We start from the raw sequence: 115343 nt of genomic DNA, 5'->3' as shown, positions 1-115343 counted from the left end.
GTCCACGGTCTCGCCCTCGACCTCGTACGACCAGGAGAAGGCCAGCGCCGACAGGTCCGCGAAGTCGTAGGTGTTGGTGACCCGGACCGTGCCGGCCGCGCCGTCGCCGGTGATGGCGACCGGTTCGATCACCTTCTTGTACTCGACCAGGCCGGGGGAGGGCCGCCGGTCCGGGAACAGCAGGCCGTCGCAGACGAAGTTGCCGTCGTGCAGCTCCTCGCCGAAGTCACCGCCGTAGGCGTAGCCCAGCTCGGGGTGGGCGATGCCGTGGTCGATCCACTCCCAGACGAAGCCGCCCTGGAGCCGGTCGTGGGCCTCGAACAACCGCTGGTAGTCGGCGAGTCCGCCGGGCCCGTTGCCCATGGCGTGCGCGTACTCGCAGAGGACGAGGGGGAACCGGCGGCGCTTGAGCGGTCCGCCGTCCAGCCGCCGGCCGATCCGCTCGACCTCGGCGTGGCTCGCGTACATCCGCGAGTAGACGTCCGTGTCACGGCAGGTGTGGTCGCCCTCGTAGTGCACGAGCCGGGAGGCGTCACAGGCGTGGATCCACTCGGCCATCGCGGTCAGGCCCCGGCCGGTGCCGGCCTCGTTGCCGAGCGACCAGATGACGACCGAGGGGTGGTTCTTGTCCCGCTCGACCATGCGGGCCGCCCGGTCGAGCAGGGCCGGGGTCCAGCGGTCGTCGTCGACGGGGTTGTCACGCCAGCCCTGCTCGGTGAAGCCGTGCGTCTCCAGGTCGCACTCGTCGATCACCCACAGGCCGTACTCGTCGCACAGGTCGAGGAAGGCCGGGTGCGGCGGGTAGTGGGAGGTGCGGACGGCGTTGATGTTGTGCCGATTCATCAGCAGCACGTCCTCGCGCATGGTCGCGAGGTCGAGGGCCCGGCCCTTCTCCGGGTGCCACTCGTGCCGGTTGACGCCCTTGAAGAGCACCGGGCGGCCGTTCACCTTGATCAGGCCGTCCGACAGCTCCACCGTGCGGAAGCCGATGCGCACCGGCACCCGCTCGCCCCCGGTGGCCAGCAGGCCGTCGTACAGCCTCGGCGTCTCCGCCGTCCACGGCTCGACCGGGACGGTCACCGGCTCACCGGTGGGGACGTCGACACCGAGGTCCGGGACGGTCACCCGGCCCGCCACGTCGGAGTCGACGCGCAGGGTGCCCGTGCCGGACACGTGGTCGTAGGAGGCGTGCAGGAAGAAGTCCCGGACGCCGCCCGCCGGGCGGTGCAGCAGGGTGACGTCGCGGAAGATGCCCGGCAGCCACCACTGGTCCTGGTCCTCCAGGTACGAGCCCGCCGACCACTGGTGGACGCGTACCGCCAGCACATTGCCCGAGGTCCTCAGCAAGGGGCCGACCGCGAACTCGTGCGGCAGCCGGGAGCCCTTGAACTCGCCCAGCTCGGTGCCGTTCAGCCAGATCCGGGCGCAGGACTCCACGCCGTCGAAGCGCAGCACGGCGTCGCCGCCGGCCGGCCAGTCGGCGGGCAGGTCGAAGACGCGCAGATGGTCGCCGGTCGGGTTCTCGGTCGGCACCCGGGGCGGGTCGACCGGGAACGGGTAGAGGTGGTTGGTGTAGAGGGGGGAGCCGTGGCCCTGGAGCACCCAGTGGCCGGGGACCGGGACCTCCGCCCAGTCAGCGGCGTCGTACCCCGGCGCCGCGAAGGAGTCGTCCTGGGCGTCGGCCGTGTCCGACAGCCGGAACCGCCAGCTTCCGTCGAGTGAGAGGGACGCGGCGTCGGAGGAGGCGTACCAGGCGCGCGGCGGCAGTGCCCCGGACCCCGGGGAGACGTCCTCGACGTAGTCGGTGCGGGTGGGGAAGGACATCGGTCTCCTGGCTCGGCCCTTGCACACGAGGAGCAGGGGCGGGATCGGGATGGCGGTCGGCGTGCGGGTCGGGCGGTGCAGGCGGGTCGCGGGCCGCCGGGTCAGGCGAGTGACCGGCGGCCCCCGGTCGGGGAAGCGGCCGCGCTACTGCCTGGTCCTGACCTCGTTGGCGCCGCCGGTGCAGCGGTAGAGGATCACTTCGGAGCCGTCGGCCGTCGCCTGTCCGCTGACGTCCAGGCCGCCCTCGGAGAACAGCAGCCGGGCGACCCGGGCCCGGACCTGGGGGTCGAAGTTCTTCAGGTCGTCGACCCACCAGGCGCCGGACGCGCCGATGTCGTCGACGGTCTGGGCGGCGTGGGGGGAGACCTCGGCGGCCGGGGTGGCGGCGGTGCCGGCGGCACTCGCGGGCGGGGAGCCGAGCAGGGCTCCGGTGACGGCCGGCGCGGCCGAGGCGGTCAGCAGGACGGGTCCGCGGGTGCGGGGCCGGGAAGTGGGGGGCCGGGAGGTGCGGAGGTGGGACACGTGCATCCCTTCCGTCGTCACGAAGGCGGTGCGGTACGGCTCCTCGCGGGTGCGGTGGTGCGCTTGGTGCTGGTCCGCTGCCCCACGGACTGAAGCGCCCCCTCCAGCGCGAACGTGGCCGCGCCGAGGGACACCGGGTCGGTGGGGATCGGGGAGAGGACGATCTCGGTGGCGGCCAGCGGCCGGCCCAGGGCGTGCCGGGCGACCGCCCGGCGGACCTCCCCGAGCAGCGGTTCGCCCAGCCGGGAGGCCACCCAGCTGCTGAGGACGACCACCTCGGGGTTGAGGAGATTGATCAGGTCGGAGATGCCGGCGCCGAGGTAACGGGCCGTGTCCCGGACGACCTTGAGCGCGACCGGGTCGTCCTGGGCGACCGCGCGGGCCAGCGCGTCGATGGTGGCGGTCTGGTCCCCGGGGTGCAACAGGACCGAGCGCGGGTCGAGTTCGCGCAGGTTCCGCATGATGCCCGGTGCGCCGACGTACGTCTCCACGCAGCCGTGGTTGCCGCAGTGGCACAGCCGGCCGTCCAGTACGAGCGTGGTGTGCCCCCACTCGCCGGCGCTGTTGCTCACCCCGCGGTGCAGACCGCCGCCGAGGGCCAGACCGGCGCCCACCCCGGTGCCGAGGTTGACCACGACGGCGTCCCCGCGGCCCCGCGCCGCCCCGCACCACAGCTCGGCCAGCGCGCAGGCGCGCAGCGGGTTGTCCAGGTACAGCGGGTAGGCGAGGTGTTCGGCGAGCAGACCGAGCAACGGCACGTCGTGCCAGTCCCAGTTGGGCGCGTACTCGGCGACCCCGGTGTCCCGGTCGACCTGGCCCGGCACGCTCACCCCGACGCCCAGCACCCGGGCCGCCTCGATGCCGGCCTGGGCGACCACCGAGCCGACCGCGGCGGCGACCTGCCCGACCACCTGCTCGGGCCGGCTCTCGCCGGGCCGCATGTCCTCGTCGGCGCGGGCCAGCACGTTCAACGCCAGGTCGAACAGCTCCACGTGGACGTACGTCTCGGCGATGTCCACGCCGATCAGCGCGCCGCCCGACGCGTTGACGGCGACCAGCCCGCGGGGGCGGCCCCCGGCCGAGTCCTCGAACCCGACCTCGGTGATCATGCGGAGGTCCAGCAGCTCACCGACGAGCGTGGCCACCGTGGCGAGGCTCAGCCCGGTGGCCGCGGCCAGCTCCTGACGGGAGGTGGGGGACTCGGCGATGATCTGGCGCAGCACCTCGTAGCGGTTCGCGGTGCGGATGTCACGTGAGGTGCGCTTCACGTGGCTGCCCCTCCCCTCCCGTGCGGACCGGTGCGGGCCGGGGCGGCTCCGGCACCGGCGCGGGCGTCAGGCTATGGGCTGGGAGGGACTTTCGACAAGGGGTTTGGAAAGGGGCTGGAGGAAGTCGGGGGAGGCGCCCCGGCGAACGGCCGTCAGCGGTCGAGGAGATCCCGCACGAAGGCGTTGGCGAACGTGCCGGAAGGGTCCAGGGCGCGGACCAGGTCCCGGAAGTCGGCGAACCGCGCGTACCGCCCGCGCAGTACGGCCGGGGGGATCCGGAAGACCTTCCCCCAGTGCGGGCGCGGGTCGAACGGCTCCAGCACCTCCTCCAGCCGGCGCACCACGGGCAGCACCGCCGCCTCGTCCTTCACCCAGGTGAAGTGCAGCGCGACCGAGTCCCGTCCGTGGGCCGGGCTCAGCCACTGCGGGTCGGCGGCGACCGTCCGCACCTCGCAGGTCTGCAACACGCCGGCGACCGTCTCCCGGATGCCGTCGATCGCGTGCAGCGCGTCGAGGGCCGCCGGTCGCGGCAGCAGGTACTCCGACTGGATCTCCTCCCCGCTGCTCGGCGTGAACTCGGCCCGGAAGTGCGGCAACCGCTCGTGCCAGGGCCCCGGCACCCCGAGCTGCTCCGTGCAGTTCGCCGCGGGCATGCCCGGCACCGGGTGCAGCGGCTCCGTCGCGGGCGCCGCCCACGGGAAGTCCACCGCCGGCCGGTCGGTGCGCCGCTTGACCCACACCTGCCGGAAGCCCGGCCGCCGCCAGTCGGTGAAGAGGCTCACGCTGTACCCGGCGGCGGCGACGGTCTCGAAGTCCAGGCCGTCCAGGGGGAGTTCGGTGTAGACCCGCTGCTCCACCCCGTACGCCGGCTCCAGGTCGAGGGTGAGCGCGGTGACGACGCCCAGCGCGCCGAGGGAGGTGACCACACCGCCGAACCGCGCGTCGTCCCGGCCGATCGTCTCGGTCGTGCCGTCCGCGACGACCATCTCCACCTCGCGGACCGCCGACGCCAGCGGGCCGTTGGTCACACCCGAGCCGTGCGTGCCCGTCGCCACCGAACCCGCCACCGAGATGTGCGGCAGGGAGGCCATGTTGGGCAGGGCGAGACCGTGCGCGTGGACCGTGCGGGCCAGTTCGGCGTAGCGGACCCCGCCCGACACCCGGACCGTACGCGCGGCCGTGTCGACGTCGATCGTCTGCGGCAGCCCGGCGGTGGACACCAGGACGCCCTCCGGGCCCGGGTCGGCGATCCGGTTGAAGGAGTGCCCGCTGCCCAGGGTCCGCACCCGCGCGTTCCCCGCCACCAGCGCCGCCAGCTCCTCCGGCGTGCGCGGACGGTGGAACGCGCGCGCCGCGTACGTGACGGTGCGTGCCCAGTTGGTGACCGCGCCCGTGCCGGTGGCCCCGGCCCCCGTCGTCCCCGTGGTCCCTGCGGTCTCAGCCATCCCTGCGTCCTCTCCCGGAGCGTTGCGTCTGCGTTGACCCTCTCATTCGGCGCCGCCTACCGTAGAGACCGGTTGCTGTCCGAGCGTCACCGAGCCGGAAGGTCCCTTCCTTGCCCGAGCGTCCCCAGGCGCTGTTCGCCATGACAGCCCGGAACGTGCCGCTCGTCTTCCCGCCGGAACTGCTGGCCCGGCTGCGCGCGTGCGTGGACATCGATCCCGCTCTGGTGGCGCACGACTTCACCGGGGCCCGGGTGCGGGAGGTCCTCGCCCGCACCGAGATCCTGATCACCGGCTGGGGCTGTCCCCGCCTGGACGCGGCCGTCCTGGACGCCGCGCCGAGGCTGCGCGCCGTGCTGCACGCGGCCGGCTCGGTCAAGGGGTTCACCACGCCCGAGGTGTGGCAGCGGGGCATCGCCGTCTCCACGGCCGCCGCCGCCAACGCCGTGCCCGTCGCCGAGTACACCCTCGCCATGATCCTGCTCGCCGGGAAGGACGTCTTCGCCCTCCGCGACCGGCTGCGCGACCGGCGCGCCCTTCCCCACGGCGACATCCTGCCCGGCATCGGCAACCACGGCCGCCGCGTCGGCGTCGTCGGCGCCTCCCGGATCGGCCGCCGCCTGCTCGGACTGCTCCGCCCGCACGACCTCGCGGTCACGCTCGCCGACCCGTACGTGGACGCGGCGGAGGCCGCCCGGCTCGGCGTACCGCTGCTGCCGCTGGACGAACTGCTGCGCACCTCGGACATCGTGACGCTGCACGCCCCGCAGACCGCCGAGACCCGCCATCTGATCGGCGCCCGCGAGCTCGCCCTGATGCCCGCCGGGTCCGTGCTCGTCAACACCGCGCGCGGCGCCCTGGTCGACCACGAGGCACTGATAGCGGAGCTGCGCGCCGGACGCCTCAGCGCCGTGCTGGACGTGACCGACCCGGAACCGCTGCCCGCCGACTCCCCGCTGTACGACCTGCCGAACGCCTTCCTCACCCCGCATCTGGCCGGCTCGCAGGGCAACGAGGTGGCCCGGCTGGGGCGGGTGGTCGTGGAGGAGGCCGAGCGGCTGTCGGCCGGCGACGGTCTGCTGCACGCGGTCGACCCCGCGGAGCTGGGACGCACGGCCTGAGCGTGCCGACCGGGGGAGCGGCGGCGCGCTGCCGATTTCATCGCCAAAGTGGATAAATGGGGTGTACCGGTAGGATCGCCGGGGCCCCGGCACAGGGGTTCCGGTGGCGGGGGCATACGGTGAGAGGCGTACGCCTGAGCCGGGAGGAGACAGACGGATGGGCAGTCGCACCGCGCTGGTCGAGGATCTGATGGAGCGGTTCCCGCAGGTGCCGCGGGAGGCCGTCTTCAAGGAGGACCTGCTCCGGGGCGGTGTCGCCTTCGACAAATCCGCACTCAGTGACAATGAGGACGGGGACGTCAAACCGAAGTCGTACTTCATCTTCTCCTTCGACCACGGCACCCTGCCCGAGCTGGGCGAGGCCGCGCTGCGCCGGCCCCCGGAGGAGATCATCCTGACGGGCGGCCCGTACGAGCTGAGGCGCACGGTCGTCTCCGTACGGGTGAACCCCGCCTCGCCGTACCGGGTCGCCGCCGACGAGGAAGGGCTGCTCGGGCTGTACCTCGACGGCCGGCGCGTCGCCGACGTCGGGGTGCCGCCGATGCCCGAGTACTACCGGCACACCCTCTCCAACGGGAAGTCCGTGATGGAGGTCGCGCCCACCATCCAGTGGGGCTACCTGATCTACCTGACCGTCTTCCGGGTCTGCCAGTACTTCGGCGCCAAGGAGGAGTGCCAGTACTGCGACATCAATCACAACTGGCGCCAGCACAAGGCCGCCGGCCGGCCCTACACCGGCGTCAAGGACGTCGAGGAGGTCCTGGAGGCGCTGGAGATCATCGACCGGTACGACACCCAGAAGGCGTCGACGGCCTACACCCTCACCGGCGGCGCGATCACGTCGAAGGTGGCCGGCCGGGACGAGGCCGACTTCTACGGCCACTACGCCAAGGCCATCGAGGAGCGCTTCCCGGGCCGCTGGATCGGCAAGGTCGTCGCGCAGGCGCTGCCCAAGGCGGACGTGCAGCGGTTCAAGGACTACGGCGTGCAGATCTACCACCCCAACTTCGAGGTGTGGGACCGCCGGCTGTTCGAGCTGTACTGCCCCGGCAAGGAGCGCTACGTCGGCCGGGACGAGTGGCACCGCCGCATCCTGGACTCCGCCGAGGTGTTCGGCGCGCGCAACGTGATCCCCAACTTCGTGGCGGGCGTGGAGATGGCCGAGCCGTTCGGCTTCACCACCGTGGACGAGGCCATCGCCTCCACCACCGAGGGCCTGCGCTTCTTCATGTCGCACGGCATCACCCCGCGCTTCACCACCTGGTGCCCGGAGCCCACCACCCCGCTCGGCAAGGCCAACCCGCAGGGCGCGCCGCTGGAATACCACATCCGGCTGCTCCAGGCCTACCGGCAGACCATGGACGACTTCGGCCTGTCCTCCCCGCCCGGCTACGGCCCGCCCGGCCCCGGCCGCGCGGTCTTCTCCGTCAGTTCCTTCATGGACAGCCTGCCCGCGGACGACACGTCGGCGCAGGACGCGGAGGGAACGGAGACGGGGGAGGAGCCGGTCCGGGTGTGACCCGGTGAGCAGAACCGCGTCCGCGTCCGTACCCAAGGCCGGAGTCGCGGGCTGATCGCGGCACGCGCGCCCGCCGCCACTGTCGGTAGCCGGATGTGAACAGGTCGCTTGTCAGTTGTGGCGGGAGCGTGAAAGGCTCTGTGCCCTGCCGCGGGGTTCCCCGCAACTCCTTTTCCCCTTTGGTGAGTTGCCCTCGCTCGTGGATGCAGGAGTCCCATGCCCGACCTGCCGACCCCTCAGGACGACACCGAGGCCGCGCTGTTCTCGGAGTGCTGGGACGCGGTGCTCTCCTACGCCGACCTGTGCACCTCCGGGTCCCTGACGGCCCACCAGCTCGCCACCGAGGCGTTCACGCTCGGCATGCGCGAGGTCCGTGCCGCCGCGAGCACCCATGTGCGCGGCGCCGGAAGCCGCACCGCACGGCTGCCGACGATCCCGGCGCTGCTCACCGCCGTACGCGCCACCGCCGCCGCCTGGGAGGCCGACGGGCAGGGGCACAAGCTCGACCCCGAGCTGCGACTGTGGCTCAACTCCGGCAGCGCGGCCCGGTTCTCCGGGCCGCCGCTCGGCCGGCCGGTCGCGCTGCGGGGGCTGCGGGACATGCAGGAGGCGGACGCCGCCCTGCTCTGGCTGGCCGAGGTGGAGGCGCTCCCGCTGCCCACCGTGGCCCGCCGGCTCGGCCTGGACCCGGCCACCGTCGCCGACGAACTCGACCAGGTCCGCGGCCTGTTCCGGGACCGCTGCCACCGCGCCCACCTCGACTCCCCGATGGACGCGCAGTGCCGCAGCTACGCCCGACTGCTGGACGCGGTCACCCGCTCGACCGCCGTCGAGACCCCCGGCGACCTCTCCCGGCACCTCGCCACCTGCGTGCGGTGCGCCGAGGCCGCCGCCTGTCTGCGCCTGCACGGCGGCGGACTGCCCGGCGCGCTGGCCGGCGGCGTGATCGGCTGGGGCGGCCTCGCCTACCTGGAGCGGCGCCGTCGCGCCACCGAGGTCCGCCTCGGCGCGGGCCGCCCGGGCGGCGCCGACGCCGACGACCGGGAGGAGGGCGCGGGCCGCAGCAGGGTGCTGCGCGGCGGACTCCTCGCCGCCGCGGTGCTGCTGTCGGCGCTGGCGCTCGGTGTGTCGATGATGCCGTTCGGCGGCTCCGGCGAGGACACCGCCGCCGCCCAGGACGACCGGCAGCCGGTCGCCGACCGGGGCGTCTCCCGCACCGCGGCCCGCCCCACCGCCACGCGCTCCCCCTCCGCCCCGGCCTCCGCGACCCGCACCGAGCGCCGGCCCGCCCCGCAGAAGCCCGACCCCGAACCCCAGGGCACCTCCTCCGCCACCCACCGCGCGGGCCCGGTGAACGCCTCCGCCACCACCCGGCCGGCCGGCTGCCGGGTCGCCTACGAACTGGACAGCCAGTGGCCCGACGGCTTCCAGGCCACCGTCAGCGTCACCACCGACCAGGCCCTCACCGGCTGGGAGGTGTCCTGGGCCTTCCGCGACGGCCAGCAGGTCGGCCAGATGTGGGACGCCACCGTGCACCAGGACGGCCCCCGCGTCACCGCCACCGCCGCCGACTACAACAAGACGGTCGCCGCGCACGGCACCCTGTCCTTCGGCTTCCTGGGCTCCTTGACCGGCGGCAACCGCACGCCGTACCGCTTCACGCTCAACGGCTCGCCCTGCACGGTCGGTTGACCGCGGGCGCGGAATTTCCGGTCGGGCGGAAAATGCTTTGACGTACCGGCCCGTCCACGGGCTACAGTTGCCTGGCACGCCGAGGTGGTGTGCGGACGCGCGAGCGAGGACGAGGAGGTGTCGACAGATGGCTGTCACTGCGCTGGGCGCTGCCCTCATCCAGGAACTCATCAAGTCCACCTCCGTGGCCGCCGGCTGAACCGACCGCGCACCGTACGCGCCTGCCCGGGGCCACCCTTGTGAAGGGTCTCCCTTGACTTCCACCTCCGCTGAATTCTCCGCACTGGCTCCCTACGGCTGGGACGAGTCCTGGGCCGAGGCGTTCGCCCCGTTCGAGGCCGACGGGCTGCTGCCCGGACGGGTCGTCCGGGTCGACCGCGGACAGTGCGACGTCGTCACCGCGGACGGGAACGTCCGCGCCGACACCGAGTTCGTCGTGCCCCGCGACCCGATGAAGGTCGTGTGCACGGGGGACTGGGTCGCCGTCGACCCCGGCGGCGACCCCCGGTACGTGCGCGCCTACCTGCCGCGCCGCACCGCCTTCGTCCGCTCCACCTCCTCCAAGCGGTCCGAGGGGCAGATCCTCGCCGCCAACGTCGACCACGCCGTCGTCGCCGTCTCCCTCGCCGTCGAACTCGACCTCGGCCGCGTCGAACGCTTCCTCGCCCTCGCCTGGGAGTCCGGCGCCCAGCCCGTCGTCGTCCTCACCAAGGCCGACCTCGTGCCGGACCCGGTCACCCTGGCCCACCTCGTGCAGGACGTGGAGACCAGCGCGCCCGGCGTGCCCGTCCTCACCGTCAGCGCCCTGCACGGCGACGGACTCGACGTGCTCGTCGCGCTCGTCGGCTCCGGTACGAGCGTGCTGCTCGGCCAGTCCGGCGCGGGCAAGTCCACCCTCGCCAACGCGCTCGTCGGCGCCGACGTCATGGACGTGCAGGCGGCCCGCGACGTCGACGGCAAGGGACGGCACACCACGACCACCCGCAACCTGCTCGCCCTGCCCTCCGGCGGGGTGCTCATCGACACCCCCGGCCTGCGGGGCGTCGGCCTCTTCGACGCCGAGACCGGCGTCGGGCAGGTGTTCACCGAGATCGAGGAACTGGCCGAGCGGTGCCGGTTCCAGGACTGCGCCCACGAGTCCGAGCCGGGCTGCGCGGTGCGGTCCGCCGTGGAGAACGGGGAGCTTCCGCAGCGGCGGCTGGAGAGCTACCGGAAGCTGCTGCGGGAGAACCAGTGGATCGTGGCCAAGACGGACGCCAGGGCCCGTGCGGAACTGCGCCGGGAGTACAGGCGGAAGGGAGCCGAAGGGAAGGCCGCGCTGGAGGCCAAGCGGGGGCGGTGGGCGTAGGGACACCCCGGCCGCGCCCGCCGGCTCCACGTCCGATTTCCGCTGGCCCCTCCCTCCCGCCCGTCCCACACTGGACCACGTGAAGGACGAAGACAGCAGGTACGAGGCGGTGCGGAGCCGGGACGGGCGGTTCGACGGGGTGTTCTTCTTCGCCGTCGAGACCACCGGCATCTACTGCCGGCCCAGCTGCCCGGCCGTGACGCCGAAACGGCGCAACGTACGGTTCTTCGCGACGGCCGCCGCCGCGCAGGGCTCCGGATTCCGGGCCTGCCGGCGGTGCCGGCCGGACGCCGTGCCGGGCTCGGCGGAGTGGAACGTCCGCGCGGACGTCGTCGGCCGGGCCATGCGCCTGATCGCCGACGGCGTCGTGGACCGCGAAGGCGTCGCCGGGCTCGCCGCTCGGCTCGGCTACAGCGCCCGGCAGGTCCAGCGGCAGCTCACCGCCGAACTGGGCGCCGGACCCGTGGCGCTCGCCCGGGCCCAGCGGGCGCACACCGCGCGGGTGCTGCTGCGGACCACCGACCTGCCGGTCACCGAGATCGCGTTCGCGTCCGGGTTCGCCAGCGTGCGGCAGTTCAACGACACCATCCGGGAGGTGTACGCCGCGACCCCCACCGAGGTGCGGGCCGCCGCCCTCCGAAGCCGCGCCGCCCGCCGGGCCGCACCCGGCGCCGGCATCCCGCTCCGGCTCGCCCACCGCGGCCCCTACCAGTCCGCCGCCGTCTTCGACCAGCTCGCGCGGGAGGCCGTAGCGGGCGTCGAGGAGGTGACCGGCGCCCCCGGCGCCCGCACCTACCGGCGCACCCTTCGGCTGCCGTACGGCACCGGCCTCGCCGCCGTCGACGAACGCGCCCGCACCCCGCGGGCCGGCACCGGCACCCGCCCGGGCGGCTGGCTCGACGCCCGGCTGCACCTCACCGACCCCCGGGACCTCACCACCGCCGTGCAGCGGCTGCGCCGGCTGTTCGACCTGGACGCCGACCCGTACGCCGTCGACGAACGGCTCGGCGCCGACCCCCGGCTCGCCCCGCTGGTCGCCGCCCGGCCCGGACTGCGCTCGCCCGGCGCCGTGGACCCGCTGGAGCCCGCCGTACGCGCCCTGGCCGGCATCCACGGCGCCGAGGAACTGGTGCGCCGGTACGGCAAGGTGCTCGACGCGCCCCACGGCGGCCTGACCCACCTCTTCCCGGAGCCCGCCGTCCTCGCCGAGGCCGAGCCCGGCGGCCCGCTGGGCGCGCTCGCCGCCGCCCTCGCCGACGGCACCGTACGGCTGGATCCGGGCGCCGACCGGCACGACGCCGAGGAGGCCCTGCTCGCCGTGCCCGGCATGGACCCGGCCACCGTCGCCGTCCTCCGCGTCCGCGCCCTCGGCGATCCCGACGTCGCCCCGCCCGGCGCCGACGTCCCCGACACCTGGCGGCCCTGGCGGTCGTACGCCGTCCGGCACCTGCTGCTGGCGGGGGAGCCGGTCCGGTGACCGCCCTGTCCGCCCGTCCCCTGACCACCGCCGAGCCGAGGAATCCGCTGCGATGACCACCGTCTACTGCACTCACCTGGACGCCCCCGTCGGACGGCTGCTGCTGACCGCCGACGCGGACGGCGCGCTCACCTCCCTGTCCGTGCCCGGACAGAAGGGCGGCCGGACCGTCCAGGACGGCTGGTGGCACGACCCCGGGCCGTTCCGCGCCGCCGCCGACCAGCTCGCCGCCTACTTCGCCGGGGAACTCAAGGAGTTCCGGCTGCCGTTGCGGGCGACCGGCACCGAGTTCCGGCAGCGGGTCTGGGCCGCGCTGGACGAGCTGCCGTACGGCGCCACCGCCACCTACGGCGAGATCGCCGCCCGGATCGGCGCGCCCCGCGCCGCAGTTCGCGCCGTCGGCGGGGCGATCGGCGCCAACCCGCTGCTCATCGTGCGCCCTTGCCACCGGGTGATCGGCGCGAACGGATCGATGACCGGATACGCGGGGGGACTTGAGCGCAAGGTCCGGCTGCTCACCCTGGAGGGCGTGCTCCCCTGACACGCCGCCCGTCGCGTTCCCCGCCCAGCCGTGCCTCCCGCCCTGCCCCGCCTTTCGCCCCGCGCCCCCTCGCGCCTCCCGTCCCGCGTCCGCGTCCGCGCCCGCCGTCCCGTGGCTCCCCGGTGCCCCGTTGCGCCGAGCGGGTGGACCCCCGTCGATGTTCCGGCGGCGCGGTCCGCCCGTGTGGCACGGTCGCCTCCGACGGCCGACGGGGAAGGGCGGGCACACATGGCCAAGGTCGTACGGGTCCTCGCGGTCCTCCTCCCGGCGCTGCTGCCGGGCCTGACGGCACCGGCCGTCGCCGAGCCGACCCCGCCGCCCTGGACCGGAAGCTGGGAGACCGCGCCCTCCGGCACCGCCGCCGCGCTGCCCGGCGCCGCCGTCCGCAACGTCGTCCACCTCAGCGTCGGCGGCACCGCGGTCCGCGTCCGGCTCAGCAACCGGCTCGGCACCGCGCCCCTGCGCCTCGGCGCGGTCACCGTCGCGCTGAGCCGGGCGGCCGGCCCCGAGGCCGTACCCGGCACCCTGCGCACCGCCACCTTCCGCAGTGCCACGGAGCTGACCGTCCCGGCGGGCGCGGACGCGGTCACCGACCCGGTGCCGCTGCGCGTACCGGCCGGAGCCGACCTGCTCGTCACCGTGTACACCCCGGAGAACTCCGGACCCGCCACTTATCACCGCACCGCCCTCCAGACCAGCTACGTGGCCCCGGCCGGCGCCGGCCGGGCCGCCGACGGGGACGGCACCGCGTACACGGCGACCACCAGCCGCTGGTACTACGTCACCGGCGTCGACGTCCGCGGGCCCGCCGCCGGCAGTGTCGTCGCGTTCGGGGACTCGCTCACCGACGGCAACGGCTCCACCCCCGACACCAACCGCCGCTGGCCCGACCGGCTCGCCCAGCGGCTGCGCGAGCGGCGGCTCGGCGTCCTCAACGCGGGCATCGCCGGCAACCGCCTGCTGCTCGACGGCGCCGGACCGAGCGCCCTCGCCCGCCTGGACGCGGACGCGCTGGACCGGGCCGGGGTGCGGGTCCTGGTCGTCTTCGAGGGCATCAACGACATCAAGGGCACCCCGGAGGCGAACGACACCGCCGCCTTCGCGGACGCCTACCGCACCGTGGTGACCCGCGCCCACGCCCGTGGTGTCCGGGTCGTCGGCGTCACCCTCACCCCGTACGGCGGGTACCCCGCCTGGACGGCCGCCGGCGAGGCGGTACGGCAGCGGGTGAACGCCTTCATCCGGGACGGCGGCGCCTTCGACGCGGTCGCCGACGCCGACGCGACCGTCCGGGACCCCGACGACCCCGGCCGCATCCTGCCCGCCTACGACCCCGGCGACCACCTGCACTTCAACGACGCGGGCATGGCCGCGGTGGCCGACACCGTCCACCGCGTGCTGACGCAGGAGCCGCTCGGGTCCGAGCTGACGGGCCGCGCCCACGCCACGGCGCCGGTCACCCGCACGGCACCGCGCCCGCGCCCGGCAGGCAGGTGAGGCCGCACCGGCGCACCGGCGGTCAGCCGCCGGCTCCGCGGGACACCCAGCCGCGCTCGCGGGCGTGCCAGCCCAGTTGGAGCCGGGTCGTCACCCCGGCCAGTTCCATCAGGCGTCGTACCCGGCGCTGCACCGTCCGCAGGCCCAGGTCGAGCGCCTTGGCCACGCTCGCGTCGGTCAGCCCCGCCAGCAGCAGCGACAGCACCTCCAGATCGGTGGCGTCCGGGCCGTCCGGCTCCCCCTCGGTCACCCCGGCGGCGCCGAGCCGCAACGGCAGCGCCTCCCGCCACACCGACTCGAACAGCCCGGCGAGCAGCTCCAGCAGCCCGCTGGCGTGCACCACCAGCGCGGCCGGCTCCGCCGTCCTCGACGTCAGCGGCACCATCGCGAGCGACCGGTCGGCCACCACCAGCTTCGTCGGCACCCGGTCCACCACCCGCACCCGCTCGTCCCGGCCGAGCGCCGCCGTCAGCTCGGTGAGCCCGTGCGGCAGGTCCAGCACCGCCCGCTCCACCACCACCCGGTAGCGCACCCCGCGCCCGGCCGCCTGCTCCTCCGCGTCGTTCTCCGTGCCGGACACGGCCACCGGGTTTCCGGTCACCAGCGCGCACACCTCCTCGGCCGCGCCCAGCTGGAGCTGGAGGAAGCGCTGCGCGACCGCCGAGGCACCGGTCACCACCTCCACCAGATCGTGCACCGCCGGTTCGGCCGCCGCCGCCCGGTACTCCTCGGCGAGCAGCGCCGCCGCCAGCTCCGCCTTCTCCAGCTCGTGCCGCTGCTGGGTGAGCAGCGCGCCCAGCGCCACCCCGGGCGGAGCCGCCACCCAGCGGCCCGGCCACGCCGAGGACTGGGCCGCGAGACCCTGCCGCTCCAGCCGGCGCAGCGCCCGCTCGGTGTCGTGCTCGGCCAGCGTCAGGCGCCGCGCCAGATCGGTGACGTCGGCCGCGCCCACGGACACCAGCGCCCGGTACGCCGCCTCGTGCGTCTCGTCCAGCCCTATCGCTGCCAGCATCGCCCCGCGTCCCTCCCCTGTGCACAAACCGACGGAAGCGGCACGACGTGGCGGAAACCGGCCACGGCGCAAACCCGCCGCCGGACATCATCGCCGTACCGGTGGGGACTCTGCCAAGGTGGGTGCGGACGCCGCCGGGCGGTCCTCCCGTGGGGGGTGGGGCCGCCCGGTGGCCACCGGCCGCCGCTCGTACGGCAGTTCACCCGCTCACTCGACACGCCGTTCGACGGGGGCGATGCGCCGAATTTTCCTGATGCCCCGTTTTCCCACCGCACGTGCGGTGGACAATGAAGGGCATGAGCCAGCAGGGGGGAAGCCCCGCCCGTCACGACGACGACTGGTGGGGGCAGCTGTACGACGACTCCACCGCGGACACGGGTCCCGCGGCAGCGCCCGATTCCCTGGACGACCGCTTCGCCTCGGCGCGGAACGCGGTGGGGGGACGGCCGACGGACACGGCGGAGCCCGGACCGGTGGATCCCGAACCGGCTGACGCGGTACCGGTCCGTCCCGGAGCAGCCGAGCCGGCGCCGCCACCGGCTCCCGCGAAGGCGCCGGTGCCGACCCAGCGGACCGCGCCGCCGCCACCGCCAGAACCCGCCCTCCCCGCCGCGTCCGCCCCGCCCGCCGAGAGCACTCCACCGCCCTCCGTCGACTACGTCGGTTCCGGTCCCCCCACCTACGACCCCGAGCCCACCGCGCTCCCGCTCGCCGAGCCGGACGGGCTCGGCGAACTGGTCGCGGACACCGTGCTGGACGGGGCCCGGTACGGCGCCTGCACACTGCGGGCCGTGTCGCTGCGCGGGGACTCGGCCCGGTACCGGGGCGAGCCGCGCCGGGACGCGCTGCTCACCGCGCGGTTCGGGGCGGGAGAACAGGCGCTGGTCCTGGTCGCGATGGCCACGGGGGCCCGGGCCGCGCCGGATGCGCACCTGGCGGCGGCCGAGGCGTGCCGCTGGATCGGGCGGGCCGTGGGCCGTAGCCACCAGCGGCTCGTGGCGGACATCCGCGCGGCCCGGCGCGGCGACCTGAAGTCGGGTCTGCACCGGCTGACCGACCGCGGTCTCGGCAAGCTCCGCGCGAGCGCCGCCGAACAGGGCCTGGACCCCGAGGAGTACACGGCGAGCCTGCGCTGTCTGTTGCTGCCCGCCGACCCGGACTGCCGTACCCGTGTGTTCTTCGGCGTCGGGGACGGCGGGCTGTTCCGGTTGCGGGGCGACGCCTGGCAGGACATCGAGCCGCAGGCCGCGCCGGAGGGCGGCACCGGCGCACCCGTCGCCGGCCCCGGCGCGCCGCCGGAGCGGACGCCCGAGGGCGACCGGCTGACGATGGACCTCGGCCTCCCGGCCCCGCCGAGCCCGTTCGAGCCCGCGGTACCGGCCCCGGAACCGCCCCGCGAGCCGTTCCGGTTCCGGGCCTCGGTAGCCCGCACGGGTGATGCGCTGGTGATGTGCACGGCGGGCCTGGCCGGCCCGCTGCGCGACGAGCCCGCCCTCTGCGCCTACCTGGCCCGTCGCTGGTCGGGCCGTACCCCGCCGGGTCTCGCCGCCTTCCTCGCCGACGCCCAGGTACGGGTGAAGGGCTACGCCGACGACCGTACGGCGGCGGCCGTGTGGGAGGCGTGACCACCGTCCCTGTGGATTGATGGAACGGGAAGGCCGTATCCCGGGACAGCGAAGGGGCTGACGCGCGCCATGGCCAAACAGAACGTCGCCGAGCAGTTCGTCGACATCCTCGTCCGCGCCGGGGTGCGGCGCCTGTACGGCGTCGTCGGCGACAGCCTCAACCCGGTCGTGGACGCCGTGCGGCGCAACGCCGCCATCGACTGGATCCACGTACGCCACGAGGAGACCGCCGCCTTCGCGGCCGGCGCCGAGGCACAGATCACCGGGAAGCTGGCCGCCTGCGCCGGCTCCTGCGGCCCGGGCAACCTGCACCTGATCAACGGCCTGTACGACGCCCACCGCTCGATGGCCCCGGTGCTGGCCCTCGCCTCGCACATCCCGTCGAGCGAGATCGGCCTCGGCTACTTCCAGGAGACCCACCCGGAGAGGCTGTTCCAGGAGTGCAGCCACTACTGCGAGCTGATCTCCAGCCCGAAGCAGATGCCCCGGCTGCTCCAGACCGCCATCCAGCACGCGGTCGGCCGCAGCGGGGTGAGCGTGGTGGCCCTGCCCGGCGACATCGCCGCCGAACCGGCCCCGGAGAAGGCGGCGCAGAGCGCGCTCGTGACCTCACGGCCCACCGTGCGGCCGGGCGACGCCGAGATCGACGCGCTCGCGGAGATGATCGACGCGGCCGGCAAGGTCACCCTGTTCTGCGGCAGCGGCACGGCCGGCGCCCACGCCGAGGTCATGGAGTTCGCCGGGAAGATCAAGTCGCCGGTCGGGCACGCGCTGCGCGGCAAGGAGTTCATCCAGTACGACAACCCGTACGACGTCGGCATGAGCGGACTGCTCGGCTACGGCGCCGCCTACGAGGCCACCCACGAGTGCGATCTGCTGATCCTGGTCGGCACCGACTTCCCGTACAACGCGTTCCTGCCGGACGACGTGCGGATCGCGCAGATCGACGTGCGGCCCGAGGTGCTCGGCCGCCGCTCGCGGCTCGACCTGGCCGTGTGGGGCGATGCCCGCGAGACGCTGCGGTGCCTGATCCCGCGCGTGAAGGAGAAGACGGACCGGCGCTTCCTCGACCGGATGCTCAAGAGGCACGCCGACGCGCTGGAGGGCGTGGTCAAGGCGTACACCCGGAAGGTCGACAAGCACATCCCGATCCACCCCGAGTACGTGGCCGCCGTACTGGACGAAGTCGCCGACGAAGACGCCGTGTTCACCGTGGACACCGGGATGTGCAACGTCTGGGCCGCCCGGTACGTCTCGCCCAACGGCCGCCGTCGGATCATCGGTTCCTTCTCGCACGGGTCGATGGCGAACGCGCTGCCGATGGCGATCGGCGCCCAGTTCACCGACCGGCGCCGGCAGGTGGTCGCCATGGCCGGGGACGGCGGGTTCTCCATGCTGATGGGGGACTTCCTGACCCTCGTGCAGCACGACCTGCCGGTCAAGGTGGTGCTGTTCGACAACTCCTCCCTCGGCATGGTCGAGCTGGAGATGCTGGTCGCCGGACTGCCCTCGTACGGCACCGGCAACACCAACCCCGACTTCGCCGCCGTCGCCCGGGCCTGCGGCGCGTACGGCGTGCGCGTGGAGAAGCCGAAGCAGCTCGCGGCGGCCCTCAAGGACGCCTTCAGGCACAAGGGGCCGGCCCTGGTGGACGTCGTCACCGACCCCAACGCTCTGTCCATCCCGCCGAAGATCAGCGCCGAGATGGTCACCGGGTTCGCGCTGTCCGCCTCCAAGATCGTGCTGGACGGCGGGGTCGGCCGGATGCTCCAGATGGCCCGCTCCAACCTGCGCAACGTACCGCGGCCCTAAGGGGAGTGATTTCGGCCAGTTTCACGTGGCGTGACGATGCGAGGTCAACCGGTGCCGGACGCGGCCGGACCGGTGTCCCGGGACGTCCGTGGCGTCCGGCGGCGTCCGGTGAGCGCGAGGTCCGGCCGCCGCGGTGTCCGACAGCCGGACCGGGCGGGGCACGGATATGGCTGAACCACCGGTCATCGGGCATGCGCCAGGACTGCCCGGGAGCCCACTGGGCAAGCATCCCCCCGTGAACGTGTTCGACCAGGAGGGGCAGGGACCGGCGGCGTGCGGGCGGGGGTCATGAAGAGGCAGGCGCGAGGGGGCGGTCCCGTGACGGTAGGGGCCTTCTCGGCGACAACGGGGGAACGGACCGACACCATCACCGACCACGCGCGGCAACTGCGGCGCGAGCTGGGCCGGGCGGACCTCAGGGCGGTGCCGGAGGCCCGCCGGGAGCTGCGCGAACTGCTGCGGCACTGGGGCAAACCGGGCCGCTCGGAGATAGCCGAACTGCTCACCAGCGAACTCGTCACCAACGCGCTCGTCCACACCGACGACGACGCCGTGCTCACGGCCGTCGTGGACCCGGGCGGACTGCGCGTGGAAGTGCGGGACTTCGTGGCCCGCAGACCCGAGCCGCACGCGCCGGAGACGAACGACGACACCCACGGCCGGGGCCTGCTGCTGGTGCAGTCCCTCGCCGACGCCTGGGGCGTACGGCCGCACGAGGTGGGCAAGTCGGTGTGGTTCGAACTCGGCGCCGAGGCGGCGTGAGGCACAGCGCGACGGGACGGGGGCGTGACCCGCGTGGTCACGCCCCCGTCCCGTACCGCGGTCGCACCGCGGGGTCCGTCAGCCGAACTGCTGCTCCAGGTCCTTCAGCTTGCGCTCCAGGGAGTCCAGGCGCGGCAGGGCCATGGTGTCGTCCTCGGCGGTGAGGTCGACGGTCACCGGCTCACTCCCACTGGGGACCCGCTGAAGGGAGGGCCGTGCGCGGACGGGCAGTTGTTCCGCGGTCGATATGGCAGGCTCCGCGGTCGCGGGAGCCGGGCCGCGCTCCACGGCCTGCACCTCTACCTGCCGGCCGGCGCCCCGGCCGACGAAGCCGCGGTGGCCCCGGCTGATCGCCTTCAGTTGGGCGCGCTCCACACGCTGCTGGTCGCGCCGCCGCTGCCGGGTCTCCTCCTTCTGCCGCTTGTCCTCGCGGACCTCCTCGACGGCCTCGTCGAGGCTGCGCACGCCCTCCAGGAGCATCAGCGACCAGGCCCTGTACGTCTCGCGGGGCGCCCGCACCCAGCGCACGATCCGGATCTGCGGCAGCGGACGCGGCACCAGGCCCTGCTCGCGCAGCGCGGCCCGGCGGGTCTGCTTCAACGCCCGGTCGAACAGCACGGCCGCCGACAGCGACATGCCGGAGAAGAACTGCGGCGCACCGGCGTGCCCCGCGCCCCGGGGCGCGTGCACCCAGTTGAACCAGGCCGCCGCCGCGGCGAACAGCCAGACGAGTATCCGGGAACCGAGCGCCGCGTCGCCGTGGCTGGCCTCGCGGACCGCGAGGACGGAGCAGAACATCGCCGCGCCGTCCAGGCCGAACGGCACCAGGTACTGCCAGCCGTCGGTCAGCCCGAGGTTCTGCTCACCGAAGCCGACGAGGCCGTGGAAGGACAGGGCAGCCGCCACCGCCGCACAGCAGAACAGGAGTACGTAGGAGGCCGTGCCGTAGATGGCCTCCTTGCGCCTGCGGCGCTCCTCGCTGCGCTCCCACGAGTCGTCCGCGCTCGCGTTCTCCCCGGAGGAGCGCTTGCCGCGCGCGAGCACCGCCACCGCCGCCAGCACGCCCAGGAGCAGTACGGCGCCCGGAAGCAGCCAGTTCAGCGATATGTCGGTCAGTCTCATCAGGGGTCCCTTGCATTGGGATAGGGCGTAACGCCCGCCATAGTGGCCCACTCCCGAGGGCCCTCAGGGGGTTTCGGGGCAAGAGGCCGCCAATAAGGTGCAAGGGAATGCCCAGGGACGGCGTTCTGCTCGAACTGCCGCGTGAGGGGCGGGAGTTGAGTTCGAATAAGACTACCCGTACGGGTGGTTCCTCGGAAAGTTCCCGCGACAGGTGAGGGAGTTGTGAATCACCTGTCCGCGAACCGGGCCGAGGGTGGGTGGTCCTGTGCCGGTGATCTTAGTGGACCCTGCGGCGTGCTCCGTGCCTGAGGGTCCCTCAAGCGGCTGCGGACGCGGTGGGTTTGGCGATCCGCTCGCCGTCGCAGGTGCGCGGGCAGGTGGCGCAGACGTCCTCCGGGCGGACGGTGTAGAACATGCAGCAGCTCACCCGGTCCCGGGTGGGCAGCGGTGAGCCGTCCGGCCCGGTCGGCGTCCGGAACCCGGCGGAACCGGCGTACGGCGGGGTCGCCCCCGGCAGCAGCAGCCCCAGCTCCCGTACGGCCCGCGCCTCCTCCCGCTCGCCGAACAGCCGGGCGACGTACCACAGCCCCTCCGCGACCTCGTCGGTCGCCATGCCCCACAGCGCGCGCCCGCGCCGCCGCATCCGGGGCCCGAAGACGCCGAGCACCGGCTCCAGGTGTCCGGCCACGGCCGCCCGCACCTCGGCCCGCAGCGCCTCCTCGTCCGGTACGACGACCGTGCCGGGCAGTGCGGCGGCGGGGTCGTCCGGCAGGCAGGCGACGGAGATGGGGGGCCGTACGGCCATCCGGCCGGCCGTGCGGTCGTACCAGACGTGTGTCACGGGTAGCCGGGGCACCCGGCGGTGCAGGAACCACGGAACGGTGATCAGCAGGCAGGCCGGCCAGGCGTAGCGGTGCAGGCCGAAGCTCGCGACGACGTCCGGGCGGGCCGGCCGGCCGTAGTCCCGCACCACCTGGTCCGCGTCCCGGGCGAGGAAGGCGTCCAGCTCCGCGCCGCCCGCCGCGAGCCCGGCGGCGGCGGTCCAGTCCCCGCCCGCGGGAGCCGGGTCGTCCGGGCTCAGCTCGGTCACGGCCAGGCCCGGGAAGGCCGTGGCGAGGCGGTCGTACGCGGCGGTGAGCGGCGAGGCCGCAGCGGGCATGGCGGGACCACCGGTCCTTGGACGCGTCCGCGGTCACGGACTGGGCTGAACAGGTAAGCCTTACCTTACCCGGAGTTGTCGGAATTTGAACTGCCGCCCGGTGCGCCTAAGGTGCTTGACGGACAAGCGACAACCCGTCGTTAATGACCCCAAGTGCCGACAAGCCGCCAGGAGGAGCCGTGAAGCAGGGCGTGCAGGGCTCCCCGGGCGCGCCGGCCGCCGCCCGGGTGCCCGCGCAGCAGTGGCAGCGGCCCGCCGACGGTGCCGGCCCGGGCCGGGAACGGGACGCCGCGGTGCCGGGCACGGCGCGGGGCGAGCACACCCACGGCGAGCGGCCGGTCCCGGAGCCGCGGGCCGCGGTGCGGCGCTCCTCGGTGCGCGGGCAGATCCTGGACGCGCTGCGCACGGCGCTGGTCACCGGCGAGCTGAAGCCGGGCGAGGTCTACTCGGCGCCGGTGCTCGGGGACCGCTTCGGCGTCTCGGCCACGCCGGTACGGGAGGCCATGCAGCAGCTCGCGCTGGAGGGCGCCGTCGAGGTCGTGCCCAACCGTGGCTTCCGGGTGGTCGAGCGGGGCGCGCGGGAGCTGGCCGAGCTGGCGGAGGTGCGCGCGCTCATCGAGGTGCCGGTGATGCTGCGGCTCGCGCGGACGGTGCCCGCCGAGCGGTGGGCCGAGCTGAGGCCGGTCGCGGAGGAGACGGTACGGGTGGCCGCCGCCGGCTGCCCGGCGACGTACGCGGAGTCCGACCGGGCCTTCCACCGGGCGCTGCTCGCCCTGTCGGGCAACGAGCAACTGGTCCGCATCGCCGAGGACCTGCACCGGCGCTCCCAGTGGCCCCCGGTGCGGCGGGGACGGGCCGAGCTGGTCGCCGACGCGGCGGAGCATCTCGCCCTGCTGGACGCCCTTGCCTCCGGCGACGTGGAGCGGGTGCGGGGGCTGGTGGGCGGGCATTTCGCGGGCGGGGGCTGAGCCTTCGCGGGGTGCCGCCGTCGGGGTGCGGGCCGGCTGCCGGGCGCGGGTACGTCGTGGCCGGTCGCGCAGTTCCCCGCGCCCCTTGAGGGGGTGCAGCCGACACGCCCCGGAAGAGCGCGGGGAACCGCGCGGGCGAGCCACGCGCCCGCACCCGGTGACGAACCCCCGCCCCCCTACGCCGTCGCCGCCCCCGGCGTGGGCGGTGCCAGCTGTTGCGCCAGCCACGTCGGTACACCCCCCAGCAAACGGAACAGGCGGCGGGCCTCCTCGCGCAGCCGGGACGCCTCCGGTTCCTCCTCCGTGTCGGCCAGGGAGACCAGCGCGGGCGCCGTGCCCACCAGGTACCCCAGCTCCTCGCGGATGCGGAGGGATTCGGCGAAGCCGTGCCGCGCCTCCGTCAACTCGCCGTCCCGCAGCGCGAGTCCCGCCAGGTGGCGCCAGGTGAAGGACAGCAGCAACGGGTCGGCGTTCGCCGTGGCGCCCGCGTGCGCCCGGCGGAACGCGGCGCGGGCCGCCTGCGGGGCGCCGGCCAGGTTCTGGGCCACCAGCCCGCGCCGGAAGTCCAGCAGGGCCCGTCCCGCGGCCCCCGGCGGGATCAGCGCCGCCGCCCGGCCCAGCGCGGCCCGCGCCTCGTCGGCCCGGTCGCGCACGCCGAGCAGCGTGGCGGCGTACGCCAGGTAGCCCCGCTCGCACGCGGCGGCCCCCCGCTCCTCGTCGCTGTGCGCCACCGCCTCCGCCGTCCGCAGCGCGTCCTCCGCCTCCTCCCAGCCCCCCTCGGTGTACAGGCACCGTTCGGCCAGCAGGGCGGCCCGCTGCAACGCCGGGGCGGGGCGGTCGGCGGGCAGCAGGGCCGCCGCGTCGGCCCAGCAGGCCCGGCTGCGCAACCGCCATACCGCGGTCTGGAGCGGATCGTCACCGGTGGTTCCGTTACCAGACATGGCGGTATGCGCCACGTTGCCCTCCCCGAGCACGCCATCGAGCTGTTGAGTGGTGGCGGCATTCCAGCACCAATCGCGGGGCCGGGCCAAGAGGGTGGGTGAAAGATTTCACAAAGTAGTGGGGCGCGGCCGTGACCTGTTCCGGCCCCGGCACGCCCCCGCTGACCTCAGCTCATGCGCAGGGCCAGGAAGAAGTCCAGCTTGTCCTCCAGGCGGGACAGGTCCCGTCCCGTCAACTGCTCGATCCGGCCGACCCGGTAGCGCAGCGTGTTGACGTGCAGGTGCAGGCGGGTGGCGCAGCGCGTCCAGGAGCCGTCGGAGTCGAGGAACGCCTCCAGGGTCGGGATCAGCTCGGCCCGGTGCCGGCGGTCGTAGTCCTTCAGCGGGTCCAGCAGGCGGGCCGTGAAGGCACGCCGGACGTCGTCCGGGACGAACGGGAGCAGCAGGACGTGCGACGCCAGCTCCTGGTGGCCGGCCGCGCAGACCCGGCCGGAGCGGGCGGCGGCGACCCGGCGGGCGTGCCGGGCCTCCTCCAGGGCGCCGCGCAGGCCCTCCGCCGAGTGCACGGCCGCGCTGACCCCGAGGGTGAGCCGTCCGTCGTCGTCCAGGCCCGCCGACAGCGGCTCGCGCACCGCCCGCAGCAGGGCCTCGGCGAGCAGGCCGGTCTCCGAGCCGTCGTGCTCGGAGGCGACCGCGGGCAGCGGGACCAGGGCGACGGCCTCGTCGCCGGTGTGCGCGACGGCGATGCGGTCCGCGGGCTCGGGGCCGGTGGCCAGCGGGTCGACCAGCACCTCCTCCAGCAGCGACTGGGCGACCGGGCCGCCCTCGACCTCGCCGTCCTCCCACTCCACCCGGGCCACCACGACCTGCCAGTGCGGGGCCGCCCCGAGCCCGGGGAGCAGCACCGGGGCCGCCACCCTGAGGCGGGCGGCGATCTCGGCGGGCGCGGCGCCCGTCTGCACCAGCTCCAGCACCTCCTGGGCGAGCCGGCGGCGGACCGTGCGGGCCGCGTCCCGGCGGTCCCGCTCGACGGCGATCAGCTGGGTCACGCCCTGGAGCAGGTCCAGGCGCTCACCGGGCCAGTCGCCGGCGTCCGCCTCGACGGCCAGCAGCCAGTCCGACAGGACCGTCTCGCGGACATCGCGGGCGGCCTGCGGGGAGCGGCCTGAGGAGCGGACCGGGAAGAGGGAGTAGGCGGTGCCGTGCACGTGGACGCGGTGCGGGCCGCGGCGGCCGGTGCGGGTGGCCGCCAGGTGCTCGGCGGCGAGCCGGGCGCAGGTCTCGGCGGGCAGCGCCGGGCCCGCCACCTTGGAGCCGGCGATCATCCGGCCGGTGGGGGAGAGCACCCAGGCGCGCAGGTCGAGATCGGAGCCGAGCAGGTCCAGGACGACGTCCGGGCCGCCGCCGGCCGGGCCCGAGGTCATCATCCGGCGGTGCCGGTCCACGACGGCCGCCAGGTCCCCGGCGCGCTCCCCGGAGACCTGCCGGACCACGTGCTCGGTGATCGTCGCGAACGCCACCGACTCGTGCACGGCGAACAGCGGCAGCCGGTGCTTCGCGCAGGCCAGCACCAGGTCGTCCGGCACATCGCCCAGCTCGGCCTCGCCGGCCGCGAGGGCGGCCACCCCGGCCTGCACCAGGATGCGGACGAAGGGCTCGGAGTCGGCGGCGTCCCGGCGCCAGGCCAGCCCGGTGAGCACCAGCTCACCGCCGGAGAGGTAGCGGCTCGGGTCGCGCAGGTCGGTGGTCATGACCCCGCGCACCGCACGGTCCAGCTCGTCCTCGCCGCCGAGCAGCCGCAGGCCCAGCGCATCGGTGTCCAGCAGTGCGCGCAGCCGCATCTCGTCGCCGCCGTTCTGTGTCTCGAAACCTACGATGAATCTTGGAGGAGTGCCGGGAAGTGGTCCGGTGAGGGGCCGCACCGGCCGGAGTCCGGGGTCGCCGTGCCGTCACCCGTGTTTCCCCGGGAAAACGGAGAGGTGAGCGATGACCTCCGTTCATACGAATCTACAAGATGCTCGTGCTGGCCAGCGAACTCCTTCATGGTTTCGGTGACTGACCCCGTCGGAGCACAGGGCGGTGTACTGAGTCCGCTCCGCGTTAACAGCACATGAACGAGCCGGGCCCGCCGCACACGGATTGGCTCAATCTGTAGGACCTCAAGAGCACTGAGACGAAGAAGAGAGCCGGTCATGGACTTCCTTCGCCCCGCCAGCTGGGAGGAGGCGCTCGCCGCGAAGGCCGAGCACCCCACCGCTGTGCCGATTGCGGGTGGCACCGATGTGATGGTCGAGATCAACTTCGATCACCGCCGGCCCGAGTACCTCCTCGACCTGAACCGCGTCGGCGACCTCTACGAGTGGGAGGTCGGCGAGGACGCCGTACGGCTGGGTGCCTCCGTCCCGTACACCGCGATCATGGAGAACCTCCGTGCCGAGCTGCCGGGCCTCGCGCTCGCCTCGCACACGGTCGCCTCCCCGCAGATCCGCAACCGCGGCGGCGTCGGCGGCAACCTCGGCACGGCCTCGCCCGCCGGCGACGCCCACCCCGCCCTCCTCGCGGCCGGCGCCGAGGTCGAGGTGGCGTCGGCGGCCCGGGGCACCCGCCTCATCCCGATCGACGCGTTCTACACGGGCGTCAAGCGCAACGCGCTCCAGCCCGACGAGCTGATCCGGGCGGTGCGCGTCAAGAAGGCCGACGGCCCGCAGCAGTACTCGAAGGTCGGCACCCGCAACGCCATGGTGATCGCCGTGTGCGCCTTCGGGCTCGCCCTGCACCCGCGGACCCGGACCGTGCGCACCGGCATCGGCTCGGCCGCGCCCACCCCGGTGCGGGCGAAGACCGCCGAGGAGTTCCTGAACGCGGCCCTGGAGGAGGGCGGCTTCTGGGACAACGGGAAGATCATCACCCCGTCGGTCGCCAAGCGGTTCGCGGACCTGTGCTCCGCCGCCTGCAACCCGATCGACGACGTCCGGGGCACCGCGAGCTACCGCCGGCACGCGGTCGGCGTGATGGCCCGCCGGACCCTGACCTGGACCTGGGAGTCGTACCGCGGCGCCCGCCGCGCCACCGAGGGAGCTGCGTGATGCGCGTCAACTTCACCGTCAACGGACGTCCGCAGGAGGCCGACGACGTCTGGGAGGGTGAGTCCCTGCTGTACGTGCTGCGCGAGCGGCTCGGCCTGCCGGGCTCCAAGAACGCCTGCGAGCAGGGCGAGTGCGGTTCCTGCACGGTCCGCCTCGACGGCGTGCCCGTGTGTTCCTGCCTGGTCGCGGCCGGCCAGGTCGAGGGCCGGGACGTCGTGACCGTCGAGGGGCTGGCGGACTACGCCCGGCAGCGCTCCAGCGGGACGGGTGCCCGCGGTGGCACGAGCCTGGACGAGGCCAAGGGATGGCAGGCCAAGGGAGCCGACTCCCAGACCGGCGAGGGCGCCGGACTGAGCCCCGTCCAGCAGGCGTTCATCGACGCCGGCGCCGTCCAGTGCGGCTTCTGCACCCCGGGCCTGCTCGTCGCCGCCGACGAGATGCTGGAACGCAACCCGAACCCGACCGACGCCGACATCCGTGAGGCGCTGTCGGGCAACCTGTGCCGCTGCACGGGCTACGAGAAGATCATGGACGCGGTCCGCCTGGCGGCCGCACGGCAGTCCGAGGGGGTCTGAGCATGCCGGCCAACGGTGCACCCACCAAGATCACCCAGGGCTCGCAGACCAAGGGCGGCATCGGGGAGTCCACGCTCCGCCCGGACGGCACCCTCAAGGTCACCGGAGAGTTCGCGTACTCGTCCGACATGTGGCACGAGGACATGCTGTGGGGCCAGATCCTGCGCTCCACCGTCGCGCACGCCGAGATCGTCTCCATCGACACCTCCGAAGCCCTCGCCATGCCGGGCGTGTACGCCGTCATGACGTACGACGACCTGCCCACCGAGGTGCGGAACTACGGCCTGGAGATCCAGGACACCCCGGTCCTCGCGCACGGCAAGGTGCGCCACCACGGTGAGCCGGTCGCGATCGTCGCCGCCGACCACCCGGAGACGGCCCGCCGGGCCGCGGCCAAGATCAAGGTGGACTACAAGGAGCTGCCCGTCATCACCGACGAGGCCTCCGCGACCGCCCCGGACGCGATCCTCGTCCACGAGAACCGCGACGACCACCACGCCGGGCACGTGCCGCACCCGAACATCGTGCACCGCCAGCCGATCGTCCGCGGCAACGTGGCGGAGGCACGCGGGCGCGCGGACGTGATCGTGACGGGCGAGTACACCTTCGGCATGCAGGACCAGGCCTTCCTCGGCCCCGAGTCCGGCCTCGCCGTGCCCGAGGAGGACGGCGGCGTCCACCTCTACATCGCCACTCAGTGGCTCCACTCCGACCTGCGCCAGATGGCGCCCGTCCTCGGCCTGCCCGAGGAGAAGGTGCGCATGACGCTGGCCGGCGTCGGCGGCGCGTTCGGCGGACGCGAGGACCTGTCGATGCAGATCCACGCCTGCCTGCTGGCGCTGCGCACCGGCAAGCCGGTGAAGATCGTCTACAACCGGTTCGAGTCCTTCTTCGGGCACGTCCACCGCCACCCGGCCAAGCTCCACTACGAGCACGGGGCCACCCGCGACGGCAAGCTGACCCACATGAAGTGCCGGATCGTCCTGGACGGCGGCGCCTACGCCTCCGCCTCCCCGGCGGTCGTCGGCAACGCCGCCTCGCTGAGCGTCGGCCCGTACGTGGTCGACGACGTCGACATCGAGGCCATCGCCCTCTACACCAACAACCCGCCCTGCGGCGCCATGCGCGGCTTCGGCGCGGTCCAGGCGTGCTTCGCCTACGAGGCGCAGATGGACAAGCTGGCGAAGGAACTGGGCCTGGACCCGGTGGAGTTCCGGCAGCTCAACGCCATGGAGCAGGGCACCGTCATGCCGACCGGGCAGCCCGTCGACTCCCCGGCGCCGGTCGCCGAACTCCTGCGCCGCGTCAAGGCGATGCCCATGCCGCCGGAGCGCCAGTGGGAGTCCAGCGAGGGCGCCGACGTACGGCAGCTGCCCGGCGGCCTGTCCAACACCACGCACGGCGAGGGCGTCGTACGGGGAGTCGGCTACGCGGTCGGCATCAAGAACGTCGGCTTCTCCGAGGGCTTCGACGACTACTCCACCGCCAAGGTGCGCATGGAGGTCGTGGGCGGCGAGCCCGTCGCCACCGTGCACACCGCGATGGCGGAGGTCGGCCAGGGCGGAGTCACCGTCCACGCGCAGATCGCCCGCACCGAGCTGGGCGTCGCACAGGTGACGATCCACCCGGCGGACACCCAGGTGGGCTCGGCCGGCTCGACCTCGGCATCCCGGCAGACGTACGTCACCGGCGGAGCCGTCAGATACGCCTGCGAGCTGGTCCGCGAGCGGGTCCTGGAGATCGGCCGGCGCAAGTTCGGCTCCTACCACCCCGCCTGGGCCACGGCGGAGCTGCTGCTGGAGGGCGGCAAGGTCGTCACCGACGGCGGGGAGGTCCTCGCCGACCTGGCCGACGTCCTGGAGGACGAGGCCGTGGAGGTCGAGGAGGAGTGGCGGCACCGGCCGACCGAGCCCTTCGACCTGCGCACCGGTCAGGGCAACGGACACGTCCAGTACTCCTTCGCCGCCCACCGCGCGGTCGTCGAGGTCGACACCGAACTCGGCTTGGTCAAGGTCATCGAACTGGCCTGCGCCCAGGACGTCGGCAAGGCGCTCAACCCGCTCTCCGTCATCGGCCAGATCCAGGGCGGTACGACCCAGGGCCTGGGCGTGGCCGTGATGGAGGAGATCGTCGTGGACCCGAAGACCGCGAAGGTCAAGAACCCCTCCTTCACGGACTACCTGATCCCCACCATCCTCGACACGCCGACCATCCCGGTCGACGTGCTCGAACTCGCCGACGAACACGCCCCGTACGGGCTGCGCGGCATCGGCGAGGCCCCGACCCTGTCGTCCACCCCGGCCGTCCTCGCGGCGATCCGGGACGCGACCGGGCTGGAGCTCAACCGCACGCCGGTGCGGCCCGAGCACCTGACCGGAACGTGACCCTTCGCCGGATCCAGCCGGTGATCTTCCGGGGGGCCTCGTCCCCCCGGCCCCCCTGTTCGTCTCGGGCCGTCCCCCGGGTCGTCCATTCCCAAATCCCGTGCCCGGACAAGGCGCCGCACGGGTGCACCTATGAACCTTGGGAGTTGGCCCATGGCCCAGCAGTCAGTGGAGCCCGGGACCGCCGCCGAGGACGCGGGCGAAGGCAGCCTCGTCCCGGCCGGGCGGTCCTGGCTCGACCGGTACTTCCACATATCCGGAAGAGGATCCACGGTCGCGCGTGAGGTGCGCGGCGGCATCACCACCTTCATGGCGATGTCCTACATCCTCCTGCTCAACCCCCTCATCCTGTCCGGCAAGGACGCGGCCGGGGACACGCTCGGCCAGAAGGCGCTGATCACCGCGACCGCGTTCGCGGCGGCCTTCACCACGCTGCTGATGGGTCTCGTCGGCAAGGCGCCGCTCGCCCTCGCCGCCGGCCTCTCCGTCTCCGGCGTCCTGTCCTCGCAGGTCGCCCCCGCCATGACCTGGCCGCAGGCCATGGGCATGTGCGTGGTGTACGGCGTGGTCATCATGCTGCTGGTCGTCACCGGCCTGCGCGAGATGATCATGAACGCGATCCCGCTCGCGCTCAAACACGGCATCACCATGGGCATCGGCCTGTTCATCGCCCTCATCGGCTTCTACAAGTCCGGCTTCGTGCACCAGGGCAAGGCCACCCCGCTCGCCCTCGGCCCCGCCGGCGAACTCGCCGGCTGGCCGGTGCTGCTCTTCGCCGGAACCCTGCTGCTGATCTTCATGCTCCAGGCCCGGAACGTCCCCGGCGCCATCCTCATCGGCATCGTCTCCGGCACGGTCGTCGCCGCCGTCCTGAGCGGCCTCGGTGTCATCGACGCGGGGCAGTGGGCGGGCGGCGCCCCCGAACTGCACGGCAGTGCCGTCTCCCCGCCCGACTTCTCGCTCTTCGGGCACGTCGCGTTCGGCGGCTGGGGCGAGGTCGGCGCGATGACGATCGGCATGATCGTTTTCACCCTGGTGCTCGCCGGCTTCTTCGACGCGATGGCCACCATCATCGGCGTCGGCACCGAGGCCGGACTGGCCGACGACAAGGGCCGGATGCCGGGCCTGTCCAAGGCACTGTTCATCGACGGCGCCGGCGGTGCGATCGGCGGTGTGGCGGGCGGCTCCGGCCAGACCGTGTTCATCGAGTCGGCGACGGGCGTCGGCGAGGGAGCCCGCACGGGTCTCGCCTCCGTCGTCACCGGCCTGTTCTTCGCGGCCTGCCTGTTCTTCACCCCGGTCACCGCGATCGTGCCGCAGGAGGTCGCGTCCGCCGCGCTGGTCGTCATCGGCGCCATGATGCTGATGAACGCCCGGCACGTGGACTGGGCCGACCGCGCGACCGCGATCCCGGTCTTCCTGACCGTCGTCCTGATGCCGTTCACGTACACCATCACCACCGGTGTCGCCGCGGGCGTCATCTCCTACACCGCCATCAAGGCGGCCCAGGGCAAGGCCCGCGAGACCGGCGCCTTCATGTGGGGCCTGACGGCCGTCTTCCTGGTCTACTTCGCCCTCCATCCCATCGAAGCGTGGCTCGGCGTGCACTAGCCACCCTGATCCCCGCGACCCCGTTCAAGGAGACCGACAGATGCTGGACATCGCCGAGGAGCTGGACCGGTGGGCCGAGCAGGGCCGTGACTTCGCCGTCGCCACCGTGGTGGCCGTCGGCGGCAGCGCCCCGCGCCGGCCCGGCGCCGCGCTCGCGGTGGACACCGACGGCACGGCGATCGGCTCGGTCTCCGGCGGGTGCGTGGAGGGCGCCGTGTACGAGCTGTGCCGACAGGCGCTGGCGGACGGCCACACCGTCCTCGAACGCTTCGGGTACAGCGACGAGGACGCCTTCGCCGTCGGCCTGACCTGTGGCGGCGTGATCGACATCCTCGTCACACCGGTCCGGGCGGACGGTCCCGCCCGGCCGGTGCTCGCGGCAGCGCTGGCCGCCGCCGCCCGAGGGGAGGCGGCGGCGGTCGCGCGGATCGCCGACGGCCCGGCGGAACTGCGCGGCCGGGCCCTGCTGGTCCGGCCCGACGGGTCGTACGACGGCGGCTTCGGCGCCCACCCCGAGCTGGACCGCACGGTCGCCGCCGAGGCCGGAGCCTTCCTGGACGCGGGTCGCACCGGCACCCTGGAGATCGGCGAACAGGGCTCGCGCTGCGGCGCCCCGCTCACGGTCCTGGTCGAGTCCTCCGTCCCCGCACCCCGGATGATCGTCTTCGGCGCGATCGACTTCGCGTCGGCGCTGGTCCGGATCGCGAAGTTCCTCGGCTACCACGTCACCGTGTGCGACGCCCGCCCGGTGTTCGCCACCCGCGCCCGCTTCCCCGAGGCCGACGAGATCGTCGTCGAGTGGCCCCACAGGTACCTGGAGCGCACCGAGGTCGACGGCCGCAGCGTCCTGTGCGTCCTCACCCACGACGCCAAGTTCGACGTACCGCTGCTGAAGCTGGCGCTGCGGCTGCCGGTCGCCTACGTCGGCGCGATGGGCTCCCGCCGCACCCACCTCGACCGTGCCGAGCGGCTGCGCGCGGTCGGCGTCACCGAGCTGGAGCTGGCCCGGCTGCGCTCCCCGATCGGCCTGGACCTCGGCGCCCGCACACCGGAGGAGACGGCGCTGTCCATCGCGGCGGAGATCGTCGCGGGCCGGCGCGGGGGCAGCGGGGTGTCGCTGACCGGCGCGCACACCCCCATCCACCACGACACGGCCACGCGGCCGGCGGGGCGGATCGGGTCGGTGGCCTGAAAAGCGTTTGCCGGCCGCCGTCGGCCCTGTGTCGCATGACGGCATGGTGTCCCCCGACCGTCTGGCGGCCTTCGCCGTCCTCTCCTTGCTGCTCGTCATCGTCCCCGGCCCCAGTGTGCTGTTCGTGATCGGGCGGGCCCTGGCCCACGGCCGCCGGGCCGCGCTGACCACCGTCGTCGGCAACACGCTCGGCGCGTACCTGCTCGTCGTCGCGGTGGCGTTCGGCGTCGGGTCGGTCGTCGAGCGCTCGGTCCTCGTCTTCACCGCGCTGAAGCTCGCGGGCGCCGCGTACCTCGTGCACCTCGGCGTCAAGGCGTGGCGGCGGCGTGGCTCGCTGCGGGCCGCGGTCGCGGAGTCCGGCCCGGCGCGCGGCGGCCTGCGCACCCTGGGGGAGGGCTTCGCGGTCGGCGTGGCCAACCCCAAGACGATGGTCTTCTTCGCCGCCGTACTGCCCCAGTTCGTGGACCGCGAGCAGGGTCACGTGCCCGCGCAGATGCTGCTGCTCGGGCTCGTCTTCAACGCCATCGCGGTGGTCTCCGACGCCGTCTGGGGCCTGGCCGCCTCGGCCGCCCGCGACTGGTTCGCCCGCTCGCCCCGCCGCCTGTCCGCGGTCGGCGGAACGGGCGGCCTGACGATGATCGGCCTGGGCGTGACGGTGGCCCTGACGGGCCAGGGGGACTGAGGGCGCGCGGACGCACCCGTCCCGGCTCACCCCCGCGTCAGCAGACGGTCCGCCGCCCGGCCGAAGAGCAGGAGGGACGCCGACTTCACCGGGCCGTCGAAGGCCCGGGGGAGGAAGCGGACGCCCAGGTCCTCCCGCCACACCACGCGGCTGCGGTCCCCGGGCCCCGGGCGGACCTCGATCTCCGCCCAGCCGAGGACGAGCCGGCCGCGCTTCTCCAGGCGGCACAGGCCGGGGGCGTCGTCGGCCGGCGGGCGCCACACCGTCACCTCCATCACGTCGTCGACGGCGAGCGGGCCGAACCCCGACCGGGCCACGAAGCGCGTGCCCTCGCGGGTCGGCGGGGGCGTGAGCACTCTGACCCGGGTCAGCGGGACCGCGTCGGCGTGGCGCGGCCAGTCCGTGAGCCGGCGCCACGCCTCGTCGGGCGGGAGCGGGACCGTGCGTTCGAAGGAGAAGGTGGGCACGGCACGATCGTAGGCAAGGGACGCCGGTCACCTGCGCGTTCACCCGCCGCGCCGTGCCGCTCGCGTAGCAGGTGTCCTGGGGGAGTCGTATTCTGGAACAGTGGGTGCGCGGGGCGGCGCCACGGGGATCCTGCTTCTACGCTTCCTGCCACGGGCCGGGCAAGCGACCCGTCGTACGGGGGAGTTGATCGTCATGCCGGTGAAGAACTACGGCGTCCTGATCGCCCGCGCCGTCGAGACACGGCGTGAGGGCGCGCGGGAGACACCGCACTACCAGATCCACCTGACGGACGACCACGGCACGCACTACCGCGCCGCGGTCAACGTGCTCTCCCAGGAGCACCCTTCCGAACTGCTCTACCTGGTCGCCGACGACTTCCGGCACCCGCTGACCGCCGCCCTGGAGGGCCTGCCCGGCGGCTGGAACACCCTGCCGGCCGGCCCCGGCGGCCCGACCCTCGACTTCGTGCGCGGCAACCTCTTCGACCCGGCCGGGATGCGCACGCTCCCACCGGACGTCGAGGGACCGGACAACGACCTCGCCGACCTCCTCGACCACTACGTACAGCGCGCGGTGGCGGACCCGCAGGCGCGGGCGTACGTCTTCGGCTCCCGCTTCGGCCCCGAACCCGCCGTCAAGGACAAGGTGTTCGGCTTCCTGCCCGGCAACGGCGTGCACGACGTCCACATGAACCAGGGCAACAGCCGGCGCTTCAAGGGCGACGACGGGGTGTGGCAGGACGGCGGACTCCTGCTGCGCTTCCCCGCGCAGTCCCGCTGGGTCGGCATCTTCCTGGCCTTCCAGAGCCAGTCCTGGCACACCGACGACACCACCGGGCACACCCTGGAGGACGTCGACGGCACCCGGCCCACGACCGGCGCACAGCCCGTGATGATCATCGCGGCGAGGGTCAACCCGAAGGGCCCCGCTCCCGAGACGGAGACCGTGACCCTCCTCAACGCCTCGCCGGAGCCCGCCGATCTCACCGGCTGGCGGATCGTCAGCCGCCTCGGCCACGGCTCGCCGGTCCCGGCCACGGCCCCGCTCGCGCCCGGCGACTGCCTCACCGTGCCGCTCACCGCCGAGGCACCGCTCGGCAACCAGGGCGGCGAGATCACGCTCCTCGACGCGGCCGGCCTGAAGGTGCACGGCGTCTCCTACACCGCCGAACAGGCCTCCCGCGAGGGCTGGTCGGTGGTGTTCTGAGCCGGGGCGGGGGCTACGGGCGGTACACCTTGCCGGGCTCGGCCTTGCCGGGTGCCAGCAGCTGGGGGACCGTCACGAAGACGTAGCCCCGCGCCTTCAGCGCGTCGATGATGCCGGGCACGGCCGGCACGGTCCCGGGGTAGATGTCGTGCAGCAGGATGATCCCGTCCCGGGACGACTGGTCGAGGACCCGCTTGGTGATGAGCGCCGAGTCGTCGGTGGTGTAGTCCTTGGCGGTCACGCTCCACAGCACCTCCGCCAGGCCCAGCTCCTTGCAGATCTCGTGCACGGTGGCGTCGGTGCGGCCCTGCGGCGGGCGCATCAGCGTCGGCTTGCGCCCGGTGAGGCGCTCGATCGCCTCGTTGGGCCGGTTCAGCTCCTCACGTACCTCCTGGTCCGGTATCCGGGTGAGGATCTTGTGGTCCCAGGTGTGGCTCGCGACCTCGTGGCCCTCCGCCGCCATCCGCTTGACCAGTTCCGGGTACTTCTCGATGTGCCGCTTGCCGAGGAGGAAGAAGGTGGCCGGGACCTTCTTCTCCTTCAGGATGTCGAGCAGCCGCGCCGAGTTCTCGCTGGGGCCCGCGTCGAAGGTGAGCGCGATGCACTTGGCCTGGCGGCAGTCGACGGTCCCGAACCGGGCCGGTGCCCCGTGCGCCGCCTCGGCGCGGGCGGTGCTCGGGGCGGTCGTGTCGACCTGGGCGCAGCCGGACAGGGCGAGCGTCAGGCAGGCGGCGGCGGACGCGAGCGCCCAGCCACGCAACCTCCGGCCCGTTCCGCGCGTCTTCCTGGGCGCGTCGGTGGTCGCGTGCGTCGGCGTCGAGATCGTGTCGGTCGTCAGAGGCATGCCGAGGACTATACACCGCGTGTATAGTACACACGTTCGAGCCCGGTCGTACCGCTTCCGCGACGACCCCGTGCACACCAGTAGTACCGGGCGGGTACGCGGAGTAACCTCAGGACCATGACGCGCACGGGGGAGCGAGTCGTCGCATCGCGCTTACGGACACCGTCCTGGATCGCGCGCATCGAGACACCGGACGGCCGGGTCCTGGGCGCGGGCGTGCTGCTCGCCCCCGAGCGGGTCCTCACCGCCGCGCACGTCGTCGGTCCCGGCCACCGCTACACCGTCCGCCTGGTCGGCGTGCCCGGCCTGGCCGCCGTGACCGCCACCGTCCGCCCGGACGAACACGTACCGCAGAGCGAGGACACCTTCGGCGACCGCAGCGGCGACCTCGCCCTGCTGCGCCTGGACGCACCACTGCCCGCCGAGCACACCACGCGGCTCTACCGGCTCGCCGCCCCCCACGGCCCCGTCAGCATGTACGGCTTCCCGCGCGGCGACGACGGCGGGCGCTGGCACGGCGCCACCCTGGTCGCCGCGCGCGGCCGGGACAGCCAGGTGCAACTGCGCCCGCTCACCCCCGAAGAACTCGCCGACCACGGCTTCAGCGGCGGAGGCGTCGTCGACCACGCCACCGACCAGGTCATCGGCATCGTCCTGAGCGTGGACGACGGCCCGCGCTCCGCCTTCAGCTACATGAGCCCCACCGAGACCATCCTCAGCCATCTGCCGCAGGTCGCCGCCTGGACCGACGGCGCCGAGGCCGTCGACCCCCGGCTGCGCACCGGCACCGGAGCGGGCGCCGGCCGGCTCGACGTCCCGTTCGCCGGCGAACTCGCCTCCTGGTTCCGCGGCGAGGGCTGGCCGGTGCTCGTCACCGTCGTCCCCGCGCGCGGCGACCGCGCCTGGACCCTGCAACGCGCCGTCACCCTCGCCGACCGCGAACTGCGCACCCACCGCAACACCAGCGCCGTCAGCCACGACCCGCCCGAGACCGTACCCCCCGCCGGCGCCCACGACCTCGCCCTGGACGTCAAGGGACTGACGGCCGCGGAGGTCATGGACCGGATCGCCGAACGCCTCGGCATCCGCGACGACCCCCGGCCCGAACGGCTCGGCACGCTGCGCCTCCCGCTCGCCGCCGTCCTGGTCTCCGTCGACGAGGCCGCCGAACCCGACGCGCTGCTCGGTCTGCTGGACCGGCTCGCCCGGCAGGGCGCACGCCTGCTGCTGGTCTTCCGAGACCAGGCGGAACGCGCCGAGCAGGCGGCCGAGTTCCTCGTGCACCGGCCGCTGCGCGAACGCTGGGCCCGTCTGCACACCGAACTCGACCGCATCACCGACGCGTTGGGGCCCGCGCTCGACACCCGCCGGGACCGCGTCCTGCCCCCGCCCGGCACCCGGCCGCTCCTCGACCGGGCCGAGGCCGGCGTCCGGCGCAGCCGCATGCTGCGAGCCTGGATCGACCACGCCCCCGAACAGGAACGCGCACCCGCGCGCGCCGGACTGCTGTTCACCTTCGAGGACGCCGTCGGCCGCCGCCGGCGCCGCCTGGAGAAGGCCGTCGACCTGCTCGACACCCGGCTGCGCCGCCGCGAGGAACTCCTCGGCCGCGTCGGCGCCGAGTGGCCGCTGTGCCGGCAGCGGGCCGCCGCGCAGGGCGACCGGGTCGTGGCGGCGTACCGGCTCTACGAACAGGCCGTCTCGCTGCTGCGGCAGACCCCCTGCGACATCGAGCGGGCCGAGGCCGCCGTCGAGCGGTTCGTCGGCTTCTGCTCCGCCACCCCACCCGGTGAGGAGGGCGCCTCGTGACCTCGTGCGTCCGGCCCGGCTGCGCGGGCCGCATCATGGGCACCGGCTACTGCGACACCTGCGGCCACCGGCACGCCGAACCGCCGGCCCGGCCCCCGGCCGGCGCCGCCGAGGAGCCCGAGCCCCCCGGCCCGGCGGCCGTGCACGCCGTCGCCGGCACCGGCGAACTCGACCAGCACGGACTGGTCGTCCTGCCCGAGGTCCCCGTCCCCGACGACGTCCTCGTCGAGGACCCGCGACCGCCCACCGGGGGCCGCCGCTGCGGCGCGAACGGCTGCACCATGACCATCGGCATCGGCTACGGCGGCCAGCCCGCCCGCGACACCGGCCGGTGCCCCCGCTGCGGCACGCCCTACTCCTTCCGGCCGCAGCTCACCCGGGGCGACATCGTCGCCGACCACTACCAGGTTCTCGGCTGCCTCGCCCACGGCGGCCTCGGCTGGGTGTACCTCGCCGAGGACACCCGCGCCGCCGGCCACCGGGTCGTCCTCAAGGGCCAGATCAACGTCCACGACGCCCTCGCCCGCCGCACCGCCGTCGAGGAGCGCCGCTCCCTGACCGACCTGCACCACCCCGACATCGTCCGCATCATCACCTACGCCGAACACCGGGCCCCCGGCCGCCCGCCCACCGGCTACCTGGTCATGGACTACATCGGCGGACGCTCCCTGCAACAGCTCTTCGACGCCGACGACGTCGAGCGGATCTTCCACGGCCGCCCCCGGCTCGACCACGTCCTCACCTACGGCTGCAAGATCCTCGGCGCCCTCCAGTACATGCACGAACGCGGGCTGCTCTACTGCGACATGAAGCCCGCCAACGTCATCCACTTCGGGCGGGCGCTCAAGGTCATCGACCTCGGCGCCGTCCGCGCCATCGGCGACCGCACCTCCGCCTACGTCCACACGGCCGGCTACGCCCCGCCCCAGGAGGAGATCGACCGGCGCGGCTGGCACGTCGACAGCGACCTCTACACCGTCGGCATGACCCTCCAGGCCCTGGCCCGGAACACCGAACCCGCCCGCGGCCTCGCCCCCGACTCCTTCCGCCGCCTCATCGCCCGCGCCACCCACGCCGAACCCCGCGCCCGCTTCCGCTCCGCCGCCGAGATGTCCCGCCAACTGTGGGAAGTCCTCCGTGAGTTCCGCTCGCTCCAGTTCGGCGAGCAGCTGCCGGAGAGCTCCACCCGGTTCCGCGCGACCGGCGCCAGCCTCGACGCCGGACTCGGCGCCATCCCCGCCCTGGACCACTGGACCACCCGCCCCGGCGAGCGGCCCGCCGGCCTGGACGCCTCCCCGCCCCCCGCCGCCGAGGTGGCCGGCGCACTGCCCGAGCCGCTGCCCGACCCCGACGACGGCGCCGCCCTGCTCCTGGACACCTTCCCGCCCGACGCCCCCGACCGGGTCGCCCGGCAGTGGCCGCGCGAATCCCGCCTCGGCACCCCCGAGACCGCGCTGTGGCTGTGCCGCGCCTACCTCAGGAAGGGCGAGCAGCAGGCGGCGGAGAGCTGGCTCGCCGAGGCCGAGACCCAGCTCGGCGAACGCGCCGCCCATGACTGGCGCATCGCCTGGCACCACGGCGTACTGCACCTCAGCAAGGGCGAGGTGGAGCCGGCCGGTGCCCGCTTCGACGCCGTCTACCGGGCCCTGCCCGGCGAGTACGTGCCCAAGCTCGCCCTCGGCTACTGCGCCGAACACACCGGCTCCCGGCCCGCGGGCCGTGGGCGTCCCACGCGGGCCATGCGGTACTACGAAGCCGTCTGGAAACGGGACTCCGCGCACACCGCCGCCGCGTTCGGCCTGGCCCGCGGCCACCTGGCCGGCGGCGACCGGGACGCCGCCGTCCACGTCCTCGACGAGGTGCCCGCCACCTCCCGGCACCACGACGCCGCCCGCATCGCGGCCGTCCGCGTCCGCGCCGGCGTCCTGCACGGCGACCCGCCCACCCCGGCCGGCCTGCGGGACGCCGTCCGGCGGCTGCCCGAACTGCGCCTGGACGGCGGCGCGGCGGCCGGTGAGTCCCGGGCCCGGCTGGTCGCGGAGGTCCGCGAGAACGCCCTGCACGGCCGGCCGGCCCAGGGCTGGGGCCCGGACTTCCCCGCCGGGGAGCTCCTCGGACCCGGGGACGAGGACGGCCTGCGCACCCGGCTGGAGCACTCGTTCCGGCAACTGGCCGCCCAGGCCCGCACCGCCGGCGAACACGGCCGGCTCCTCGACCTGGCCCACGCGGTCCGGCCGATGACCACGTTCTGAACCCCGCACGGCCCTCCGGGAGCCCGACGCCCGCAGGGGACGACCTTCTGGACCACTTGGGAAGAGGCAGCGATGACCGTGGCCGAGGAGACCGAGGTGACGCTCGCGGTCGGCCAGCAGAAGGAACTGCCGGTCGCGCCGGACCCCGCCGGGCGGCACCGCGACCCGGAGATGCACGCCATCCTGGAGATCGGGGTCAGGAGCCGGGGCCGCCCGGGACACCCCGGCGCGCCCGTGCCCGGTACCGGGCCCGCGCTCGCCGAGGTGCTGATCGTCGACACCTCCCGCTCGATGCTCCACCCCGCCGCCAAACTGCACGCGGCCAAGGACGCCACCGTCGCGGCGGTCCGGATGCTGCCCGACGGCACCGCGTTCGCCGTGCTCTCCGGACGGTTCGACGCCACCCTCGTCCACCCCGGAGCCGGCAGCGCGGTGCTCGCCGTCGCCGGTCCCGGCGAACGCGAGGCCGCCGAACGCGCCGTACGCATCCTGGACGCGGACGGCGGCACCGCCATCGGCACCTGGCTCGACCTCGCCCGGTGGCTGCTGAAGGACCACCCCGCCCCCGTGAAACACGTCCTGCTGCTCACCGACGGGCGCAACGAGCACGACCACCGGGCCGCCATGTCCCTGGAGACCGCGCTCGACGCCTGCGAGGGACGGTTCGTCTGCGACGCCTGGGGCATCGGCGAGGACTGGGACGCCGACCTGCTGCTGCGCATCACCCGGCGGCTGCACGGCCGCGCCCGCGCCGTCCGCGCCGAGTCCGAACTGACCGCCGCCTACGAGGAGTTGGTGGCCGGACTGCTCGGCACGGCGGTACCCGAGCTGCGCATCCGGCTCACCCCCACCCCGGGCACGGTGATCCGTCAGGTCAAGCAGGTCGTGCCGAGCGAACAGGAACTGCCGCCCGTCCCGGCCGGCTCCGGCGGGCGCGGCGCGGAGTACGTCACCCGCGCCTGGGGCGACGAGGTACGGCACTTCCAGGTCGTCCTGACCGCCGACCCGACCGGCCGCGAGACCGGCGAGGACCTCCAGCTCGCCGCCGTGGAGATCGACGTACCCGACTTCGGCCGGCCGGTACGGCTGCCCGCGCCGCAGCCCGTCCTGGTGCGCTGGACCGACAACCCGCTGGACGCCTCCCGGCAGCATCCCGGGGTCCGCCGGCACGAGCTGTACCAGCAGGCGAGCGCCGCCGTCGCCGGTGCCTACCGGGCCTGGCTGCGCGGCACGGACGGCCGTGACACCGCGGACCGGGAACTCACCCGCGCGCTCGCGCTGGCCGCCGAACTGGGCGACACCCACCTGCTCGGCGCGCTCCGGCTGATCGAGGCGGCGCCGGGCACCGGCCGGGTCCGGACCGGGCTGAAGGACGTCGACTGGCAGCACCTGATCCTCTCCAGCGCCCTGACGACGCCACCGGAACAGCCGTCGGTGGGCTCGGCGGAGGGCTCGGCGGAGGGCGGTGCCGCCGCACGGAGCGCCGAGGGCGCCGGGACCCCACCGGGTTCCGGCACCCCACCGGGCTCCGGTGCGCCTCGGGGAGCCGTCCCGCCCGGTTCCGCCGGTCCGTCCCTCCCCGTCCGCCCCGACGGACTCGTCGAGTGTCCGGGCTGCGAGTGGCTCGGTCCGGCCGACTCCGTCTACTGCGGCGGCAGGTGCGGCCGGCCGCTGAGAGGGGCGCCCGCATGACCAACGGCAGGGGGACGACACCCGGCACCGGCTCCGCGACCGGCGCGCAGCCGGCGGCCCCGCCCAGCCCACGCCCCGCACGGGCCCGCCCCGCCGACCGCCGCGCCCTCGGCGGGGCGCCGCGCCGCCTCGCCCGCCCGTGGGTCCGGCTCCCCGGTACCGGGCCGCGCCCGGCGGACGGCGGCAGCACGACCGCCCACGACCTGACCGTCCGCCACCGCCTGCTGCTGGCCCTGTCGGCCCTGCTCGCGCTGTCGCTGTTCGTGTCGTACCAGGGCGTGCACGGGGACGCGAACCCGCTGCGCACCTCCAGCGCCCCGGCCGTCCTGTCCCTGGACACCGCGCTGTACGCGCTCGGCCAGGCCGAACGGGACGCCGGCGCACCCGCCCCGACCAGCGACTTCCAGAAGCAGATCTCGGTCGCCGCGCAGAGCCTGTCGGCCGCCGCCGCGGACGACGACGTGGGCGGCCCGGCGGGCCGGCAGGCCCTCCAGACGATCGCCGGGCTGATCACGGTCTACGCGGTCAAGGTCCAGAAGTCCCAGCTCCAGCCGGACGGCAGCCTGTTGCGCGAGGCCTACCGCAGCTATGCCACCAGCATCCTGACGGAGAAGGGCACGGGCATACAGGACCGCCTGAAGGCGCTGCAACGGCAGCAGCGGGCGGCCGTGCACCGGCAGACCTCGTTCGGCCCGCTGCTGTGGCTCGCCTGGAGCATCACCCTGCTGCTGGCCCTCGCCCTCTGCGCCGCGCTGCTGGAGACCCAGCTCTTCCTGCGCCGCCGCTTCCGGCGCCGGTACAACCGCCGGCTCCTGGCCGCCCTGGCATTGTCGGCGGCCGGTGTCGCCACCGCCGTGGTGTTCACCGTATGGACCCAGCGGGGGATGGCGGACACCCGGCAGCTGCTCGACAGCCCGCTGCCCGGGCGGCTGATACCCGTCGCGGGGCGGGACACCGCCTCGTATCTGGCGCACACCGGCTTCCGCGCGTCGGCGGCGGTGTGGATCCTGATAGGAGGCGTCCTGCTGATGGCACTGGCCGAGACGGGCCTGCGGCGGCACATCGACGACTACCGGTTCAGGCCCCGGTGAACGCGCGCCCCGGCGGCTCCGCGACGGCCGCCCCCGGCACCCGGTCCCGCCCCTCCCGCCGCCCGGTCCGCATCGTCACGGTGGTCGCGAGCTGCCTGGCCCTGCTGGCGGCGGCCGTCATGGTGGGCGTACGCGCCCTCGGGCAGGAGCCGACCGTCACCCTGCTGGCCAACTGGACCGGCGAGGACGAGGACAACTTCCGGAAGGCGGTCGTCGAGCCGTTCGAGCGGAAGTACCGCATCCATGTCGACTACCAGGGCAGCAACGCCGAGAGCCAGGTGCTCGGCGCCGACGTCGAGGCCGGGACGCCGCCCGATGTCGTGGTGCTCACCGGCCCCGGCGAACTCGCCGAGTACGCCCGGCAGAAGCACCTGCTGCCGCTGGAAGACCTGGTGGACCAGGCGCACTTCGGCCCGTCCTGGGCCATGCCGCTCGCGGACGGGCACGTGTACTGGTTCCCCCTGAAGGCCGACCTGAAGAGCATCGTCTGGTACCCGGCCGGCGTCGGGGAGCAGGAGCGGCAGCAGGCGGCGCACCGGCCGGCCGCGTGGTGCGTCGGCATGGGCTCGGGTGCCACCAGCGGCTGGCCCGGCACCGACTGGATCGAGGACATCCTGCTGCAACGGTACGGTCCGGGCGTCTACGAGCAGTGGGCACGCGGCGCGCTGCCCTGGAGATCGAAGCAGGTCAGGACGGCCTGGACCACCTGGCGTGACCTGGTCGGCGCGGGAGGCGACCCGGACCTCGTCCGGCGGGCCCTGAAGACGCCGTACGAGGCGGCGTCACGACCGGTCACCGCGAGCCCGCGGGGCTGCACGCTGGAGCACCAGGCGTCGTTCATCCGGGGCCGCCAGCACGCCTGGAAGGACGCCGACGGCCGTTACGACCCCTCCGCCCGGCTGCTCCTCGGCGCCCCCGCCAACCGCGCGTGGGAGGTCTCCGGGGACCTGGTCGCCCTGCTGCACGCCACCCCGGCGGCCAGGAAGCTGATCCGGTACCTCGCCTCCGCCGACGCCCAACGCGCCTGGAGCGCCCAGCAGTCCGGGTTCTCCGTCCACACCGGCGTCCCGCCCGCCGGCGGCACCGACCCGGACTGGCGCCGCTCCCTGGCGCTCACCCTCCGCGACCGGCGGGCCGTGCACTGCTTCGACGCCTCCGACGCGATGCCGCCCGCGGTACGGGACGCGTTCGCCGAGGCGGCGATCGAATTCCTCGCCCACCCCGGCCACTTGGACGACCTCCTGCACTCCCTGGACACCCTCGGCCGCACCCCGGGCCTGACCTGGCTGCCGTCGGTGTGCGACCGCGCGCCGTGAACGGCCGGCGCGCGGCCACGGCTGTGGCGGATGCGGGCGCACGCCGTGAAGCCGTCGGTGTGCGCCCGTACGCCGTCAACGGCGTCAACGGCCGCCGCGCGGCGGGGCGCCGTCAGGGCACGACCGCGCGTCACGCCCCGGCGGCGTACGGGCAGGCCGCCCTCGGCCCGCGGCCGTGCCCCGTGAACCCGCCGGCGTACGGGCCCGGTCAGTCCCGCGTCCAGGGCAGCGTGAGCGCGCGGCCCTGGACGCGGCCCGCCTCGGCGGCCGGGCCGCGGGTGGCCGGGTCGAGGGCGTCGTCGCCGATCGCCTTGGCGGACGCCTCGTCGGGCGCGACGACCACGACCTCGGCACCCCCCGCGCGCAGCTCCGCCACGGACCGCTCCAGCGGCCGTTCGCTGGGGAAGGGCTCGGCGGCGCCCAGCGGCACCAGCACCAGCACCCGGTCGGCACCGGTGGCGAGGTCGGCGTTGGCGACGGACCGCACCCCGCCGTCCACGTACCGGCGCCCGCCGATCGTCACCGGCGGCCACACGCCCGGCACGGCGCAGCTCGCGGCGACCGCGTCGACCAGCGGCACGCCCGAGGCCCGGTCGAAGATCCGCGGCTCACCGCTCTCCGCGTCCACCGCGACGATCTTCAACGCGCGCTCCGGCCACCCGTGGGACGGCAGCCGGGACTCGATCACCGCGCGGCGCTCCGCCTCGGAGACCGTCCGCGCGTCCAGGGCCCGCCGCCCGACCGCGCGCCGCAACTCCGTCATGGACGCGGCCGATTCCATGTCCGCGCCGATCTCCGCCGCGAACTTCTCCAGGTCCATCTCGGCCATGATCTCGGCGGCCTGCCGGGCGGGATCCACCTGCCGGGCGTACAGCTCTTCCAGATCCAGCCCGCTGCCCACCTGCGCCGCCACGGTGGACCCGGCGGAGGTCCCCACGAGCAGACCGGCGCCGGTCACGTCCCGCCCGGCCTCGGCGAGCCCCGTCAGCACTCCGGTGGTCCAGGCGATCCCACCGACACCCCCGCCGCCCAGCACCAACGCCTCGCCCATGTCCGCTCCTCCCGCAGAGTCCTTGATCTCCGGGTACGACACCACAGGCGACGGCGGAGCGACAACCGCCGGGCATCGCGGACAGGCGTTGTCCGCGAGGGGCGTCAGCGTGCGGCCATGACCCGGAGCAGCGGGAAGCACAGCGGTGTCCGGAGCGGTCCGGGAAGCGCGCCGGTCATGGACGTCCGTGCGCTGAACCGCGCCACCCTCGCCCGGCGGCTCCTGCTGAGCCGGTCCGCGCGCGGTTTCGCGCCGGAGCGGCTGTCCGCGCTCATGGCCGGCCGGGACGTGGCCCGTGTCGTCACGCCGCGCTCCGCGATCCACACCCACACCGCCGGCGACTGCCGCGCCCCGCGGCCCTTCGTCCAGCCGGCCCGCGACCGCGAGCTGGGCACCTTCCGCACGGGACTGACCGGTGTCGACCCGGACCGGCTCGCGGCCGTCGCCCGGGAACTGGTGGAGGCCGGGCCGCGGACCACGGCCCGGTTGCGCGGGGTGCTCGGCGCCGAGTGGCCGGACGCCGACCCGCGGGCCCTCGCAGTCGCGGCCCGCCGCACGCTCCCGCTCGTCCAGGTGACCCCGCGCGGTCTGTGGGGCGGGAGCGGCCAGGTCGCCCGCACCACCGCCGAGCGCCGGCCGGGCCGTCCCGCCGAACCCGCCCCCGCGCCGGACGCCGTGGTCCTGCGTCATCTCGCCGTCTTCGGCCCCGCCTCCGTGCGGGACATGCGGACCTGGGCCGGACTCACCCGCCTGGGGCCCGCCTTCGAACGCCTGCCCCCCGGTTGCTGACCTTCCGTGACCCGGACGGCGTCGAACTCTTCGACCTCCCCGACCCCCCGCGTCCCGATCCGGCCACCCCCGCACCGCCCCGCTTCCTGCCCGAGTTCGACAACCTCCCGCTCTCCCACGCCGACCGGACCCGCGTCGTGCCGCCCGCGCACCGCGGCCGGCAGTGGAGAGGGGGCGTTGCGGGCCGCTCGTGGTGGCCCGCAACGCCCCCCGGCCGTCACCCGAGGGGTGCTCGGGAAGTCTTCCGGGTCACGAGCCGACCTGAGCGGTCACCAGGTCCGAGAAGGTGGTCAGCCGGGTGTAGACACCCGGGTAACCGGCCTCCGCGCACCCCTCGCCCCAGGAAGTGATCCCTGCCAGGACGCCCCCGATGAGCAGGGGACCGCCGCTGTCGCCCTGGCAGGTGTCCACGCCGCCGGACGTGTATCCGGCGCAAACCATGTCGGACTGGACGAAGTCCGAACCGTAGGAGGAGCGGCAGCCGGAGTCGGACACGACCGGGACGGTCGCGGTCCGCAGCTGGTTGGAGGAGCCGCCGTTCTCCGAGGTGGTCCCCCAGCCGAGGATGCGGGCGGTGGTGCCGGCCGCGTACACGCTCGTCTGGGAGGAGGAGACGTATTTCGCCGTGGTGTACGGCATCGACGTCGAGAGGGTCAGCACGGCCACGTCGTCGCCGTTGGTGGCGTCCGTGTAGTCCGGGTTGATCCAGATGCCGCTGACCCGGCTCACCGTGCCGTTGGTGCCGTTGAGGTAGGTCCGGCCGCCGACCACGCGGACGCTGCTCGTGGTCTCGCCGACCATGCAGTGCGCGGCCGTCACCACCTTCTTGGGCGCCACCAGGGTGCCGCCGCAGAACTGGTTCTGGGACGCGTCCGTGATCTGCATCATGAACGGGTACGCGGTCGTCGTGGTGGTCGTACCGCCGACGATGGGCTGAGGGGCGGCGCTCGCCGTGGGGGAGGCGAGCAGCGCGGACGCCGCTGCGGCGGCGGTGGCCACCACGGTCGCGGCGGTCTTTCTTGCACGTGTGAGCCCGAACATGAGTCTCCTCAGTGGGGTTGCACCGGTGGGGGGTCGCGCGGGTCTGTGTGGGGGGTTTGCATGGGGGTCGCGGGACCGACCCCCATGTGCCCGGGCGAGCGGCACGCCCATTACGCTAGGACCCGGAACCCTTGGCTCCCAATGAGGGAACCCCCTAGGGGGTTGGGTGAGGGAAAACCCTCGGTCCGGTTCAGTTAACAAGAGCACCGCTCAGGGCGCGCGGTGACCTGCCGCCAATCGGACGATGTCCACCCGCGAACGGATCCCCAGCTTGCGGTAGACCCGCGTCAGGGTCGCCTCCACCGTCTTCACGCTGATGAACAGCCGGGCCGCGATCTCCCGGTTGGTGGCGCCCTCCATGACGAGCGCGGCGACCTGACGCTCCATCGCGGCCAGCGCGTGCAGCACGGCCGGCGCCTGAGGCACGGCCGGCGCCGGTTCCGGTTCGGCGGTGGCCGGGGATTCGTCCACTTGGCGCAGCCAGGGCAGCGCCCGGCAGCGCCGGAACATCCGGGTGGCCTCGTCGAACACCGCCGGTCCGGGCCGTGGGCCGCCCCGCAGCCGGGCCAGCGCGAACGCCGCCCGTGCCTCCTCCAGGCCGTAGCCGAGCTTGCCGAGCCGGTCCTGAGCGGACGTCAGCTGGGCGAGCGCGGCCTCCAGGTCGCCCCGGGCGGCGCGCACCAGCGCCTCGGACCGGTCGAGCACGGCGAGGACGCTCTCCCGGCCGAGCCGCAGCGCGTGTTCCCGGCTGACGTCGATGACGTCCTGCGCCTCGGCCGCTTCACCGGTCCGGACGAGTGCCTCGGCGAGGTCGCCGTGCCAGCGGCCCCGGGCCGGGTCGGTGATGCCGAGGCCCAGCTCCAGGGTGCGCACCCGGCGCAGCGAGCGCACGGTGCCCGCCGGGTCCCCGGCCACCAGCTGGGCGTACCCGAGTGCGCCCAGCGCGCGGGACAGGTACATCTGGTCGCCGTCCTCCTCGGCGTGCTCCACCGCCTCCCGGGCGAGGGCCAGGGCGCGGTCCACATCGCCGCCGGAGGCCTCGGCGAGCGAGGTGAGCATCGCCGAGGCGGTCTCGCCGATCCCGGAGTCCCGGGCGAGCCGCAGGCTGTCGCGGGCCAGTTCCAGGGCGCGTCCGCAGTGCCCGGCGCGCAGCTCGGTCTCGGCGAGGCCGCGCAGGAAGTGCACCTCGCTCTCCACCGAGCCGCGCCGGCGCACCTCGCGCAGCAGCGCGGTGACGGCGGTCCGGGCCTCGGCCAACTGGTCGCCCATGACCAGCCAGCGGAACCGGGCGCTGCCCGCGCCGTTGTGATGCCACGCCACCCGGGGGTCCTGGGGCTCCTTCAGGGCCCGCTTGATGGTGCGGGGCGCCTCCGGATGGCCCATCAGGGTCTCGGTCTGCGCCTGGAAGGCGAGGGAGAGCAGCTCGGTGCGGCGGTCCTCGCCGCGGGCGGCCAGCTCGGCGGCGTGCGCGGCGGCCTCGCGGGCCTCGGTGAAGTCACCCTCCACGATGAGCGCCCGCCAGGCCAGCTGGTAGTGGACCAGCGCGAGCAGCCGGGGGTCGTCGCCGGCGTCGGCGAGGGCCTGCGGGAAGACGGCGTCGACCTCGGCCATGGTGTGGCCGGCGGTGTCGATGACGATCATCCAGGCCCGCACCCGGTCGGCGGGCACGGCCGCCCGGGCGAGCACCTCCCGGGCGATGTCCCGGGCCAGGTCGACCTCGCCGGCGGTGATCGCGTCCTCGGCGGCCGTCAGCCGGCGCTCCTGCGGGCCGGGGGCGCCGTCGGCGGGGGTGTGCCGGGCGGCGAGCAGCCCCAGCTGGGCGGCGACCGAGGGCGCTCCGCGGTCCCGGGCGAGGGCGGCGGCCTCGGCGAGCCGGGCGGCGACCTCCGGGTCGGTGCCGGTGGTGGCCAGGGCCAGGTGCCGGGCCCGTTCGATCGGGTCGGAGGCGGCGGTGGACAGCGCCGCGTGCGCGGCCCGCCGTTCGTGGGCGGGCGCCTCCGCGTACAGCGCGGCGGATATCAGCGGGTGCGCGAACCGTACGGCCGGGGCGTCCGGTTCGGTGGCCAGCAGCCCGAGTTCGGCGGCCTGGGCGCACTCGGCCTCGGCGTTCTCCCGGCCGGCCGCGCGCAGCAGGGCCGGGGTGGGGCGGGCGCCGGCGCTGGCCACCAGCAGGGTGCGGCGGGCCTCCACCGAGAGCATGTCCAGCCGGCTGAGCACCAGGGCGCGCAGCGAGGTCGGCACGGGCAGCGGCTCGCCCGGCCGGGGCGGGGTGGGGCTGTCGGCGAGGGCGCGGCCCAGCTCCAGGGCGAAGAGCGGGTTGCCGCCGCTGGTGCGGTGGATCTCGCGGACCGTGGAGCGGGACAGGCAGCCGTGGCCGCGGTGGTCGAGCAGCTCGGCGACCTGGGTGCGGGAGAGCGGGCCCAGCCGGACCGCGCGGGTGCCCGGCGGACAGGCGCGCAGATGGCGGTCGTACTCCTGGCTCTGCCGGCCCTCCGTGCGGACCGCGCACAGCAGTTGCACCGGGGTGCCCTCCAGGCGCCGGGCGGCGAAGCCGAGGAGTTCGGCGCTGGCCGGGTCCAGCCACTGGAGGTCGTCGGCGACGACCAGGACGGGGCCGTGGGCGGCGAGGGCGCGCAGCGCGGAGAGCACGGCCAGGCGCAGGGCGAGTCCGTCCCGCTGGAGGCTGGACTCGCCGCGGCCGGTGAGCGCCGACTCCAGGGCGGTGCGCTGGGCGGCGGGCAGCCGCGGGGAGACCTCGTCGAGGACCAGGCCGAGGAGGTCGGCCAGGGCGAGGAAGGGGAGGTGGGATTCGGACTCGGTCGCCGAGCAGCGCAAGACCGTGCGCGCGGTGGCGCCGTAATCCTCGGCCAATGACCGCAGGACGGTGGATTTCCCTATTCCGGCGGGGCCGTGGAGCAGCACACTGCCCCCGGAGGCGAGTTGCTCACGGGCGCCGGCGAACAGCTCCTCGCGGCCGATGACCAGGTCGGGGCGGCACCTTGCAGGCTCCTGGAAGTCCCGTCGCACGGTCACCGCTCCCCTCGTGTGTCGTGTCCGGACCAAATTCTAGGCAACGATCCTTGAAATTCAGACGGAAGCCCTGGTGAGGGAAATAACAAACGGTCAAGCAGAGGGAAATTCAAAGTGGCGCCGGATGAATGGTCAGGTTTCCTAACCGACAGGTTTCATGACCGTCAGGTTTCCCGACCGGCTTCGGGCTACGGCAGCAGTCCCGCCCTGCGCGCCGCGGTCACCGCCTCCCCTCGCGTGTGCGCGCCCAGCTTCCGCATCGCCGAACGCAGATATCCCTTGACCGTCTCCGGGCCGATGCCCAGCCGCTCGGCCACCGCCGCGTTGGTGGCCCCCGCCGCCACCCAGGACAGCACGTCCACCTCGCGTGGCGCCAGGGTCACGCCCCCGGCTCGCGGCGGCGTGGTCAGCAGCCCGCACGCGGCGAGCAGTTCGGCCCGCAGTTCCGGGTCGGCGATCCGGGGGGCCAGCGCCCGCAGCGCGGCATGCGCCTCGCGCACCTGTTCCCACACGGCGTTCTCACCGGTGCGGGTCCGCTCGGGCCGGGCCGCCGCCAGCAGCTCCCGCGCCTCGTCCCGCACCACCAGCGTCTGCTCCACGTCCCGCGCCACCGCCACCGCCGCGCCCAGCGCGCGGTCACCGAGCGGCCGGGCCGAGCGCAGCGCGCCGTACAGCACCCCGCGCACCCGGCGCCGCACCACCACCGGCACGGCGAGCACCGCCTGGATGCCCTCGGCGGCCACCGGCACGTCGTACTCGTGGCTGATCTGCCGTGAGCTGGAGTAGTCGGTCACCGCGCACGGCCGGGCCAGCGCCACCGCCTTGCCGCCGAGCCCGCTGCCGGAGGTCACCGCGAGCGAGCGCAGCGCGGCCGTGGTCGTGCCGCTCAGCTCGCTGATCCGGACCTGCGGCCGGCCGGACTCCACCAGGCCGCCGAAGGCCACCGGGAGTCCCGTCGCCCGCCGCAGCCGTGCCAGCGCGCCACCGATCTCCACCGCCCCCACCGCGTCTGCCGTCACCCGTTCGCCCTTTCGGCCGCCCACACCCCCGTTCGGGGGTAGTGAGACCCGCATCACGGATTAGACGATGCCAGAGAGCCGCCCGGCAATGGTCCGGAGCATAGGAGGAGAACCGATGACGACGGCGACGGAGATGTTCCGCAGGGCACGAGACTTCCTGCTGGAACACCGAGAGGACTACGCCACCGCCTACGAGGGCTTCCGCTGGCCCCGGCCCGAGCACTTCAACTGGGCGCTGGACTGGTTCGACGAGATCGCCGAAGGCAACGACCGCACCGCGCTGCACATCGTCGAGGAGGACGGCACCGAGACCCGGCTCTCCTTCGCGGAGCTGTCCGAACGGTCCAACCGGGTGGCCCGGTGGCTGCGCGAGCGCGGGGTCGCCGCCGAGGACCGCGTCCTCGTCATGCTCGGCAACCAGGCCGAGCTGTGGGAGACCGCGCTGGCCGCGATGAAGCTGCGCGCGGTCGTCATCCCGGCCACCCCGCTGCTCGGCCCGGCCGACCTCGCCGACCGGGTGGAGCGGGGGCGGGTGAAGCACGTCGTCGTCCGGGCGGAGGACACCGCCAAGTTCGCCGACGTGCCCGGCGCCTACACCCGGATCTCCGTCGGCGGCCTGCCGCGGGAGGGCTGGGAGCCGTACGAGGACGCCTACGCGGTCCCCGCCGACTTCGTCCCGGACGGCCCGACGCTGGCCGACGACCCGCTGATGCTCTACTTCACCTCCGGGACGACCGCCCGCCCCAAGCTGGTCGAGCACACCCACACCTCCTACCCGGTCGGGCACCTGGCCACCATGTACTGGATCGGCCTCAAGCCCGGTGACGTCCACCTGAACATCTCCTCGCCCGGCTGGGCCAAGCACGCCTGGTCCAACCTCTTCGCGCCGTGGAACGCGGAGGCGACCGTCTTCGTCTTCAACTACACCCGCTTCGACGCGGCCCGGCTGATGGCCGAGATGGACCGGGCCGGCGTGACCACGTTCTGCGCGCCGCCGACCGTGTGGCGGATGCTGATCCAGGCCGACCTCGGGCAGCTGCGCACCCCGCCCCGCGAGATCGTGGCCGCCGGCGAGCCGCTCAACCCCGAGGTCATCGAGCAGGTCCGGCGCGCCTGGGGGGTGGCCGTCCGGGACGGCTTCGGGCAGACCGAGACGGCCGTGCAGGTCTCCAACAGCCCCGGCCAGCAGCTGAAGACCGGCTCCATGGGCCGTCCCAGCCCCGGCTTCCGGGTGGAGCTCCTGGATCCGGTCTCCGGCGCGCCCGGCGCGACCGAGGGCGAGATCGCGCTCGACCTCGCCGCGCGCCCGGTCGGCCTGATGACCGGCTACCACGGTGACCCGGACCGCACGGCGGAGGCCATGGCGGGCGGCTACTACCGCACCGGGGACATCGCCACCAGGGACGCGGAGGGGTACCTCACCTACATCGGGCGCAGCGACGACGTCTTCAAGGCATCCGACTACAAGGTGAGTCCGTTCGAGCTGGAGAGCGCCCTGCTGGAGCACGAGGCGGTGGCCGAGGCGGCCGTCGTCCCCGCCCCGGACGAGCTGCGGCTCGCGGTGCCCAAGGCGTACGTCGTCCTCGCCGAGGGCTGGCAGCCCGGCCCGGACACCGCCAAGGTCATCTTCGAGCACTCCCGCGACGTGCTCGCGCCGTACAAGCGCATCCGCCGGCTGGAGTTCGGCGCGCTGCCCAAGACCGTCTCCGGCAAGATCCGCCGGATCGAACTGCGCGAGGCCACGGCGGCCGGCTCGGAGTGCGAGTACCGCGAGGAGGACTTCCGGTGACCGCGCGGTTGTCGTACACGCACGGGACGAGTCCCACCGTCCTGCTCGGCGACACCATCGGCGCCAACCTGGACCGGGCCGTGGCGACCTGGCCGGACCGCGAGGCCCTGGTCGACGTGCCGTCCGGGCGGCGCTGGACGTACGCCGAGTTCGGCGCGGCCGTCGAGGAGCTGGCCCGGGCCCTGGCGGCCGGTGGGATCACCAAGGGCGACCGGGTGGGCATCTGGGCGGTCAACTGCCCGGAGTGGGTGCTGGTGCAGTACGCCACCGCACGCATCGGCGCCATCATGGTCAACATCAACCCGGCCTACCGCACCCACGAGGCCGAGTACGTCCTCAGGCAGTCGGGTGTCTCGCTGCTGGTGGCCTCCCTCGGCCACCGGACGAGCGACTACCGGGCGATGGCCGAACAGGTGCGGGGCGACTGCCCCGAGCTGCGCGAGATCGTGTACATCGGCGACCCGAGCTGGGACGAACTGCTGCGGCGGGCGACGCCCGAGGTGCCGTACGCGGAGCTGTCCTGCGACGACCCCATCAACATCCAGTACACCTCGGGCACGACCGGCTTCCCGAAGGGCGCCACCCTCTCCCACCACAACATCCTCAACAACGGGTACTTCGTGGGCGAGTCGATCGCCTACAGCGAGCAGGACCGCATCTGCGTCCCGGTGCCCTTCTACCACTGCTTCGGCATGGTCATGGGCAATCTGGCGGCCACCTCGCACGGCGCCTGCGTGGTCATACCGGCGCGGTCCTTCGACCCGGCGGCCACGCTGGAGGCGGTGCAGCGGGAGCGGTGCACGTCGCTGTACGGCGTCCCGACGATGTTCATCGCGGAGCTGAACCTCCCCGACTTCGCCTCCTACGACCTCTCCAGCCTGCGCACCGGCATCATGGCGGGCTCCCCGTGCCCGGTGGAGGTGATGAAGCGGGTGGTGGCCGAGATGCACATGGAGCAGGTCTCCATCTGCTACGGCATGACGGAGACGTCCCCGGTGTCGTTGCAGACACGGATCGAGGACGACCTGGAGCACCGCACCGCCACCGTCGGCCGGGTCCTGCCCCACCTGGAGGTGAAGGTCGTCGACCCGGCCACCGGGGTCACCCAACCGCGGGGCGCGGCGGGAGAGTTGTGCACGCGCGGCTACAGCGTGATGCTCGGCTACTGGAACGAGCCGGAGAAGACGGCCGAGGCCATCGACGCGGGCCGCTGGATGCACACCGGGGACCTGGCGCTGATGCGCGAGGACGGGTACGTCGAGATCGTCGGCCGGCTCAAGGACATGATCATCCGGGGCGGCGAGAACATCTACCCGCGCGAGATCGAGGAGTTCCTGTACGCCCACCCGAAGATCCGGGACGTCCAGGTCGTCGGGGTGCCGCACGAGCGGTACGGCGAGGAGGTCCTCGCCTGTGTCATCCCGAGCGACCCCGCCGACCCGCTCACCCTGGAGGAACTGCGGGACTTCTGCGCGGGGCGGCTCGCGCACTACAAGGTCCCCAGCAGGCTCCAGCTCCTCGACACCTTCCCGATGACGGTGTCCGGGAAGGTCCGCAAGGTGGAGCTGCGGGACACGTACGCGGTGTGATCCCGGGTGTGAAACGGCGGGGAACGAGCAGGCGGTGAATGTTCCACGGCGGTCCCCGGGCGAGCGCACGGTCGGCGGCGCGCTCGGCCCGGGGAGCGTCGGGCGGGAGCTCCCGGCGCCGCCACGCGAAGGGGAGGTCAGGCCGGTTCGTCCCGGGCCCTCGTTCCCCGTCCCGGGGCGCCCGTGGTGTGCAGGGTGTCGGCGGGGGCGTTCACCGGCTGCGGGACGCCCGCGAGGTCGAGCACGAACAGCGGGACGGCGAGGGCGTCCGCGCCGGACCGGGCGGCGTCGGTGTAGCCGGCGAGGGAGAAGTACACGCACGCGGCGGACTCGGTCATCGCCGTCAGCCACAGGCACTCCACGTCCCTCGGCCCGGCCGGCCGCACGGTCGGGTCCACCTGGGCGAGCAGCCCGTGGGCCGCGAGTCCGATGCCGTTCGGCGGCCGTTGGTCCGCCCGGCGGATGTCCCGGTAGCCGAGCCAGCGGAGGTAGAGCGCGGCGGTGGTGACGGCGTCCCGGGCGGTACGGATGGTGCGGGGCCGGAAGGGGGGACGGTGCGTGCCGACGGGTTCCGGCGGGCCGGCGGGTCCCTGTGGGCCCGCCGGGGCCTGGGGGCCGGCCGGTTCCCGCGTCCCCGGTGATCCCCATGCGCCGGCCGGCCCCCGTGCCCCCGCCGTCGGCTCCGCCGCCCGCGCCCCCGTCACGGGGATGCGCAGGACCGTGCCGCACGGGCAGCCCAGTTCCGGGTGGGGCCAGTGGCCCAGGCGCCCGCAGGCGGCGCACGGCAGCGTGACCCACTCGTCGTCCCAGGCGCGGTGCGCCGCCACGGCCGGTTCGGCCGCCGGATCCAGCCGGGGCGCGGTCGGTGCCCCGCACGCACAGGGATACGCCGGCGCGGTGTAGACGTGTGCGCGCCGGCAGGCCGGGCAACGCACCGGAACGCTCTCGGGCATGGCCCACTCCAAGGCGTCGCGTCGGGACGGCGCTCCCATGGTGCTCCTCTCCGGCCGCTCCTGTCCGGCGCTTGCGGGTGTCCGGAGCACTCTTGACGGCCTTCTCCCACCCCCTTACATTGCTTCCAGATAGTAGAAGTCAGTTTCCGCTATGCGGAAGATGTGGGTGCTCACCGCGGGGCGCGACGGGAGTACGCATCCGACAGCCGAAGCAGGAGTACTCGATGGCTCGTATGACCGCTGCCCGCGCGGCAGTTGAGATCCTCAAGCGCGAGGGCGTCACCGACGCCTTCGGTGTGCCGGGCGCTGCGATCAACCCGTTCTACAAGGCCCTCCAGGAGGGCGGCGGCATCAACCACACCCTCGCCCGCCACGTCGAGGGCGCCTCGCACATGGCCGAGGGCTACACCCGGACCGCGCCGGGCAACATCGGTGTCTGCATCGGCACCTCCGGCCCGGCCGGCACCGACATGATCACCGGCCTGTACTCGGCCATCGGCGACTCGATCCCGATCCTGTGCATCACGGGCCAGGCGCCCACCCACGTGATCCACAAGGAGGACTTCCAGGCCGTCGACATCGCCTCGATCGCGGGGCCGGTGACGAAGATGGCGGTGACCGTCCTGGAGGCCGCGCAGGTCCCCGGCGTCTTCCAGCAGGCGTTCCACCTGATGCGCTCCGGCCGCCCCGGCCCGGTCCTGATCGACCTGCCGATCGACGTCCAGCTCACCGAGATCGAGTTCGACCCGGAGACGTACGAGCCGCTGCCCGTCTACAAGCCGGCCGCGACCCGGGCCCAGATCGAGAAGGCCCTCACCTTTCTTCTGGAGTCGGAGCGTCCCGTCATCATCGCCGGCGGCGGCGTCATCGGTGCCGACGCCGCCGACCTGCTGGTGGAGTTCGCCGAACTGACCCGGACCCCGGTCATCCCGACCCTGATGGGCTGGGGCGCGCTGCCCGACGACCACGAGCTGAACGCCGGCATGGTCGGGGTGCAGACCTCGCACCGCTACGGCAACGCCAACTTCCTGGCCTCCGACTTCGTCCTCGGCATCGGCAACCGCTGGGCCAACCGCCACACCGGCTACAAGCTCGACGTGTACCGCGGTGACCGCACGTTCGTCCACGTCGACATCGAGCCCACCCAGATCGGCAAGATCTTCCCGCCGGACTACGGGGTCGTCTCCGACGCCAAGGCCGCGCTGGAGCTGTTCGTCGAGGTGGCGAAGGAGCTGAAGGCCGGGGGCAGGCTCCCCGACCGCTCCGACTGGGTCGCCGCCACCCAGGAGCGCAAGGCCACGCTGTTGCGCCGTACGCACTTCGACAACGTGCCGATGAAGCCGCAGCGCGTGTACGAGGAGATGAACAAGGCCTTCGGCCCGGACACCCGGTACGTCACCACGATCGGCCTCTCCCAGATCGCCGGCGCGCAGATGCTGCACGTCTACCGACCGCGCCACTGGATCAACTGCGGCCAGGCCGGCCCGCTCGGCTGGACCATCCCGGCCGCGATCGGCGTCGCCAAGGCCGACCCGGACTCCCCGGTCGTCGCGCTCTCCGGGGACTACGACTTCCAGTTCCTGATCGAGGAGCTGGCGGTCGCCGCACAGCACAGGATCCCGTACGTCCACGTGCTGGTGAACAACGCCTACCTGGGCCTGATCCGGCAGGCGCAGATCGGCCTGGACATCAACTTCCAGGTGAACCTGGAGTTCGAGAACGTCAACACGCCCGAGATCGGGGTCTACGGCGTCGACCACGTCAAGGTGGCCGAGGGGCTGGGCTGCAAGGCGATCCGGGTCACCGAGCCGGACGAGCTGGGCGCCGCCTTCGAGCAGGCGAAGAAGCTGGCCGCCGAGTACCGGGTGCCGGTCGTCGTCGAGGCGATCCTGGAGCGGATCACCAACATCTCCATGAGCCGCACCATGGACATCAGCGACATCAGCGAGTTCGAGGACCTGGCCACCGAGCCCGGCCACGCGCCGACGTCCATCAAGCCGCTGAAGGTCTGACCGACCGCGCGCACCGCGCACCGCGGGGGCGGCCCGTCATCCGGACGGGCCGCCCCCGCGTCGTACGCGCACCCGCCCGGCCCTCAGTCGAACCCGCCGCCTCCGCCGAACCCGCCCCCGTAGTCGTGGCCCCCGTAGTCGTGTCCGCCGTGGCCGTGCCCGCCGTACCCACCGCCGTCCCCGCCGTCGTACGCGCCCTCGTCCCCCACGACGTACCGGAAGGCGGTGCCCCGGCCGAACGGGAAGCGGCCCTCGTCCGCGAGCGCGCCCCGGCCGGTGAGCCCCGCTTCACGGGCGAAACGCGGGGCGAGGGCGGTCAGGGCCCGCTCGCCGTACAACGCGACGGCGAGCAGCACCTCGTCCTCCGGCAGTCCGTCCGGCCCCTCGGGAAGCGGACGGCGCTCGCGGAGGTCCGCCAGCAGCCGGCGGGCGGCACGGGTGCGGCCGGGCGGCAGCACCCGCAGCAGCCCCTCCGCCGCGAGCTCGGCGCGCATCCGGGCGAGGGCCCGCCGCACCACCGCGCGGGCGGGCAGCTCCCGGGGACCGGCGGGCCGGTAGAGGGCGGTACGCACGGCCTTCTCCAGCGGATGCCGGAGGGGCTCGGCGCTGCCGGTCGCGGTCTTGCGCAGCGTGCCCGGCCGGCCCGCCTCGACCGCCCCGCGCAGATGCATCCCGAGCACGGCGACGGTGAGGGCGGCGCGGTCGCCCCCGCGCAACAGCGCCACCGCGCGAGGGTCCGGCGGATTCGACGTCGTACGGCTCATCAGACACCCCCCCCCGTACGGGGCCCGTCGCCCCCGTGCCGACGGGCCCCGTATGCCGTTGATGTGCCCTGGCACCGGGGTGGTTGAAGCCTCCGCAGCGGTCTTCAGAGGTTGATTTGAGGGTTGCGCACCCGGTCTACGACCGCTGCCGTACGCGCCGCCGTCACCACTCGTGCTCCGACAGCCCCGGCCAGTCGTCCGGGCCGCCGCCCTGCCATTCGATCAGGTCGCTCTGCTCCACCTCGATCCGGTCCAGATCGGCCAGCCGCAGGATCTCCACGACGTCGTCGAGATGCGAGGCGATCCCCAGCGTCACGTCCCCCTCGGTCACCCGCCGGGAACCGTCCAGGGCCGGGGGGTGGACCACGATGTGCGGGTAGTGGGTCGGATTGGCCATGCCTTCAGCCTGCGGCGCGGGAAGCGGATCCGCACGCCGGGTCGGCGATTGTCAGTGGCGGCATCCACACTGCCGTCCATGAGCGTGCGGAGCGACATGGTGCTGGAGCGGCAGCTCGGGCAGGTGCGTGGGGTGGCCGCCGACGAGGCCGTGCGGTCGGCGGTGGACGCGGTCTTCACCTACATGGGCAGCGGCAGCCGCGGCAGACGCAGACAGGGCAAGGAACTCGTCAGGCTGATGGAGGCCGCCCGGGGAACGGCGGCGGAGGCGGGGGAGTGGCACGTCGTCCGGCTCTTGCAGGACTCGCTGGACTACGCGGAGGGCCGCATCCTGCAACAGGACTTCCAGGAGCGGTACCGGATCTTCCAGGACGGGGCACGCAGGGAACAGTCCCGTGACTTCCTGGCGAGCAGCCTGCGGGCGATGCACCAGTGGATGGTCGCCGCGGGCGAGGCCTACCTGAGGGACCATCCCGCTGCGAGCGCCGAGGAGACGCTGGACCATTTCCGGGCCCAGGGGGAGGACGCCGCGTTCCTGCGGGCCCCCGACGAACGCCCGGGGCGCTATGTGATCCCCCGCGGGGCGGCCGAGATCTCGCTGTGGCTGGAGCGGCTGATGAGGAGTGACCGGATCGACGTCGCGGACCCGGCGGAGTCGGCCCGCAGGATCGTCGGCTCTCCGCAGGCCATCTCCCTGCTCGCCGCCGACCGTGCGGGACAGCTCGTCCTGCGGGCCGCCGAGCTGCGGCGTCGCGCCGAGCGGCTGAAGGCGCTGCGGGCTGTCGTGGAGGACCGTGCGGCTACCGAGGCGGATCTCCAACGCGCCCTCGAAGGGAACCACTGGATCTTCGGTGGCCGGTTCGTAGGCGAGGCCGCGCGGCGCCGGCTGGTGCCCGGGGACGAGGTGGACATCCCGCTCATACGGGGTGGCGGGGCGCTGTACATCGTCGAGCTCAAGCGGGCCATGAGCCTCAAGCCCCCGCTGGTCAAACGCCAGCGCAACGCCTGGGTGCCGGCGGCGCAGGTCCACGAGGCCGTGGGTCAGGCCGTCAACTACCTGGTCGGACTGGATGAGCACCGCACCCGCATCCGTGACGAGTTCGGCATCGAGACCCGGCGAGCCGGCGCGCTGGTGCTCGTCGGTCATCCCGGTCTGCACCCCGACGTGCCGGAACGCGAGGTCAACGAGGCCTTGCGGACTTTCAACTCGCACGTCACCCGAGTCGAGGTGCTCACCTACAAAGAGCTGCTGGACAACGCCGAACGCTCCCTCGCCGGGGGACGTGACCCCGGTGCCGGGAGCGCTTGGTAGCCGTCCGACGGCGCGAGGCTGGGCGCGACAGGTCGTTCGCGCCGCCGGACGGGGTGGGTGGGCCCCTCGCGAGGGGCCGGGTGGGACCGCGGTGGATGCGACGGAACCGGGTGCCCTTCCCTCTGGTCGAGAAGGGGACGCGGGTCCTTCACCACCGCACTGGCTCGCAGGCCACCGCGGTCCTCGCCCTGCCCGCGCGCTCCGCCCGGCGGCCACCCCTCATCCGGGCCGTCCGGCGTGCCGCGCGGGCCGCGTGCGGACATCGTGACCCTTGGTCGGATGCCGTACGCCGCTTGCGGGTTCCTGGTGGTCAGTCCTCGCGCAGGGCGCGGACCGCCTCCTCCACGCGCTTGCCGTACTCGGGGTCGGCGGCGTGGAAGTGGGCCAGGTTCTTCTCGATCACATCGTCGCGGGAGACCTGCGAGAGGCCGCCGGCGATGTTCGCGACCAGGCGGGACTTCTCCTCCGGCGACATCAGGCGGTACAGCTCGCCCGCCTGGAAGAAGTCGTCGTCCTTGGTGTGGAGGGGCGCCTCGTGGGTGCCCGTGTGGCCCGAGACCGCCAGGGGGGCCGAGAGGGGGCGGCCGGTCTCGACCGGGCCGTCGTAGGAGTTCGGCTCGTAGTTCTTGGCGTGGCGGCCCTGCGCGTTGAGCGCCATGAAGCCGTCCCGGCCGTAGTTCCGCGCGCCGCCGGGGACCGCCTTCGGGGCGTTCACGGGGAGCAGGGTGTGGTTGACGCCGAGGCGGTAGCGGTGGGCGTCGGCGTAGGCGAACAGGCGGCCCTGGAGCATCTTGTCCGGGGACGGGCCGATGCCGGGGACGAAGTTGTTCGGGGCGAACGCGGCCTGCTCGACCTCGGCGAACACGTTGTCCGGGTTGCGGTCGAGGACCAGGCGGCCCACCCGCTGGAGCGGGTAGTCCTTGTGCGGCCACACCTTGGTCAGGTCGAACGGGTTGAAGCGGTAGTCCGCCGCCTCGGCCGCGGGCATGACCTGCACGTACAGCGTCCAGGACGGGTGCACGCCCCGCTCGATCGCCTGGAGCAGGTCGGTCTGGTGGGAGGCGGGGTCCTTGCCGGCCAGCTCGTGCGCCTGCTCGGCGGACAGGCAGCGGATGCCCTGGTTCGTCTTGAAGTGGTACTTGACGAAGAAGGCCTCGCCGTCGGCGTTCGTCCACTGGTAGGTGTGCGAGCCGTAGCCGTTCATGTGCCGGTACGACGCCGGGATGCCGCGGTCGCCCATCAGCCAGGTCACCTGGTGCGTGGCCTCGGGGGAGTGCGCCCAGAAGTCCCAGACGTTGTCCGGCTCCTGCCTGCCCGTGAACGGGTCCCGCTTCTGCGAGTGGATGAAGTCGGGGAACTTGATCGGGTCCTTGATGAAGAACACGGGGGTGTTGTTGCCGACGAGGTCGTAGTTGCCCTCCTCGGTGTAGAACTTCACCGCGAAACCGCGCGGGTCACGGACGGCGTCCGCGCCGCCGAGCGAGTCGGCCACGGTCGAGAAGCGCACGAACACCTCGGTGCGCTTGCCGATCTCGCCGAGGAAGGCGGCGTGCGTGTAGCCGGTGACGTCGTCCGTCACCTCGAAGTGGCCGTACGCGCCGGAGCCACGGGCGTGCACCACCCGCTCCGGGATCCGCTCGCGGTTGAAGCGCGCGAGCTTCTCCAGGAGGTGCTGGTCCTGGATCAGGAGCGGGCCGCCGACGCCGGCGGAGGCGGAGTTCTGGTTGTCGGCGACCGGGGCGCCGGACTCGGTGGTGAGCACGCGCTGCGACATCGTGGACCTTCCGTGCGGGTGTCAGCGGAAACCTGTTTCCGCTTCGTGGAGCCTAGGAGCGGGGCGATCTGAGCGTCAACAGTTTGTTGAACTTCAATCGGTGCCGGGGTGAAGCCGGGGCGAAGGTGATTCCGGGTCGCGGCGCCGCCTGGGCGCGACAGGACAGGTGTCGGCGGCGCCACGGCCCGGAAGTCTGCGAGGGGCCGTCAGACCTGGGCGCCGGACAGGCGCTCCACGGCCCGCAGCAGGGCCGAGTGGTCCAGGCCGCCGTCACCCTGGGCGCGCAGCGACGCGACCAGCTGGGCGACCACGGCGCCGACCGGCAGCGCCGCGCCGACGGTGCGGGCGGCGTCGGTGACGATGCCCATGTCCTTGTGGTGCAGGTCGATGCGGAAGCCCGGCTGGAAGTCGCGGTTCAGGAAGTTGTCCTTCTTGCGCGCCAGCACGGTCGAGCCGGCGAGGCCGCCGCCCAGCACGTCCAGCGCGGCCTTCAGGTCCACGCCCGACTTCTCCAGGAAGACCACGGCCTCCGCGCACGCCTGGATGTTGACGGCGACGATCAGCTGGTTGGCGGCCTTCACGGTCTGGCCGGAGCCGTGCGGACCGCACAGCACGATGGTCTTGCCGAGCGCCTCGAAGACCGGCCGGGCCCGGTCGAAGTCGGCCTGCTCGCCGCCGACCATGATCGACAGTACGGCCTCGACGGCGCCGGCCTCACCGCCGGAGACGGGCGCGTCCAGGACGCGGATGCCCTTCTCCTCCGCGTTCTTCGCGAGGTCGACGGAGGTCTGCGGGGTGATCGAGGACATGTCGATCAGCAGGGCGCCCGGCCTGGCGTTCTCCAGGATGCCGTCCGGGCCGTAGGCGATGGCCTCGACCTGCGGGGAGGCGGGCACCATGGTGATCACCGCGTCGGCGTCCCGCACGGCCTCGGCGATGGAGGCGGCGGCCGTACCGCCGGCGGCGGCCAGCCGGTCCAGCTTCTCCCGCTCCAGGGTGTAGCCGGTGACGTCGTAACCCGCCTTGATCAGGTTCTCGGACATGGGGGAGCCCATGATGCCGAGGCCGATCCAGGCGATCTTGGGAAGACTCATCGGGGGTGCCTTTCTCAGTGCGGGGTGGTCAGCGGGCCGCGCGGGGCAGCCAGTCGAAGGCCTCGGCGCTCGGGCGGTCGCCCGGCTTGTACTCCAGGCCGACCCAGCCGTCGTAACCGGCCTTCCTCAGCCGGCCGAGGAGGTCCTCCAACGGCAGCGAGCCCGTGCCCGGGGCGCCGCGGCCCGGGTTGTCGGCGATCTGCACGTGGCCGGTCTTCGTGGCGTACCGGTCGATGACCTCGGGCAGGTCCTCGCCGTTCATGGACAGGTGGTACAGGTCCATCAGGAACTTCGCGTTCCCGAGGCCCGTCGCCTCGTTGACCTGGTCCACGACCGCGATGGCGGCGGGGGCGCTCACCAGCGGGTACAGCGGCGACTCGGGCTGGTTGAGGGCCTCGATCAGCAGGATCGCGCCGATCCGGTCGGCCGCCCGGGCCGCGAGGGCCAGGTTCTCCAGGGCGAGCGCGTCCTGCTCGGCCGGGGCCACGCCCTCGACGCGGTTGCCGTACAGCGCGTTGAGCGCCGTGCAGCCGAGGGAGGCCGCGAAACCGGCGGCGACGTCGATGTTGGCGCGGAACCTCTCCGACTCCTCGCCGGGGATCGACAGGGCGCCGCGGTCCGGGCCCGGCAGCCGTCCGGCGTAGAAGTTCAGGCCCGTGAGCCGGACTCCCGCGTCCTCGATCGCCTTCTTCAGGGCGTCCGGTTCGGACCGGGCGGGGGTGGGGGAGTCGATCCAGGGCCACCACAGCTCGACCGCGGAGAAGCCCGCCGCGGCGGCGGCCGCGGGACGCTCCAGGAGCGGGAGTTCCGTGAAGAGGATCGACAGGTTGACGTTGAAGCGCTGGTCTGCGGCGGTGCTCCACTCGAAACCTGGCATTCGGGCCGTGCTCCCTTCCGTGGGTCGAGATTCCGTATTGCGGAAGTTTGTTTCTGCGTAATGGAAGATTGCCGGTGGGTGTCGGAGCTTGTCAAGGGGGGCCGGTCGCCGGCCGCCCGAAAATCCGCGCCGGGCGTTAGGTTGAGCGCGTGCGATTGAGAGTGGAGTTCACGACCGAACCCTTCGACCTGGACGAGGCGCCCGCGCACGCCCTGGTGGCGCGGGAGGTCATCGAGACGGCCGGGCTGGACGCCGTCGACGTCGGCCCGTTCGGCAACACGGCCGAGGGTGCCGCCGATCGCGTGCTCACCGCGGTGGACGCGCTGCTGCGCAAGTCCCTGGAGGCCGGCGCCACCCGGGTCTCGCTCCAGGTCAACGTGATCGACGATGTGCACGGTGACGGGACCGCGGAGGGCGGCAGGTGACCGGGGACGAGCCGTTCATCGCGGCCGTGAAGCCACTGGTCGACGCCATGGGCGGGGAGATGCTCCCGCCCGACGAGGCCGGCCCCGAGGACGTCGTGCTCGCCTGGGAGGGCGTCGACGTCGTCGCCGTACGCCTGCCCCAGCTCGCCGACTCCCTGGACCACATCCTCGCCGCCATGGAGCGCAGGCAGGGCCGGCCGCTGGCCGACCTGGACCGCAAGGCCAAGCAGGAACTCGTGCGCAGCCTGGAGGCGCGCGGCGCGTTCGCCGTGCGGCACGGCGTGGAGACCGTGGCGAGCGCGCTCGGCGTCAGCCGGTTCACGGTCTACAACTACCTCAACCGGGAAAAGGGTTCCTGACCGGGCCGGAAGCGGGGGTCGTGGTGCCGTCCGGGCCCGGCCCGGCTTGTTACGCGGAATTTTCAACAAAGTGTTGACGTGATGTTTCCGAGGGCGTTAGCTATCGGCAGCCCGATCAGCACGACGGCCCAACGTGGCCACGGAGGCTCCCGTGACGTCGACTTCCACGCCCCCGGGCCTGGCCCGGTTCAACGATCTGGAGGAGCGCGCGGCCCTCGCCGCCCTCCACGAGGCGTGCGCCTCCACCGAGTGGGCCCGGCGACTGCTCGCCACCCGCCCCTACGCCACGCCGGAGGACCTGTACGCCGCCAGCGACGCCGCCATGGCCGAGCTGACCACCGCGGACCTTGAGGAGGCGATGGCCGGGCACCCGCCGATCGGGCGGCCCAAGCCCGGCGACCCGGCCTCCGCCCGCGAGCAGCGCGGCATGGCCGGCGCCTCCGACGAGCTCAAGGCGGAGATGCTCGAACTGAACCTGGCCTACCAGGAGAAGTTCGGCCATGTCTTCCTCGTCTGCGCCACCGGCCGGACCGGCGAGCAGATGCGGGACGCGGTCAAGGAGCGGATCGGGAACGCGCCGGAGCAGGAGCGGGAGATCGTCCGCACCGAGCTGGGCAAGATCAACCGCATCCGACTGGCCCGACTCGTCGAAGAGGACGCCTGACACCATGAGCACCAGCACCACCGCCTCCGTGTCCACGCACATCCTGGACACCTCGATCGGCCGCCCCGCCGAGGGCGTCGCCGTCCGCCTCTTCGCGCGCAGCGGACGGAAGGCGGACTGGCAGGCGCTCGGCGGCTCCGCGACCGACGCCGACGGCCGGTGCAAGGACCTGCCGGCCCTGCCGGAGGGGACCACCCACGTGCGGCTCGACTTCGAGGTGGAGCCGTACTTCGCGAAGAAGCAAGCCGATGCGCAGCAGGACGCCCCCGCGAATCGGGACAGCGGTGCGTCGTCCGTGTTCTTCCCGGAGGTGGCGATCACGTTCGCCGTCGTACCGGGCGAGCACTACCACGTACCGCTGCTGCTCAACCCGTTCGGCTACTCCGTTTACCGAGGGAGCTAGCAGACACATGCCCACGATCCTGGGACAGAACCAGTACGGCAAGGCCGAGAACCGAGTCGTCAAGATCACGCGGGACGGCGCCACCCACCACATCAAGGACCTCAACGTCTCCGTCGCACTGAGCGGCGACATGGACGAGGTCCACTACTCCGGCTCCAACGCCAACGTCCTGCCGACCGACACCACCAAGAACACGGTGTTCGCGTTCGCCAAGGAGCACGGCATCGAGTCCGCCGAGCAGTTCGGCATCCACCTCGCCCGGCACTTCGTCACCAGCCAGGAGCCGATCCACCGCGCCCGGATCCGGATCGAGGAGTACGCCTGGGAGCGGATCGAGACCTCCGACGCCAACTCCAGGTTCATCGGCGCCGACGAGGTCAAGCACTCCTTCGTCCGCAGGGGCCAGGAGACCCGCCTCACCCAGGTCACCTACGACGGCGAGCGGTGGGAGGTCATCTCCGGCCTGAAGGACCTGGTCGTGATGAACTCGACCAACTCCGAGTTCTGGGGCTACGTCAAGGACGAGTACACCACCCTCCAGGAGGCGTACGACCGCATCCTGGCCACGGAGGTCTCCGGCCGCTGGCGGTTCAACTGGACCGACGACGAGCAGAAGATGCCCCACTGGGAGAAGTCCTACGAGCAGACGAAGAAGCACATGCTCCAGGCCTTCGCCGAGACGTACTCCCTCTCCCTCCAGCAGACGCTGTACCAGATGGGCGCGCGCATCATCAACAACCGCGGCGAGATCGACGAGGTCCGCTTCTCGCTGCCGAACAAGCACCACTTCCTGGTGGACCTGGAGCCGTTCGGACTGAAGAACGACAACGAGGTCTACTTCGCCGCCGACCGCCCCTACGGCCTCATCGAGGCCACCATCCTGCGGGACGGCTGTGAGGCCCGTATCCCGGTCGACATGACCAACCTCTGACGCGGGACGCGCGCCCCCGGCCCCGCCACCGGGCCGGGGGCCCGCCACACCGGAGGGAACGAAATGGCACAGCCTGCGAAGGGGCCCGCCACAGCCCCCAGTTCCACCCCGCCGGAGCACACCGAGGACGCCGTCACGTCCGTGCACCCGGTGGACGAGAAGCTCCACCTCTCGCGGCTCGTCCCCGCCGCGCTCCAGCACATCGCCGCGATGTACGCGGGCGTTGTCACTCCTCCGCTCATCATCGGCCAGGCCTGCGGACTCGACATCGCGGCCCGCACCCGGCTGATCGCCGCGAGCCTGCTCATCGCGGGCGTCGCGACCGTCCTGCAAACCCTCGGCGTCAAGGGCCTCGTCGGCAACCGGCTGCCCTTCGTCAACGCCGCCTCCTCCGCCGGCATCGCCCCGATCCTCGCGATCGCCGAGACCAACGGCAAAGGCCACCAACTCCCCGCCATCTACGGGGCGGTGATGGTCGCCGGCGCCTTCTGCCTGGCCCTCGGCCCGTTCTTCGGCCGGCTGCTCCGCTTCTTCCCGCCCCTGGTCACCGGCGTCGTCATCACCCTGATCGGCGTCACGCTGATGCCCGTACCGGTCGGCTGGGCACAGGGCGGCGACAAGACCGCCGCCGACTTCGGCGCCATGCGGCACCTCGCGCTCGCCGGGTTCACCCTCGCCGTCATCCTGCTCATCCAGCGCTTCGGCAAGGGCTTCGTCCGGCAAGTCGCGCTGCTGTTCGGGCTGTTCATCGGCACCCTCGCCGCGATCCCCTTCGGCATGGCCGACTTCAGCGGCCTGAAGTCCGCGCCCGTCGCCGCGCTGCCCACGCCGTTCGCCTTCGGCGCCCCCGAGTTCCAGCCCGCGGCCGTCCTCTCCCTGTGCATCGTGATGCTGGTCCTGATGACCGAGTCCAGCGCCGGCATGCTCGCCCTCGGCGAGATCTGCGACCGCCGCGCCGACGCGCGGACCATCACCCGCGGTCTGCGCACCGACGGCATCGCCACCCTGCTCGGCCCCGTCTTCGGCGGCTTCCCCACCTCCGCGTTCGCCCAGAACGTCGGCGTCGTCTCCCTCACCCGGGTGCGCAGCCGGTACGTCGTCGCCGTCGCCGGTGCCGCCCTGCTGGTCCTCGGCGCCTTCCCCGTCCTCGGCGCGGTCGTCTCCCTGGTCCCCATGCCCGTCCTCGGCGGCGCGGGCATCGTCCTGTTCGGCTCGATCGCCGTCAGCGGCATCCGTACGCTGTCCGAGGCGGGCCTGGACGACAGCTCCAACATCATCCTGGTGGCCGTGGCCCTCGGCGCCGGCATCATCCCGCTGGCCGCGCCGACCTTCTACGCCGGCTTCCCGGCCTGGGCGCAGACCGTGCTCGGCTCCGGCATCAGCGCCGGCGCGCTCGTCGCGGTCCTGCTCAACCTGTTCTTCCACCACCTCGGCACCCGGAGCGGGCAACCCGCCCCGGCACTCAAATCCTCCTAGGGTCCTGCCGTGCCCTTCCCGTGGACCACCCCCGTTCACGGGCCGCCACCGAAAGACAAGGAAGCACGATGGCACCATCGGCAGCCGAGCGCATCGTCATCGAGAACTGCGCCATCGCGACCGTGGACGCGGGCGACACGGAGTACGCCTCCGGGCACCTCGTCCTGGCCGGCAACCGCATCGAGTCGGTCGGCGCGGGCAAGGCCCCGGAGGGTCTGGAGAACGTGGTGCGCCGGATCGACGCGACCGGCCACCTGGCCACGCCCGGTCTGGTCAACACCCACCACCACTTCTACCAGTGGATCACCCGGGGCCTGGCCACCGACCACAACCTGTTCGACTGGCTGGTCGCGCTCTACCCCACGTGGGCGCGCATCGACGAGCAGATGACGTACGCCGCCGCGCAGGGGTCCCTCGCGATGATGGCGCGGGGCGGTGTCACCACCGCCATGGACCACCACTACGTCTACCCGCGCGGCTCCGGCGACCTGTCCGGCTCGATCATCCGGGCCGCCGCCGAGACGGGTGTCCGCTTCACGCTGGCCCGCGGCTCCATGGACCGTAGCGAGAAGGACGGCGGGCTGCCGCCGGACTTCGCCGTCGAGACGCTTCAGGGCGCCCTCGCCGCCACCGAGGAGACCGTCCGCACGCACCACGACGCCTCCTTCGACGCGATGACCCAGGTGGCGGTCGCGCCGTGCTCGCCGTTCTCCGTCTCCACCGAACTCATGCGCGAGGGCGCCGAACTGGCCCGCCGGCTCGGCGTACGGCTGCACACCCACGGCTCGGAGACGGTGGAGGAGGAGAAGTTCTGCCACGAGCTGTTCGGCATGGGCCCGACCGACTACTTCGAGTCCACCGGCTGGCTCGGTGAGGACGTGTGGATGGCGCACTGCGTGCACATGACCGACTCCGACATCGCCGCGTTCGCCCGCACGAAGACCGGCGTCGCCCACTGCCCGTCCTCCAACGCCCGTCTCGCGGCCGGCATCGCCCGCGTCCCCGACATGCTCAAGGCGGGCGTCCCGGTCGGCCTCGGCGTCGACGGCACGGCCTCCAACGAGTCCGGCGAACTCCACACCGAGCTGCGCAACGCCCTTCTGATCAACCGCCTCGGCGCCCATCGCGAGGCCGCGCTGAACGCCCGCCAGGCGCTGCGGCTCGGCACCCACGGCGGCGCCCGGGTCCTCGGGCGGGCGGAGCAGATCGGCTCGCTGGAGCCCGGCAAGCTCGCCGACCTGGTGCTGTGGAAGATGGACACCCTCGCCCACGCCTCGATCGCCGACCCGGTGACCGCGCTGGTCTTCGGCGCCGCGGCACCGGTCACCGCGTCCTTCGTCAACGGCCGGCAGATCGTTCAGAACGGCCGCCTGCTCACCGTGGACGAGGACGCCATCGCCGTCGCCACCCGCGCGGAGGCGCAGCGCCTGGCCCGCGTCACCGCACGGGCCTGACCCGGCTCGGGCCCGTACAGACTCCGGCCGGGAGGGACGGCTCCCGGCCGGGACCCGTGGATCCCAGCGGGATCCACGGCAGCCGTCCCCGGGACGGGTGCACACACGCGCCCCGGGGACGGTCACCCCCACACCGCTCGCCCCGCTCACCGCGCCACCCCCCGCAAGGTCCCTCCCCCAGTTCTCGGCTTCGCTCGAACAGGGAGGTGCCCCCATGCCCACCCGCACCACCTCCATGACACCCACGTCGACGACGACGTGCTACCCGCCCGGAGGACCCGCCGTGGCCGACCATCCCGTAGACGAGAAACTCCCCGCCCTGAAAATGGCGACCAGCGGCCTTCAGCACGTGGCCGCCATGTACGCCGGGGTCGTCGCCCCGCCGCTCATCGTCGGCGCGGCCATCGGCCTGAGCGCGACCGACCTGACCTTCCTCACCGGTGCCTGCCTGTTCACCGCGGGCCTCGCCACCTTCCTCCAGACGCTCGGCTTCTGGAAGATCGGCGCCCGGCTGCCCTTCGTCAACGGCGTCACCTTCGCCGGTGTCGCCCCCATGACCGCGATCGTCGCCTCCACCAAGGACAAGTCCGACGCCCTGCCGGTCATCTTCGGCGCGGTCATCGTCGCCGGCCTCCTCGGCTTCCTCGCCGCGCCCGTCTTCTGCAAGGCGGTCCGCTTCTTCCCGCCCGTCGTCACGGGCTCCGTCATCACCCTGATCGGGGTGTCCCTGCTGCCGGTCGCCTTCGGCTGGGCCCAGGGCCCCGACCCCCGGGCGGACGACTACGGCTCCACGACCTACCTCACCCTCGCCGGCATCACCCTGCTCATCGTCCTGCTGCTGCGTCGTTTCACCCGCGGTTTCGTCAAGCAGATCGCCGTCCTGCTCGGCCTGATCGTGGGCACGCTCGTCGCGATACCGTTCGGCGTCACGGACTTCAGCCCCGTCGCCCACGCGGACGTGGTCGGCTTCCCCACCCCGTTCCACTTCGGCGCCCCGCAGTTCCAGCTCGCCGCGATCCTCTCGCTGTGCGTGGTGATGGTGGTCTCGATGACCGAGTCGACCGCCGACATGCTGGCGCTCGGCGAGATCGTGGAGCGTCCCGCGGACGAGAAGACCATCGCGGCCGGCCTGCGTGCCGACACCCTCGGCTCCGCGATCAGCCCGCTGTTCAACGGCTTCATGTGCAGCGCCTTCGCCCAGAACATCGGCCTGGTCGCGATGACGAGGATCCGCAGCCGGTACGTCGTCGCGACCGGCGGCGGCTTCCTGGTGCTGATGGGCCTGTGCCCGATGGCCGCCTCGCTCATCGCGGTCGTACCCCGGCCGGTCCTCGGCGGCGCCGGCGTCGTCCTGTTCGGCTCGGTCGCCGCGAGCGGCATCCAGACCCTGGTCCGGGCCGGCCTGGACCGGGACAACAACGTCCTGATCGTGGCCGTGTCCCTCGCGGTCGGCATCATCCCGATCACCGCGCCGGAGTTCTACCACGCGTTCCCCGAGACCGCGAAGATCGTCCTCGACTCGGGCATCTCCACGGGCTGCGTCACCGCCGTGGTGCTCAACCTCCTCTTCAACCACCTGGGCAAGGGCCGCGAGGCCCACGACGTCACCCACCCCATGGAGGCGGGCCAGGAGATCGCCGCCGCGCACTGAGGCCGGCGGTCAGGGCTCAACCGTTCGGGGGGCACGGCGGCGACGCGGTGCCCCCCGGCCACGCGCTCTCGGTCAAGCGGACCAGGTACCAGTCCGGGAACGTCCAGTCGTACCCTCGGCGGTCGGACCGTCGGCCTCGATGTCGACGGAGATGTACGGACTGGGCTCGACACGTCCTCGCCCGGCGTCAGGCGCGGCGTTCGCGCAGGGTCAGTGCCGCCAGGAGCAGGGCCGTCGCCGCGATGGCCGTGGCCACGGTGAAGGCCAGGCGGTAGCCCTCGGCGGTCGCGGGCAGCGGGGACGTGCCGTCGGCGAGCAGGCCCTCGGTGCGGCTCGCCGCGAGCGTGGACAGGACCGCCAGGCCCAGCGAACCGCCCATCACCTGGGTGGTGTTGAACAGTCCGGACGCGAGTCCCGCGTCCTCCGCCCGGGCGCCCGACATCGCCAGCCCGGTGAGCGCCGGCATGGCCGCCGCGAACCCGGCGGACAGCAGCAGCATCGCCGGCAGCACATCGGTGCCGTAGGAGCCGTCGGCGGGCGCCCGGCCCAGCAGGGCCATGCCCGCAGTGATCAGCACCAGGCCGGTCAGCAGCACCCGGTACCCGCCGAACCGGGCCACGGTCCGCGCGGACAGCCCCAGCATCAGCACACCGATCGCGATCGGGGCCGGCAGGAACGCGGTGCCGGTGGCGAGCGCGCCGTACCCCAGCACCCGTTGCAGATACAGCGCGCCGATGAACTGGAAGCCGTACATCGTGGCGATCATCAGTACCTGGACCGCGTTGGCGCCGGTCAGCGGCCGGGAGCGGAACAGCCGCAGCCGCAGCAGCGGGCGCGCGGCCCGGGCCTGGCGCAGGGCGAACGCCCCGAACAGGGCGAGGGCGAGGGCGGCCAGCAGCAGGGTGACGGTGCGGGAGCGGTCGCCCGCGCCGACGATCACGTACACCGTGAGCATCAGTGCGCCGGTGACCAGTGCGGCCCCGGGGTAGTCGGCGCCCCGGCCGAGCCCGGCGCCGGGCTCCGGGGCGAGCACCCGCACCGCGGCCAGCCACGCGGCCACCCCGATCGGCAGGTTGATCAGGAAGATCCAGTGCCAGCTCAGGGCCTCGGTCAGGGCACCGCCGAGGAAGGTGCCGAGCGCGCCGCCCGCCGCGCCGACCGCGCTGAACGCCGCGATGGCCCGGGCCTGTTCGCGCGGCTCGGGGAACAGTGCCACCAGCATCCCGAGGACCACCGCCGAGGCCATCGCCCCGCCCGCGCCCTGCGCCGCCCGCGCCGCGATCAGCATGCCCTGCCCGGTCGCCGTCCCGCACAGCACCGACGCCAGCGTGAACACCGCGAGCCCCGCTGTGAACATCCGCTTGCGGCCCACCAGGTCACCGAGCCGTCCCGCCAGCAGGAGCAGTCCGCCGAAGGCGATCAGATAGGCGTTGACGACCCAGGCCAGCCCGGGTCCGCTGAAGCCGAGGTCGCTCTGGACGGCGGGCATCGCCACCGTGACGATGTTGCCGTCCAGTACCGTCATCAGCGTGCCCGCGCACAGCACGGCGAGGGAGGTCCAGCGGGAGTACCGTGCTCCCGCGGCCACCGCCACCGGTGACGGACTGTTCTCGATCATGGCCGACATCGTGTGCCGCCTCCCCGTTCTTCCCGCGTTCTCCGGTTCTTCCCGCGCACCTTGGTGCACGGTTTGTAACGGGAGCCATCGTGGGTGACCATGAGGACCGGCGTAAGGAGGCAGTCCGATGTCCCAGGGGAACACCGGTGTTACCGTCCAGGCAGTGAACGCGCACGCGTGCCCCGTCCGCGAAGTCCTTGACAGGGTGGCCGGCAAGTGGAGCGTGCAGATCCTCGTCGCCGCCGCGCACGGACCCATCCGGTTCACGGAGTTGGAGCGCGGCATCGAGGGCATCAGCCGCCGCATGCTGACCCTCACCCTGCGCAACCTGGAACGGGACGGCCTGGTGACGCGCACCGTCCATCCGACGGTGCCGCCGAAGGTGGAGTACGAACTCACGCCCGTCGCCCACGAGTTGCACGACACCCTGCAACGGCTGACCGACTGGGCCGAGCGCAACCGGGTGTACGTCGCCGAGGCGCGGGCGGCCTACGACGCCGAGCACCGGCCGGAGTCGCTCGACGCGTAGGTCCCCGGCGGGCCTACAGGCCGAACAGACCGGGGTCCGTCGCCAGCTCCTTGAACACCTCCCGGGGGTCGGCCAGCAGCTTGCGCGCGGCCAGGTCCATCAGGCCGCCCACCGCGACGACCTCGGCCGCCAGGGTGCCGTCGGCCTTCACGATCTCCTGCCGGATCCGGAAGGTCTTTCCCTCCCCCCACTCGAACGCGCAGGTCACGTCGACCTCGTCGCCGGCGAGCAGCTCACGGCGGTAGCGGATGGTCGTCTCCAGCGCCACCGGGCCCACGCCCCGGCCCACCAGCCGGGCCTGGCTGATCCCGGCCGCCTGGAGCAGCGACCAGCGGGCGTGCTCCGCGTAGTTGAGGTACACCGCCTGGTTGAGGTGACCCTGCACATCGGTCTCGTAGCCGCGGACGGTCACACGGACGGAAAACGGTTCGGCCACTGCTTGCCCTTCTCCAGTTCGACTCTCCGGTCGACCGATCCTGACACGCCGGTCACACCCGGCGCGGCGAGGCCAGCAGAAAGCGCGCTCTCGTCCGGGGCTCGGTGTACTCGCCCGCCTGCCAGCCGGCCCGCTCCAGCGTGACCGCGCAGGCGGCCAGCGTCCGCGCGTCCGGCGCGTACACCGCCACCGCCTCCGGCTGCGGGGTCGCCCGGACCCGGTAGCCGTCCGCGTCCCCGCCCGCGGGCAGGTGCCCGGCCGTCTCCAGCGCGAGCGCCGCGGCCCGCACCAGATGCGTCCGCTCCCACCCGCACGGCCGGTCCGCCGCGCCGTCGGGATTCGTCATCCGGCGCAGCTCCAGCAGCCCCTGCCAGGCACTGTGCACCTCGCGCTGCCGCGCCGGACCGGACGCGGGCGGTTCCTCCTCGCCGCCGACGCGGGCCGTGAACACGCCGGTGTCCCGCGCCGGCTCCGCCGGTGGCTCGGGCACCGCGTCCCGTATCCGGTGGCCCGCCGGGGTGAGGAAGTGGTCGTGCGGCGGCCGGGGATGCCGGAAGGCGAGCCCCCGCTTCACCAGCGCCGTGAGCTGGGCGTCGGTACCGCGAAGCCGGCCGGTGACCGGATCGGCGTCCTCGATCAACCGCCGCTGCGCGGGGGTGGGCGGCCGGCTCACGGAGGGCTCCTTCCTGCCGAACGGGTGACCCACTCGCAGAGTACGGTCCGGGTCCGACAACGCCGGTTCCACCCGCGGCGGGCCCTCACTCCCTCGGGGGCCGGATGTTCCACCCCGCGATGACCGGTCGGCCGTGCTCCGTGCCGAGTCGGCACAGTGCCCCCGTCGCGAGCTGGAAGAGGGCGCCGTGCTGGGGCGGCAGGCCCAGGCGGCGGGCGGTGAGGACGCGGAGGAAGTGGCCGTGGGCGATCAGTACGACGACCCCCTCGGTGTTGCCGAGCGCCGCGTCGACCTTGGCCAGCATCCGGTCGGCGCGCTGCCCGACCTGCTCCGGGGTCTCGCCCGGGTGGTCCGGCGGCCCGGGGGCGACGCCGTCCGTGAACAGGAACCAGCCGGGCCGGCTCCGCTGGATGTCCACGGTGGTCACACCCTCGTAGCCGCCGTAGTCCCACTCGTGGAGGTCGGCGTCGACCCGGGCGTCCGGGACGCCGATGAGCTCGGCGGTCTCCAGGGCGCGCTGCAAGGGGCTGACGAACGCCGCCCCGATCCGGTGCGAGCGGATCAGCGGGACCAGCCGGCGCGCCTCCTCCCGCCCGTGCTCGGTGAGGGGTACGTCGGTCCGGCCCGTGTGCCGCCCGGACCGCGACCACTCGGTCTCACCGTGCCGCACGAGAAAGAGGTCACCCATGACGGCACGGTGGCACAGGGCGCCCGCCGCCCGCAGGACGGACTGCGCCAGACGGCCGGTCCGCGGGGCGACGGCCATCGCGCGGCGGCTCGCGGTCCGGACGCCCGCTGTCTCAGGACCCGGCCCGCTGTCTCAGGACCCGGCCGGTGCGCGGCGCGGCACCGCCATGGCGAGGGTCTCCCCGCAGGCGTCGATCGCGGCGGCCTTCCCGTGCGCGTCCGTGACGGGGACGACCGCGCCACGGGTGTCGTGCGGGGCCCGGACCGATGCCTCGCCCTGCCGCACGCACCAGCTGTCATCCGTGCCCTTCGTGCCACGGCGCGTGTAGCGGAGGTCCACGGTCACGGAGGCCCTGACGGGCAGGGCGAGGGGGGCCGGACGTCCCTGCCCGCTGCCCTCGACGCTCTCCGCCTTGCCGTTGTGGATCTCCAGGCCCGGGTAGCCCGCGAACACGCACGCGCCGGGGCCCTTGTTGACGGCGGTGAGCCGTGCGTCGGGCCGGCCGGCACCCGTGCGCGTGCCGTCCCCGTCGAGCAGGGAGAGCGTCCAGGCCAGTGAGCCGGTCCGGCAGGGCGGTGCGGTGGCGTCCGGTGCGGCCGTCGTGCCGGTGCCGCAGGCCGTCAGCGCCAGGCCGGCCGTCAGCAGGGCGAGGCCGTCGGCGAGGCGAGTGGTCACGCGCATGATTCCCCCTGGACGGTACGTGGTGGCGCGGTCAGGTGCCGGGATGGACCAGCGTGTGCTCGGTGCCGACCGCCTGCGTGCCGGTGTCGGCGTACAGCGTCGTCTCCCCGTCGGACCAGCGCACGACGAGGTCGTTCCCCGGGTCGCCGTGGCGGAAGCCGCCGACCGTCAGCGCCTGCGCGTGCCGCCACAGGCTGTTCGGGCCGCGCACCCGTGTCCTGGTGCCGAGACCCGCCGCCGAGGTGCCGGTGTACGTGTCGAGCGCGCCGTCCGCCCAGCGCACCAGCAGGTCCCCGCCGGCCGCACCGTCGAAATCGCCGCCGGCCAGCAGGGCGGCCTTGGCCCAGGTGCCGTTCGCCGCGACGAGCCGCGTGCCGGTGCCGAGGCCACCGGCCCCGATCTGCGGGTACAGCGTGAGCGCGCCGTCGGCCCAGCGGACCAGCAGCCCCGTGCCCCCGTCCGCCCGGAACGCTCCGGAGGCGAACTGGACGGCCTTCTTCCATGCCGGGCCGGGCGGCGCCATCCGGATCTCCCGGCCCAGGCCGGAGGGGCCGGGCTGCGGGTAGAGGGTGACCTCGCCGTCGGACCAGCGCACCAGCAGGCCGGACCGGGTGCCGCCGGTGAAGGTGCCGCCGGTCAGGGTACGGGCGTGGGCCCAGGTGGAGTTGGCCCGCCGCAGCCGCTTCTCGGCGAGGAAACCGCCCTTGCCGTCGCCCGGGTGCAGGGTGACCCCGCCGTCCGGCCAGACCACGAGCAGATCGCCGTGCCGGTCGCCGGTGTAGTCGCCGGACGCCATGAGCGTGGCCTTGCGCCAGCGTGCGGCGCCGCCCGGCAGCGCGCCCTTGACTCCGCGGTACGGCGGCAGGTCGGCGGGCGGGGCCTGGTCGGCGACGGCGTCGGCGAGGAGGTTCGCGGCATCCGCGCCGAACGCGGTGGCGTAGCTGATGTAGTCGGCGTCGGCGTCGTTCCCGCCGCCGTTGTAGCCGCCGAGGTCGCCGATGACGTGCCCGGTGCGGGCGTCGTCCTGGTAGTCGGTGATCCACGGGCTGCCGGAGACACCGCCGTAGTAGCCGCCGCAGGTCATCGACAGCTGCCGGTAGCCGCGCAGCTGCGTGGTCGGGACCGTGCACTTGACGGCGCGTCCGGCGCTGTTGTGCCGGTGCGAGGGGTAGCCGACGACGGTGACGTTCCGGTGGGTGTAGCCGGCCGGCCGGGTGAAGGTCAGGCCGCCGCCCACGGCGTCCTGGAGGGATGCGCCCCGCTGGTTGGCCGAGACCCGGGCGAACGCGGTGTCCAGGTCGGACGCGGCCTTCTTGGTGGTGGCCGAACCGCGGTCGGGCACGTACCGGGGGTCGATGAAGATCCGCTGGACGGGGAAGATGCCGTACGGCTGCCGGTCGGCGGCCGCGCCCTTCACGAACTTCGGGACGAAGATGTAGTCGCCCTTCATGTTCAGCGCGCAGTGGGCCGCGGTGAGGACGATGTTCCGCGCCTCGGTGTCGATCACGCTGCCGGTGCAGTGCCAGGTGGTGCCGCGCGGTCCGTCGGCGCCGAAGAACGTGCCCACCAGGCGGGTTCCCGTGAACAGGGTGCCCTTCGGCCGGGCCGCCGCCGCGGTCGCCGCCCCCGGCTCCGCCGGCACGTGCCGCGCCGCGTCCAGCGGCCGGGCGTCGGCCATGCGCCGCGCGGTCCAGAACCGCGCGGCCTGCCGTGCCTCCTGCCCGGCGGTGGGCGCGGCCGGCCGGGGCCCGCCCGAGGCCCGGGCGCCCGGCGCCGTGAGCCCGAGTACCACCGCGCACAGCACGGCGACGGCCGTACGGCGCCTCGCGTGCGTACGGCGTTGTCCGTACGAGAACACTGCGACTCCCCCTGGTCTGGCGTGTCCGAACGGTCCGCTCGGACCGGACCAGGGGGGTGCGGCGCTGGTCGGGCGCGCACCGGCGGCCGAGGGGCGGCCCGCCCCGCGGCGGTCCCCCGGTCGTCAACGGGGGTGATCTTCGCATGAATGCGCGAAACGGGCCAGGCGCCTACTGCCGGTACCCGCTGAGGAACCTGCCGATCCGGCCGATCGCCGCCTCCAGGTCGTCCGCGTGCGGCAGGGTCAGGATGCGGAAGTGGTCGGGGGAGGGCCAGTTGAAGCCGGTGCCCTGGACCACCTGGATCTTCTCGCGCAGCAGCAGGTCCAGGACGAACCTCTCGTCGTCGTGGATCGGGTGCACCTTGGGGTCGATGCGCGGGAACGCGTACAGCGCGCCCTTGGGTTTGACGCAGGACACGCCCGGGATCTCGTTGAGCTTCTCCCAGGCCACGTTCCGCTGCTCGTACAACCGCCCGCCGGGCACGGTGAGTTCGCCGATGGACTGGCGTCCGCCGAGCGCGGCCTGGATGGCGTACTGGGCGGGCGCGTTGGCGCACAGCCGCATGGAGGCCAGCATGGTCAGGCCCTCCAGGTAGTCCTTGGCGTGCTGTTTCGGCCCGGTGACCACCAGCCAGCCGGAGCGGAAGCCCGCCACCCGGTAGGTCTTGGACAGGCCGCAGAAGGTGAGGACGACGAGGTCGGGGGCGAGCGCCGCGGCCGAGTGGTGGACGGCGTCGTCGTAGAGGATCTGGTCGTAGATCTCGTCGGCGAACACCATCAGGCCGTGCCGGCGGGCCAGGTCGAGGATGCCCTCGACGACCTCCTTCGGGTAGACCGCGCCGGTCGGGTTGTTCGGGTTGATGATGACCACGGCCTTGGTGCGGTCGGTGATCTTCGACGCCATGTCGGCCAGGTCCGGGTTCCAGTCGGCCTGTTCGTCGCACAGGTAGTGCACGGCCTTGCCGCCGGCCAGCGTGGTGACGGCGGTCCACAGGGGGAAGTCCGGCGCCGGGACGAGGACTTCGTCGCCGTCCTCGATCAGCGCCTGTACGGCCATGGAGACCAGCTCCGAGACGCCGTTGCCCAGGTAGACGTCGTCCACGTCCACGTCGAGGCCCAGGGTCTGGTAGCGCTGGGCGACCGCGCGGCGGGCGGAGAGGACGCCGCGGGAGTCCGTGTAGCCGTGGGCCCGCGGCAGCATCCGGATCATGTCCTGGAGGATCTCCTCCGGCGCCTCGAAGCCGAAGGCCGCGGGATTGCCGGTGTTCAGGCGCAGCACGCTGTGCCCCGCCTCCTCCAGTGCGTTGGCGTGCTCGATCACCGGGCCGCGGATCTCGTAGCACACCTCGCTGAGCTTGTTGGACTGCCGGAACTCCATGCGCCCCTCCGGAAACTCGTGTTGCTTGGTTTTACCAAGCAGGAGCTTGGAAAGTCCAACAACGCGTCTAGACTGCGTCGCATGTCGCCTCGTCGAAGCTACGACCAGTACTGCTCCGCAGCCCGCGCCCTCGACCTCGTCGGTGACCGCTGGACCCTGCTGATCGTCCGCGAACTGCTCGCCGGCCCGCGCCGCTACACGGACCTGCACGCGGACCTGCCCGGCGTCAGTACGGACGTGCTCGCCTCGCGGCTGAAGGACATGGAACGGGACGGGCTCACCACCAGACGGCGGCTGCCCCCGCCGGGCGCGGCGTACGTGTACGAACTCACCGCCCGGGGACGCCGGTTGCTGCCCGTGCTCCAGGCGCTGGGCGCGTGGGGCGAGGAAGAACTGGGGGAGCGCAGGCCCACCGACGCCGTCCGCGCGCACTGGTTCGCACTGCCGCTGCTGCGGGCGCTGGACGGCCAGGGCGTCGTGGAAGTCCGCCTGGAGGAGGGGGACTTCCACCTCCACGTCGGCGCGCAGGAGGGGCCGGTGTACGGCGACGGGCCCGCCCCCGGCGAGGCGGACGCGCGGCTGGAGGTGGACGCGGTGACCTGCGAGGCCATCGCCCGGGGGCACACTCGGCTGCCGGACGTGGTACGGGACGGCCGGGTCACGGTGACCGGGGACGGCACGCTCGCCAAGGCGCTGCGCGAGGCGTGACCGCCCGGAGAAACGTGAAGGCCCGCCGGACGGCGGGCCTTCACGCTCCAGCGGATCAGACGTTCGGCGGCACCCGGGACGGCCGCCCGGACCCCCGGGTCAGCACGTACCCCCCGATCCCGGCGAGCGCGGCCAGCACCGCGCCGATCCCGGTCCACACCCACCGGTCGGACCACCATCCGGAGGACCAGCCGTCGTCGGAGCCGAAGCTGGACAGCACGGCACCCTTCGCACCGTCCTTGTCCTCCTCGGACGTGACGGCGATCCCGGGGACGAGCGGCTTGCCCAGCGAGCCGTCCACGGCCGCCGCGCCGCCGATGCCCTTGGAGTCGACGCGCACCTCGGCGCCCACCGGCTTGCCGAGGTCGGCGGCGCCGAGGTCCACCACCGTCAGCCGGACGTAGTACGTGCCCGGCAGCGGGTCATTGGCCCACGGCTCCGCCCAGCCCCGCACCGTGCGGAGCACACAGGCCAGTTCGACCGAGCCGGCACCCTGCGCGGCGGTCCGGGTCTGGGCGCCGTACTGGCAGGACTGGCGGCGCCGCAGACCGTCGTACACGTCGAGCTGCCAGGTCTCGAAGCCGTGCGCGTCGGGGAGTTTCACCGTCGCCCTGACGGTGGGGCGCTGCCCGGTGTCCGCGGGGAACGACCAGTACAGGTAGTCGCCGGTGGAGCCGGAGGCGGTGGCCTGCTGCCCCTGGTCGATCTCGGTCGCCGTACGGAAGGAGGTGCCCGCCCGGGTGGGCGCGTCGCCGTCGGCGGAGGCGCTCGGGGAGGGCGAGGAGTCGGCGGCGGCCGGTCCGGCGGCCAGCCCCAGCGCCAGCAGGGCGGCGCCCATCACACGCGTGATCCGCATCAGTTCGTCCTCCAGACGGCGACCCGCCAGCGCGACAGCCAGCCCCACAGCAGACCGGCGAGGAAGCCGATCAGCACCAGCGTGCCGAGCAGCCACCAGCCACGGCCGAGACCGAACGCGGCCACGTCGTGGTGACCGGACGGCCCGTCCACGACGTCGACGGTCAGCTCCAGCGGCAGACCGGGGGTCGTCTTCACGCCGGACGCGGCCGAGAAGGAGCTGGTGACCTGGAGGCACACCGTCTCCGCGGGCGCCGCGTCGTCGTCGCTCTCCGGCCTGGGGTAGCGCAGACCGGTGGAGACGACGTCCGTACGGCCGGTGCCGGCGGCCTCGCCGCGGACGATCTCCCGGCCGTGCGCGGTCACCGCCCGCAGCAGCACACCGTAGTTCGGCTGGACGGCCCGGTCGTCCGCCACGCTCACCGAGGCGCGCAGCTCCTGACCGGGCTCGACGTCCACCTTGTACCAGCGCTGCTGCCCGAACCCGGCGCGGTCGGTGTACAGGCCGGACTTGAGCGTCGGCGCCTTCTCGCAGCGGTCCGCGCCCTCGGTGGCCACCGGCGTGACCACGGGCTCGGCCGCCCGGTCCACCAACTCGCCTACCCGGTCGCTCAGTTCCTCCTTGTGCCGCACGTCGGTGTAGGTGCCGCCGGTGGCGTCGGCGATGCAGCTGAGCTGGTCGCGGGTCTTGGCGTCCGGGACCAGGCCGAGGGTGTCGATGGTCAGCCCGATGCCCTTGGCGGCTATCTCCCGCGCCACCTCGCACGGGTCGAGCGGCTGGCAGGTGTCCTCGCCGTCGCTGATCAGGACGATACGGCGGGTGCCGTCACCGCCGTTCAGGTCGTCCGCCGCCTTCAGCAGCGCGGGGCCGATCGGCGTCCAGCCGGTCGGCGCCAGCGTGGCCACGGCCGTCTTGGCGTCGGTCCGGTTCAGCGGGCCGACCGGGTAGAGCTGCTCGGTGTCCTTGCAGCCCTCCTTGCGGTCGTCGCCGCGGTAGTTGGCGCCGAGCGTACGGATGCCGAGCTGGACCTCCTCGGGGGTCGCGTCCAGCACCTCGTTGAACGCCTGCTTCGCCGCGGCCATCCGGGTGCCGCCGTCGATGTCACGGGTGCGCATGGAACCGCTGACGTCCAGCACCAGTTCGACCTTCGGAGCGGCCTGGTCCGTCTCGTCGGCGACCGCACCGGCGGGAAAGGCGATCCCGGCCGTCAGGGCGGCGAGCAGAGCACAGACGCCCGCCGCCAGCCGTTGTCTTCTGATCATCGCCGGATCTTATTGATCAGACAGGCCGTCCTCCAAAACGACCGCCACCCCCCTGCCCCGGGGTGCCCGGGCCGCCCCTTCAGCTCCCGTCGTCCGGCGCCGGGGTCCCGAACACGCCTGCCAGGCGGGCCCGGTAGAGCGCGGCGATCGTGAAGCCGTCGGTGATCCGCCCGTCGGCCACCATCTCCTCCGCCTCGGCCGGCGTCACCGTGACGGCACGGTGGATCGCCTCGCCCCGCTCGACCGCGCCGATGCCGTCCACGGACGCCGCGTAGAGCAGGACCTCGTGGGCGAGCAGCCCGGTGTCGGGGTGCAGTTCGCCCAGCGGGATCACCTCCGTCGGCGTGGTCGCGATCTCCTCCCGCAGTTCCCGGGTGACGTTCTCGGTGGGTGTCGCGCCCGGCTCCCCGAAGCCGCGCACCACCTCCCAGTGCCGGCTCCGGGTCGCGTGCCGGTGGTGCTCGATCAGCACGACTCTCCTCTCGGGACCGAGCAGCGGCAGGACCACCACGCCGGGGGAGGAACCCGGGGGCGGCAGGATCCGGTCGTACAGGCCGAGGCGGCCGTCGGGGAAGCGCACCGGGTCGCGCAGGTACCACAGGTAGCGGCCGGCCGACACCACACCCGCCGGAACCGGCCGCAGCACGGCCCGCAGCCGTGCGCACAGGGCCCCGAACAGGCCGCCGCGACCGCTCTGTCCGGCCATGGTCACCTGGCGGCGGGCGTCGCGGATCAGCGCCGGGTCCGTGAGGATCCGGACCCCTTCGGGATCGTCGCGGAACCACTCCGGGACGTCCCGGCGCAGTGCCTCGTAACGGTTCATCGGGGGCCTCGGCAGGCTGGGCAAAGGGGTACTCCGGCTCGTCGGTCCGTCAGTAGTCGGGCAGGTCCTCGTTGTCCTGGGTGGTCGTCGAGGCGGTGCCCGCCGGAACCGGGCCCGCCGTGTCCCGGTAGCCGGGCAGCCGCCGCACCAGGTCGTGGAACTGCGCCCATTCTCGTTCACTCGCCAGTCGTACGGAGGCGATCTCGCGGGCGAACCTCTGTTCCTGCCGTCCGGCGATGTGGTTGCGCAGCACCAACTGCACCGAGCCGGTCAGCGAACCGCTCACCGTGAGCGGCAGGACAGTACCGGCCACCTCCCAGATGTCGTTGCCGCTGACGGCGGTGAACACGGCCGCGCCCACCGTGACGACGACCTCCACCACCGGGCGCCAGGGGGCCGGCCGGGCCTGCCGGCGCTCCCGCGCGAGCCGGAGGATCTCCTTGTTGAGCCGGACGTAGGAGTCGAAGACCTGCCCGACGCCGTCGTGGAAGGTCTCCGGCGCGGAGGTCAGCGCGCCGAACGCCTTGATGTAGGAGTTCCAGGCGGGGGTCTGCCGCAGCCGCCAGATGTCGTGCAGCGTCAGGTCGTTCACCGCCTGGGGCGTCAGGTGGTCCTGCACGACGGCGAAGGTCTGCTGCCGCAGGAACGTCAGCAGCCGCTCCGGGTCCTGGACGACACCGACGGTGGAGGACGTGGCCTCGCGGGCCTCCTGGAGCACCACGCGGCGCAGGCTGCCGACCGGTGTGAGGGGGTAACGCCCCAGTGCGTCGGCCAGGTTGACGTTGTAGATGAGGTCCAGGAGCTGTTTGATCTCCGCCGCGAAGGGCTTGGCGCGGTCGTACCTGCCCTCCGCCACGTTCGTGCCCGGGACGGTCACGAACTCCTCGTACAGGGTGTTGCGCACGACCTGCTGCCTGCGCACGCTGAGGCCGTTGCTGAACGCGACGACCTCGCCGAGCCGTTCGCCGAACCGGTCCGTGTCCTCGCGGGCCACGCCGACCTGCGCGGCGAGGATGTCGATGTCCTTGGCCGTGAGTCCCTGGACCTTCTCCGTGAACGGCTGGTAGAGCCGTATCCGGGTGCGGTTCAGGTTCTCCTGGTCGCCGGCGGAGTCGTCCCAGGACATGCGCACACAGCGCACCCGCTCGTCCGCCGACATGCCCGCCAGCGTCTCCTGCCAGGCGGTGAAGCCCTCCTGGCGCAGGTGGAGGTGGGCGGGCGGATCCTCGGCCGGGTGGCGTTCGCGCAGCAGGAAGGGGACGATCGCGCCCGAGGCGAGCAGCTTGCGGTGCGCCGCGCGGGCCTCCCCCTCCTCGACGAGGTCGCGGCTGATCGCGTCGTTGTTGTAGAAGTAGGCCCGGTTGATCACGACCTGGCTGGCGTTGATGAGGCTGCGGAAGTACTCGGCCCGCACCTCCCGCACGCGTTGGCGGTCGACCTGGTCCAGGGACTCCCCGCGTTCGATCATCTTCCGGGTGAGCTGCGCGGGGACCCATTGGTTGTCGAGCGACTGGGCGATCACGGCCCCCGGATCCAGCTGTTCGGGCTGGATCGGCGACATCAGGCTGTCACTGCGGTCGTCGTCGGTCATCTGCTGCTCTCGAAACTGTCGTGTCCTGACTGGCTCATCAGGGGTACACCGCCGGACGGCGCGTCGGAGAACAATGGCATTTTCAGTCACCGAACATGACGCGAAATCAGCCCTGGACCGGGAACGGCACCGTGCGGGGATGAGGCAGGGACGTCCAGATGTCTCCCGCCCGGTCGGGCGAAAGACGCATCAGCGTCAACGCCTTCGCCGGAAGCGGGTCCTCGCGCAGGGACGCCAGGTCCGGGCCGGACGGCAGGCCGGGCAGGGCGCCCCGCAGCGCGGCGCCCAGTGCGGGGGCCGAGCCGGCCGTGCCCGCCAGGGCCCCCGCGACCAGGGAGCCGAACAGTTTGCGGCGCAGGGTGGTGGCGTCGTCGGTGATCAGGCGGCCGGTGAGCGCGGGCGGGGTGATGCCGTGGCGGGTCAGGCGGGCCGGGCTGATCCGGATGTCGGCCAGGTCGCGGTAGACCAGGCGCAGCGGGGTGCCGTCGGCCGACAGGACGACCAGCAGGTTCTGGCCGTGGGCCTCCAGGGCCACGCCGAGATCCAGCAGCCGCAGGCCCACCGTGAGCGCCAGCCGGGCGAACGCGGCCAGCCAGGCGGGTGAGCCGGGCAGGGACGTGGTGGCGAGGGCGGCCACCGGGAGGACGTGTTCACCGGGACCGGCGTACACCTCCGGCGACTCCCGCAGCAGCGCGGCCAGGTCGGGGGAGTGGGCCGTGACCGCGCCCAGCGTGCGGGTGATGTGCAGCAGGCCGTCCGTGCGCGCCGCCAGGTCCTCGGCGAACGCGGACAGCGGCGCCGCGGCCCGCACCGAGTACACCGAGATGTCCCGCACCGACGACGTCAGCCGGGCGCTCAGCGCGGTCTTCACGTGCGGGCCGCCGGGCACCGCCAGCGTGCGCAGGGACATCAGCGGACGGGCGGTGCGCCAGGGGGCGTACGACCGCCCCAGCACGTGCGCGGCCTGCCAGGGGTGGACCGGCACCAGGATCCGGTCGCCGTCGCGGAGCTCGGCCGGCCAGTCACCGGACACCAGGCACCCGTCCGCCGGCACCGGAACCGTCCCCAGCTCCACCACCGGCCCGTGCTCGGGTGCGTACGCGAGCTGGTCCGCCACCGAGAAGCCGGGCCGGGAACGGCAGTTGGGGTGGTACGGGTGCCCGTCCACCACCCGCTGCTCCCACTCCCAGTCCCTGCCGCCGCCCCGCACCGGCCACTGCTTCGGGTGATCGGCGCCGGCCCGGGACAGCGCCAGCGAGGCCACGCTGTGCGCCAGCTCCGCGGCGAAGGCGGACGCGTGCGGCACCCCGAGCGCGGTCATCAGCCGCGCCGGATCGTCGTACCGCTCCCGGTCCAGCCGTACGGCGGTGACGTACGCGCTCGTGGCGTACGGATCCGCGTGCGGCCCGTGCAGGGTCCGCCCGTCGGTCAGGCGCAGGGCGAGGCCGTCCGCCCCGGACACCCGGCCGGACAGCCACGGCAGCGGCTCATGGGCCAGCGCCCGCCACAGCCGGGTCAGCACGGCGGCGCGGGCACCGGGCAACTCCGCCGCGTACCGGGGCAGCAGCGCGGGCCGGACGGCGGCCAGCTCCTCGGCGATCTCGGCGTCGGCGGTCGGGGGACGGTGCACGGTCGGCTCCTCGGGTACACGGGCCACGGCACGATTGTCCGGGACGGCAGCCATACTGATCGTCACCGGCTCCCGCAGGGCGCACCCGGCGTGCCCCGGGGAAGACCGCGGGCCCCCTGGACGAAGAACGAATGGATCGCGTGGACCTCACACCCCCCCATGGTGCCGTCGGCCGCCGTGCCGACGCGTACGCGACCGCGCCCCTGCTCAACTGCCTGCTGCGGGAGGTCGCCGAACCGCTCCCGGACGCCGGGGACCGCCGCGTCCACCGGCTGCCGGACGGCCGGCTGCTGCGGGTGCGCCCCGGTCGGCGCCCCGCCGACCCCGAGCTGTACACGGCCGGGGACTGGCGCCGCATCGGCCACTCGGAGCTGGTCAAACTGGTCGCCGAGGAGCTGCGCCGGCACACCGGACTGCCCGGCGGCGACCTGCCCGCCGAGATGATCGACAGCCGGGACGCGATCGCCGCCCTGCTCACCGCCCGCGCCCGGGCCACGGCGCCCGAGGACCCGTATCTGCGCTCCGAGCAGTCCCTGCTCACCGGCCACCCCCACCACCCGGCCCCCAAGGCGCGCGGCGGCGGCCCGGTCGCGTCCTGGCTGCCGTACGCCCCCGAGGCGCACGCCCGGTTCCCGCTGACGCTGCTCGGCGTCCGCGAGGACCAGGTGGCCGAGGAGGGCGACACCCGGGCCCTGGACGCCCTCGGCACCGCCCCGCCCGGCTACCGGCTGCTGCCCGCCCACCCCTGGCAGCTCGACCTCGTCGCCCGCGATCTCGCGCCCGCCTTCGCCGACGGGCGGCTGCTGCGGCTGGGCACGACCCCGTTCGACACCTGGCCCACGGCCGCCGTCCGCACGGTGTACGAGCCGCGCCGCGATCTGTTCCTGAAGTTCAGCCTGGACGTCCGCATCACCAACGACATCCGCCGACTGTGGCGCCACGACCTGCGGAAACTGCGCCGCACCGACACCGCGGTCCGGCACGCCTTCGCGGCGATGGGCCCGCCCGCGGCCTGGCTCGGCGACCGCGGCTACCGCACCGCCGCGTTCGCCTTCGAGGAACTGGCCGTCCTGGTCCGCGACGGGCTGCGCGGGCATCTGCTGCCGGACGCCACCCCCCTGCTCGCGGCGGGTCTCGCCGAGGGCTTCGACGGCAGCCCGCTCGCCGCCGCCACCGACCCGGCCGCCTGGTGGGAGGCGTACCTGCGGCAGGTCGTGCCGCCCGCCCTGAGCGCGTTCGGCGACCACGGGGTGGTCCTGGAGGCCCACCTCCAGAACACGCTGGTCGCCGTGGACGCGGCCGGTACGCCCGTGCAGGCCCTGTTCCGGGACGCGGAGGGCGCCAAGCTGCTGCCGGACGTGACCCGGGCCGCCGGCTGGGAGCGGCTGGTGTACTGCCTGGTCGTCAACCACCTCATCGAGATCGCCGGCGCCCTCGCCGACCACCATCCCGGCCTCGACCCCTGGCCCGCCGCCCGCCGGGAACTCGCCCGTCACGACCTCCCCGAGATCCCCGCCCTGCTCACCGCCCCCACCCTGCCGGGCAAGACCAACCTGCTCCTGCGCTGGACCGGCGCGGACGGCGCGGACGCCCGCTACCTGCCGCTGCCGAACCCGCTGGCCGGCGCCTGACCTGCCGTACTCTGGCCGGTGTGCTGCGCGATGTGACTGCTGTTCGATACGTGACCCCGCTCCACTCCGGCGGCTCCGTGCCCGGGGTCGTGGAGGCCGACGACGACGGCACCTACGTCGTGAAGTTCACGGGCTCGGCGCAGGGGCACAAGGCGCTGGTCGCCGAGATCATCGTCGGGGAACTCGCCCGCGCGCTCGGTCTGCGCTTCCCCGAGCTGGTCCTCGTGCACTTCGACCCGGCCATCGCCGCCGCCGAGCCGCACCAGGAGGTGCGCGAGCTGCACAGCGCCAGCGCGGGCGTCAACCTCGGCATGGACTACCTGCCGGGCGCCCGGGACTTCACCCCGGAGATCGCCCGGACCTTCCCGGTGGACCCGCTGGAGGCCGGCCGGATCGTCTGGCTGGACGCGCTGACCGTGAACGTCGACCGCACGGTCCACAGCTCCAACCTGATGGTCTGGCCCACGCTCGGCACCGCGCCCGCGCGCCTGTGGCTGATCGACCACGGCGCCGCCCTCGTCTTCCACCACCGCTGGGACACCACGGCCCCGGGCCGGCGGTACGACTTCCGGCACCACGCCCTCGGCCACTACGGCCCCGACGTGCGCGCCGCCGACGCCGAACTGGCGCCCCGGGTGACGGAGGAACTGCTGCGCGGGATCGTCGCCGAGGTGCCGGACGCCTGGCTCGCCGAGGACGCCGGGTTCGCCACGCCCGACGACGTCCGGGACGCCTACGTCGGCTACCTCCTGGACCGGGTCCGGCTCTCCCCCCAGTGGCTGCCCACCGACTTCCCGAGCCGCGAGGAACTGGCGGCCGAGGAGGCCGCCCGCACCGCGAAGACACAGGCGGGCCGCCCGGACTGGCTGAAGCGGGTCCCCGACCTGCACGGCAAGCCGGCGGCGGAACAGGACTGGTCGGTACACCTGGGCTGACCCGCCGGGCGGCCCGGGGGACGCCCCCGGGCCGCCCGGACGGGCAGGGCTTCAGCCGCGCAGCTGCCGGTACGCCGGCAGGGTGAGGAAGTCGGCGTAGTCCTCGTCGAGGGCCACCCGCAGCAGCAGGTCGTGCGCCTCCTGCCAGTGCCCGGCGGCGAAGGCATCCTCGCCGATCTCCTCGCGGACGGCGGCGAGTTCCTCGGCGGCGACCTTGCGGGCCAGCTCCGGTGTGGCCTTCTCGCCGTTCTCGAACTCGACCCCGGCGTTGATCCACTGCCAGATCTGCGAGCGGGAGATCTCGGCGGTGGCCGCGTCCTCCATGAGGTTGAAGATGGCGACCGCGCCGAGTCCGCGCAGCCAGGCCTCGATGTACCGGATGCCGACCTGGACGGCGTTGACGAGACCGGCGTACGTCGGCCTGGCGTCGAGGGAGTCGATCGCGATGAGGTCGGCGGCCTCGACGCGGACGTCCTCGCGGAGGCGGTCCTTCTGGTTCGGCTTGTCGCCGAGGACCTTGTCGAAGGACTCCATGGCGATCGGGACCAGGTCGGGGTGGGCGACCCAGGAGCCGTCGAAACCGTCGTTCGCCTCGCGGTCCTTGTCGGCGCGGACCTTCTCGAAGGCGACCTTGTTGACCTCGGCGTCCTTGCGGGACGGGATGAAGGCCGCCATGCCGCCGATGGCGTGCGCGCCGCGCTTGTGGCAGGTGCGGACGAGGAGTTCGGTGTACGCCCGCATGAACGGGGCGGTCATGGTGACCGCGTTGCGGTCCGGGAGCACGAACTCCGGCCCGCCGTCACGGAAGTTCTTCACGATGGAGAACAGGTAGTCCCAGCGGCCGGCGTTCAGCCCGGAGGCGTGGTCGCGCAGTTCGTAGAGGATCTCCTCCATCTCGTACGCGGCCGTGATGGTCTCGATCAGGACGGTGGCGCGGATGGTGCCCCGCGGGACGCCGAGGTGGTCCTGGGCGAAGACGAACACGTCGTTCCACAGGCGGGCTTCGAGGTGCGACTCGGTCTTCGGCAGGTAGAAGTACGGGCCCTTGCCGAGGTCGAGCAGCCGCCGCGCGTTGTGGAAGAAGTACAGGCCGAAGTCGACGAGGGCGCCGGGGACCGCCCGGCCGGCGGCGTCGGTCAGGTGCCGTTCCTCCAGGTGCCAGCCGCGCGGGCGCATGACGACGGTCGCCAGCTCCTCGTTCGGCCGCAGGGCGTACGACTTGCCGGTGCGCTCGTCGGTGAAGTCGATGTTCCGGGTGTAGGCGTCGATCAGGTTGAGCTGGCCGAGGACCACGTTCTCCCAGGTGGGGGCGGAGGCGTCCTCGAAGTCGGCGAGCCAGACCTTCGCGCCCGAGTTGAGCGCGTTGATGGTCATCTTGCGGTCGGTGGGGCCGGTGATCTCGACGCGCCGGTCGTTCAGCGCGGCCGGGGCCGGGGCGACCTTCCAGGAGTCGTCCGCGCGGATCGCGGCCGTCTCCGGCAGGAAGTCGAGCGTGGAGGTGCGGGCGATCTCGGCGCGGCGCTCGGCCCGGCGGGCCAGGAGTTCGTCACGGCGCGGGGTGAACCGCCGGTGCAGCTCCGCCACGAAGGCGAGCGCCGCGTCCGTGAGGACCTCCTCCTGCCGGGGCAGGGGCTCGGCGTCGACGATGGCCAGCGGGGACGGCGCTGGTGCGGACATGAGCTGTCACTTCCTTCAGCGGTGGCACCTGGTGCCAAGGGGCACGAACAGGACGGTGAGCGCCGACTGTGCGGACAGGCGCTTCTGATCAGTGGATAGTAGTTTCCTCATCGTGGAAGTTCAATGGTTTGTTGATGTCGAGAATCTCCGGGTCGAGGCAAGGTGGCGCCCGGTGCCACCCCGGTCACTGGAGGCGGCTCAGGTCGGCCTCCGTGTCGATGTCGTACGGCTCCGCGACGTCCGCGCACTCCACGAGCCGGATCTCCCCCTCGTGCGCCGTCAGGTAGGCCCGCGCCCCGCGGTCGCCGGTGGCCGTCTCCGCTATGCCCGCCCAGTGCGCCGCACCGAACAGCACTGGATGCCCGCGTACCCCCGCGTAGGCGGCCGAGACCAGGGAGGTCTCGTTCTCGCAGGCGCCGAGCACCCGGGCCGTCGCGGCCGGACCGATGCCGGGCTGGTCGACCAGGCTCACCAGGGCCGCGCGGACGCCCGTGCCGGCGAGTGAGGCGAGCCCCGCGCGCAGCGAGGAGCCCATGCCCGCCGCCCAGTCCGGGTTGTCCACCAGCACACAGCCGTCCAGTCGGGCGCGGTCGCGCACCTCGTCCGCCGCGGCGCCCAGCACCACGTGGATCCGCTCGCATCCGGCCGCCCGCAGCACCCCGACCGCGTGCTCGACCAGCGGCCGGCCCCGGTGCGGCAGCAGTGCCTTGGGGCGTCCGCCGAGCCGCCTGCCGCCGCCGGCGGCGAGCAGCAGTCCCGCGACGCCCCCCTGAAGATCCTGGTTGTCCGTCATGGGTCCTGCATACCCGACGGCCGTGGATTCGGCCGGTCTTCCGGTGCCGCTTCCATTGGGCTGAATTTCGGTCCGCGCTGTGGCGCTCCCGCACGGGGTGGCGTTTACTGGCCCGCGCACGAGGCCGTGGCAGGGGGGGAGGGCTGTGTTGCGGAGCTTGGGGCAGAGGCCGGTGACCGGCAGCGACGAGGACCCGAGGGTGGCGGAACTGCGGACCGCGGTGTCCCGGTTGCGCCGCGAACTCGCCGCGGTACCGGCGGACTTCCCCGACCGGGCGATAGCCGAGGACGAACTCGCGGCGCTGGCCGCGATGGCCGCCGGCGGCCTGCCGGAGACCCCGCGCCTGCGCGGCTCCCTGTTGCTGATCGCCGGCGCCATCGGCTCGATGAGCGCGCTGGCCCGGGGGCTGTCCGAGGTGTGTGACGCGGTGGACCTGTTCGGCGAACCGCCCCGCGACCGGGCCCCGCGGCGCCGGGACGATCCGGACGGCGGGGCCTGACCGTCCGCTACGGCCGCTCGGCGCCCCGGCAGCCCGATGCCGACGGCATGTCCCGGCAGACCTGGTCCTGGTGGGACTGCGCGGCGGCCCCGCCGAAGACGACGAGGCACACCAGGGCGGCCATGACGGCCTGGGTGGCCACCGTGACGACGGCACCGGCCCACGCGGCGATCAGGCCCGCCGCCAGTGCGAGGACGCCGACCGCGCCGGCGGCGGCCAGGTAGTTCCACAACGGGTCGGGCGTGACGGTCTCGGCCGTGTCGAAGGTCCACCCGGACAACACCCAGAGCCCGAAGACCACCACCAGGGCGACCAGCTCCAGGAGCACCAGCCCGCACCCGGCTCCGACGTCGGCACCCCGGTCGGCACGGCGGCGGGGTCCGGGACCGGCGGTGGCGTCGAAGGCCGGCGGGGAGACGGGGAGGTCCATACCGCCACCCTGCCCGCGGGGGCGGGAGGGGCGCATGAGTACGGGTACTCAGCCGGGCGTGAGCCGGGGTCCGCGCATGAGTACGGGTGCTCGGTCCCGGGCGTGAGCCGGGGTGCGGGAGCGGCCCCCGGTGGCCCGGTGCCGGTCGCCGGCGACAGGCCGCCATGCCGGGCGACCCGGGCGGGCACGTGGCCGCCGCCCTCGACGCGGACGCCCCGGGCGCCGGTCCCCCGCGTCGTCCCGGTCGGCCCCCGGCCGTCGGGCTCACCGTGGCGGCGCGGCGCTCGACGGTACCGGCCGGGCCGGCGCCGTACCCCCGTCAGGCCTGGTTCTGGCTGACCAGTGCCGCCGACAGTTCGTCGGCGATCTGCTGGAGCACCGGCACGATCTTGTCCGTGGCCGCTTCCGTGACCCGTCCCGCCGGCCCGGAGATGGAGATGGCCGCCGCCGTGGGGGAGTCCGGCACGGACACCGCGAGGCACCGCACCCCGACCTCCTGCTCGTTGTCGTCCACGGCGTAGCCCATCCGCCGCACCTCCGCCAGCGCCGCCAGGAACCCCTCCGGCGTGGTGATGGTCTTCTCGGTGGCGGCCGGCATGCCCGTCCGGGCCAGCAGCGCCCGCACCTCGTCGTCCGGCACCCCGGCCAGCAGCGCCTTGCCCACACCGGTCGAGTGCGGCAGCACCCGCCGGCCGACCTCGGTGAACATCCGCATCGAGTGCTTCGAGGGCACCTGGGCCACGTAGACGATCTCGTCCCCGTCGAGCAGCGCCATGTTCGCCGTCTCGCCGGTCTCCTCCACCAGCCGGGCCAGGTACGGCCGCGCCCAGGTGCCGAGGAGCCGGGAGGCGGACTCACCGAGGCGGATCAGCCGGGGTCCGAGGGCGTAGCGCCGGTTGGCCTGCTGGCGGACGTAGCCGCAGGCGACCAGCGTGCGCATCAGCCGGTGGATGGTCGGCAGCGGCAGCCCGCTCGCCGCGGACAGCTCGCTCAGCCCCACCTCGCCGCCCGCGTCCGCCATCCGCTCAAGCAGGTCGAAGGCGCGCTCCAGGGACTGCACCCCGCCGGCGGCGGAGGGCTTGGCGGAGTCGGTGGTGCTGGCGCTGGACGTCGGCACGGCGCGTTCCTTTCGGGACTGGCGGGAGAGCAGAAGCCTACCCGGCAGTCGGTTGACTCCCTGCTTGTACGTAGCTACGTTCTGCTTGCTGGAATTCTAATTCCGCCTTGTGGAAACGTCCAGACCCGGCGCCGCTTCGATGCTGCCCAGAAGTGTGCCTCTTGACGGCGGGGAACCAGGCGTGAAGACTCCTTCAACAGAACGTTGAAGTCCGTTACATGCGAGTAAATCCCGTTTCCTGGGCGTAAAACGGCGGTAGAGAGAGGGGTTCGGGTGTCCGACGCTGAACTGGTGCTGCGCTCCACGCGCGTGGTCACTCCGGAAGGGACACGGGCCGCCATCGTCACCGTGTCCGCCGGGACGATCACGGCCGTCCTGCCGTACGACGCCGAGGTCCCGGCCGCCGCCCGGCTGGAGGACGTCGGCGACCACGTCCTGCTGCCCGGCCTGGTCGACACCCACGTGCACGTCAACGACCCGGGCCGCACCGAGTGGGAGGGCTTCTGGACCGCCACCCGCGCGGCGGCGGCCGGCGGCATCACCACCCTGGTCGACATGCCGCTCAACTCCCTGCCGCCGACCACCACGGTCGAGCACCTGCGGATCAAACAGGACGTCGCCCGGGACAAGGCACACATCGACGTCGGCTTCTGGGGCGGCGCCCTGCCCGACAACGTCAAGGACCTGCGCCCGCTGCACGACGCCGGCGTCTTCGGCTTCAAGGCCTTCCTGTCCCCGTCCGGCGTGGACGAGTTCCCGCACCTCGACCAGGAGCGGCTCGCGCAGTCCCTGGCCGAGATCGCCGGGTTCGACGGGCTGCTCATCGTGCACGCCGAGGACCCGCACCACCTGGCCGCCGCCCCGCAGCAGGGCGGCCCCAAGTACGCCGACTTCCTCGCCTCCCGGCCGCGCGACGCCGAGGACACCGCCATCGCGAACCTCATCGCCCAGGCCCGGCGCCTGAACGCGCGCGTGCACGTACTGCACCTGTCCTCCGGCGACGCCCTGCCGCTGATCCGCGCCGCCCGCGCCGAGGGCGTCCGCATCACCGTGGAGACCTGCCCGCACTACCTCACCCTGACCGCCGAGGAGGTCCCGGACGGCGCCAGCGAGTTCAAGTGCTGCCCGCCCATCCGCGAGGCCGCCAACCAGGACCTGCTCTGGGAGGCACTCGCCGACGGCACCATCGACTGCGTGGTCACCGACCACTCGCCGTCCACCGCCGACCTGAAGACGGACGACTTCGCCACCGCGTGGGGCGGCATCTCCGGCCTCCAGCTGAGCCTGTCCGCCGTCTGGACCGAGGCCCGCGAGCGCGGTCACGGCCTGGAGGACGTCGTGCGCTGGATGTCCACGCGGACCGCCGGCCTCGTCGGCCTCGGCGCCTCCAAGGGCGCCATCGCCCCGGGCCACGACGCGGACTTCGCCGTCCTCGCCCCCGACGAATCCTTCACCGTCGACCCGGCCGGCCTCCAGCACCGCAACCGGGTCACCGCCTACGCCGGCAGGACCCTGTACGGCGTCGTCAAGTCCACCTGGCTGCGCGGCGAACGCATCGTCGCCGACGGCGAGTTCACCGCGCCGAAGGGCACGCTGCTCGCCCGCCCCCAGTGACCCACCACCGCACCCGGCCGACTCCCAGAGAGGACCCACTGATCACCGTGACGGCGATTGAGAGCTTCACCGGCGACGCGAACCCCTACGGAGGCGGCGACCCGTACGCGGACTACCGCACCGCCGACTTCCCCTTCACTCGGTACGCCAACCTCGCCGACCGGCGGCTCGGCGCCGGCGTCATCGCCGCCAACGACGAGTTCTTCGCCCAGCGGGAGAACCTGCTGGTGCCCGAGCGGGCCGAGTTCGACCCCGAGTACTTCGGGCACAAGGGCAAGATCATGGACGGCTGGGAGACCCGCCGCCGGCGCGGTGCCTCCGCCGAGCACCCGTGGCCCACCGCCGAGGACCACGACTGGGCGCTGGTCCGACTCGGCGCGCCCGGGGTGATCCGCGGGATCGTCGTCGACACCGCCCACTTCCGCGGCAACTACCCGCAGGCTGTCTCGGTCGAGGCCGCGTCCGTACCCGGCTCGCCGTCCCCCGGGGAACTGCTGGGCGACGACGTGAAGTGGACGACGATCGTCCCGCGCACCGCCGTCGGCGGCCACGCGGCGAACGGCTTCGCCGTCTCGGCCGAGCAGCGCTTCACGCACCTGCGGGTCAACCAGCACCCCGACGGGGGCGTCGCCCGCCTGCGCGTGTACGGCGAGGTCGTCCCGGACCCCGGGTGGCTGGCGGTCCTCGGCACCTTCGACGTGGTCGCCCTGGAGAACGGCGGCCGGGTCGAGGACGCCTCCGACCTCTTCTACTCCCCGGCCACCAACACCATCCAGCCGGGCCGCTCCCGCAAGATGGACGACGGCTGGGAGACCCGCCGCCGCCGCGACCAGGGCAACGACTGGATCCGCTACCGGCTCGTCGCCCAGTCCCAGATCCGCGCCATCGAGATCGACACGGCCTACCTGAAGGGCAACAGCGCCGGCTGGGCCTCGGTGTCCGTGCAGGACGGTGAGGACGGCGCATGGCGGGAGATCCTGCCCCGCACCCGCCTCCAGCCCGACACCGACCACCGCTTCGTCCTGCCCGAGCCGGCGGTCGGCACCCACGCGCGGATCGACATATTCCCCGACGGCGGCATCTCCCGCCTGCGCCTGTTCGGCTCCCTGACCGAGCAGGGCGCGAGCGGCCTCGCCGCCCGCCACCAGGAACTGGGCGGCTGACCCGGCGCCGACGCACGCGCGCGTGGGGCGCCCCGGCCGGACAGCACCGGGGCGCCCCGCGCGTCACCCGCGCGGACCCCTGTTCCGGGCCGCCGGAACTCTTCCCCGCTCCTTCCGCGTTCTGTCCACGTGACCCTTAAGCAAGAGATCGTCGGCAACGCCATGCAGATGGCGGTCGTCAACCTGCACCCCGGCCAGACCGTGTACTGCGAGGCCGGGAAGTTCCTGTTCAAGACCACGAACGTGACCATGGAGACGCGGCTGTCCGGCCCGTCCGGCAGCGGCGGGCAGCAGCAGGGCGGCTCGGGCGGCGGGATGGGCGGGCTGCTCCGCCAGGCCATGGGCACCGCCATGCAGGTCGGCCAGCGCATGCTCGCCGGTGAGTCGCTGGCCTTCCAGTACTTCACGGCCCAGGGCGGTGAGGGCACGGTCGGCTTCGCGGGCGTGCTCCCCGGCGAGATGCGCGCCCTGGAGCTGGACGGCACGCGCGCGTGGTTCGCGGAGAAGGACGCCTTCGTGGCCGCCGAGTCCACCGTCGACTTCGGCATCGCCTTCGCCGGAGGCCGCACCGGCATGAGCGGCGGCGAGGGCTTCGTCCTGGAGAAGTTCACCGGACACGGCACGGTGATCATCGCGGGCGCGGGCAACTTCATCGACCTGAACCCGGCGGACTTCGGCGGGCGCATCGAGGTCGACACCGGCTGTGTGGTCGCCTTCGAGGAGGGCATCGAGTACGGCGTCCAGCGCGTCGGCGGCCTCAACCGCCAGGGCCTGATGAACGCCGTGTTCGGCGGCGAGGGCCTGTCCCTGGCCACGCTGGAGGGCAACGGCCGGGTGATCCTCCAGTCCCTCACCATCGAGAGCCTCGCCAACGCCCTGAAGAAGGCCCAGGGCGGCGACAAGCAGGGCCCGACCGGCGGACTGTTCTCCACGCACGCCGGCTGAGCCGGATTTCTCCCGGGGCCGGCCGGACCGATGAGTCACGGGCGGACGCGGGGTCTGACCTGTCGACCGCAGACCCCGCACCCGGAAGAAGGCACCCGCCATGGGCCGGCTCGTCTCCACGATCTTCGTCACCCTCGACGGCGTCCACCAGGCACCCGGCGGCCCCCAGGAGGACACCTCCGGTGGCTTCGGCCAGGGCGGCTGGAGCTTCCCGCTCGCCGACGACGACTCCGGCAGGTACATCACCGAGATCTTCGCCCGCGCGAGCGGCTTCCTGCTCGGCCGCCGTACGTACGACATCTTCGCCGCCTACTGGCCGAAGGTGACCGACCCCGCCCACCCGATCGCCGGCAAGCTCAACGCCCTCCCGAAGTACGTCGTCTCCGCCACCCTCCAGGCACCCGGGTGGGCCGGCACCACCGTCGTCTCCGGCGACCTCGCCACAGAGGTCACCGCGCTGAAGGAGCGCACGGACGGCGAACTCCAGATCCACGGCAGCGGCGCCCTGGTCCGCTCGCTGCTGGACCTCCGGCTCGTCGACACCCTGCACCTGCTGACGTTCCCGGTCGTCCTCGGCGCCGGCCGCCGCCTGTTCACGCCGGGCACGCTCCCCACCCGCTTCACCCACCGCTCCGGCCACGTCACCGGCTCGGGCATCTCCCTCCAGACGTACGACCTGGCGGGCAGCCCGGAGTACGGCACGTACGACGTCCCCGAGAGGGCCTGACGAGCCACCGGCGCCGGGACGGAGCGGAACCGTGCCTGCCCCGGCATGCGTTCCGCGCCGTCCGGGACCCGGGGGAAGGGCACGTCGACCCCGGCGCGCGGAGGACCACGCGCCGGGGTCGACGGCGAGAACATCATGCGGACGCGGGCACCCGGAAAGACCTGGCCGGAAGATCGTCGCCGCCGGTACCGTGAGCGCGTCCCGTGCGAGCCGCCGTCGTCTGCGCACCCCTTGTCCGGAGACCGGGAGAGCCGCACCGATGTCCTCGCTCGCCGTGCCCGCCGCGCTCGCGCCCCGCCGGGCCTGGCACACCGACCTGCCCGTGCTGCTCGTCGCGGTCTGCTGGGGCGCCAGCTACCTCGCGGCCAAGGAGATCACCACCGCCCGGACGGTGCTCGCCGTCCTGGTGCTGCGGTTCGCCCTCGCGCTGCCCGCCCTGGCCGTCGCCGGCCGCCGGGCCCTGCGCGCGCTCACCGGCGCCCAGTGGCGCGGCGCGGCCCTGCTCGGGCTGGTCCTCGCCGGGGTCTTCCTGCTGGAGACGTACGGGGTGGTGCACACCTCGGCGACCAACGCCGGTCTGATCATCAGCCTCACCATGATCTTCACCCCGCTCACCGAGGCCGCCGTCACCCGCACCCGGCCCACGCCGTCCTTCCTCGGCGCGGCGGCCCTGTCGGTGCTGGGCGTCGTCCTGCTCACCCAGGGCGCCGGCTTCACCCGGCCCTCCCTCGGCGATCTGCTGATGCTGCTCGCCGCGTGCGCCCGCACCGTGCACGTCCTGGCCATGTCCCGGATCAGGGCCGTACAGGGCGCCGGCGCGCTGCCGCTGACGACGGTCCAGCTCGGCTCCGCCGTCGTCGTCTTCGCCCTGCTGTCGGCCGCCTCCGGCGGACCGGCGCCGTGGACGGCGGCGACGGGTTTCGGCGCGCGGGAGTGGGCGGGGCTGCTGTTCCTGTCGGCCCTGTGCACGGTGTTCGCCTTCTTCGTGCAGATGTGGGCCGTCCGCCGCACCTCTCCCTCGCGGGTCAGCCTGCTGCTCGGCACCGAGCCGCTGTGGGCCGCCGGCGCCGGCATCGCGCTGGGCGGCGACCGGCTCCGCGCACTCGGCCTGGCGGGCGGTGCGCTGGTGCTCCTGGGGACGGCGTGGGGACGCCGGGCGACAGCCTGACCGAAAGGCTGCTCGATTCCCTGGTCTGTGACCTGCCGCACATCGCCCGGAGGTGGATCGAAACGTTTGAGTTTCGCTGCGGGATTGCCTACCTTTGCAGTACGAAACTGTTTCGGACCGATGGCGACGGGGACACGGTCGTCCTGCCGGCGCTGACGCACAACTGAGCAATCCGAGCCCCATCAGGGAGTCCCATCGTGGAAGCCATCCCGGTCGCCACCGTCCAGGCCGGGCCGTCCGGCCAGACCCCCGCCCCGCCGAAGCACCGCTGGTGGGCCCTGGCCGTGATCGGCCTCGCCCAGCTCATGGTCGTGCTCGACGCCACGATCGTGAACATCGCCCTGCCGTCCGCCCAGCATGACCTGGGCTTCGACAACAACGGGCGGCAGTGGATCGTCACCGCCTACTCCCTGGCCTTCGGCAGTCTGCTGCTGCTCGGCGGCCGGCTCGCCGACCTCTTCGGCCGCAAGACGACCTTCATCATCGGCATCGCCGGCTTCGCCGCCGCCTCAGCGGTCGGCGGCGCGGCGAACGGCTTCACCATGCTGGTCGTCGCGCGCGCCGTGCAGGGGCTCTTCGGCGCCCTGCTCGCGCCGGCGGCGCTCTCCCTGCTGACCACGACGTTCACCGAGCCCAAGGAACGCGCCAAGGCGTTCGGCATATTCGGGGCCATCGCCGGCTCCGGCGCCGCCGTCGGCCTGGTCCTCGGCGGTCTGCTCACCGAATACCTCAACTGGCGCTGGACGCTGTACGTCAACGACGTCATCGCGATTCCCGCGCTGATCGGCGCGGTCGTCCTCATCGGCCGTTCCGTCCCGGCCGAGCGGCCCAAGCTGGACATCCTCGGCGCCGTCCTGGTCTCCGGCGGCCTGTTCGGTGTCGTCTACGGCTTCGCCAACGCCGAGACGCACGACTGGGACAACTGGATGACCTGGGGCTTCCTCGCCGCGGGCGGTCTGCTGCTGGTGGCGTTCTTCCTCTGGCAGGCCCGTGCGAAGCACCCCGTCCTGCCCCTGCGCGTCCTGGCCGACCGCGACCGCGCCGCCGCCCTGTCGACCGTGCTCATCTCCTCCGCCGGGATGTTCGGCGTCTTCCTCTTCCTCACCTACTACCTCCAGTCGACGCTGGGCTACTCGCCGGTGAAGAACGGCGTGGCCTTCCTGCCGATGGTCGGCGCGCTGATGGTGATGGCGCAGCTGTCCACCAACTGGCTGGTGCCGAGGATCGGGCCCAAGATCGTCGTACCCGTCGGCATGCTGCTGGCCGTGGGCGGCATGGTCTGGCTGACCCGCCTCGACCTGCACAGCAGCTACGCGCCGCATGTGCTGCCGCCGCTGCTGCTGCTGGGCGCGGGCCTCGGGATGTCGATGCCCGCGGCCATGAGCTACGCCACCCTGGGGGTGCGGGCGAGCGACCAGGGCGTGGCCTCGGCGGCCGTCAACACCACCCAGCAGGTGGGCGGCTCGATCAGCACCGCGCTGCTGAACACGCTGGCCACCGGCGCGGCCACCGACTACGCCAAGCACCACCTGAGCGACCCCCTGGTCAAGGCGAACGCGGCGCTGCACAGCTACACCGTCGCCTACTGGTGGTCGGCCGGCTTCTTCGCCTTCGCCGTGCTCGTCACCGTGCTGCTGTTCCGCGCGAGGAAGAGGGCGAGCCTGCCCGCGGAGGATGCCGAGGGCCAGTCCCGGGCCGAGGCCGGCCCCGCCACCGGGGCCGTCCCCGGCGCCGGGGCGACGGCCGCGCCCGAGACCGCGGCCGAGGCCGCCGGGCGGACCGCCACCCCGACGGCCGTGGGCGCGGGCGGTGCGGCGGCCATCGGTGGACGGGTGCGGGACGGTGCGGGCGTACCCGTGCCCGGTACCGCGATCACCGTGCTGGACTCGACGGGTCACCAGCTCGCCCGCACCACCTCCCGGGAGGACGGCTGGTACGCGGTGGACATCCCCGAACGCGGCAGCCTGGTCCTCATCGGCTCGGCGTCCGGGTACCAGCCGCAGGTCGCCACGCTGACCCTGGACGGCACACCCGTCTCCCACGACCTCGTGCTCCTGCCCAGCCCGGGCGGCGTGGCCGGCACGGTGCGCGGCGGGGACGGGGAGATGCTTCCCGGTGCCCTGGTGGTGGTCACCGATCGGCACGGTGACGTGACGGCTTCCGCGACCACCGGTACGGGCGGCGGCTACCGGATCGGCGACCTGCTGCCCGGGGACTACACGCTCAGCGTCAGCGCGCCCGGCCACCGCCCGGCGGCCGTGCCGGCCACCGTCTCCGCCGAGACCACCCGCTGCGACATCCGGCTGTCCACCGCGGCGACCCTGTCGGGGACGGTGCGCACGCAGGACGGACGGGTGCTGGAGGACGCCCGGGTGACCCTGATCGACGCCGCCGGGAACGTCGTCGGGACGCGTACCACGAGCGTCGACGGCGGCTACTCCTTCACCGACCTCGCCAGTGAGCAGTACACCGTGATCGCCGCGGGCTACGCGCCGGTGGCCACGCAGGTCACCGTGGACGGCGGCCAGGCCGGCGTCGACATCCTGCTCAGCCACAAGGAGGCGTAGCGCCGACGGGCGCCTCGCCCCGCGTCCTTTCTCCGTGGGGGGAGTGCGCGGGGCGAGGGGCCCGGCCGGACCTCAGCAGCCGAAATCGACCAGGTCGAACGTGGCGTAGTGGTCGGAGGTGTAGTAGTCCTCCTGGGACGCCTCGCCGGTGACGATGCGTCGGGCGCCGCGCGTGGGCGAGCCAGGGGTGATCACCGTGTACTCGTGGTAGTAGCCGGACGGACGGCCGGGCAGGACGCGTTCCCGGTTCTGGAAGACGGCGCCGTCCTGCGCGTACGGGAACGGCCCGCCCCGCTCGATCAGGCCGAGCGTGTCGTGCGCCTGCGAGGGCAGGTCGCTGGAGCAGATGCTGCCGACCGCGGCGGTCGCCGGGGTGGCCGTGACGGTGCCGCCGACGAGGAGGGCGGACAGGACGGCGGCTGCGGCGCCGACGCGTGTGATCCGTGGGGGGAATCTCATGGCCTCATGATGACGCGCGTAGAAGGTGGCATGTCAATGACAATCCTGGAAAATGTCCCGTGAAGTCCGGGGAGGTTTCGGGGGGTCGGCCTGGCGCGCCCGGCGTCCCGGCCGGCCTGCCGGCTCGCCGCCGTGTCGGGCACGATCCGGACGCCGTGTGCGTTGTCCCGGTACCGGCCGCTGTCCGGGACCTCGGGGCAGTCCACAGGGGGAGACATGGCACGAGTGATCGACCTGACGGAGTTCGGCGACGCACTCCGCCGGGACCCCCACCCGGTCTACGCGCGGCTGCGCGAGCGGGGTCCCGTCCACCGGGTCAGGCTCGCCACGCCGGGCGGAGCCTGGGAGACCTGGCTGGTCGTGGGGTACGAGGAGGCGCGGGCCGCCCTCGCCGACCAACGGCTGGCCAAGGACGTCGCCAAGACGGGCTTCGTGCCCCTGGACGAGCAGCTCATCGGCAAGTACCTGCTGGTCGCCGACCCACCGCAGCACACCCGCCTGCGGGGCCTCGTCGCGCGTGCCTTCACCATGCGCCGGGTCGAGCGGCTGCGCCCGCGCATCCGGCAGATCACCGACGAACTGCTCGACGACATGCTGCCGCGCGGCCACGCCGACCTCGTCGACTCCCTCGCCTACCCGCTGCCGATCACCGTCATCTGCGAGCTGCTCGGGGTGCCCGAGATGGACCGCGCGGAGTTCCGGAAGATCTCCACGGAGGTGGTCGCGCCGACCGGCACGGACTCCGAACGCGCGGCGACCGTCCGCCTCGCCGAGTACCTCACCGAGCTGATCGAGGACAAGCGGTGCGCGGGCCCCACGGGCGATCTGCTCAGCGACCTGATCCGCACCACCGCCGAGGACGGTGACCGGCTCTCGATGGACGAGCTGCGGGGCATGGCCTACCTGCTGCTCATCGCCGGTCACGAGACCACGGTCAACCTCATCGGCAACGCCGTCCTGGCGCTGCTCACCCATCCCGACCAGCTCGCGGCCCTGCGCGCCGACCCGGCCCTCCTCGACGCGGCGGTGGAGGAGACCCTGCGCTGGGAGGGGCCGGTGGAGACCGCGACGTACCGGTACGCCGCCGAGCCGCTGGAGATCGCGGGCACCAGGATCGGGCGGGGCGACGACGTGCTGATCGGCCTCACCGCCGCCCAGCGCGACGGCGCCCGGTTCGCCGACCCCGACCGCTTCGACATCCGCCGCGACACCCGAGGCCACCTCGCGTTCGGCCACGGCATCCACTACTGCCTGGGCGCGCCCCTGGCCCGTCTGGAGGCCGGCATCGCCCTCGGCGCACTCCTGGACCGCGCTCCCGGCCTCACCCTGGACGGCGAGCCGGGGGAGTGGCTGCCGGGCATGCTCATGCGAGGCGTGAGAAGCCTGCCGGTCCGCTGGTGACGGCGTACGCCACGCAGGCCCGCGGGGCTGTGCCGCGCGCCGGGCCCAACGGCGTGCGACCTCCACGTCACCAGGGCCGCACGGCGCCTCCTCCCGGCCGCGACGGCGTACGTCCCTCAGGCGTACGAGCCTGCGCCCCGCCACCCGCCCCCAACCCGGCGCCGTATCCCCCCTCGGCCCTACAGCGCCCCCCTTCCGTCCGGCACCTCGACCAGGGCCACCGGGCGCCGTTCGCGGCGGGAGCGTTCGCAGGCCTCGGCGATACGCAGGGCCTGGAGCGCCTCGCGGCCGTCGCACGGGTTGGGCCGTTCGCCGCGCACCACCTCCACGAAGGCGTTGAGTTCGGCCTCGTAGGCGGGGCCGAACCGCTCCAGGAAGCCCGTCCACGGCTTATCCGCGGGCGGCGGACCGGTCGGCTCGGTGGACGCGAGGGGCGTACGGTCGTCCAGGCCCACCACCACCGTGTCCCGCTCCCCGGCCAGTTCCATGCGGACGTCGTAGCCGGCGCCGTTCAGCCGGGTCGCCGTCGCCGTGGCCAGGGTGCCGTCGTCCAGCGTCAGCAGCGCCGCGCCCGTGTCGACGTCCCCGGCCTCCCGGAACATCGCGGGGCCGCGGTCCGAGCCGGTGGCGTACACGTCGGTCACCTCGCGGCCCGTCACCCAGCGCAGCACGTCGAAGTCGTGGATCAGCGTGTCCCGGAACAGCCCGCCGGACAGCGGCAGCCACTCCACCGGTGGCGGGGACTGGTCGCAGGTCAGGGCCCGTACGGTGTGCAGCCGGCCGAGCCGGCCCGCGCGGACGGCCTCCCGGGCGCCGGCGTAGCCCGCGTCGAACCGCCGCTGGAAGCCCATCTGGAGAACCGTCCCGGCCGTCTCCACCTCGGCGAGCGCGTGCAGCGTGCCCGGCAGGTCCAGCGCGATGGGCTTCTCGCAGAAGACCGGCAGGCCCGAGCGGGCCGCCCGGCCGATGAGCTCGGCGTGGGCCGCCGTCGCCGTGGTGATCACCACCGCGTCCACGCCCCACCGGAAGATCTCGTCCACGCCCGGCGCCGCCGTCTCGCCCAGCCGGTGCGCCAGCGCCTGCGCCCGCGCCGGGTCCGTGTCCGTCAGGATCAGGGATCCGACCTCGCGGTGGCGCTTGAGCGTCCTCGCGTGAAGGGTGCCGATGCGGCCCGTACCGATGACCCCGATGCGCATGGGAACAAAGTGAGGGCCGACCCCGTACGCTGTCAATGCGTATGTCCGGACAATCGGACTACACGACTTCCCGTCAACCGGGCACGGGGCTACGCTCGGGCCCGTGCCGAAACCAGATGTGGACCCGACCGTGTCGCTCGACCTCCGCGTGGACCGTAGCTCCCCGGTGCCGCTGTACTTCCAGCTCTCCCAGCAGCTTGAGGCCGCCATCGAGCACGGCAGCCTCACCCCGGGCAGCCTGCTGGGCAACGAGATCGAGCTGGCCGCGCGGCTCGGCCTGTCCCGGCCGACCGTCCGCCAGGCCATCCAGTCCCTCGTCGACAAGGGACTCCTCGTGCGGCGGAGGGGCGTGGGCACCCAGGTCGTGCACAGCCAGGTCAAACGCCCGCTGGAACTGAGCAGCCTCTACGACGACCTGGAGGCGGCCGGCCAGCGTCCCGCGACGAAGGTGCTGGTCAACACGGTCGTCCCGGCCTCCGCCGCGGTCGCCGCCGCACTCGGCGTCGCGGAGGGCGGTGACGTCCACCGCATCGAGCGGCTGCGCCTCGCGCACGGCGAGCCGATGGCGTACCTGATCAACCACCTGCCGCCCGGCCTGCTCGACCTGGACACGGACCAACTGGAGGCCACCGGCCTGTACCGGCTGATGCGCTCCGCCGGGATCACCCTGCACAGCGCCCGCCAGTCCATCGGTGCCCGCGGCGCGACGGCCGCCGAGGCCGAGCGGCTCGGCGAGGCCGAGGGGGCCCCGCTGCTCACCATGCAGCGCACCACCTTCGACGACACCGGCCGCGCGGTGGAGTTCGGCGACCACACCTACCGCCCGAGCCGCTACTCCTTCGAGTTCCAGCTGCTCGTACGCCCCTGAGCGCGCGACCCCTTCGTCGCAATGTCCGGACAATGCGACCCGTGGGGGCTCCCCGGTCACGTCCCGGGTGTTCCGCGTGTTCGATACTGGAGTGTTTGGGGCCGCTGATGCGATCGACGGCCCCTTGCGTCTGTACGAACACGGCAAGAAGGGCACGGCCTCGTGGCACGGTTTCGGACCTGGGTAGGCATAGCGCTGGCGGGGGCACTCTCCGTGTTCCTGGCGGCATGCAGCAGCACCGGAGGCAAGCGGGCGGAGGACGCCCGCAAGGCCGCCGCCGCCCAGGGCAGGGCGGCGGTGAACACCCCGCGCTGGACCTTCGCGATGATCACCCACTCGGGGGACGGCGACACCTTCTGGGACATCGTGCAGAGCGGCGCCAAGCAGGCCGCCGTCAAGGACAACATCAACTTCCTGTACTCGCACGACGACGAGGCCCAGCAGCAGGCCCAGCTGGTGGACGCGGCCGTGGACAAGAAGGTCGACGGCATCATCGTCACCCTCGCCAAGCCGGACGCCATGAAGGCCGCCGTGGCCCGCGCCGAGAAGGCCGGCATCCCGGTGATCACCGTGAACTCCGGCTCGGAGGAGTCCAAGGCCTTCGGCGCCCTCACCCACATCGGCCAGGACGAGACCATCGCCGGCGAGGCCGTCGGCGACGAGCTGAACAAGCGCGGGAAGAAGAAGGCCCTGTGCGTGCTGCACGAACAGGGCAACGTCGGCCACGAGCAGCGCTGTGACGGCGTCGCCAAGACCTTCCACGGCACGCTGCGCAAGCTCTACGTCAACGGCACCAACATGCCCGACGTGCAGTCCGCCATCGAGGCCAAGCTCCAGGCCGACAAGTCCATCGACTCCGTCGTCACCCTCGGCGCGCCCTACGCCGACACCGCCGTGAAGGCGCGGACGGACGCGGGCAGCAAGGCCGAGATCGACACCTTCGACCTGAACGCCAAGGTGGCGGCCTCCCTGAAGGACGGCACCCTCGGCTTCGCCGTGGACCAGCAGCCGTACCTCCAGGGCTACCAGGCCGTCGACCTGCTGTGGCTGTACAAGTACAACGGCGACGTCCTCGGCGGCGGCAAGCCGGTGCTGACCGGCCCGCAGATCATCACCAAGGACCAGGCGTCCGCCCTCGCGCAGTACACCGAGCGGGGCACCCGATGAGCGCGGTCACGGACGGGAAACCGCTCGACGAAAGGGTGGTGCGGGCCTCCGCGCTGCGGAAGCTGCTGGCCCGCCCGGAACTGGGCTCGGTCGTCGGCGCCCTCGCCGTCTTCGTCTTCTTCGCGTTCGCCGCCGACGGCTTCCTGCGCGCCACCAGCCTCAGCACGGTCCTGTACGCCTCCTCGACCATCGGGATCATGGCCGTCCCCGTGGCCCTGCTGATGATCGGCGGCGAGTTCGACCTCTCGGCGGGCGTCCTGGTGACGTCGTCCGCGCTGGTCTCCTCGATGTTCAGCTACCAGATGACGGCGAACACCTGGGTCGGCGTGGGAGTGTCCCTGCTGGTCACGCTGGCCATCGGCGCCTTCAACGGCTTCATGCTCACCCGCACCAAGCTGCCCAGCTTCATCATCACGCTGGGCACCTTCCTGATGCTGACCGGCATGAACCTCGGCTTCACCAAGCTGATCGACGACACGGTCTCCACCAAGAGCATCGCCGACATGGAGGGCTTCCCCAGCGCCCGCGCCGTCTTCGCCTCGACGATCGACGTCGGCGGGGTCGACATCAAGGTCACCATCCTGTGGTGGCTGGGCCTGGTCGCCCTCGCCTCCTGGATCCTGCTGCGCACCCGCACCGGCAACTGGATCTTCGCCGTCGGCGGCAACGAGGACGCGGCCCGCGCGGTCGGCGTCCCGGTCGCCCGGACCAAGATCGGCCTCTACATGGGCGTCGCCTTCGGCGCCTGGATCTCCGGCCAGCACCTGCTGTTCTCCTTCGACGCCGTCCAGTCCGGCGAAGGCGTCGGCAACGAGCTGATCTACATCATCGCGGCCGTCATCGGCGGCTGCCTGATCACCGGCGGCCACGGCAGCGCGGTCGGCTCGGCCGTCGGCGCGCTCCTGTTCGGCATGACCAGCAAGGGCATCGTCTTCGCCGAGTGGAACCCCGACTGGTTCAAGTTCTTCCTCGGAGCGATGCTGCTCCTCGCGACCCTGCTCAACGCCTGGGTCCGCAAGCGCGCGGAGGCCACCAAGTGACACTCGTCGAGCTGACCGACGTCAGCAAGCGCTACGGCACCGTCCGCGCCCTCGAAGGGGTCTCGCTGGAGGTCCACGCGGGTGAGATCACCTGTGTCCTCGGCGACAACGGCGCGGGCAAGTCCACTCTGATCAAGATCGTCGCGGGCCTGCACCGGCACGACGGCGGCACCCTGCGCGTCGAGGGCGAGGAGACAACCCTCTCCTCCCCGCGCGAGGCCCTGGACCGGGGCATCGCCACGGTCTACCAGGACCTGGCCGTCGTCCCCCTCATGCCGGTCTGGCGCAACTTCTTCCTCGGCTCCGAGCCCCGCAAGGGAGCCGGGCCCTTCAAGCGCCTGGACACCGACTTCATGCGCCGCACCACCCGCGAGGCACTGCTCCGCATGGGCATCGACCTCCGGGACGTCGACCAGCCCATCGGCACGCTGTCGGGCGGCGAGCGCCAGTGCGTCGCCATCGCCAGGGCGGTCCACTTCGGCGCGAAGGTCCTGGTCCTGGACGAGCCGACGGCGGCACTGGGAGTCAAGCAGTCCGGTGTGGTCCTCAAATATGTGGCGGCGGCACGGGACGAGGGCCTGGGCGTTGTCTTGATCACCCACAACCCGCACCACGCGTACCTGGTGGGGGACAGGTTCGTGCTCCTGAGGAGGGGCACGATGGTGGGCCATTACACACGGGACGACATCACGCTGGACGAGTTGACCCAGCAGATGGCCGGGGGATCCGACCTGGACGCGCTACGCCATGAACTGCAACGAGGCTGAGGGGCGCGGGACCGTGCCGGTGTGCGGCTCCGCCGCGTGGGCGCGGGAAACCACGACGCGCCCGCACCCGGTACCGGACGCGCACCCGTCCCTGCGGCCCCGCGCGGCACCCGGCGTGCGCGTGCGGCACAATCGAGCCCGATGAGCACCTACCGCGACCTCACCGCCCCCATCGGCTCCCGCCGAGCCCCGGTCCTGCGCACCGTAGGCACACGGGAGCGCCGGTCACATCTGACCGCACCCCGTGTCCCCACCGTCGGCATCGACATCGGCGGCACCAAGGTCATGGCGGGCGTCGTGGACGCCGACGGCAACATCCTGGAGAAGCTCCGCACGGAGACCCCGGACAAGTCCAAGAGCCCCAAGGTCGTCGAGGACACCATCGTCGAGCTGGTGCTGGACCTGTCCGACCGGCACGACGTGCACGCGGTCGGCATCGGCGCCGCCGGCTGGGTCGACGCCGACCGCAACCGCGTCCTGTTCGCCCCCCACCTGTCCTGGCGCAACGAACCGCTGCGCGACCGCCTCGCCAGCCGGCTCTCCGTACCGGTCCTGGTGGACAACGACGCCAACACGGCCGCCTGGGCGGAGTGGCGCTTCGGCGCCGGCCGCGGCGAGGACCACCTGGTCATGATCACGCTCGGCACCGGCATCGGCGGCGCGATCCTGGAGGACGGCCAGGTCAAGCGCGGCAAGTTCGGCGTCGCCGGCGAGTTCGGCCACATGCAGGTCGTCCCCGGGGGACACCGCTGCCCGTGCGGCAACCGCGGCTGCTGGGAGCAGTACAGCTCCGGCAACGCGCTGGTCCGGGAGGCGCGCGAGCTGGCCGCCGCCGACTCGCCGGTCGCCTACGGCATCATCGAGCACGTCAAGGGCAACATCGGCGACATCACCGGCCCGTTGATCACCGAGCTGGCCCGCGAGGGCGACGCGATGTGCGTGGAGCTGCTCCAGGACATCGGCCAGTGGCTCGGCGTCGGCATCGCCAACCTCGCCGCCGCCCTCGACCCCTCCTGCTTCGTGATCGGCGGTGGCGTCTCGGCCGCCGACGACCTGCTCATCGGCCCGGCCCGGGACGCCTTCAAGCGGCACCTCACCGGCCGCGGCTACCGCCCCGAGGCCCGCATCACCCGCGCCCAGCTCGGCCCCGAGGCGGGCATGGTGGGCGCCGCCGACCTGGCCCGACTGGTCGCCCGCCGGTTCCGCCGGGCCAAGCGGCGCCGGGTGGAGCGGTACGAGCGCTACGAGCGGTACACCCAGGCCCGCCGCGACCGGGACACCGCATGACGCCGTCGCTGCCCCACCAGGGCGGCCCGCCGGACGAGCCACAGCGGCCCGCCGAGGACCCGCGTCACAAGGCCAGGCGCCGGGCGCTCACCCTGCTGATCATCGTCCTCCTCATCGGCGTCCCGGCCGGCTACCTGGTGATCTCCGCGAACCAGAGCCGCGACAGCGGCAAGGACAAGGAGGCGAAGTACTCGGCGACCGGTCTCACCCCGGGGTGGCCGTCGAAGGTGCAGCGCCGTCTCTACCAGGTGGCCGTCCCGCACCCCGCCGACGACATCGCCTACTACGAGACGAACAACTGGAAGACCAGCCGCCTCTACGTGCAGTTCCGCACCAACCCCGCCGGTCTGGACAGTTTCCTCCAGGCCATGGACGTACGCCGGGACCAGCTGAAGAAGGACGACATCGCCGTCGGCGAACGCGACCGGAAGGTCAGCGGCTGGACCTTCGACGGCACCGGCCCCTGGTGGGGCCTGACCCACGAGCAGAAGAACCCGGCGCCGACCCAGGACGTGGTCGTCAACCTGTCCGACCCGGCGTATCCGATGGTGTTCGTGGTCTCCCGCACGGTTCCATAGGGCCGTGACCGGCCTTCGGAGCCGATTGTCAGACCCCGCCCTTAGAGTCGAAGACGTCTGATCCGACACACGGGCGGGAGGTGGCAGGACGTATGAGCGGCACGGCCGCGGTGGCCGAGCGTACGGGGGGTCCCCGGGAGACGGGGACCGGGCACCCGGTCCCGGTGCGCCTCGCGTCGGTCTACCTGCCCGCGCCCCTGCCGCGCCAGGGCCGCCTCGCCTTCTGGGACCCCGCCGGCGACCCGCTGCCCACCGCGAGCGGGGGCGCCCCCGAGGAGCTGACGGTCGTACGACGGCACGGCGCCGGTGTGCGCCGCCGGCAGGTGCCCGCGCTGACCCTGCCCCTCGCCGAGGCCCTGCCGCTGCTGGTCGGCGCCCGGCGCGACCCGGCCGCCCACCCGGCCACCGCATGCTGGGGCGCCGCCGCCCTGCACGCGCTGCGGCTCGTCGCCCGCGGCCGGCTGCTGCCGGGCCTGACCCCGGCCGGCCACGACGCCTGGCGGGCCGGCCCGCTGGAACCCGACGACATCGCCCACCTGCGCGCCATCGCCGCGGCCCTGCCCCCCGAAGGCCATGCCGTGCCCCTCCCCGGTCCGGGCGCGCTCCGGCTGCCCGAGCCCGAGGCCCTGATCCGGTCCTTCCTTGACGCGGTGGCCGACACCCTGCCACGCACGCCGGCGGCCCCCTGCACCGCAGGCCGGCCCTTCGCCGCCCGTGAACCCCAGGCCCTGCCCGCGGCGCACGCATGGGCGGCCGAGGTCGCCGCCGGAATGGACGCGGGCGTCCGGATCTCGCTCCGCCTGGACCTGTCCGCGTACGACGTCTTCGACGCCGGCGCCGACGAGGGCGCCCGCGCCGCCGGAGCGGCCGTCGTCCAGGTGCACAGCCTCGCCGACCCCACCCTGGTGGCCGACGCGGCGGCCCTGTGGGCGGGGGAGGCGGACGGGGCGTTCGGGCCACGCGCGCGTGTCGACGCGGCCCTCGCCGTGCGGCGCGCCGCACGGGTGTGGCCGCCCCTGGACCGCCTCGCCGAGCAGGACGTCCCCGACGTCCTGGCCCTGTCCGAGGAGGAGCTCGGCGACCTGCTCGGTGTGGCCGCCTCCCGGCTCGCCGCCGCCGGGGTCGCCGTGCACTGGCCCCGGGACCTCGCCCGCGACCTGACCGCCACCGCCGTGGTCCGCCCGGCGCCCGGCTCGGCGACCGACGGCACCGGCTTCTTCGAGAGCGAGGACCTGCTCCGGTTCCGCTGGCAGCTGGCCCTCGGCGGCGACCCGCTCGGCGAGGCCGAGATGGACGCCCTCGCCGAGGCCCACCGCCCGGTCGTACGGCTCCGGGACCGCTGGGTGCTGGTCGACCCGGCGCTCGTCCGCAAGGCCCGCACACGCGAACTGGGCCTGCTGGACCCGGTCGACGCGCTCGCCGTCGCCCTCACCGGCACCGCCGAGGTCGACGGGGAGACCGTCGAGGCCGTCCCCGCCGGCGCCCTGGCCACCCTCCGCGACCGCCTCACCGTCGGCCTGCGCCCCGCCGACCCGCCCCCCGGCCTGCGCGCCACCCTCCGCGACTACCAGCTGCGCGGCCTGGCCTGGCTCGACCTGATGACCTCCCTCGGCCTCGGCGGCTGCCTCGCCGACGACATGGGCCTCGGCAAGACCGTCACCCTCATCGCCCTGCATCTGAAGCGGGCCCGCACCGAGCCGACCCTCGTCGTCTGCCCGGCCAGCCTCCTCGGCAACTGGCAGCGGGAGATCACCCGGTTCGCGCCCGGCGTCCCCGTCCGCCGCTTCCACGGCCCCGAGCGCACCCTGGACGGCGTGGACGGCGGCTTCGTCCTCACCACGTACGGCACCATGCGCTCCACCGCGGCCCGCCTCGCCGAACAGCCCTGGGGCATGGTCGTCGCCGACGAGGCCCAGCACGTGAAGAACCCCTACTCGGCCACCGCCAAGGCGCTGCGCACGATCCCGTCCCCCGCGCGCGTGGCGCTGACCGGCACCCCCGTGGAGAACAACCTCTCCGAACTGTGGGCCCTGCTCGACTGGACCACCCCCGGACTCCTCGGCCCGCTGAAGTCCTTCCGCGCGCGGCACGCGCGGGCGGTGGAGAACGGGGAGGACGAGGAAGCGGTGCGGCGCCTGGCCCGGCTGGTCCGCCCCTTCCTCCTGCGCCGCAAGAAGTCCGACCCCGGCATCGTGCCCGAGCTGCCGCCCAAGACGGAGACGGACCACCCGGTGCCGCTCACCCGCGAACAGGCCGCGCTGTACGAGGCGGTGGTGCGCGAGTCGATGCTGGCCATCGAGACGGCGCGGGGCATGGCCCGCCGGGGCCTGGTGCTGAAGCTGCTCGGCGCCCTGAAGCAGATCTGCGACCACCCGGCGCTCTACCTGAAGGAGGACCCGCGCCCCGACCGCCTGGCCGCCCGCTCCGGCAAACTCGCCCTCCTGGACGAGCTGCTGGACACCCTGCTCGCCGAGGACGGCTCGGCGCTCGTCTTCACCCAGTACGTCGGCATGGCCCGCCTCCTCACCGCCCACCTGTCCGCCCGCGCGATCCCCGTCGACCTGCTGCACGGCGGCACGCCGGTGCCGGAGCGCGAACGCATGGTCGACCGCTTCCAGGACGGCGGCACACCGGTGTTGGTGCTGTCCCTGAAGGCGGCCGGCACCGGCCTGAACCTCACCCGCGCCGGCCATGTCATCCACTTCGACCGCTGGTGGAACCCGGCCGTGGAGGAGCAGGCCACCGACCGCGCGTACCGCATCGGGCAGACCCAGCCGGTGCAGGTCCACCGCCTGGTCACCGAAGGCACGGTGGAGGACCGCATCGCCGAGATGCTCGCGTCCAAGCGCGCCCTGGCCGACGCGATCCTCGGCTCCGGCGAGGCGGCCCTCACGGAGCTGACGGACCGCGAACTTACCGACCTCGTCTCCCTGCGGAGGACCCCATGACACCCCCGGACCGCCCCGGAGACGCCGCCCGCCGGGCGCTCCGCGCGGCCCGCGAGCGAGCGGAGACCGAGCGGGCGCGGACGGCGGGACCGACTCGGGACACCCCGGAGGAAACGGCTGCCGAGCCGACCGCGGGGGAGGCGACGGCTCACGGGACGGAGCCGGAGCCGGTGGATGAGGGGCGAGCGGGGCTCCCTGGTGGCGGGACGACCGCCGGCGACCGGATGCCGTCCGATGGCGAGAGCGAGCCGGCGGGCGTGCCGCACGCGGGGCTTGTCGCTGGTGGCCGGGGCGAGCTGGGTGACGCGGTGGTGTCCGGTGGTGGGGGTGAGCCGGGTGACGAGGAGCCGGCCGGGCTTGCCGGTACTGGCGGGGACAGGCCCGGCGATGTGGCGCGCGCGGCCCTGAGGGCCGCCGTTGCCACGCGCCGGGGCCGGGGCGCATCACCGACGGCCGCCGGCCCGGCACCGGTGGTTGATGCCGACGGCCCGGTGGCGGAGGGAGGCCGCGCGGAGGCCGCACCTCCTGGAGCGGGGTCCGGGCGGGGAGCGGACGCGGCTGACGCCGCTGCTTCTGGTGCCGCTGACGTGGGTGCGGAGGGTGCGGGGCCGGCCGGTGCCCCGGGCGGGCGTCCCGGTGACGTCGCCCGGGAGGCGCTGCGCGCGGCCCGGCGCGAGGCGTCGCGCGCGCAGGCGGCGGACCCCCTGCGAGAGCGGCGGACACCGGCGCGCTCGGCTACCGCCACGCCGCGCACCTCATCCGCACCCGGGCAGCAGACCTCGGCCGCCAGGACCAAGGCCGCGCAGGACATGCGGCACTACCTGGCGACGGCCTTCCGCATGCCCACGTGGGCGGAATCCCCCGAGGAGCCGGAGGAGCACGCCCCGCCCACGCCGACCGAACCGACCCCGCCGGCACCGGCGTCGGCACCGCCGCCCCCGGCGTCCGATCCGGCGGAGACGGCCCCTGCCGTGCGGGGCCCTGCCCTGCCGACGGAGCCCTCGGCTTCCGTACCGTCCGCGCCTTCGGTGTCCGGCCCTTCCGCCGAGGTGCCCCGCACCACTCCCGCGGCCCCGGGGGCGCAGGCGCCCACGCCCGAGCCTTCGGCGCACACGTCCGCCCGCCCCGACCCGGCCGGACCGTTCGCCCGCTGGACCCCGGCCGCCCGGCCCGCCCCGGCCGGCCGTGCCCCGGCACAGGCCGGCCCGTCCGAGCCCTCCGCGCACCCCAGCCCCGACCCCGGCACCTCTCCCGCCCCCGCCGCCCCGCACGTACCGACGACCATGGCCACCCCCCATCGTGACACCGAACTCCGCCGTACCTTCCCGGCGTTCGCCCCGCGTGAGACCGCCGGTGGGACCGGGTCGTTCGCCGGGACGTGGTGGGGCAACGCCTGGGTCGGGGCGTTGGAGCAGGGCGCGTTGGACGCGAAGCGGCTGGCGCGGGGGCGGGGGTACGCGGACCAGGGGCACGTGGACGCGATCACCGTCACCCCCGGACTCGTGCTGGCGTACGTGCGCGGAAGCCGGCCCCGGCCGTACCGCGTACAGGTGCGGGTGCGCACGCTGGAGGACGAGGACTGGGAGAGGTTCCTGGACGCCGCGGCCGACCGGCCGGGGCACATCGCGGCGCTGCTCGACAAGGAGTTGCCCCAGTCGCTCGCCGACTGCGGGGTGCCCCTGCTGCCCGGCCCCGGTGACCTCGCCCCCCGGTGCAGCTGCCCCGACTCCGGCCACCCCTGCAAGCACGCGGCGGCCCTCTGCTACCAGACGGCCCGTCTGCTCGACGCCGATCCCTTCGTGCTGCTCCTGCTGCGCGGCCGGGGCGAGAGGGAACTGCTCGACGCGCTGTCCCGGCGCAGTGCCGCCCGAGCCGCCCGGGATCGGCAGCCGCGGACGCTGCCGGGCGTCCGTGCCGCCGACGCCCTCGCTCCGCGCGAACTCCCGCCGCCGCCCCGGCCGTTGCCGGTGCCCCCGCACCCCGAGCAGCCCCCGGCGTACCCGTCGGTGCCCGGCGGCCCCGACCCCTTCGCGCTGGACCAGTTGGCGACCGACGCCGCCGCCCGCGCCCACGCCCTGCTCACCACCGGACGCGATCCGGTCGGCGAACTGACCCTGTGGCAGGACGCGGTACGGCTCGCCGCGGCCCGCCCCGGTTCCGGACTGACCGCGGCCACCCGCACGCTGTACGCCACGCTCGCCGACGCCGCCCGGCGCACCCCGGCCGATCTCGCGCGTGCCGTCGCGGCCTGGCGGCAGGGCGGTTCGGCGGGGCTGGCCGCGCTGGAGGAGCCGTGGGACCCGCCGGCCGGCCGCTTCGACCGGGCCCGCCCGCTGCTGCTCGCCGCCGACCTGCCGGCGTTCCGGCCCTGGCGCAACCGCCTCACCCACCCACGCGGCCACGTCCAGCTTCGCCTGGGCCGCGACGGCCTGTGGTACGCCTACGAGTCGGACCCCGGCCAGGACGACTGGTGGCCCCGCGGCACCCCGGATCTCGACCCGGTCGGCGCCCTGACCGGCCTGGGCATACCCGACGACGCGGTCTGAGCAACGCCCGCCGGACCCAGGGGCGTTGCCGCGCGGCCGAACCCCGCCGAGAGGGCACCACCACTGCGGCACACCACCCGACTCAGGGGCCGGCGGTCCCCGCGCCCCGCCGTCGGCCGTACGTCAGGTGCAGCACATGCCGGCCCAGGGCCACCGCGTTGATCAGGAGGACCGCGCTCAGGGCCGTGGCCCACCCCGCGTGGCGGTACAGGGTGACGCCCGCCCACGACCCCAGGCTTCCGCCGAGGAAGACGCAGGTCATGTAGGTCGTGTTGAGCCGGCTCCTGGCGTCGGGGCGCACGCTGAAGATGCGGGTCTGGTTGGCCACCTGTCCGGACTGGAGGGCGACGTCCAGCACGAGCATCCCGGCGATCAA

94 protein-coding genes and 2 pseudogenes (2 of these 96 cut by a window edge) are annotated in these 115343 nt (G+C 73.6%); 56 read left to right on the top strand and 40 right to left on the bottom strand.

Going from position 1 to position 115343, the window contains the following annotated elements; genetic code table 11:
• From IE273_RS04645 to IE273_RS04630, 4 genes and pseudogenes are all read right to left on the bottom strand, one after another.
• Positions 1-1824, bottom strand: a pseudogene (locus IE273_RS04645) (glycoside hydrolase family 2 TIM barrel-domain containing protein) (it extends 1059 nt beyond the left edge of the window).
• A gap of 144 nt (positions 1825-1968) precedes the next feature.
• Positions 1969-2346: a hypothetical protein gene (locus IE273_RS04640; RefSeq protein WP_373309300.1), complete on the bottom strand. Its 378-nt coding sequence runs from the start codon at positions 2344-2346 to the stop codon at positions 1969-1971.
• 17 nt (positions 2347-2363) lie between these two features.
• Positions 2364-3614, bottom strand: coding sequence for an ROK family transcriptional regulator (locus IE273_RS04635; RefSeq protein WP_189813847.1), 1251 nt, complete (start codon positions 3612-3614; stop codon positions 2364-2366).
• 152 nt (positions 3615-3766) lie between these two features.
• The gene (locus IE273_RS04630; RefSeq protein WP_189813846.1) at positions 3767-5059 is read right to left on the bottom strand and encodes an FAD-binding protein; all 1293 of its coding nucleotides are present in this window, start codon (positions 5057-5059) and stop codon (positions 3767-3769) included.
• Positions 5060-5169: 110 nt separating this feature from the next.
• On the opposite strand from IE273_RS04630, the gene IE273_RS04625 reads away from it, so the two are divergent.
• The 7 genes from IE273_RS04625 (at position 5170) to IE273_RS04595 (ending at position 14251) form a co-directional block, all read left to right on the top strand.
• Positions 5170-6177, top strand: a complete 1008-nt coding sequence (locus IE273_RS04625) for a hydroxyacid dehydrogenase (protein ID WP_189813845.1) — start codon at positions 5170-5172, stop codon at positions 6175-6177.
• Between the two features lie 157 nt (positions 6178-6334).
• Positions 6335-7696, top strand: coding sequence for a radical SAM protein (locus tag IE273_RS04620; protein ID WP_189813844.1), 1362 nt, complete (start codon positions 6335-6337; stop codon positions 7694-7696).
• Between the two features lie 216 nt (positions 7697-7912).
• Positions 7913-9388, top strand: a complete 1476-nt coding sequence (locus IE273_RS04615) for a cellulose-binding domain-containing protein (protein WP_189813843.1) — start codon at positions 7913-7915, stop codon at positions 9386-9388.
• Positions 9389-9641: 253 nt separating this feature from the next.
• On the top strand, positions 9642-10736 hold the full coding sequence (gene rsgA, locus IE273_RS04610) for a ribosome small subunit-dependent GTPase A (protein WP_189813842.1): 1095 nt from the start codon (positions 9642-9644) through the stop codon (positions 10734-10736).
• 79 nt (positions 10737-10815) lie between these two features.
• The gene (locus tag IE273_RS04605) at positions 10816-12213 is read left to right on the top strand and encodes a bifunctional transcriptional activator/DNA repair enzyme AdaA (protein ID WP_189813841.1); all 1398 of its coding nucleotides are present in this window, start codon (positions 10816-10818) and stop codon (positions 12211-12213) included.
• A 52-nt stretch (positions 12214-12265) separates the two neighbouring features.
• Positions 12266-12754: a methylated-DNA--[protein]-cysteine S-methyltransferase gene (locus tag IE273_RS04600; protein ID WP_189813840.1), complete on the top strand. Its 489-nt coding sequence runs from the start codon at positions 12266-12268 to the stop codon at positions 12752-12754.
• Positions 12755-12982: 228 nt separating this feature from the next.
• Positions 12983-14251 (top strand): SGNH/GDSL hydrolase family protein, encoded by a 1269-nt coding sequence (locus IE273_RS04595; RefSeq protein ID WP_189813839.1) that lies wholly within the window; start codon positions 12983-12985, stop codon positions 14249-14251.
• Between the two features lie 22 nt (positions 14252-14273).
• Here IE273_RS04595 and IE273_RS04590 read toward each other — a convergent pair whose 3' ends face one another.
• On the bottom strand, positions 14274-15263 hold the full coding sequence (locus tag IE273_RS04590) for a TrmB family transcriptional regulator (RefSeq protein ID WP_189813838.1): 990 nt from the start codon (positions 15261-15263) through the stop codon (positions 14274-14276).
• A 296-nt stretch (positions 15264-15559) separates the two neighbouring features.
• Here IE273_RS04590 and IE273_RS04585 point away from each other — a divergent pair, with 296 nt between their 5' ends.
• The 3 genes from IE273_RS04585 to IE273_RS04575 all read left to right on the top strand — a co-directional run bounded on the left by IE273_RS04585 (position 15560) and on the right by IE273_RS04575 (position 19462).
• Entirely contained in the window at positions 15560-16888 is a 1329-nt protein-coding gene (locus IE273_RS04585) for a protein phosphatase 2C domain-containing protein (RefSeq protein WP_189813837.1), read from the top strand.
• 69 nt (positions 16889-16957) lie between these two features.
• On the top strand, positions 16958-18700 hold the full coding sequence (locus IE273_RS04580; protein WP_189813836.1) for a pyruvate dehydrogenase: 1743 nt from the start codon (positions 16958-16960) through the stop codon (positions 18698-18700).
• A gap of 318 nt (positions 18701-19018) precedes the next feature.
• Positions 19019-19462 carry an ATP-binding protein gene (locus tag IE273_RS04575; RefSeq protein WP_229887078.1) on the top strand — a complete coding sequence of 148 codons (444 nt, stop codon included), beginning with the start codon at positions 19019-19021 and terminating at the stop codon, positions 19460-19462.
• A gap of 78 nt (positions 19463-19540) precedes the next feature.
• Here IE273_RS04575 and IE273_RS04570 read toward each other — a convergent pair whose 3' ends face one another.
• A complete protein-coding gene (locus IE273_RS04570; protein WP_189813834.1) occupies positions 19541-20584 on the bottom strand; it encodes a DUF2637 domain-containing protein in 1044 nt (347 codons plus the stop codon).
• Between the two features lie 316 nt (positions 20585-20900).
• Positions 20901-21743, bottom strand: a complete 843-nt coding sequence (locus tag IE273_RS04565) for a (2Fe-2S)-binding protein (RefSeq protein WP_189813833.1) — start codon at positions 21741-21743, stop codon at positions 20901-20903.
• A gap of 179 nt (positions 21744-21922) precedes the next feature.
• Here IE273_RS04565 and IE273_RS04560 point away from each other — a divergent pair, with 179 nt between their 5' ends.
• On the top strand, positions 21923-22711 hold the full coding sequence (locus tag IE273_RS04560) for a GntR family transcriptional regulator (protein WP_189813832.1): 789 nt from the start codon (positions 21923-21925) through the stop codon (positions 22709-22711).
• A 176-nt stretch (positions 22712-22887) separates the two neighbouring features.
• On the opposite strand, the gene IE273_RS04555 is transcribed toward IE273_RS04560, so the two are convergent.
• The gene (locus tag IE273_RS04555) at positions 22888-23652 is read right to left on the bottom strand and encodes a hypothetical protein (protein ID WP_189813831.1); all 765 of its coding nucleotides are present in this window, start codon (positions 23650-23652) and stop codon (positions 22888-22890) included.
• Between the two features lie 167 nt (positions 23653-23819).
• On the bottom strand, positions 23820-25493 hold the full coding sequence (locus IE273_RS04550; protein WP_189813830.1) for a PucR family transcriptional regulator: 1674 nt from the start codon (positions 25491-25493) through the stop codon (positions 23820-23822).
• A gap of 351 nt (positions 25494-25844) precedes the next feature.
• On the opposite strand from IE273_RS04550, the gene IE273_RS04545 reads away from it, so the two are divergent.
• The 6 genes from IE273_RS04545 (at position 25845) to IE273_RS04520 (ending at position 33182) form a co-directional block, all read left to right on the top strand.
• Positions 25845-26738, top strand: a complete 894-nt coding sequence (locus IE273_RS04545; RefSeq protein WP_189813829.1) for an FAD binding domain-containing protein — start codon at positions 25845-25847, stop codon at positions 26736-26738.
• Positions 26738-27313 carry a (2Fe-2S)-binding protein gene (locus IE273_RS04540; protein ID WP_189813828.1) on the top strand — a complete coding sequence of 192 codons (576 nt, stop codon included), beginning with the start codon at positions 26738-26740 and terminating at the stop codon, positions 27311-27313. Before IE273_RS04545 ends, IE273_RS04540 begins: the two co-directional genes overlap by 1 nt.
• Positions 27314-27315: 2 nt before the next feature.
• Positions 27316-29697: a xanthine dehydrogenase family protein molybdopterin-binding subunit gene (locus IE273_RS04535; RefSeq protein ID WP_189813827.1), complete on the top strand. Its 2382-nt coding sequence runs from the start codon at positions 27316-27318 to the stop codon at positions 29695-29697.
• Positions 29698-29850: 153 nt separating this feature from the next.
• On the top strand, positions 29851-31308 hold the full coding sequence (locus tag IE273_RS04530) for an NCS2 family permease (RefSeq protein WP_189813826.1): 1458 nt from the start codon (positions 29851-29853) through the stop codon (positions 31306-31308).
• 40 nt (positions 31309-31348) lie between these two features.
• Entirely contained in the window at positions 31349-32500 is a 1152-nt protein-coding gene (locus IE273_RS04525) for an XdhC family protein (RefSeq protein ID WP_189813825.1), read from the top strand.
• A 43-nt stretch (positions 32501-32543) separates the two neighbouring features.
• Positions 32544-33182 carry a LysE family translocator gene (locus IE273_RS04520; RefSeq protein ID WP_189813824.1) on the top strand — a complete coding sequence of 213 codons (639 nt, stop codon included), beginning with the start codon at positions 32544-32546 and terminating at the stop codon, positions 33180-33182.
• Positions 33183-33208: 26 nt separating this feature from the next.
• Here the strand turns inward: IE273_RS04520 and IE273_RS04515 are convergent, their stop codons facing one another.
• Positions 33209-33649, bottom strand: a complete 441-nt coding sequence (locus IE273_RS04515; RefSeq protein ID WP_189813823.1) for an SRPBCC family protein — start codon at positions 33647-33649, stop codon at positions 33209-33211.
• 193 nt (positions 33650-33842) lie between these two features.
• Here IE273_RS04515 and IE273_RS04510 point away from each other — a divergent pair, with 193 nt between their 5' ends.
• Positions 33843-34856, top strand: a complete 1014-nt coding sequence (locus IE273_RS04510) for a DUF2278 family protein (protein ID WP_189813822.1) — start codon at positions 33843-33845, stop codon at positions 34854-34856.
• Positions 34857-34869: 13 nt separating this feature from the next.
• On the opposite strand, the gene IE273_RS04505 is transcribed toward IE273_RS04510, so the two are convergent.
• Positions 34870-35700: a polysaccharide deacetylase family protein gene (locus tag IE273_RS04505; protein ID WP_229887077.1), complete on the bottom strand. Its 831-nt coding sequence runs from the start codon at positions 35698-35700 to the stop codon at positions 34870-34872.
• A gap of 117 nt (positions 35701-35817) precedes the next feature.
• On the opposite strand from IE273_RS04505, the gene IE273_RS04500 reads away from it, so the two are divergent.
• From IE273_RS04500 to IE273_RS04480, 5 genes are all read left to right on the top strand, one after another.
• Positions 35818-37509, top strand: coding sequence for a trypsin-like serine peptidase (locus IE273_RS04500; protein WP_189813821.1), 1692 nt, complete (start codon positions 35818-35820; stop codon positions 37507-37509).
• Positions 37506-39761, top strand: a complete 2256-nt coding sequence (locus IE273_RS04495) for a serine/threonine-protein kinase (protein WP_189813820.1) — start codon at positions 37506-37508, stop codon at positions 39759-39761. The genes IE273_RS04500 and IE273_RS04495 overlap by 4 nt, the downstream gene beginning before the upstream one ends.
• Before the next feature lie 72 nt (positions 39762-39833).
• Complete coding sequence (locus IE273_RS04490; RefSeq protein WP_189813819.1) at positions 39834-41453, top strand: vWA domain-containing protein; 1620 nt, start codon at positions 39834-39836, stop codon at positions 41451-41453.
• Positions 41450-42544 (top strand): GlnX family signal transduction membrane protein, encoded by a 1095-nt coding sequence (locus tag IE273_RS04485; RefSeq protein WP_189813818.1) that lies wholly within the window; start codon positions 41450-41452, stop codon positions 42542-42544. The genes IE273_RS04490 and IE273_RS04485 overlap by 4 nt, the downstream gene beginning before the upstream one ends.
• Complete coding sequence (locus IE273_RS04480; protein WP_189813817.1) at positions 42541-43860, top strand: ABC transporter substrate-binding protein; 1320 nt, start codon at positions 42541-42543, stop codon at positions 43858-43860. The genes IE273_RS04485 and IE273_RS04480 overlap by 4 nt, the downstream gene beginning before the upstream one ends.
• 208 nt (positions 43861-44068) lie before the next feature.
• Here the strand turns inward: IE273_RS04480 and IE273_RS04475 are convergent, their stop codons facing one another.
• Positions 44069-44911, bottom strand: coding sequence for a patatin-like phospholipase family protein (locus tag IE273_RS04475; protein ID WP_189813816.1), 843 nt, complete (start codon positions 44909-44911; stop codon positions 44069-44071).
• 117 nt (positions 44912-45028) lie between these two features.
• Between IE273_RS04475 and IE273_RS04470 the strand changes: the two are divergent.
• Positions 45029-46050 (top strand): annotated as a pseudogene (locus IE273_RS04470) (DNA glycosylase AlkZ-like family protein).
• On the opposite strand, the gene IE273_RS04465 reads toward IE273_RS04470, so the two are convergent.
• From IE273_RS04465 to IE273_RS04455, 3 genes are all read right to left on the bottom strand, one after another.
• The gene (locus IE273_RS04465) at positions 45950-46741 is read right to left on the bottom strand and encodes a S1 family peptidase (protein ID WP_189813815.1); all 792 of its coding nucleotides are present in this window, start codon (positions 46739-46741) and stop codon (positions 45950-45952) included. The pseudogene IE273_RS04470 and the gene IE273_RS04465 overlap by 101 nt on opposite strands.
• Before the next feature lie 210 nt (positions 46742-46951).
• Complete coding sequence (locus IE273_RS04460) at positions 46952-49774, bottom strand: ATP-binding protein (protein ID WP_189813814.1); 2823 nt, start codon at positions 49772-49774, stop codon at positions 46952-46954.
• Positions 49775-49959: 185 nt separating this feature from the next.
• The gene (locus tag IE273_RS04455; RefSeq protein WP_189813813.1) at positions 49960-50790 is read right to left on the bottom strand and encodes a helix-turn-helix transcriptional regulator; all 831 of its coding nucleotides are present in this window, start codon (positions 50788-50790) and stop codon (positions 49960-49962) included.
• Positions 50791-50905: 115 nt separating this feature from the next.
• On the opposite strand from IE273_RS04455, the gene IE273_RS04450 reads away from it, so the two are divergent.
• Both IE273_RS04450 and IE273_RS04445 read left to right on the top strand, forming a co-directional pair.
• Positions 50906-52579, top strand: a complete 1674-nt coding sequence (locus IE273_RS04450) for an AMP-binding protein (RefSeq protein WP_189813812.1) — start codon at positions 50906-50908, stop codon at positions 52577-52579.
• Positions 52576-54168 (top strand): AMP-binding protein, encoded by a 1593-nt coding sequence (locus tag IE273_RS04445; RefSeq protein WP_189813811.1) that lies wholly within the window; start codon positions 52576-52578, stop codon positions 54166-54168. The genes IE273_RS04450 and IE273_RS04445 overlap by 4 nt, the downstream gene beginning before the upstream one ends.
• A gap of 137 nt (positions 54169-54305) precedes the next feature.
• Here the strand turns inward: IE273_RS04445 and IE273_RS04440 are convergent, their stop codons facing one another.
• Complete coding sequence (locus tag IE273_RS04440; protein WP_229887076.1) at positions 54306-55121, bottom strand: hypothetical protein; 816 nt, start codon at positions 55119-55121, stop codon at positions 54306-54308.
• Positions 55122-55345: 224 nt separating this feature from the next.
• Between IE273_RS04440 and gcl the strand changes: the two genes are divergently transcribed.
• Positions 55346-57133, top strand: a complete 1788-nt coding sequence (gene gcl, locus IE273_RS04435; RefSeq protein WP_189813810.1) for a glyoxylate carboligase — start codon at positions 55346-55348, stop codon at positions 57131-57133.
• Positions 57134-57216: 83 nt separating this feature from the next.
• Here gcl and IE273_RS04430 read toward each other — a convergent pair whose 3' ends face one another.
• Positions 57217-57972, bottom strand: a complete 756-nt coding sequence (locus IE273_RS04430; protein WP_268257492.1) for a TIGR04222 domain-containing membrane protein — start codon at positions 57970-57972, stop codon at positions 57217-57219.
• Positions 57973-58060: 88 nt separating this feature from the next.
• On the bottom strand, positions 58061-58294 hold the full coding sequence (locus IE273_RS04425) for a hypothetical protein (RefSeq protein ID WP_103811724.1): 234 nt from the start codon (positions 58292-58294) through the stop codon (positions 58061-58063).
• 78 nt (positions 58295-58372) lie between these two features.
• Here IE273_RS04425 and IE273_RS04420 point away from each other — a divergent pair, with 78 nt between their 5' ends.
• Positions 58373-59605, top strand: coding sequence for a Shedu anti-phage system protein SduA domain-containing protein (locus tag IE273_RS04420; protein WP_229887075.1), 1233 nt, complete (start codon positions 58373-58375; stop codon positions 59603-59605).
• 310 nt (positions 59606-59915) lie between these two features.
• Here the strand turns inward: IE273_RS04420 and IE273_RS04415 are convergent, their stop codons facing one another.
• The 3 genes from IE273_RS04415 to IE273_RS04405 form a co-directional block, all read right to left on the bottom strand.
• Positions 59916-61379 (bottom strand): catalase, encoded by a 1464-nt coding sequence (locus IE273_RS04415; protein ID WP_189813808.1) that lies wholly within the window; start codon positions 61377-61379, stop codon positions 59916-59918.
• Positions 61380-61585: 206 nt separating this feature from the next.
• Positions 61586-62473, bottom strand: coding sequence for a 2-hydroxy-3-oxopropionate reductase (locus tag IE273_RS04410; protein ID WP_189813807.1), 888 nt, complete (start codon positions 62471-62473; stop codon positions 61586-61588).
• Positions 62474-62501: 28 nt separating this feature from the next.
• Positions 62502-63350, bottom strand: coding sequence for a TIM barrel protein (locus IE273_RS04405; protein WP_189813806.1), 849 nt, complete (start codon positions 63348-63350; stop codon positions 62502-62504).
• A gap of 149 nt (positions 63351-63499) precedes the next feature.
• Between IE273_RS04405 and IE273_RS04400 the strand changes: the two genes are divergently transcribed.
• The 8 genes from IE273_RS04400 to IE273_RS04365 all read left to right on the top strand — a co-directional run bounded on the left by IE273_RS04400 (position 63500) and on the right by IE273_RS04365 (position 70713).
• Positions 63500-63775 (top strand): thiamine-binding protein, encoded by a 276-nt coding sequence (locus tag IE273_RS04400; RefSeq protein ID WP_189813805.1) that lies wholly within the window; start codon positions 63500-63502, stop codon positions 63773-63775.
• A 47-nt stretch (positions 63776-63822) separates the two neighbouring features.
• Positions 63823-64134, top strand: coding sequence for a helix-turn-helix domain-containing protein (locus IE273_RS04395; protein ID WP_189814171.1), 312 nt, complete (start codon positions 63823-63825; stop codon positions 64132-64134).
• A 151-nt stretch (positions 64135-64285) separates the two neighbouring features.
• On the top strand, positions 64286-64798 hold the full coding sequence (gene uraD, locus IE273_RS04390; RefSeq protein WP_189813804.1) for a 2-oxo-4-hydroxy-4-carboxy-5-ureidoimidazoline decarboxylase: 513 nt from the start codon (positions 64286-64288) through the stop codon (positions 64796-64798).
• Positions 64799-64802: 4 nt separating this feature from the next.
• A complete protein-coding gene (gene uraH / locus IE273_RS04385; RefSeq protein WP_189813803.1) occupies positions 64803-65201 on the top strand; it encodes a hydroxyisourate hydrolase in 399 nt (132 codons plus the stop codon).
• A gap of 7 nt (positions 65202-65208) precedes the next feature.
• Positions 65209-66132: a factor-independent urate hydroxylase gene (pucL, locus tag IE273_RS04380; RefSeq protein WP_189813802.1), complete on the top strand. Its 924-nt coding sequence runs from the start codon at positions 65209-65211 to the stop codon at positions 66130-66132.
• Between the two features lie 63 nt (positions 66133-66195).
• On the top strand, positions 66196-67608 hold the full coding sequence (locus IE273_RS04375; protein WP_189813801.1) for a nucleobase:cation symporter-2 family protein: 1413 nt from the start codon (positions 66196-66198) through the stop codon (positions 67606-67608).
• Positions 67609-67676: 68 nt separating this feature from the next.
• Positions 67677-69062 (top strand): 8-oxoguanine deaminase, encoded by a 1386-nt coding sequence (locus IE273_RS04370; protein ID WP_189813800.1) that lies wholly within the window; start codon positions 67677-67679, stop codon positions 69060-69062.
• A 283-nt stretch (positions 69063-69345) separates the two neighbouring features.
• Positions 69346-70713: a nucleobase:cation symporter-2 family protein gene (locus tag IE273_RS04365; RefSeq protein WP_189814170.1), complete on the top strand. Its 1368-nt coding sequence runs from the start codon at positions 69346-69348 to the stop codon at positions 70711-70713.
• 187 nt (positions 70714-70900) lie between these two features.
• On the opposite strand, the gene IE273_RS04360 is transcribed toward IE273_RS04365, so the two are convergent.
• Positions 70901-72340: an MFS transporter gene (locus tag IE273_RS04360; RefSeq protein ID WP_189813799.1), complete on the bottom strand. Its 1440-nt coding sequence runs from the start codon at positions 72338-72340 to the stop codon at positions 70901-70903.
• A gap of 118 nt (positions 72341-72458) precedes the next feature.
• Between IE273_RS04360 and IE273_RS04355 the strand changes: the two genes are divergently transcribed.
• Entirely contained in the window at positions 72459-72860 is a 402-nt protein-coding gene (locus IE273_RS04355) for a winged helix-turn-helix transcriptional regulator (protein WP_175252304.1), read from the top strand.
• 13 nt (positions 72861-72873) lie between these two features.
• On the opposite strand, the gene IE273_RS04350 is transcribed toward IE273_RS04355, so the two are convergent.
• From IE273_RS04350 to IE273_RS04325, 6 genes are all read right to left on the bottom strand, one after another.
• Positions 72874-73296: an acyl-CoA thioesterase gene (locus IE273_RS04350; RefSeq protein WP_189813798.1), complete on the bottom strand. Its 423-nt coding sequence runs from the start codon at positions 73294-73296 to the stop codon at positions 72874-72876.
• Positions 73297-73348: 52 nt separating this feature from the next.
• Positions 73349-73969 carry a hypothetical protein gene (locus IE273_RS04345; RefSeq protein WP_189813797.1) on the bottom strand — a complete coding sequence of 207 codons (621 nt, stop codon included), beginning with the start codon at positions 73967-73969 and terminating at the stop codon, positions 73349-73351.
• Positions 73970-74054: 85 nt separating this feature from the next.
• Complete coding sequence (locus tag IE273_RS04340) at positions 74055-74657, bottom strand: histidine phosphatase family protein (protein ID WP_189813796.1); 603 nt, start codon at positions 74655-74657, stop codon at positions 74055-74057.
• Between the two features lie 132 nt (positions 74658-74789).
• Positions 74790-75338 (bottom strand): DUF4232 domain-containing protein, encoded by a 549-nt coding sequence (locus tag IE273_RS04335; protein ID WP_229887074.1) that lies wholly within the window; start codon positions 75336-75338, stop codon positions 74790-74792.
• Positions 75339-75369: 31 nt separating this feature from the next.
• The gene (locus IE273_RS04330; RefSeq protein ID WP_229887073.1) at positions 75370-77196 is read right to left on the bottom strand and encodes a trypsin-like serine peptidase; all 1827 of its coding nucleotides are present in this window, start codon (positions 77194-77196) and stop codon (positions 75370-75372) included.
• Positions 77197-77365: 169 nt separating this feature from the next.
• On the bottom strand, positions 77366-78574 hold the full coding sequence (locus tag IE273_RS04325) for a pyridoxal phosphate-dependent aminotransferase (protein WP_189813795.1): 1209 nt from the start codon (positions 78572-78574) through the stop codon (positions 77366-77368).
• 81 nt (positions 78575-78655) lie between these two features.
• On the opposite strand from IE273_RS04325, the gene IE273_RS04320 reads away from it, so the two are divergent.
• Complete coding sequence (locus IE273_RS04320) at positions 78656-79282, top strand: winged helix-turn-helix transcriptional regulator (RefSeq protein WP_189813794.1); 627 nt, start codon at positions 78656-78658, stop codon at positions 79280-79282.
• A gap of 55 nt (positions 79283-79337) precedes the next feature.
• Here IE273_RS04320 and IE273_RS04315 read toward each other — a convergent pair whose 3' ends face one another.
• The 5 genes from IE273_RS04315 to IE273_RS04295 form a co-directional block, all read right to left on the bottom strand.
• Positions 79338-80138, bottom strand: coding sequence for a hypothetical protein (locus tag IE273_RS04315; protein WP_189813793.1), 801 nt, complete (start codon positions 80136-80138; stop codon positions 79338-79340).
• On the bottom strand, positions 80138-81400 hold the full coding sequence (locus tag IE273_RS04310) for a VWA domain-containing protein (RefSeq protein WP_189813792.1): 1263 nt from the start codon (positions 81398-81400) through the stop codon (positions 80138-80140). Before IE273_RS04310 ends, IE273_RS04315 begins: the two co-directional genes overlap by 1 nt.
• Before the next feature lie 79 nt (positions 81401-81479).
• Positions 81480-82223 carry an NUDIX hydrolase gene (locus tag IE273_RS04305; protein ID WP_189813791.1) on the bottom strand — a complete coding sequence of 248 codons (744 nt, stop codon included), beginning with the start codon at positions 82221-82223 and terminating at the stop codon, positions 81480-81482.
• 49 nt (positions 82224-82272) lie between these two features.
• Complete coding sequence (locus tag IE273_RS04300) at positions 82273-83814, bottom strand: hypothetical protein (protein ID WP_189813790.1); 1542 nt, start codon at positions 83812-83814, stop codon at positions 82273-82275.
• 106 nt (positions 83815-83920) lie between these two features.
• Positions 83921-85444 carry an IucA/IucC family protein gene (locus tag IE273_RS04295; protein WP_189814167.1) on the bottom strand — a complete coding sequence of 508 codons (1524 nt, stop codon included), beginning with the start codon at positions 85442-85444 and terminating at the stop codon, positions 83921-83923.
• 131 nt (positions 85445-85575) lie between these two features.
• On the opposite strand from IE273_RS04295, the gene IE273_RS04290 reads away from it, so the two are divergent.
• Complete coding sequence (locus IE273_RS04290) at positions 85576-87075, top strand: IucA/IucC family protein (RefSeq protein WP_189813789.1); 1500 nt, start codon at positions 85576-85578, stop codon at positions 87073-87075.
• Between the two features lie 20 nt (positions 87076-87095).
• Positions 87096-88010 (top strand): HipA family kinase, encoded by a 915-nt coding sequence (locus IE273_RS04285; protein WP_189813788.1) that lies wholly within the window; start codon positions 87096-87098, stop codon positions 88008-88010.
• 51 nt (positions 88011-88061) lie between these two features.
• Here IE273_RS04285 and aceB read toward each other — a convergent pair whose 3' ends face one another.
• Together aceB and IE273_RS04275 are read right to left on the bottom strand one after the other, a co-directional pair.
• Entirely contained in the window at positions 88062-89687 is a 1626-nt protein-coding gene (gene aceB, locus IE273_RS04280) for a malate synthase A (RefSeq protein ID WP_189813787.1), read from the bottom strand.
• Positions 89688-89871: 184 nt separating this feature from the next.
• Positions 89872-90480 carry a nucleotidyltransferase family protein gene (locus IE273_RS04275; protein WP_189813786.1) on the bottom strand — a complete coding sequence of 203 codons (609 nt, stop codon included), beginning with the start codon at positions 90478-90480 and terminating at the stop codon, positions 89872-89874.
• 145 nt (positions 90481-90625) lie between these two features.
• On the opposite strand from IE273_RS04275, the gene IE273_RS04270 reads away from it, so the two are divergent.
• A complete protein-coding gene (locus tag IE273_RS04270; protein ID WP_189813785.1) occupies positions 90626-90979 on the top strand; it encodes a DUF5955 family protein in 354 nt (117 codons plus the stop codon).
• A 7-nt stretch (positions 90980-90986) separates the two neighbouring features.
• On the opposite strand, the gene IE273_RS04265 is transcribed toward IE273_RS04270, so the two are convergent.
• On the bottom strand, positions 90987-91409 hold the full coding sequence (locus tag IE273_RS04265) for a DUF6234 family protein (protein ID WP_189813784.1): 423 nt from the start codon (positions 91407-91409) through the stop codon (positions 90987-90989).
• Between the two features lie 319 nt (positions 91410-91728).
• Positions 91729-92526, bottom strand: a complete 798-nt coding sequence (locus IE273_RS04260) for an IclR family transcriptional regulator (protein WP_189813783.1) — start codon at positions 92524-92526, stop codon at positions 91729-91731.
• 273 nt (positions 92527-92799) lie between these two features.
• On the opposite strand from IE273_RS04260, the gene allB reads away from it, so the two are divergent.
• The 6 genes from allB to IE273_RS04230 all read left to right on the top strand — a co-directional run bounded on the left by allB (position 92800) and on the right by IE273_RS04230 (position 100710).
• Complete coding sequence (allB, locus tag IE273_RS04255) at positions 92800-94140, top strand: allantoinase AllB (protein ID WP_189813782.1); 1341 nt, start codon at positions 92800-92802, stop codon at positions 94138-94140.
• A 47-nt stretch (positions 94141-94187) separates the two neighbouring features.
• Positions 94188-95303: an allantoicase gene (alc, locus tag IE273_RS04250; RefSeq protein WP_189813781.1), complete on the top strand. Its 1116-nt coding sequence runs from the start codon at positions 94188-94190 to the stop codon at positions 95301-95303.
• Between the two features lie 129 nt (positions 95304-95432).
• On the top strand, positions 95433-96248 hold the full coding sequence (locus tag IE273_RS04245) for an AIM24 family protein (protein WP_078611843.1): 816 nt from the start codon (positions 95433-95435) through the stop codon (positions 96246-96248).
• Between the two features lie 100 nt (positions 96249-96348).
• Complete coding sequence (locus IE273_RS04240) at positions 96349-96975, top strand: dihydrofolate reductase family protein (protein WP_189813780.1); 627 nt, start codon at positions 96349-96351, stop codon at positions 96973-96975.
• Between the two features lie 259 nt (positions 96976-97234).
• Entirely contained in the window at positions 97235-98143 is a 909-nt protein-coding gene (locus IE273_RS04235; RefSeq protein ID WP_189813779.1) for a DMT family transporter, read from the top strand.
• A gap of 197 nt (positions 98144-98340) precedes the next feature.
• Complete coding sequence (locus IE273_RS04230; RefSeq protein WP_189813778.1) at positions 98341-100710, top strand: MFS transporter; 2370 nt, start codon at positions 98341-98343, stop codon at positions 100708-100710.
• Between the two features lie 72 nt (positions 100711-100782).
• Here the strand turns inward: IE273_RS04230 and IE273_RS04225 are convergent, their stop codons facing one another.
• On the bottom strand, positions 100783-101169 hold the full coding sequence (locus tag IE273_RS04225) for a ribonuclease domain-containing protein (RefSeq protein WP_189813777.1): 387 nt from the start codon (positions 101167-101169) through the stop codon (positions 100783-100785).
• A gap of 216 nt (positions 101170-101385) precedes the next feature.
• On the opposite strand from IE273_RS04225, the gene IE273_RS04220 reads away from it, so the two are divergent.
• On the top strand, positions 101386-102570 hold the full coding sequence (locus tag IE273_RS04220; protein ID WP_229887072.1) for a cytochrome P450 family protein: 1185 nt from the start codon (positions 101386-101388) through the stop codon (positions 102568-102570).
• A 179-nt stretch (positions 102571-102749) separates the two neighbouring features.
• Here IE273_RS04220 and IE273_RS04215 read toward each other — a convergent pair whose 3' ends face one another.
• The gene (locus IE273_RS04215; protein WP_189813776.1) at positions 102750-103766 is read right to left on the bottom strand and encodes a Gfo/Idh/MocA family protein; all 1017 of its coding nucleotides are present in this window, start codon (positions 103764-103766) and stop codon (positions 102750-102752) included.
• A gap of 130 nt (positions 103767-103896) precedes the next feature.
• Here IE273_RS04215 and IE273_RS04210 point away from each other — a divergent pair, with 130 nt between their 5' ends.
• From IE273_RS04210 to IE273_RS43325, 8 genes are all read left to right on the top strand, one after another.
• A complete protein-coding gene (locus IE273_RS04210) occupies positions 103897-104634 on the top strand; it encodes a GntR family transcriptional regulator (protein WP_189814165.1) in 738 nt (245 codons plus the stop codon).
• Between the two features lie 162 nt (positions 104635-104796).
• Positions 104797-105801 carry a sugar ABC transporter substrate-binding protein gene (locus IE273_RS04205; RefSeq protein WP_189813775.1) on the top strand — a complete coding sequence of 335 codons (1005 nt, stop codon included), beginning with the start codon at positions 104797-104799 and terminating at the stop codon, positions 105799-105801.
• Complete coding sequence (locus tag IE273_RS04200) at positions 105798-106841, top strand: ABC transporter permease (RefSeq protein WP_189813774.1); 1044 nt, start codon at positions 105798-105800, stop codon at positions 106839-106841. The genes IE273_RS04205 and IE273_RS04200 overlap by 4 nt, the downstream gene beginning before the upstream one ends.
• Positions 106838-107608 carry an ATP-binding cassette domain-containing protein gene (locus tag IE273_RS04195; RefSeq protein ID WP_189813773.1) on the top strand — a complete coding sequence of 257 codons (771 nt, stop codon included), beginning with the start codon at positions 106838-106840 and terminating at the stop codon, positions 107606-107608. The genes IE273_RS04200 and IE273_RS04195 overlap by 4 nt, the downstream gene beginning before the upstream one ends.
• 141 nt (positions 107609-107749) lie before the next feature.
• Positions 107750-108895, top strand: coding sequence for an ROK family glucokinase (locus IE273_RS04190; protein WP_189813772.1), 1146 nt, complete (start codon positions 107750-107752; stop codon positions 108893-108895).
• Complete coding sequence (locus IE273_RS04185; protein WP_189813771.1) at positions 108892-109473, top strand: sugar kinase; 582 nt, start codon at positions 108892-108894, stop codon at positions 109471-109473. Before IE273_RS04190 ends, IE273_RS04185 begins: the two co-directional genes overlap by 4 nt.
• Before the next feature lie 92 nt (positions 109474-109565).
• The gene (locus IE273_RS04180; protein WP_189813770.1) at positions 109566-112421 is read left to right on the top strand and encodes an SCO1167/SCO6262 family helicase; all 2856 of its coding nucleotides are present in this window, start codon (positions 109566-109568) and stop codon (positions 112419-112421) included.
• Between the two features lie 587 nt (positions 112422-113008).
• Positions 113009-114967, top strand: a complete 1959-nt coding sequence (locus IE273_RS43325; protein WP_373309297.1) for an SWIM zinc finger family protein — start codon at positions 113009-113011, stop codon at positions 114965-114967.
• Positions 114968-115049: 82 nt separating this feature from the next.
• Here the strand turns inward: IE273_RS43325 and IE273_RS04170 are convergent, their stop codons facing one another.
• Positions 115050-115343 carry the 3' end of an MFS transporter gene (locus tag IE273_RS04170; RefSeq protein WP_189813769.1) on the bottom strand. It continues 939 nt past the right edge of the window, so the window shows 294 of its 1233 coding nt (coding positions 940-1233); its start codon lies off the right edge, out of view; its stop codon occupies positions 115050-115052.

Origin of the sequence: Streptomyces olivaceoviridis (assembly GCF_014650115.1) — a bacterium.
In the GTDB taxonomy this organism is placed as follows: Bacteria; Actinomycetota; Actinomycetes; order Streptomycetales; family Streptomycetaceae; genus Streptomyces; species Streptomyces olivaceoviridis.
Note: the sequence above shows the minus strand (reverse complement) of the source record. Positions and strands in the feature narration are given on the sequence as shown.

Coding starts and splice junctions, on each gene's coding strand:
- IE273_RS04540 (WP_189813828.1), top strand. CDS start 26,738: ATGCGCGTCAACTTCACCGTCAACGGACGTCCGCAGGAGGCCGACGAC.
- IE273_RS04570 (WP_189813834.1), bottom strand. CDS start 20,584: ATGAGACTGACCGACATATCGCTGAACTGGCTGCTTCCGGGCGCCGTA.
- IE273_RS04220 (WP_229887072.1), top strand. CDS start 101,386: ATGGCACGAGTGATCGACCTGACGGAGTTCGGCGACGCACTCCGCCGG.
- IE273_RS04450 (WP_189813812.1), top strand. CDS start 50,906: ATGACGACGGCGACGGAGATGTTCCGCAGGGCACGAGACTTCCTGCTG.
- IE273_RS04490 (WP_189813819.1), top strand. CDS start 39,834: ATGACCGTGGCCGAGGAGACCGAGGTGACGCTCGCGGTCGGCCAGCAG.
- IE273_RS04395 (WP_189814171.1), top strand. CDS start 63,823: ATGGGCGGGGAGATGCTCCCGCCCGACGAGGCCGGCCCCGAGGACGTC.
- IE273_RS04235 (WP_189813779.1), top strand. CDS start 97,235: ATGTCCTCGCTCGCCGTGCCCGCCGCGCTCGCGCCCCGCCGGGCCTGG.
- IE273_RS04525 (WP_189813825.1), top strand. CDS start 31,349: ATGCTGGACATCGCCGAGGAGCTGGACCGGTGGGCCGAGCAGGGCCGT.
- IE273_RS04465 (WP_189813815.1), bottom strand. CDS start 46,741: ATGTTCGGGCTCACACGTGCAAGAAAGACCGCCGCGACCGTGGTGGCC.
- IE273_RS04440 (WP_229887076.1), bottom strand. CDS start 55,121: ATGCCCGAGAGCGTTCCGGTGCGTTGCCCGGCCTGCCGGCGCGCACAC.
- IE273_RS04510 (WP_189813822.1), top strand. CDS start 33,843: ATGCCGGTGAAGAACTACGGCGTCCTGATCGCCCGCGCCGTCGAGACA.
- IE273_RS04475 (WP_189813816.1), bottom strand. CDS start 44,911: ATGGGCGAGGCGTTGGTGCTGGGCGGCGGGGGTGTCGGTGGGATCGCC.
- IE273_RS04325 (WP_189813795.1), bottom strand. CDS start 78,574: ATGGAGTTCCGGCAGTCCAACAAGCTCAGCGAGGTGTGCTACGAGATC.
- IE273_RS04545 (WP_189813829.1), top strand. CDS start 25,845: ATGGACTTCCTTCGCCCCGCCAGCTGGGAGGAGGCGCTCGCCGCGAAG.
- IE273_RS04310 (WP_189813792.1), bottom strand. CDS start 81,400: ATGATCAGAAGACAACGGCTGGCGGCGGGCGTCTGTGCTCTGCTCGCC.
- IE273_RS04360 (WP_189813799.1), bottom strand. CDS start 72,340: ATGTCGGCCATGATCGAGAACAGTCCGTCACCGGTGGCGGTGGCCGCG.
- IE273_RS04265 (WP_189813784.1), bottom strand. CDS start 91,409: ATGGACCTCCCCGTCTCCCCGCCGGCCTTCGACGCCACCGCCGGTCCC.
- IE273_RS04290 (WP_189813789.1), top strand. CDS start 85,576: ATGGATCGCGTGGACCTCACACCCCCCCATGGTGCCGTCGGCCGCCGT.
- IE273_RS04300 (WP_189813790.1), bottom strand. CDS start 83,814: ATGACCGACGACGACCGCAGTGACAGCCTGATGTCGCCGATCCAGCCC.
- IE273_RS04320 (WP_189813794.1), top strand. CDS start 78,656: ATGTCGCCTCGTCGAAGCTACGACCAGTACTGCTCCGCAGCCCGCGCC.
- IE273_RS04200 (WP_189813774.1), top strand. CDS start 105,798: ATGAGCGCGGTCACGGACGGGAAACCGCTCGACGAAAGGGTGGTGCGG.
- IE273_RS04185 (WP_189813771.1), top strand. CDS start 108,892: ATGACGCCGTCGCTGCCCCACCAGGGCGGCCCGCCGGACGAGCCACAG.
- IE273_RS04550 (WP_189813830.1), bottom strand. CDS start 25,493: ATGCGGCTGCGCGCACTGCTGGACACCGATGCGCTGGGCCTGCGGCTG.
- IE273_RS04180 (WP_189813770.1), top strand. CDS start 109,566: ATGAGCGGCACGGCCGCGGTGGCCGAGCGTACGGGGGGTCCCCGGGAG.
- IE273_RS04340 (WP_189813796.1), bottom strand. CDS start 74,657: ATGGGTGACCTCTTTCTCGTGCGGCACGGTGAGACCGAGTGGTCGCGG.
- IE273_RS04420 (WP_229887075.1), top strand. CDS start 58,373: ATGAGCGTGCGGAGCGACATGGTGCTGGAGCGGCAGCTCGGGCAGGTG.
- IE273_RS04600 (WP_189813840.1), top strand. CDS start 12,266: ATGACCACCGTCTACTGCACTCACCTGGACGCCCCCGTCGGACGGCTG.
- IE273_RS04370 (WP_189813800.1), top strand. CDS start 67,677: ATGGCACCATCGGCAGCCGAGCGCATCGTCATCGAGAACTGCGCCATC.
- IE273_RS04590 (WP_189813838.1), bottom strand. CDS start 15,263: ATGCTGGCAGCGATAGGGCTGGACGAGACGCACGAGGCGGCGTACCGG.
- IE273_RS04305 (WP_189813791.1), bottom strand. CDS start 82,223: ATGAACCGTTACGAGGCACTGCGCCGGGACGTCCCGGAGTGGTTCCGC.
- IE273_RS04375 (WP_189813801.1), top strand. CDS start 66,196: ATGGCACAGCCTGCGAAGGGGCCCGCCACAGCCCCCAGTTCCACCCCG.
- IE273_RS04275 (WP_189813786.1), bottom strand. CDS start 90,480: ATGACGGACAACCAGGATCTTCAGGGGGGCGTCGCGGGACTGCTGCTC.
- IE273_RS04580 (WP_189813836.1), top strand. CDS start 16,958: ATGGCCAAACAGAACGTCGCCGAGCAGTTCGTCGACATCCTCGTCCGC.
- IE273_RS04355 (WP_175252304.1), top strand. CDS start 72,459: ATGTCCCAGGGGAACACCGGTGTTACCGTCCAGGCAGTGAACGCGCAC.
- aceB (WP_189813787.1), bottom strand. CDS start 89,687: ATGTCCGCACCAGCGCCGTCCCCGCTGGCCATCGTCGACGCCGAGCCC.
- IE273_RS04585 (WP_189813837.1), top strand. CDS start 15,560: ATGAGCCAGCAGGGGGGAAGCCCCGCCCGTCACGACGACGACTGGTGG.
- IE273_RS04520 (WP_189813824.1), top strand. CDS start 32,544: ATGGTGTCCCCCGACCGTCTGGCGGCCTTCGCCGTCCTCTCCTTGCTG.
- IE273_RS04620 (WP_189813844.1), top strand. CDS start 6,335: ATGGGCAGTCGCACCGCGCTGGTCGAGGATCTGATGGAGCGGTTCCCG.
- IE273_RS04425 (WP_103811724.1), bottom strand. CDS start 58,294: ATGGCCAATCCGACCCACTACCCGCACATCGTGGTCCACCCCCCGGCC.
- IE273_RS04530 (WP_189813826.1), top strand. CDS start 29,851: ATGGCCCAGCAGTCAGTGGAGCCCGGGACCGCCGCCGAGGACGCGGGC.
- IE273_RS04500 (WP_189813821.1), top strand. CDS start 35,818: ATGACGCGCACGGGGGAGCGAGTCGTCGCATCGCGCTTACGGACACCG.
- IE273_RS04615 (WP_189813843.1), top strand. CDS start 7,913: ATGCCCGACCTGCCGACCCCTCAGGACGACACCGAGGCCGCGCTGTTC.
- IE273_RS04505 (WP_229887077.1), bottom strand. CDS start 35,700: ATGCCTCTGACGACCGACACGATCTCGACGCCGACGCACGCGACCACC.
- IE273_RS04240 (WP_189813780.1), top strand. CDS start 96,349: ATGGGCCGGCTCGTCTCCACGATCTTCGTCACCCTCGACGGCGTCCAC.
- IE273_RS04535 (WP_189813827.1), top strand. CDS start 27,316: ATGCCGGCCAACGGTGCACCCACCAAGATCACCCAGGGCTCGCAGACC.
- IE273_RS04565 (WP_189813833.1), bottom strand. CDS start 21,743: ATGCCCGCTGCGGCCTCGCCGCTCACCGCCGCGTACGACCGCCTCGCC.
- IE273_RS04485 (WP_189813818.1), top strand. CDS start 41,450: ATGACCAACGGCAGGGGGACGACACCCGGCACCGGCTCCGCGACCGGC.
- IE273_RS04225 (WP_189813777.1), bottom strand. CDS start 101,169: ATGAGATTCCCCCCACGGATCACACGCGTCGGCGCCGCAGCCGCCGTC.
- IE273_RS04415 (WP_189813808.1), bottom strand. CDS start 61,379: ATGTCGCAGCGCGTGCTCACCACCGAGTCCGGCGCCCCGGTCGCCGAC.
- uraH (WP_189813803.1), top strand. CDS start 64,803: ATGAGCACCAGCACCACCGCCTCCGTGTCCACGCACATCCTGGACACC.
- IE273_RS04595 (WP_189813839.1), top strand. CDS start 12,983: ATGGCCAAGGTCGTACGGGTCCTCGCGGTCCTCCTCCCGGCGCTGCTG.
- IE273_RS04315 (WP_189813793.1), bottom strand. CDS start 80,138: ATGCGGATCACGCGTGTGATGGGCGCCGCCCTGCTGGCGCTGGGGCTG.
- pucL (WP_189813802.1), top strand. CDS start 65,209: ATGCCCACGATCCTGGGACAGAACCAGTACGGCAAGGCCGAGAACCGA.
- IE273_RS04630 (WP_189813846.1), bottom strand. CDS start 5,059: ATGGCTGAGACCGCAGGGACCACGGGGACGACGGGGGCCGGGGCCACC.
- IE273_RS04555 (WP_189813831.1), bottom strand. CDS start 23,652: ATGTCTGGTAACGGAACCACCGGTGACGATCCGCTCCAGACCGCGGTA.
- IE273_RS04215 (WP_189813776.1), bottom strand. CDS start 103,766: ATGCGCATCGGGGTCATCGGTACGGGCCGCATCGGCACCCTTCACGCG.
- IE273_RS04405 (WP_189813806.1), bottom strand. CDS start 63,350: ATGCCAGGTTTCGAGTGGAGCACCGCCGCAGACCAGCGCTTCAACGTC.
- gcl (WP_189813810.1), top strand. CDS start 55,346: ATGGCTCGTATGACCGCTGCCCGCGCGGCAGTTGAGATCCTCAAGCGC.
- IE273_RS04410 (WP_189813807.1), bottom strand. CDS start 62,473: ATGAGTCTTCCCAAGATCGCCTGGATCGGCCTCGGCATCATGGGCTCC.
- IE273_RS04335 (WP_229887074.1), bottom strand. CDS start 75,338: ATGCGCGTGACCACTCGCCTCGCCGACGGCCTCGCCCTGCTGACGGCC.
- IE273_RS04190 (WP_189813772.1), top strand. CDS start 107,750: ATGAGCACCTACCGCGACCTCACCGCCCCCATCGGCTCCCGCCGAGCC.